Consider the following 113,365-nt stretch of genomic DNA (forward strand, 5'->3'; position numbering starts at 1 on the left):
GCCCCGGTGCCCTGGAAACCAATGTGCCCATCTTTATCGACAGGCAGATGGAAGGCAGCTTTGGGTATGCCACTGACTGGTATATGAAAGGCCCTTTTCCTGACAATGTATCACCATTGATGGGCTATCAGTCGCCACTGCTCCCTCGGGAGGTTTACCGGGCGGGGATTGCCGCCACGCATGACTACTGTGTACGCCAATACGGGCAGGCGTTCGCCGCGTTGGATAACGCCACGCAGGAAGAGGTGTTGCAGCAGCTTGAGCGGGAAAACATTACTTTTGAGCATGTCAGTGCCCGCCAGTTTTTTGCCTTTTTGCTGCAAAACACCAAGGAAGGCTATTTTGCCGACCCCATCCATGGCGGCAACAAGCACATGGCCGCTTGGAAGTTCATCGGCTTCCCTGGTGCCCGGGGGGCGTACCTGGAGTGGGTCGACCAACACAATGTCAAATATCCATTAGGGCCGGTCAGCCTTACCGGCGAAAGGGGATAAGCATGGCGAAAACAAATCCACCGGTTGATGTTGTACTGGTTGGTCTGGGTTGGACCAGTTCGATCATGGGCATGGAGCTGACAGACGAAGGGCTGAACGTGCTGGCGCTTGAGCGCGGTGAAGACCGCGATACCGTGCCGGACTTTGCCTACCCGAAAATCGCCGATGAGCTGACTTATGGCGTACGCTATAAATTGATGCAGCGTCCGGCTAAAAGCACGCTGACGGTTCGTCATGGCCTGGGTGATATGGCGGTGCCTTATCGCAGCCTGGGTTCATTTCTACCCGGTGATGGGGTGGGTGGGGCCGGCGTGCACTGGAACGGACATACCTGGCGGCCACAGCCTCAGGAACTGCGTCTTAAAAGCTATGTCGAGGAGAATTTCGGCGCCGATATCATTCCTGACGAAATGACCATTCAGGATTTTGGCGTTAGCTACGACGAGCTGGAGCCCTTTTTCGACTATTTTGAGAAAGTGGCGGGTATTTCCGGTAAAGCGGGTAATCTGAATGGTGATATTCAGGAAGGCGGCAACCCGTTTGAGGGATGGCGCTCAAACGAGTACCCCATGCCGCCGCTCGCGCGTACCTTTAACGACACGCTGTTTGCTGATATGGCGCGTGATCAGGGGCTACACCCTTTTCCCTTGCCCGCTGCTAACGCTTCAGAAGCGTATATCAACCCTTACGGCATGCAGCTTGGGCCGTGTAACTTCTGCGGTTTTTGCGAACGCTATGGCTGTCTGAACTACTCCAAGTCCTCGCCCCAGACCTGTATTCTGGGCGTACTCAAGCGGCGTGAAAATTTCGCTTACCAGACCAATAGTGAAGTGCTCCGAGTGGAGCTTGATAGCGATGGCAAGAAAGCCACCGGTGTGACCTACATCGATGGCGAGGGCTCTGAAGTCTTCCAACCGGCTGACTTGGTGGTGTTGGGCGCTTACTCGCTCCACAACGTACATTTGATGCTGGTATCGGGTATCGGTACCCCTTATGACCCGGTAAGCGGTGAGGGCGTGGTCGGCAAGAACTACGCCTATCAGATGAACGGTGGCTCAACGCTCTACTTCAAGGATCAAGAGTTCAACCCTTTTATTGGCGCAGGCGGCAATGGTGAGATCGTTAACGACTACGGCGTTGAACAGATCGATTTTGCCCAGGAGGGCTTCATTGGCGGCTCGTATATCAATGCCGCGATGACCAATGGGCAGCCGATTCGCAACATGCCGCTGCGCTCAGATGCGCCGAGCTGGGGCGCTGGCTGGAAGCAGGCCGTGCAGGAAACCTATGGTCACACCATGACGATTGGTTCCCATGGCAGCAACATGGCCTACCGCGACTGCTATCTGGACCTTGACCCCAACTATACCGACGACCATGGGCGCCCGCTTATGCGTATGACGTTTGATTGGAAAGCAAACGATGTGCGCATGACCCAGTTCATGAAGCAGAAAATCGACACGCTCTCCAAGGCGCTGGGCCCGGATGACTACAAGCTCTCGTTCAAGGATTTCGATTCACGCTATGACGTCCGCCCTTACCAGACAACTCATAACGTCGGTGGCGCGATCATGGGCACCGACCCTTCCAGCAGCGCACTGAATCGCTATTTGCAGAGTTGGGATGTCCACAACGTATTTGTGATGGGTGCCAGTGCCTTTCCGCAGAATATTCAGTATAACCCCACGGGGCTGGTCGGCGCTTTGGCTTATTGGTCGGCCACAGCAATTCGCGAGCAGTATCTACTCAACCCCGGACCTCTGGTCCAAGCCTAAGGAGAGCGATCATGATGATTCATCGACAATGGCGCCAAGGGCTGGCGGGCGTGGGTCTGTTAAGCGTGGCGGCACAAGGCGTGGCGTTTGACCAGACCGAAATAGAGCGCGGGGAGTACCTTTCCCGAGCGGGCGATTGCGTTGCCTGCCATACCGCGCCGGGTGGCGAACCTTTTGCAGGCGGCCTGGCGGTTGAAAGCCCCTTTGGGGAGATTTTCTCGACCAATATTACCTCCGACCCGGAGACCGGGATCGGCAACTATACGCGCGATGAGTTTGCCGCGGCGCTGCGCGATGGTGTACGTAATGATGGCAAAAAGCTGTATCCAGCCATGCCGTATCCGTCCTACTCGTTAATTACCGATGACGATATTGACGCCCTCTATGCCTACTTTATGGAAGGCGTGGCGCCGGTATCGAATCAGCCGGAGCGCACAGATCTGAGCTTTCCGTTTAATCAGCGCTGGGGTATCGGGCTTTGGAACTGGCTTTTCGTGTCCTCTGAACCTTTCACGCCCTCTAGTGATCGAAGTGATGAGCTGAATCGGGGGGCTTATCTGGTACAGGGGTTAGGCCACTGCGGCAGTTGCCATACGCCGCGCGGGCTGTTTTTCCAGGAAAAGGCCATGAACGATGAGGGCAGTGACTTCCTGAGTGGAGAAACGCTGGAAGGCTGGTACGCGCCGAATTTACGGGGTAGCGGCAATCAGCGCCATCCGCTTCAGCGCTGGAACGAAGAGGATATCGTTGTCTATCTGGAAACCGGACGCAATGATCATAGCGCTGTAGTCGGGGAGATGACTTCGGTAGTTGCGCACAGTACATCGCATCTGGAAGAGGCCGACCTGTATGCCATCGCAGGCTATCTCAAATCGCTGCCCGCAGGGGAAGGTGACGAGGCGCCGCGCGATGAACAGGCCGCCGAGCAGACCCAGGCGATGCTGACCCACGCCGATGTAGACGGTAATACCGGCGCCCGGCTCTATCTGGATAACTGCAATGCCTGCCACTTTGCCAATGGTAAAGGCGCCTCGCAGGTCTTTCCGTCCTTGGTGGGCAGTTCGCTGGTCAATGCCGAGGATCCCACCGGGATCATTCGCGTGATTCTGTCCGGTGCCCGTATGCCTTCGACCGAGAAGCGGCCGGAAGCGTTGGCCATGCCCGATTTTGCCTGGCGGCTTTCTGATGATGAAGTGGCTGAAGTCGCTAACTTCGTGCGCTCGGCCTGGGGTAATGAAGGCGGTGAGTTAAATGCTGACAAGGTGGCCGATGTGCGAGATACGCTGCCGGAAGATCGTCCTACCAGCGCGCCTGACTATATCGACTAGCGACATTGATGGGTTAGTTAGACCAGCTAGAGCTATACGGTAGGTAGAAACAAAAACGGGTGCCCAAAAGGGCTCCCGTTTTACGTGAGTCACGTTAAGCGCGTTTTTTAGCCGCTTTTGTATCCGGTTTTTGGCTGTCGCTGGCATCGCTGGGTTGAGGAAGCGAAGGCAGTGACTGGGCCAGCATTTCTACGCTGTGACGGTAGTAAAGCTGGCTTTTATTGTGTTCACCAAGGCTTGCGTAAAGACGCGCAAGTTCGGCGCACACTTCGCCGTTGGGGCGTTGGCGCTGGCTGGCTTCAAAGTACTCCAGGGCTTTTTCCCACTTGCCGGTACGCAGCGAGAGGCGGCCGCAGGTCAGCAGTAGCTCGGGATCGTTGGGGCGCTCTTGCAGCCACTTTTCAGCTTTTGCCAACTGACGTGCTGCGTGTACGTTAAGCAGGCCGTAGCGCTTCACCAGCCGGGCATCCCAGTGATGATCCAGCGAGTGGTTCAGCAGGCGCTCGGCGATGCTCTCTTCGTTCGACTGAACCAGCGCATCGGTATACAGCACGACCAGTTCGGTATTGCTACGCAGGTACTCGGGCATGTCTGCCCAGAGGCCGCGAACACGCTCAATATTGCCGGGGTTTTTAGCTTCAAAAACAATCAGCTCACGGTACGCCTTGAACTCAAGCTGTTCGCGCTCCTGCTGGGCAATCAGCTTTTGGGCAGCCAGGCGTGGCAGCAGCCAGCGTAGGCCTTCCCAATCGTTGACGCTTAGGTGCACCTGCTTGAGCAGTTTTAGCACCTGCGGGTGGTCGCTTAGCTTTCTGTCCAGGCGATTCAAAATGGCTAGCGCCTCTTCAGGCTGCTGTCGATCAATCATCAGCTGCGCCTGCATCAAACCAATGGCCGTGTCGGCGCCTTCGGTGGTGAGTTGTGCCTGGTTCAAGTGCTCTTGAGACTTCGTGTGATTGCCCTGGTAGTGCGCTGCAAGGGCGGCCGACAGATAGTTAACCAGCGGCGTGCTGGAGTCATTAGCGGCGTGGACCAGGGTTTTTTCGGCTTTCTTCCAGCGGCCTTCCGTCAAGGCGACCAGACCACGCACGGTACGCTTCATGGCACGGCGATTACGCGCACGGCTATTCCAGGTACGGAAACGGCCCACAGGACGAATAATGCCGGTCAGCAGACGCAGCGCAAAATGCACCACAATAAAGGCGGCCAGCAGCAGAATCAGACCAAACCAGAACGATGTCTGGACGGACGTATCACCCACCCGAATTAACCAGTAGCCAGGTACCGACATCATCAGGTGCCCAAACAGGGCGCCGACGGCTAAACCCGCGACCAGCAGGAAAATAAGTTTTCTCATGCGTCACCTCCCTCTTCGCCGTTTTGCTGGCGCGACCGGAAGCGGTTTTCAATAAACTGGGTCATGGCCTGCTGGGAGGCACTGATATCCGGCAGTTCCGGCTCAATGTCGGCCTGTTTAAGCTCCTGAAGGCGCGAGATCACGCTTTGCGTGGCGTCGCTGTCCAGGTCGTAGTAGCCGTTAAGTAATTCCAGCGCTTTATCGATGCTGGCTTCATACAGCGGCTGCTCCTCTTTCAACAGGGCAAGCTGGGCCTGCTCAAGAATCAAGCGCAGGCTTTGGCGCAGGTACGACTCTTGCTCGGGAGTGACCAGCATTTCCATCGGTTCGTCGTGATGACGAATCACGATCAGGTCTTTAAGCTCTTCACCAAAACGTGCCAGCTGACGCTGGAAGTTGCCGGTAGGCGGCTGCTCAATGCCGGAGGTGACGGCGCGCTCTTCCACTTCCTGCGAAAGACGCAGGCTGGAAACGCGTTCTTGTAGCGCATTAAGCGCTAGATAGAGTCCCGTACGATCCACACGCGGCACGCCATCCAGTTCGGCAAGCTCGTTAGCGATGTCACGACGCACGGCGGTTAGCGCCGGGTTGTCAGCATCCGCCAGGCGGGCGTCGGCGGTACGCAGCAGCGCAGCAGCACCGTCAACATCGCCTTCAAGCTGGAGGCGCTGATTTGCCAGGCGCAGCAGGTAGGCCGCTTCTGCATGTAGCCAGTCGCGGTCGTCGGTATCTTGCGTCTGGGAAAGCTGGTTCAGCACGTTATCCAGCGTGCTGTTGACGTCGCTGCGGTAGCTATCAAGCTCGCTGCGTAACTCTTCCAGCGTGCCATCAAGGGCCTGGGTACGTTCGCGTTCGCTGCTTTCAATGCGTGATTCAAGCTCGCTCACGGATTGCTGCGTCGCGCTGCTGTCGGTCTGTTGGCTTAACGCATTGATGCGCTGTTGCTGGCTATCAAGGCGTTGCCAGCCCTGCCAGGCCACTACAATAAGCGCCACGCCCAGCACCAGTACCAACACCAAGGCTAACAGGCCGCCTTTGCGGCCTTTATGCTGCTCACCTCCACTTGGGGGAGGCGGCGTTGTGCCTTTTCCACCGTTACCGGAGGGGCGATTGGGCGTTGCCGTATTGCCATCGGGATCTTTCTTAGCCGTGGCAGGTTCTGTAACGCTGGCTGTCGATTTTTCGCTGTTAGGCGTCGTACTGGGAGGGGGGGCGGTGGCAGAGGCCGCGTCAGGTTTGCCGCTGTTTTTGCCACGCCGACGAGAGCTAGCATTTTTAGGCGCGTTGCTTGATGGTTCGGCAGCCGAGCTTGCGGGTGGGCTGCTTTCAACCGCGCTTGATGGCGAGGGAGTTGAGGTAGACGCGGCAGTTTCGCCCGGCGTGGCGCTTTTTTGAGGCGCGTCGGCGGACGCTTTTTGTACGTCTTCCTGGTCGTTTGGTTGTTTGCTCATCTGTCGCTAGCCCTTAATTAAGTTCCTTGATCGACATCGGCACCCATAGGATTACAGGACCTGCCCAACGCAGCTGCAAGGGCAGCTGGCGTTGCTCCCGACGCCACCTTGAGGTCACAAAAACCCAGTGTACCGGCCAGTGTAGCTAAACGCTGACTGGAAACGATTAGCGGTTGGTTCAACGCTGTTTGATCACACCATTTTGCCAGATGTTCGAGCAGTTCGCTGCTGGTGACGATGAGTGCTCGAAAATCTCCCGTAGCAAGGCGGGCCTGGAGTGAGGCCGAAGGCGGCTGAAAAATGCGCCGATACACAGCGACCCGGGTCATCTGAGCACCGCGTTCTGTCAGCGTCTCGGCCAGTAGCGTTCGGCCACCTTCTCCCGCCACCAGTAATATCCGCTGATGTGCGACATTCTTCAGTGAGGCGAGCGCTAAAAGTGCCTCGCTGGTGTTATCGCCGCGCTCATTTCCAGCCTTTTGTTGGTCAGCACCGGGTCTGTCAGCCGCTGCTGATGGGATGCGTACCCGTACGCCCAACTGGTCAAACAGTGCCTCTGCCGTAGCGCTCCCCACGCCATAATAAGCAATGCCAGTGGGCAGCTGTGGCCAGTAGCGGTCCAACGCGTTACCTAAACACAGGGCTGCGAAGGGGCTAACCACTATTATTTTGTCGTACTGGTCAATATCCAGCCAGACACGGCGCATCAGCGGGTCTTCTGGTAGCGCTTGAAGGCTCATCACCGCCATTGGCTCTACCCAAGCGCCCGTTGCGCGCAGCGTATTGGCAAGCACTTCACCGCGCTTGCCTGGTCGGCAGATCAGCACTGGCTGTGTCATACGTGATTGCCGTAGACCTCGGCCAAAATATCGCCTGCACCCTGGTCAAGCAGCTCTTCGGCAATACGGATGCCCAGTGCTTCAGGCTCGTACATTGAGCCGCGGCCTTCAGCACGCAATACTTCGGTGCCCTCAGGGTTGCCCACCAGCCCGCGCAGCCACATCGTCTCATTGGCCTTGTCGAGCACCGCGAAACCGGCAATCGGTACTTGGCAGCCGCCTTCCAAGCGCGTGTTCATGGCACGTTCTGCACGTACGCGGGTGGCGGTGTCCGGGTCATCCAGCGGGGCCAGCAGGCCGATCAGTTCCGGGTCATGCAGGCGGCACTCAATGCCCAGCGCGCCTTGGCCGCAGGCGGGCAGGCACACTTCCGGCGGCAGTGCCTGGGCAATACGCTCTTCAAGGCCCAAGCGTTTTAAGCCAGAGGTCGCCAGGATAATGGCATCGAATTCACCATCATCCAGTTTGGCCAGTCGGGTTTGCACGTTGCCGCGCAGGCTGAGAATTTGCAGGTCAGGGCGAGCTTCACGAAGTTGGAGTCCGCGACGCAGGCTGGCGGTGCCTATTTTGGCCCCTTCAGGCAATTCATCGATGCTTTTATAATGGTTGGATACAAACGCATCGGTAGGGTCTGAGCCCTCTAAAATAACCGAAAGCCCTAAGCCTTCGGGGAAAAGCATGGGGACATCCTTCATCGAGTGGACGGCGATATCCGCGCGGCCATCCAGCATGGCGTCTTCCAGCTCTTTAACAAATAGCCCCTTGCCGCCAATTTTAGACAGAGGGGTGTCGAGAATTTTGTCGCCTTTAGTAGAGAGCGCGACCAGCTCAACCTCAAGGCCCTCATGGGCAGCCATCAAGCGGTCACGGACGTGCTCGGCTTGCCACATGGCCAACTGACTTTTCCGCGTAGCAATACGCAGTTTGGTGATGGATGACACGTTATTCTCCCTTTGCCGCTGACGCGGCGCGTCAAGCTATGATGTGTCTCATCATAAAGCACCCGGGCGCACAGTAAAAATAACTGGCTGTTTTTAAGAAGCTGTTTTAAGCCACTGTCTTCAAAAGCTGTCTCCAAGAGCTGTCTTAAAGAATTGCCTTAAAGATAAGTGCTCGGCGGGCCAAACGCCATTATTCTGCAAATGTGGGCGGCCCGAACTCAAGCCATAAGCGCAATGACTCTGTTACACTTTCCGCCATCGACTCTTTTGTTTTGTCAGCAGGATATACCTCCGATGAGCCAAGCTACGAATCAGTCCTGGGGCGGTCGCTTCAGCGAGCCTACCGATGCCTTTGTGGCGCGTTTTACCGCGTCTGTCACCTTTGACCAGCGCCTTGCGCGCCAGGATATTCAGGGCTCTATTGCCCACGCCACCATGCTTAGCCGCGTAGGCGTGCTGACCGGCGAAGAACGCGACGCGATTATTAACGGTTTGACCGAAATTCAAGGTGAAATCGAGCGCGGCGAATTTAACTGGTCGGTGCCGCTTGAAGACGTCCACATGAATATCGAAGCACGCCTGACCGACAAGATCGGTATCACTGGCAAGAAGCTTCACACCGGTCGTTCGCGTAATGATCAGGTAGCGACCGACATCCGCCTGTTTATGCGCGACGAGATTGACGTCATTGAGGTGGAATTAAAGCGCCTGCGCGAAGGTATGATCGAGCTTGCCGACCGCGAAGCCGATACCATCATGCCCGGCTTTACCCACCTGCAAACCGCCCAGCCGGTCACCTTTGGTCATCATCTGCTGGCTTGGCAGGAAATGCTCGCCCGTGACCATGAGCGCCTGCTGGATTGCCGTAAACGCGTTAACGTACTGCCGCTGGGCGCCGCTGCGCTGGCGGGTACTACGTACCCGATTGACCGCCACGTCACCGCAGAGCTGCTGGGCTTTGATCGCCCGGCGGAAAACTCGCTGGATGCCGTATCGGATCGCGACTTCGCGATTGAATTCACCAGCTTTGCCAGCATCTTGATGATGCACCTGTCGCGCATGAGCGAAGAGTTGGTGCTGTGGACCAGCGCCCAGTTTGACTTTATCGACCTGCCTGACCGCTTCTGCACCGGCTCTTCCATTATGCCGCAGAAGAAAAACCCTGACGTGCCGGAGCTGGTACGCGGTAAAACAGGCCGCGTATATGGTCATTTGATGGGCCTGCTGACGCTGATGAAGTCGCAGCCGCTGGCCTACAACAAGGATAATCAGGAAGATAAGGAGCCGCTGTTTGACGCGGTGGATACGGTGCGCGACTGCTTGAAAGCGTTCGCGGATATGGTGCCTGCCATTGAGCCGAAAAAAGACAGCATGTATGAAGCGGCGCGGCGTGGGTTCTCTACCGCCACCGACCTTGCCGACTACCTGGTCCGTAAAGGTGTTGCCTTCCGCGATGCCCATGAAATCGTCGGTCAGTCGGTTGCTTACGGCCTGAAAACCCAAAAAGATCTCTCGGAAATGAGTCTGGAAGAGCTTCAACAGTTCTCCTCTATCATCGAGCAGGATGTTTTTGACGTACTGACGCTGGAAGGCTCGGTGGCCGCGCGTAATCACATTGGCGGTACGGCGCCCAATCAGGTGCGTGCCGCAGCACAGCGTGCCCGCGAGGCGCTCTCGTTACTGCAGGGTCAGGCATGAAAACATTAGCGCTTATCGCGATCATCGCTTTATTCGTCGCGGGTTGCGGTCAGAAGGGACCGCTTTACCTGCCCGACGATAACTCACCCGATAACGGTGTGGCCGAACAGGCTGGGTAAGCGGCTGCAGGAGAGACGACATTATGGATCATTTTAACTACCGCGACGGCGTGCTTTACGCCGAAGATGTGCCGCTTTCGCAGATTGCCGCAGAGCACGGCACGCCCTGTTACGTTTATTCCAAGGCAACGTTTGAGCGCCACTTTCGCGCTTACACCGAAGCGCTTGGCGGCCATCCGCATTTGATCTGCTACGCCGTTAAAGCCAACTCTAACCTGGCGGTGCTGGGCCTGCTTGCAAGGCTAGGCGCTGGGTTTGATATTGTCTCGGTCGGTGAACTTGAGCGTGTATTAACCGCCGGTGGCGACCCCGCAAAAGTGGTGTTCTCCGGCGTTGCCAAGCAGCCCCATGAAATGGCCCGCGCGCTTGAGGTGGGCATCAAGTGCTTTAACGTCGAATCCCGCCCTGAGCTGGAGCGCTTAAACGCTGTAGCGGGGGAACTGGGTAACGTTGCCCCGGTTTCGCTGCGCGTTAACCCGGACGTGGACGCGGGCACTCATCCGTATATCTCCACTGGGCTTAAAGACAACAAATTTGGCATCGCGGTCGATGACGCGCTTGAGGTTTACGAGCTGGCCGCCAGCCTGCCGAATCTTCAGGTGAAGGGGTTGGATTGTCATATTGGTTCGCAGTTGACTGAAACCGCTCCGTTCCTGGACGCACTGGATCGGCTATTGATGCTGATGGAGCGCCTGCGCGAACGGGGTATCGAGATTGATCATTTGGATCTGGGCGGCGGTTTGGGCGTGCCTTACCGGGATGAAACGCCCCCGCAGCCGTTTGATTACGCAAGCCAGCTGTTAGCTCGCCTGTCGCGCTGGAAAGGCGGCGAAAATCTGACGCTGCTGTTTGAACCAGGCCGCTCTATTGCCGCCAATGCAGGTGTCATGTTGACGCGGGTTGAATTCCTGAAGCCCGGCGAAACCAAGAACTTCGCCATTGTTGATGCGGCCATGAATGACCTGATTCGCCCGGCGCTGTATCAGGCGTGGCAGGCTATCGTGCCGGTGGACACCCGTGAAATTCGCCCAAGTGCGGTGTATGACGTGGTCGGCCCGGTGTGCGAAACCGGCGATTTCCTGGGTAAAGAGCGTGAGCTTGCGATTGCTGAAGGCGATCTTCTGGCGGTACGTTCAGCAGGTGCTTACGGCTTTGTCATGGCGTCCAACTACAACAGCCGCCCGCGTCCGGCCGAGCTAATGGTCGATGGCGATACGTGTCACGTGGTGCGGCGTCGGGAAACGGTCGAAAGCCTTTGGGCGGGCGAAGCGCTGCTGCCGGAAGGAGCGCGCTAATGCTTCTGCATTTCACCAAAATGCACGGCCTGGGCAACGACTTTATGGTCGTTGATCTGGTAACCCAGCGTGCCCGGCTGCGTGAAGAACATATCCAGCAGCTGGCCGATCGTCGCTTTGGGATTGGTTTTGATCAACTGCTGGTGGTTGAGCCGCCCCGCAACCCCGAGATGGACTTCCGCTACCGTATTTTTAATGCCGACGGAAGTGAAGTGGAGAACTGTGGCAACGGCGCTCGCTGCTTTGCGCGCTTTGTGCGCGACCAGCGCTTGACCCACAAGCATGAGATTCACGTAGAAACAGCCGGTGGCCCGCTGGTTTTGCACGTACAGCACGATGGCCTTGTGCGTGTCGATATGGGGCGGCCGCGCTTTAGCCCGGCAGCACTGCCCTTTGAAGCCCCAGGCGACCAACCATTACACGAACTTGAGGTCGACGGTGAAACGCTTCACATCGGTGTGGTATCCATGGGTAATCCCCACGCGGTATTGCAGGTGGAAAGCGTTGAGCGCGCCCAGGTTGAGCGTTTTGGGCCGTTGATGGAAGCGCACCCTCGCTTCCCCAAGCGTGTTAACGTGGGCTTTATGCAGGTTCTTTCGGCTAACCAGATTCGTCTGCGGGTATTTGAGCGGGGCAGTGGCGAAACGCTTGCTTGTGGTACCGGTGCGTGCGCCGCCGTTGCTAACGGCATCCGGCAAGGCATCCTGAAAAGCCCGGTGAACGTTCACCTGCCCGGCGGCGAGCTGACGATAGAGTGGCCCGACCCGGAAGCGTCCCTGATTATGGTCGGCCCGGCTACACGCGTTTTTGATGGTCGCGTAGCACTTAATTGATAGTGACGCGTAACTGACTACAAGGAGAACGGCGATGTCTCAAGCCCCTGAACCGCGCAAGACGCTCGATCCAGACCAGGTAGCATTTTGGCTTGCCCGGCATCCCGATTTTTTTGTAGGCCGTGAAGGGTTGTTGCAGCAGCTTAAAGTACCGCACCCGCATATTGATGGTGCGGTATCGCTTCTTGAGAGGCTGGTGCTGGACTTGCGTCAGCGGGCGGAAAAGGCCGAAGATCGCCTGGAGCATTTACTGGAAACCGCTCGGCACAACGAAGCTCAGTATCGGCGCCTACGGGAAACCCTGATGGCGCTGGTCGAAGCGGATAGCCGTGACGCCTTGGCGCAAGCCCTGGCGACTCAGCTAAACGAGCGCTTTGATACGCCCGCGATGGCGCTTTGGTGCCCGGCGTCGTTAAGCGATAGCGAACCCACCATGCCCCAGCCTCCGCGCCATGTGCTGGACCAGCACGCCAGTACACGTTTGGCCGCATTGCTGGACGGTAAAACCAGCCGCTGTGCCAAGTTAAGCGTTAGCGACTGGAAGTGCCTATTGCCGCATACTAAAGCGCCACGTAAAGCGGGCTCCTGCGCTATCTCGCGCCTCTCGGCGGGCGAGTCGCTGGGGTATCTGCTACTGGCAAGCCCCAACCCTGACTGCTATCGCGCCAGCATGGATACGCTGTTTACCGAGTATCTTGGGGATATCGTGGCACGGCTTTTAATTCGCTTGGAAACGTATGGCTGAGTCGCTTCTTGCCGCAGCGGTGGCACGCTATATCGGCGCGCTAGGCCAACATGCAAGCCCGGCAACCGTCGCCGCCTATCAGCAGGATTTAAACGCCCTGTGCCGGTTTGCCGAGCAGCGCGAAATACAGGACCCAGCGCTGCTGGACACGGCGCTGCTGCGCACTTTTCTAGGCACAGAGCGCAGCCGCGGGCTTGGCGCACGCAGCCTTGCACGACGCCGAGCGGCGCTTTCGCGCTTTGCCGATGACTTGGTCAAGCAGGGAATTCTTGCCGATAACCCGGTCGCGCTACTGCGCACGCCTAAACAACCCAGCCACTTGCCGCGCCCGGTCGATGTGGATGCATTGGCCCATTTTCTGGATAGCCCGCATGATGGCTCACCCTTGGCCGTACGCGACCAGGCCATGCTGGAGCTTTTTTACTCCAGTGGTTTGCGCCTGGCAGAACTTGCCGCGCTGGACCTTCACGATCTGCAGACCAGCCGGGTACGTGTGATAGGCAAAGGCAGTAAACCACGCCAGGTGCCTGTCGGGCAGCGCGCCCAGCACACCCTGGCGGAGTGGATTGCCTGCCGGGCAACCATGGCACCAGAGGGTGAAACGGCGCTTTTTGTGGGCCAGCGTGGGGCGCGGCTGGGGCATCGAGCCATTCAAAAACGCCTTGCCCAACTCTCTGTTAGCCGGGGCTTGCCCGAGCACTTGCATCCTCACCGGTTGCGTCACTCGTTTGCCAGCCATTTGCTTGAATCAAGCCAGGATCTGCGTGCGGTTCAGGAGCTGTTAGGCCACGCAAACCTCTCCACCACCCAGGTATATACTCGGCTCGACTGGCAGCATTTGGCGACCAGCTATGACGCCGCCCACCCACGCGCCAAGCGCCGCCCTTCTGGAAACACACCATGACCGCACTAGCAGCTATCACGTTTGATTTAGACGATACGCTTTGGGATAACCAGGGCGTGATGCTACGCACGGAGGAGGGGCATTACGGCTGGTTACTTGAGGCGCTGAGTATCTGGCGCGCTACGCGTCAAGAGGCGCCGCTGTCGCTGGATTATGAGGCGGGCGTGGAGGACTATTTACAGCGCCGCCAGCAGTTCGCTAAAGATGTGCCCGAGCGGCGCGGCGACTTTACCTGGCTACGCCTGCGCGCTCTGGAAGCGCAGCTGGAAGCCGAGGGCCTGCCCCGGAGTGCGGCCATTTTGTGGGCGGCAGCGGCCATGAATGAGTTTCATCGCCTGCGTATCCAGGTTTCCCCACATCCGGAAGCGGCGGGCCTGCTTTCCGCGTTAGGCGAGCGCTACCAGCTGGCGGCCATTACCAACGGCAATATTCATTTAAAGCGTCAGCCGTTGGCGGCGTATTTTCCGGTGGCGATTGCTGCAGGCGAGCTTCTGGCCCCTAAGCCGGAACACACGCCCTTTCTAACGGCGCTTTCAAGGCTTAATGTCACGCCCGAGTGCGCCATGCACGTCGGCGACTCGTGGGAAGAGGATATTTTACCGGCTCAGCAGCTGGGCATGCATGCGGTGTGGGTCTCAAGCGACCAGAGCCAGGCGCTGCCGCCCAGGGTACACCGCATCGCACATATTAAAGAGCTGCCGGGTATATTGGATAAGCTGGACGGTTCAGTGGCCTGAGGTGTCTTCCGGTGGCGTATGCAGCCACTGGTCAAGCTTTTGCGAAAGTGTATCGACGCCCTGGCGCTTGAGTGATGAGAAAAGCTGAACTGACACTAGGTCTTCCCACTCTTTTAAGCGAGAACGGACTTTTTGCAGCGAGGCACTTGCCGGGCCTTTTTTCAGCTTGTCGGCCTTGGTTAGCAGAATATGTACCGGCATATTGCGCTGGTCGGCATAGCTCAGCATCATCTGGTCAAACTCGGTCAGCGGATGGCGAACGTCCATCAACAGCACCAGCCCGCGTAGGCTAAAACGACCCCGCAGGTAGTCAGACAAATGCTGTTGCCACTCGATTTTGACGGCTTCTGGCACTTTCGCATAACCGTAGCCTGGAAGGTCGACCAGACGCCGTGCCTCGTCGTTCATGACGCTGAAAAAGTTGATCAATTGTGTGCGCCCTGGCGTGCGCGAAGTGCGGGCGAGGCCGTTCTGTTGCGTGAGCGCGTTGATGGCGCTCGATTTGCCCGCGTTAGAGCGTCCTGCAAACGCCACTTCCGCACCCGTATCGTCAGGGCAGGTAGCCAGTGTCGGGGCGCTGATAACAAATTTGGCGGTAGGGTAGTTCAACCGAGCGACGGGGCTATCTTGAGGGGTGGACATGGAATGAATCCTGAAAATCGAACCTATAAAACAGTCTGCGTTAACCACGCGTATAATGACATGGCACGCCGCACTGCGACGAATTGCCCCGTCAGTCAGGTCAAGCATTGTGCTAAAAAGCGGTGATACCTGTGACCTGGGGCGTTAGTGTACCACTGGGCTTAAGCCAACAGCGACTAATCGGTAGGTTGAGCACCATGTTTGACATGCCAGATAGCGCCCACCGTTTTGAATAGCGTAGCCCTTGAATCGCATAGTGAGTCGTTATTAGAACCGTCCTTAGAGTCATCATGAGCGTCGTTATGAACGTCTTTACGAAAATCTGTGTGAAAGCAACGCTGGCAAGCCTGGCGGCTGCTTTAAGTGCCCCCGTTATTGTTTCTGCGCAGCCTGCTGACCCGCAAGCAACGGATATCACCGCCGGTCAACAGCGCGCGCAAACGTGTGCGGCTTGTCATGGGCAAACGGGCATCAGTCCGGCCAGTGCGTTTCCGCATTTAGCGGGGCAGCAAGCCTCTTACCTGGCCAAACAGATTAGAGATATTCGTGATGGCGAGCGGGTGGTTGTGCAAATGACAGGCATGGTTGACGACTTTTCTGACCAGGATGCCTGGAACGTTGCCGCCTATTATGCCGCCCAGGAGGCTAATCTGGGCCATGCCAATGCGGAAGACGAGGCGCTATTGGCACGCGGAGAAGAGATTTATCGCGCAGGGGTGCGCTCGCGTGGTGTGCCTGCCTGCAGCGCATGCCATACGCCCACGGGTGGCGGTATTGGCAGCGCCGTTTACCCGGCGATTGCTGGTCAGTACCCCGCCTATACGATGACAGCGTTACACGCGTTTGCTAGCGGTGAACGAACGAACGACCCAAGCGGTAGCATGCACGATATTGCGACTCGGCTAAGCGAGGAGGATATGCAGGCCGTGGCTAACTACCTCTTTGGTTTACACTAAGTTGTATCCTGAAAATGAATGCTCTTTCCTATCGGTGAGGGAACCTGATAGCGTTAGAGATAGTCCTATCTTCGCTTATCCCTTGGAGAATTGTCGCATGTTCAAAACGTTATTGGTTGCCCTGACCGGTTTAGGCCTTTCAGCATCTGTCAGTGCTCAGGAATTGGTAGAAGGTAAAGACTATACGCTGCTTGATTCACCGGTCGCGACTCAGGTCGATGAGGATCACATCGAAGTGACCGAAGTGTTCTGGTTCGGCTGCCCTCACTGCAACCGCCTTCAAGCACCCATCACTGAATGGTACGAAACACTGGATGATGACGTAAGTATTGTGCATATGCCCGCTGTCATGGGCGGAAACTCCAATGTTCACGCGACGGCTTTTTATGCTGCCGAGTCGCTAGGCATTGAAGACGATTTGCATGCTGATTTCTTTACGGCGATTCACCAGGATGACCGCGCGTTAACGGATGCTGACGATATTGCCGACTTTTTTGCCGATTATGGTGTCAGTGAAGACGATGCCAAAAAATCCTTAACTTCGTTTGGCGTACGCAGCGAAGTTAACAACGCCCACGGTCGTATTCGTGAAATGCGCTTGATGGGTGTGCCCGCGCTGGTGGTTGATGGCCGTTACGTTATTACCCCCAGCACCGCAGGCAGCCTTGAGAATATGCCGCAAGTGGCAGAAGCACTCATCGAGCGCGTGCGTACTGAGCGCGCGCAGTAAGGTGTAAGGGCATGGGGTGATAAGCAGATGGTCAATCTGACAACAGTGAATCAGCCGGGCAAGTTATCGTCCCTGCTAGAAACGGGGCACCTTCGCTTGCTGACGTTTAATTTGCAGGTGGGCATCCAAACGTCTGCTTATCATCACTACTTTACCCGCAGTTGGCAGCACTTCTTGCCGAACCCTCAGCGCGTTAAACGTCTGGATATTATGGGCGATGTGTTGAGTCAGTTTGATGTGGTGGGGCTTCAGGAGGCCGATGGCGGCAGTTTTCGCTCCAGTCGTATCAATCAGGTGGAGTACCTGGCCGCCCAGGCCGGGTTTCCGCATCACTTTAAACAGTTAAACCGTAATCTGGGGCGTATCGCCCAGCACAGTAACGGCCTGCTTTCGCGTCTGACACCTACGAAAATTGAAGAGCACCGTTTGCCCGGTACGTTACCTGGTCGCGGGGCCATTCACGTACGTTTTGGCAACGGACCGGATGCGTTACATATTTTTATTGCTCACTTGGCGCTTAGCCAGCGTGGGCGTGGGCGTCAGCTTGACTACTTGAGTGAAATTATTGAGCCGCTACATCACGTGGTGGTGATGGGCGATCTCAACTGCACGCCGGATCAGTTGCACGCCCATCAGCGGTTTAGCGCCTCGCTGCCGCTTCATCCGGTTAAACCGCTATTGAGCTATCCCTCGTGGCAGCCACGACGTGCGCTGGACCATATTCTGCTCTCGCAAACGCTGGAGGCCGCTGAGGTGCGGGTAATGGATCATCTGTTCTCTGATCACCTGCCTATTGCCGTTGATCTACCGTTACCTAACGCCTGTCTATTGGCGATTGAAAACGCCAACTAACGCTTAAGGCCGCCAAACGGGTGAATATGTGCGTTTTAAGCCACTTTAACCGGTAGATAATTGCCTGTTTAGGGATGACGTTCGGCCTGGAATCAGCGATGATTCCAGGCCGTTTCTTTGTGTAGGACATTTAACATGCACGCCAATGCTCATGAGCCGCGGTTGCTCCGCTGGCTCGACTGCGTGACGGAGAGAGTCGGCCGGGCCATTGCCTGGCTGGTTGTGATCATGATGCTGGTTCAGTTCGCCATCGTTGTCATGCGTTACGCCTTCGGTATGAACAGTATCGTGATGGAAGAGTCGGTAATGTATATGCATGCCGCCGTATTTATGCTGTGCGCTGGCTGGACGCTGCGTCACGAGGGCCATGTGCGGGTGGATATCTTTTATCGGCGCATGTCCGACCGCGGCCGTGCCTGGATCGATCTTCTCGGTACGCTGTTTTTACTGATCCCGGTGATGCTATTTATTGCGATCACGAGCTTTCACTACGTTTACAGCAGCTGGTCGATCATGGAGCGCTCCGCCAATGGCGGTATTCCTGCCGTCTTTCTACTCAAGTCAATGATCCTGGCGATGGTGGCACTGATGCTTCTCCAGGCGGTAGCCCAGTTAATCCGCAAAATATTGATCATTCGCGGCAAACTGCCTGCGCCTATTTCTGAGCATGAGGAGATCATCTAGTGCTGGCGACTCTATTGGAAGGTATGCCGCTGATACTATTCGCCACGGTTTGCGCTGTTTTAATGCTGGGGTATCCGGTGGCGCTGTCGCTGGCGGGCACTGCGCTGGCATTTGCCGGGTTGGGATGGTTGCTTCAGTCGATGGGCGTTGCGGTGCCGTTTGAAGCGCGCTGGATGAACTCCATGCCCAACCGAATTTACGGCATCATGACCAATAGCACCCTGCTGGCGGTGCCTTTATTTGTGCTGATGGGTGTGCTGCTTGAGAAGTCCAAGGTCGCTGAAACACTGTTAGACGCGATGACCATGGCGTTTGGCGCTCTACGCGGGGGGCTGGGCATTGCCGTGGTATTGGTCGGAATGCTGCTGGCCGCGTCTACCGGTATTGTGGGGGCCACGGTGGTCACCATGGGCCTGCTCTCGCTACCTACGATGCTAAAGCGTGGCTACTCGCCTGCGCTTGCGACCGGTACTATTTGTGCGACCGGAACGCTTGGTCAGATTATTCCACCGTCCATTGCGCTGGTGTTACTGGGCGACGTGCTCAACAACGCCTACCAACAGGCCCAGCTTGCCATGGGCGCCTGGAGCCCGAAAACGCTTTCCGTAGGGGATCTGTTTGTTGGCGCACTGGTGCCCGGCCTGATACTGGTGGTTGCATATATCATCTACTTACTAATGGTGGCGTGGCTTAAGCCGGGCGCCGCTCCTGCCGCTGATCGTCAGGCGTTGATGCAAGAGCTTGGGCATACCGGCAGTATCTGGCCGTTACTCATAAAAGGGCTTTTACCCCCGGTACTGCTGATCGTTGCCGTGCTGGGGTCTATTTTGGGTGGCATTGCGACGCCCACCGAGGCATCCGCCGTGGGCGCGTTTGGTGCCTTGCTGCTGGCCGCCTTTAATCGCCAGCTGAGTGTTCCCATGCTGCGCGAGGTGGTGTACTCCACCGCTAAAGTCACCAGCATGGTGTTTTTAATCCTGATTGGGGCGGCACTGTTTTCGCTGGTTTTCCGTGCCTTCGGCGGTGAAGAGCTGGTGACCCACCTGTTTGAAGCGATGCCGGGGGGCGTTGTAGGCGCCACGATCGTGGTCATGCTGGTGATCTTCCTGCTTGGGTTTATCCTCGACTTTATCGAAATTACCTTTGTTGTGGTGCCGATTGTCGGCCCGGTTCTGCTGGCCATGGGCGTTGACCCCATTTGGCTAGGTATTATGATCGCCGTTAACCTGCAAACCTCGTTTTTAACGCCGCCGTTTGGGTTTGCGCTCTTTTACCTGCGGGGCGTAACGCCACAAAGTGTGCCGACCTCCGCCATCTACCGAGGCGTCATTCCGTTTATTCTCCTGCAACTGGGAATGCTATTGGCGCTGGCGCTGTTCCCCGAGCTTGCCACGTGGCTACCGTCGGTTATTTAGGAAACCCCATGACACGAAATGTAAATGTACTGACGATTGCAGGCTCTGATCCCTCCGGTGGCGCAGGGCTGCAGGGTGATTTAAAGACGTTCTCGGCGCTGGGCGTCTATGGCACCAATGTGATTACGGCGGTGATTGCGCAAAATACTTGCGGCGTTTCCTCGGTCTATCCGGTATCCCCCCAGGCGATCCGTGAGCAGTTGGAAACCCTGTTGGACGATGTGGAGCTGGATGCCGTCAAGATTGGCATGGTCGCAAGCCAGGATGTCGCTGACGTGATTGCTGATGTACTGCGCAAGCGCCGCCCACGCTGGATCGTGCTTGATCCGGTGATGGTCGCCAAAAGTGGCGATATTCTGGTAGACGATGTGGGAATTCGGGCGGTACGCGACATTCTGGTGCCGTTAGCCGATGTGATCACACCTAACCTGCCAGAAGCCGCCGTGCTGCTTGATACTACCTCACCTACGAGCCTGGACGCCATGGAAGCCATGCTGCCAGGCTTGGCCCAGCTGGGCGCGCCTTATGTCGTGTTAAAGGGGGGGCACCTGCGTGGCGAGACATGCCCTGACTTGCTGGCAACGCCGGATGGTCACGAGTGGCTACCTGCGTCACGTATCCAAACAGAGAATTTACACGGCACTGGCTGCGCCTTGTCATCCGCTATTGCGGCCTGCTTGGCAAAGCTGCCCATGGATGCGCCTGCCCAGGCCCCCGCTGCGGCTATTAGCGATGCTAAACGGTGGCTGCATGCTGCTCTTGAGGCCAGCGTTCAACTAAGCGTTGGTAAAGGGCGCGGGCCGGTGCACCATTTTCATGCCTGGTGGTAACGCGCTACACGCTAAAATGAATCGTTAGCTTGCGGGATATGGCTTCGCCCACCATGCTGAAGGGTGTCTGTGAAACGACTGCCTGGATGCTTGTCTGAGGAGCGTTATGCCATGACCCGCACGTTTGTGTTTGCCACTGACCTCTCTGCTGAAAATCGCGCTGGCTTTGCGCGCGCATTGCGCCTTGCTTATACGCACAACGCCCATCTGGATGTTCTGTATGTGCTGGACCCCCATCTGCCGCATCGGCTATTGCAAACAGTAGAGCAAGCGATCAATGAAGATATTGGCGCCACGTTGACCGATATCCGCGAAGACTATGCGTTGGAAGCCCCCAAGACCGTGGTGCAAACCGTTACCGGCGAACCCCATGTTGAAATTGCACGCAAGGCCCATGAAGAGCAGGCCAGGCTGATTGTACTGGGGATGCACCGCAAGCGTGGCCAGAAAGCGCTGTTGGCGGGCACCACGCTAATGCGCGTCGTACGCAATGCGCCGTGTCCTGTGGTGATTACCCAGTACACGCCCACCCAGCCCTGGCAGCATATTGTGATACCCGTTGATGCCTGTTTGAGCGCTCGCCACATGTTAAAACAGACGCTAAGCCACTTTCCCGATGCAAAACTAACGCTGCTGCATGCCTGGACAGTGCCCGGTGAAGAAGCACTGGGTTCTGAGGTCACTTTCGCTCAGTGGCGTGAGCAGGAAGTGGCGCGCCTGCGGGAGGCATTAAAACACCAGATTGATGAGCTGGTGCGCGAGCTCGACGATGCCCCCGATATTGAGCTGGTGCTTGAACCCGGCACGCCGTGCGAGGTGACCCAGGACTATATCAGGTACCATTCGCCTGACCTGGCGGTGATGAGTAGCCGTAGCCAGCCCTTCCACTCCAGCCAGCTAACGCAAGCGCTGCTCAGCGAACCCCACTGCGACCTGATGTTATGCCGCGCCTGGTGACGTGAATAGGTACACTAGGCGCTGATATCGTCAGGAGAAGCGCAAGTGAAAGTACTGATACAGCGTGTGAGCCAGGCAAGCGTCAGTGTCGAGGGGCAAACGGTGGGTGCTATTGAACAAGGATTATTGGCACTAGTGGGCGTTGAGAAGGGCGACACTGACGCCGCCGTTGAGAAAATACTTCACCGACTTTTGCACTACCGTGTCTTTAGCGACGCCGAAGGCAAAATGAACCTCAACCTTCAGCAGGTAGACGGTGGCTTGCTGCTGGTATCGCAGTTTACCCTGGCCGCTGAAACCCATAAGGGCCTGCGCCCGGGCTTTTCCAGCGCCGCGCCCCCGGCCGAAGGTGAACGGCTGTTTAATGCGCTGGTCAGCCAGGCCCAGTCGGCTTGGCCGAAGGTGGCCACCGGCCAGTTTGGTGCCGATATGCAGGTGGCGCTGGTTAACGATGGCCCGGTGACGTTCCTGCTGGAAAGCTAACTATTTGGTTTCGCAGAGTACAAACATCCTGGTACTAAGCGTTTTCGCTGGCCAACAGTTCGGCTTCCATGGCTTCCAGCGACTCTTCCGCTGCTAGCCACTGCTGCTCGGAACTGTCCAGGCGAGCCTTGATGGTAGCCTGTTGGGCCAGCGCATCGGTAAGCTCGGCCTTACGGCTACTGTTGGTATAAAGCTCGGGGTCGGCCAGCACAGACTCTACGTCTTCCAGCTCGGCCTGGGCTTTTTCCATGGCTTTTTCAGCCTGGTCGCGCTCTTTTTTCAGCGGGCGCAATTTTTCACGCAGCTCGGCAGCGGCCTTACGGGCTGCCTTGCGCGCCTCGCGGCTATCACCACTGGACTGCTGGTTCTGACGCTCGGCCTTTTCACTGCGCGAATCGCGGCGACTCTCCTCAAGGCGTGCCTTCAACCAGGCGCGATAATCCTCAAGGTCGCCATCAAACGGCTCTACACGGTTGTCCGCCACGCACCAGAACTCATCGACCGTAGCGCGTAGCAGGTGGCGGTCGTGAGAGACCAGAATCACCGTGCCCTCAAAGCCCGCTAGCGCTTCGGTCAGCGCTTCGCGCATTTCCAGGTCCAGGTGGTTGGTCGGCTCATCCAGCAGTAGTAAATTGGGCTTTTGCCAAGCGACCAGCGCCAGTGCCAAACGCGCTTTTTCACCGCCTGAGAAAGTAGCCACTTTGCCAAAGGCGTCATCGCCTTTAAAACCAAAGCCGCCCAGAAAGTTGCGAATCTCCTGGTCGCTGGCTCTAGGTGAAAGGCGCTGGACATGCACAAAAGGGGTAGAGGTGACATCTAGCCCTTCCAACTGGTGCTGGGCAAAGTAGCCAATCGCCAAGTGCTCACCGGGAACGCGCTTGCCGTTTAGCAGCTCAAGCTCGCCGGTCAAGGACTTGATCAGCGTTGATTTACCCGCACCGTTAGGCCCCAGCAGGCCAATACGGCTGCCCGGCAGCAGGGTAATATTGACCTTGTCGAGCTGAACGGTGTCACGCTCTTTACCCTGATAGCCCAGCTGGGCCTGATCAAGTACCAGCAGCGGGTGCGAGGTTTTATCGGCGGCCGGTAGCGTGAAGTGAAACGGAGAGTCGACGTGGGCGATGGCAATATCTTCCATACGCTCCAGCATTTTTACCCGGCTTTGCGCCTGCTTCGCTTTGGTTGCCTTGGCTTTGAAGCGTGCAATAAAGCGCTCAATCTCTTCGCGGCGGGCCTGCTGCTTGGCGGCTTCGGCTTGTTGCAGGGCTAGCTTCTCGGCTCGCGTTCGCTCAAAGAGAGAGTAGTTGCCCCGATAAAGCTCAAGCGTCTGGTGGTGCATGTGCACTATGTGGTCACATACTGCATCCAGAAAATCACGGTCGTGGGAAATCAGCAGCAGGGTGCCCGGGTAGCGGCTTAGCCACTGCTCCAGCCACAGCAGCGCGTCAAGGTCCAGGTGGTTGGTGGGCTCATCCAGCAGCAATAAGTCAGAGGGCATAAACAGCGTACGCGCCAGGTTAACGCGCATTCGCCAGCCGCCTGAAAAGTCGGAAAGCGGACGGGAAAGATCTGGCTGGAAAAAGCCAAGCCCAACCAGTAACTGGGCGGCGCGAGACTCCGCACGGTAGCCATCCAGGGTTTCGATCAGCCCGTGAAGCTCGGCTTCGCGGTGCGCTTCGCCCGCCTCCTGGGCGGCGAGCAGTTCGGCTTCAGCTTGGCGCAGGGCCTTATCGCCATCCAGCACATATTCGATAATTGGCCGATCAAGCGCTTCAACTTCCTGGGCCATATGTGCGATGCGTTGCCCACCGCTCATTTCAACATCGCCCTGGTCGGGGCCTAATTCACCCAGCAGGAGCTTGAAAAGGCTCGATTTACCAGCGCCGTTTGCCCCGATAATACCCGCCTTGATACCGTCGTGCAGGGTCAAGTCGGCGTTCTCGAGTAGCGTTTGCGTGCCGCGTTGCAGGGCGACTTGGCGCAGTGCGATCATGCTCTCTCCCAATGAAAAGTGGGTAAACCAATGCTCGATTCTAACCGATTGCGCCGCCTGGAGCAGATGCCATTATGGGATTTTGCCCTCTCGTTTTATAAAGCCCCCGGCGTTGAAGACGCCTGCCTGACGCTACAGGACACATTAGGCGTCGATGTGTGCGAGCTGTTATTTCACGGCTGGCTGTTTGTGAATGGGCTTGAAGCACGCCCAGAAGCGCTGGCGCCACAGCGTGAGCGGCGTCAGCTATGGCAGCGTGAGACCACAGAAGTGCTGCGTCATTTACGCCGCACGTTAAAGCCCCAGGCACGACACAGCGCCTCTGTTTCCGCTCTGCGTAAAACGATTCAGCAGGCTGAACTGCAGGCCGAACGTGAAAACCTTCAACGTTGGCAAAGGTGGGCGATCGAAAATTCTGACAGCGACCAGCGATTAACAAACTGCGCGTTGTTTTCGAACGATAGCGAAAAATGGCTGCAAGATAAGCTGTTTTTTGCCGAACTTGACAAAGGTTGCCAGGGTAAGCCAAGCGCGCGCGAAAGCGTGGTTAACGCTTGGCAAACCCTGGCAGCCCGGCTTGACCACTTCGAGTCACCGCGCTAGCCTGAAAATAAGCTGCTTTTGAATAATCTTTCGTTATGCGTCCGCTGACCCACAGCAATGGATAACGTTTTTGCGTGTCAGCGAATGTTAAAAAGCGAATGTAAAAAAACAAAGGCAGAATTTTTGCGCACTCGTACGGCGCGCTAACCACTGCAAGGGGAACATCGCATGAAGGCAAGCAAGTTAGTAACGACGGCTAGCGTTGGCGCACTGTTGCTGGGCATGACCGCGGCTGCCCAGGCAGACAACTGGCGCTACGCTCACGAAGAGTACGAAGGTGATGTACAGGATGTGTTCGCCTACGCATTCAAAGAGTATATCGAAGATAATTCCGACCACACCGTTCAGGTTTATCGCTTTGGCGAACTGGGCGAGTCTGACGACATCATGGAGCAGACTCAAAACGGCATTCTCCAGTTTGTTAACCAGTCACCGGGCTTTACCGGCGCGCTGATTCCAGAAGCTCAGATTTTCTTTATTCCTTACCTTCTGCCTACCGATCAAGATACGGTGCTAACGTTCTTCGACGAAAGCGAAGCGATTAACGAGATGTTCCCTGAGCTTTACGCTGAGCAGGGTCTTGAACTTCTTAAGATGTACCCAGAAGGCGAAATGGTGATTACCACCGATGAGCCGGTCAGCTCGCCCGAGGATCTGCAGAACAAGAAAATCCGTACCATGACCAACCCGCTGTTGTCAGAAACCTACAGCGCGTTTGGTGCAACACCCACGCCACTGCCGTGGGGTGAAGTATACGGTGGTCTGCAAACCGGGATTTTGGACGGCCAGGAAAACCCGATCTTCTGGATCGAGTCGGGCGGTCTCTATGAAGTCTCTCCGCACCTGACGTTTACCGGCCATGGCTGGTTCACCACCGCCATGATGGCGAACCAGGACTTCTATTCAGATCTTTCTGAAGAAGACCAGCAGCTGGTTCAAGATGCCTCTGAAGCTGCTTATGACCAAACCATGGAGCACATCCAGGGCTTGGCCGACGAAGCGCTGGAGAAAATCCAGGCGGCTTCTAGCGATGTGACCGTTACGCGTCTGAACGAAGAGCAGATTCAGATGTTCCGTGAACGGGCGCCACAAGTGGAAGCAGCCTTCCTCGAAATGACGGGTGAGGGTGGCGCTGAGCTGCTGGAGCAGTTCAAAGCCGACCTGGAAGCCACAAACCAGTAATGTTGAGTTGCCGTTTAAGGCAGAAAGGGTGACTCATATCAGGGGCAGCCACGGCTGCCCCTTTTCTATTGTTTATCGATACCTTTAAGGGGAGCAACGTGGTGGATAGTAGCCCCATACAAAAGGCGAAAAGCTTGAGTACCCCCTACGCTAAACGTATGTCGGTACTGCTCTCTCACCCTTCAACTTTGAACGTGGAATAACCTTGATGACTAGCATGTTATTGGCCGTTGCTAGCCATCGTCATGCCGCTAAACATGCCGTTAAAAAAGGAGCCCGGCCATGACCGATGAAGAATCCGAAAAGAGCTATCATTCTGGTTTACCCGGCGTGTTGGGAGTGATCGACACTGCAATTAGCAAAATCGAGTCAGTGATATTGGCGCTAGGGGTTTTGCTAATGGCGCTGAATACGGTCACCAATGTGATTGCCCGCTTTGTATTTGGCAATAGCATCATGTTCTCCGGTGAATTAAACCGCATTTTGATCATCATGATTACGTTTGCCGGTATTGGCTATGCGGCGCGCCATGGGCGTCATATACGCATGTCGGCAATTTACGACGCTTTACCGGTGGGTGGGCGTAAAGCGTTGATGATCTGCATTTCGCTCGTCACCTCTTTCATTATGTTCTTCCTGTTTTACTACTCGATCGTTTATATCCTCGACTTGTATAGCAAAGGACGCGTGCTGCCTTCGTTAAGTTTGCCGGTCTGGATAATTTATCTATGGGTGCCGATGGGCTTTTTCATCACTGGTATTCAGTACCTGCTAACCGCCATTAAAAACCTCACGAGTCGGGATGTGTATCTCTCAACGGGTGTGGTCGATGGTTATAAAGATACCGAAACTGAAGTTTGACGCAGGGCATCGTATCCTGAGGAAAGAGCTATGACGACAATAATGATAGTCACCATGATTGCCCTGCTACTGCTGGGCTTTCCCATGATGGTGCCGCTCATTGCAGCGGCGATCATCGGTTTTTACATGATGTTTAACGGCTTCGGCCAGATGGATACGCTGATTCAGCAAATGATGGCAGGCATACGGCCAGCCTCACTGATCGCGGTACCCATGTTTATTTTAGCGGCCGATATTATGACCCGCGGCCAATCGGCTAACCGTTTGATCGCGATGGTAATGTCGTTTATCGGCCATATTAAAGGCGGGCTTGCGGTCAGTACCGCGGCCTCTTGTACGTTGTTTGGCGCTGTTTCAGGCTCAACCCAGGCAACCGTGGTTGCGGTGGGTTCGCCGTTGCGGCCCAAAATGCTTAAAGCCGGCTACTCCGACTCCTTTACGCTGGCGCTGATTATTAATGCCAGCGATATCGCTTTTTTGATTCCGCCGAGTATTGGCATGATTATCTACGGGGTCGTGTCAGGCACATCGATTGGTGAGCTGTTTATCGCCGGTATAGGCCCCGGCCTTCTGATTCTGTTGATGTTTTCAGCCTACTGTATTACCTACGCCATCGTTAAGGATGTACCGACTGAGGCGAAAGCCAACTGGAGAGAGCGTGGCGTTGCGGTTCAAAAAGCGCTCTGGCCGCTGGGTTTCCCGGTTATTATTGTCGGCGGTATTTATGGCGGTATTTTTAGCCCTACGGAGGCTGCCGCAGCGTGTGTGCTGTATGCGGTGCTGCTGGAATTTGTGGTGTTTCGGTCCCTCAAAATGGCCGATATCTACACGATTGCTAAATCTACCGGCTTGATTACCGCTGTGGTGTTTATCCTGGTAGCCGTCGGTAATAGCTTCTCCTGGATTATTTCCTTCGCTCAAATTCCCCAAACGATCCTGGAAGCCGTAGGCGTGAATGATGCCGGGCCGACCGGCGTCTTGATCGCGATTTGTATCTCCTTCTTTATCGCTTGCATGTTCGTTGACCCTATCGTGGTTATCCTCGTGCTTACGCCTATCTTTGCCCCTGCCATTGCCGCAACAGGACTCGATCCGGTACTGGTCGGCATCTTGATTACCCTGCAGGTAGCGATTGGCTCGGCCACACCGCCGTTTGGCTGCGACATCTTTACCGCGATTGCGATCTTTAAGCGGCCTTACTGGGAAGTTATTAAAGGCACGCCGCCGTTTATCTTTATGCTCATCCTGGCGGCCGCGCTTCTCATCATGTTCCCGCAGATTGCGCTGTTTCTACGCGACCTGGCGTTCCGCTAGCCTTCCATTAAGGAGAACTGCATGTTTAACCGCATTTTAGTCCCGGTGGATGGCTCGAAAGGCGCCATTAAGGCGCTCGATAAAGCAGTAGGGCTACATCTACTAACGGGCGCTGAGCTCTATTTCTTGTGCGTATTCAAGCACCACAGCCTGCTTGAGGCGTCACTTTCCATGGTACGCCCCAATCAGTTGGATATTCCCGACGATGCGTTAAAAGAGTACGCCACCGAGATCGCTATACACGCGAAAAACCATGCCATTGAGCAAGGCGCGGACAGCACGAGCGTGCGTGCTTTTGTTAAAGGTGGTCGGCCTTCACGTACCATTGCACGCTTCGCCTGGAAGCGAGAGTGCGATTTGATCGTGATTGGTGCTCAAGGCACTAACGGCGAAAAGAGCATGCTGCTGGGCAGTGTATCTCAGCGGGTGGCCGGTGCGGCGCATTGTCCCACCTTGGTGGTGTAGCTTCGTTGTAGACACTGCGGCTGGCGTAAGCGTGCTTCACAAGGTTAAACCTCTTGGTAAAAGCGAGGTCGTACCAAGCGTAGCTACATCTTAACTATGGTTTTAACTACGGTCGTAACAACAGCGCCCGTTTCAGGTAGATACACCCTGAAGCGGGTGTTAGGCTTTGAAGCACTTAATATCTGGCGTATTGCGCCGTCGAATAAGGTTACTTTTTTATGAAAACACTGCTCTCCTCAACGGCTCTGACAGGTCTGCTTTTAGTGGCACCGTTTGTTGCTGCGGCCCCTGAAACTGACGATCAGCGCCTTGCCTACAGCCTTGGGGTTACGCTGGGTGAAAGCATGAAAGCGGATATCGGCGACCTTGACCTGGATGCGTTTAACGACGGCATGCGTGATGTGTTCGAGGACAATGAGTTGGCGCTCGACGAAGAGCAAATGGTTGAGGCCATTATGGCCTTCCAGGAGCGCTCTTTGGAGGCGCGTGAACAGGAAGCCGCTGAGATCGGCCAGGCAAACCTCGAGGAAGGCGAAGAGTTCCTGGCAGAAAACGCCGAGCGTGAGGGCGTAGAGGTGACGGATTCTGGCCTGCAGTACGAAGTGCTTGAGTCGGGCGATGGCGCAACGCCCGGGCCTGAGGACACTGTTGAGGTGAATTACGAAGGCATGCTGCTGGATGGCACGATATTCGACAGCTCGTTTGAGCGCGGCGAGTCGGTTAGCTTCCAGGTCAATCAAGTTATTGAAGGCTGGCAGGAAGGCCTGCAGATGATGAGCGTTGGCGATAGCTGGATGCTGTATATCCCTGCTGACCTGGCTTACGGCGAAAACGGCCAAGGCCCAATTGGCCCCAATGAAATGCTCACGTTCCGGGTTGAACTGTTAGGCGTTGAATAATCCATGCCTATGGCCCTGCGGGTAGCTCACACGCTAAGTGCGTTGTTGTTGCTAAGCGGCCCGCTGGCAGCCAGTGCAATGGCTGAAACGCCTGAGCGTTTGCCCGCGCTGAATGCCATGTCAGAGCAGGCAAGCGTCGTCGGCGTTTCATCAGGCGGTTATATGGCAACCCAGCTAGCGGTTGCCTGGCCTGAGCGCTTTAGCGGTGTAGGCGTGCTGGCGGCAGGGCCTTGGGGCTGTTCGCAGGGCTCCTTAAATCTTGCGCTTAATCAATGCATGCAAACCCGTGCAGGCCAGCCAGCCTTGGACAGGCTAGACGCACGTTGGGCGGGTTATAAAAGGCATGACCGGGTCGGTGCTCGTGAAGACCTGGCTCAGCTCCGTGCCTTTATCTGGTATGGCGGTGCCGATGATGTCGTACAGCCCGAGCTGGCTGAGCTATTGGCCAAGCAGTGGTTGGGCTGGCTGGCATCGCCTGAGCAGCTGCAACGGGTGCGTAATCAGGCCGCGGGGCATGGCTGGCCAGTCCAGCTACGCGAAGAGGAAGCCGTTGGCCCGCAGGAATTAGGCAACTGCCGCCAGGGCGGTGGTAGCCATGTGCTGGCCTGTGATGAAGATGTTGCGCAAGAAATGCTTGCCTGGTTATACCCCGAACGTGACGCTTCTATTTCCGCAGCTACTTCCACAACTACTTCCACAACTACTTCCACAACTACTTCCGCAACGGGAGAGCTGGTCGCTTTCGATCAGTCGGAGTTTGCGGTTAAAGGGCTAGCGGACACGGGGTATGTATTTATTTCTGCAGCATGTGAAGAGGGAGCATGCCCGGTCACTATTGCGCTGCACGGCTGCCAAATGAGCGCTAGCGCTATTGGTGATACCTTTGTTAGCCATAGCGGTTTGAATCATTGGGCCGCCAGCCACCAGCAGATAGTGCTTTACCCACAAGCTGACAGCAGCTTGTCGAACCCGCAAGGGTGCTGGGATTGGTGGGGGTATGCAGAAAGCCTCTGGCAGAAAAATCCGCTGCACGATACCCGTGAAGGCGTCCAGGCGAGCGCGCTCATGCGTATGCTTGACCGTTTGGAAGCCGCGCCGGTTATGTCTGACTAGTTCTGCCTGGCTAGCTCTTCTTTACCACTTCAAAGTCAAACCAGCTCCCCACATCTCCCTCCGGTGTTTCAAGAATCACGCGTGCCCGCCAAGGCGTAGCAGTTTGCACCTCTTTATCCACTTGGCCTTGACCACGAAAACGGCTTGGCGTGATGGCATCCAGCACAAAGCGCTCAATCCTCGAATCTCGATAGCGGTCAACCAAATCCACGTTGACCTGATGGGCTGGAATGCCTTGAATATCGACTTCCAACGGTAAAGCAGCGTGCGCTTCTATAGGGCCGTTGACATCAATATGAAAGGTCAACTGGCGCCCACTGCCCAGTGCGACTGAACAAGGGTGAGCATGGACATCGCAACTGGCGGCGGAAGGGAACCAGGTAACGTGGCTGTTATCGTGATATTGATGAAAAAATAGGTACCATGTAGACATCGCCAGTGCTAAACCGGTGACTAAAATCAGCACCTTGAGTCCCTGTAAACCTGAAAAACCAGCAGTTTTAGGTAGTATCTTCATGGCAGAATACCGCTACGCAGGCCGTGAGGCGGGGTGTCGTTTCATGGTAACAGTAAACGTGTCGATGTCGTTGTGCTGTGATGTCGCAGTCACTAAGGAAAACCCATGGAGAGTATTACCGCTGCGTTAGGGCCCCTGTTCCTACTCATTCTATTAGGAGCGGGCATGGGCTACTGGCGCTGGCCCGGTGCAGATTTTTGGCCGCAAATGGAGCGGCTAATTTACTTTGTGCTTTTCCCGGCCATGCTGGTGGGAACGCTGGCCACCGCCGATGTCAGCCAGGTACCGGTAGGGCGCTTGGCCCTGGTGCTATTAGGCGCCATTGCGTTTTTTGGGCTGCTGATCTGGTGGTTTCGCCATTGGCTACAGCTAACGCCTGCAGCGTTTACCTCGGTGTTTCAAGGTGCGGTGCGCTTTAACACCTATGTAGGTGTAGCGGGGGCCGCGGCATTGCATGGCGAGTTAGGTGCAACCACGGCAGCGGTTGCCGTGGCGCTGATGGTGCCCGTGGTGAACATCATGTGTGTGGCAAGTTTTGTGGCTGCCGGCACATTAGGCAGTGCGAGCATGGGTAAAAGCGTCATGGCGCTGGTGAAAAACCCGCTGATCCTCGCCTGCCTGGCAGGCATAGGATTAAACCTGAGCGGCATTGGCCTGCCAGGGTGGAGTGAGGACACCGTCGGCCTGCTAGGGCGTGCCGCGCTACCACTAGGGCTGGTTGCCGTGGGGGTGGCACTACGCCCGGCCGCGCTGTTACGCATTGACCGTGGCCTACTAGCGACCAACAGCGTCAAATTGTTACTAATGCCAGCGCTGGTATTGGTGCTGGCGTGGGCGCTAGGCCTGGATACCGTTAGCCGGGACGTGGCGCTGCTGTTTGCAGCACTTCCCACGGCAACCTCGGCCTATATTCTGGCCCGCCAGTTAGGTGGTGACGCTGAGCTAATGGCAGCCATTATCACCGGTCAAACGCTACTCGCCATGCTCACGCTTCCGCTCTGGTTACAGCTTGCAGGGTAAGATGTAAAAATAAATAAAAAGTATTCGCATTTGTATTGACGGGTTAAATGATAATGATTATATTGTGCTTGTAGCGTTTAATGAGTCGCTACAGACCACGACAGCGAGCCGCCAGTTTGTTGTCATGGTTTCTCCCTCTCATTGCTAGTCACGGTCTTTTGCCACTCCTTTGGAGTGGCTTTCTTTTTTTGTGCACCTTTAAATGATTGAGTCCACTGTGAATGACCGCCAGCGAGAGCTTTACGCTGAAGGCCTTCTCTTAAAAGTGGTTGTAACTTACGCCTCACGCCGATAAATCAGATCCCACACGCCATGGCCGAGCTTCTCGCCACGGGCTTCGAACTTGGTCAGCGGGCGGAAGGCGGGGCGGGGCACATAGGGCGCCGTGTCAGTATCGGCCGTGTTGGCATAGCCGGGGGCAACTTCCATTACCTCAGACATCCACTCGGCATAGGCTTCCCAGTCGGTCGCCATATGGAAAGTGCCGCCGGGTTCTAAGCGGGTGCGAATCAGCTCGACAAACGCGGGCTGCACAATGCGCCGTTTGTGGTGCTTTTTCTTCGGCCAAGGGTCGGGGAAGAATAGCTGCACGGTGGTGAGTGAGTCTTTTGGCAGGCACTTCTCCAGCACGGCTAGGGCGTCTTCCTTGTAGATGCGCAGATTGGTCAGGCCGCGCTTGTCCACTTCATCAAGCAGCTTGCCGACGCCTGGTGAATGCACTTCAATGCCGATAAAATCGGTGTCTGGGTGGGTTTCTGCCTGCTCGATCAGCGAGTTACCCATGCCGAAGCCGATTTCAACCACGCGGGGGGCTTCCCGGCCAAACAGCGCGGACAGGTCCTGCAGGCCGTCATCAATCGTCAGGCCAAAGCGCGGCCATACGTCTTCAAGGCCCCGGTTCTGGGCCTGAGTCATGCGCCCGGCACGGATTACATAGCTTTTAATACCACGACGATGCAGCGGCGCTTCAGAATTTTCTGGCCCGGTTGAGGGCTCATCGGTACTTTTAATATCAGTCATAAAATCTCTTAACCGTTAATGCGGCCAGCAAAAGGTGATGAAGGGTCTGCCGTTTGGCGGCGCGGCATGCGCCCGGCCAGGAACGCATCGCGCCCGGCTTCGACGGCGCTCTTCATGGCGCGCGCCATGCGCAGCGGTTCGCGTGCATGGGCAATAGCCGTATTCAGCAGTACGCCGTCGCACCCCAACTCCATGGCCATAGCGGCATCGGATGCCGTGCCGATACCGGCATCCACCAGCACCGGTACGCTGCTTTGTTCCACAATCAGGCGTACGTTGTGCGGATTCTGAATGCCGTGGCCTGAACCAATCAGCGAGCCCAGCGGCATGATGGCGCAGCAACCCATGGCTTCAAGCTCACGTGCCACAATGGGGTCGTCGCTGGTGTACACCATGACGTCAAAGCCATCGGCTAACAGCGTCTCGGCGGCTTTCAGGGTTTCGACGACGTTGGGGTAGAGCGTGGTCTCATCGCCCAGCACTTCCAGCTTGACCAGCTTGTGTCCGTCAAGCAGTTCGCGGGCCAGGCGACAGGTGCGTACGGCGTCTTTGGCGGTATAGCAGCCTGCCGTGTTGGGTAGCAGGGTATAGCGCGACGGCGAAATCACGTCGAGCAGGTTGGGTCCGGCTTCCTGGCCCAGATTGGTACGGCGTACGGCAAAGGTGACAATCTCGGCGCCACTTTCGGCAATCGCCGCGCCGGTCTCGTCGAAGTCTTTATATTTGCCGGTGCCGACTAGCAGGCGAGAGCTAAAATTACGTCCGGCGATAGTAAACGGCGCATCGTTTTGAAGTGTCATAGCGAATCCTGGATAAAGCGCATGAAATAGGGCGTAGCCAGTAAAAGAGGCATGCGAGCTGCGGGCTAGCCACCGCCAATGGCGTGCACCACTTCGACCTGGTCATCTTCGGCCAAGGGAGTGATGGCTAGCTGGCTGCGTGGCACAATCTCTTCGTTGATCTCCACCGCGACCCGCCGACCCGTAAGCGCCAATTGGTCGATTAGATCCGCAGCCGTCTGGCCCGCTTCCAGCGTGTAAGGCTCGCCATTGAGTTGAATGTGCATAAGGGCGTCTCGTCTATCGAGGCATAGGGTCTATAAGAGTTAGGGCTAACCCTAGCGAAATACCAAAAAGTGCCTCTATTGTAGCGGTTTCCTGCGGCGCAAGGTATGCCGAGTCGCATGCTTGCTTATCGTGACGCGTTAACATCTTGAAAGGAGCAGCAATGCAACGTAGCGAACGAATCATTTGGTGCCTGGTAGCGCTCTCCGGAGCTATCACGGTCATGGTGGGCGCGTATGCTGCTCATGGTCTGACTGCGCGCGTTTCGGCGGAGTTGGTGCACGCGGCCGAAACCGGCGTGCGCTACCAGGCTTGGCACACGCTAGCGATAATGGCGGTACTGGTCGGTCAGCGCGTGCTTGGTTTCAAGGGCTGGCAGTGGCCAGTTGCGCTGTGGGGGTTGGGCATGGTGGCTTTCTCCGGCTCGCTTTATGCCATGGCGATGGCCGGTTTGAATGCAGGCATCGTGACGCCTATTGGTGGCGTTTTACTGATTGCCGGGTGGCTGATGCTGGCGGTGGCGGTACTAAGAAGTCCTTAACCAAGAAGCCCCGGTAGATCCGCGAGCTCGTCGAGTTGGGTATTTGCAGGCAACTAACACCGGGCCTTTTTACGGCTGACCTTTAAGCCGCCCGGTGCTTTTACGCACGATCAGGTGGCTGCTTAGCGTCTGATGCCGGATGGCCTGCTCGCCGCGTAACAGGTGAAGCAGAAGCTGCATGGCCTGCTGACCGATGTCATTACGCGGCTGGCTAATGGTCGTCAGCTCCGGGTCGCAGTACTCGCTCAAGCCAATATTATCAAAGCCGACGACCGACAGCTGGTCGGGCACACTTATGCCCAACTGGCGGGCGGCTTTCAGCACGCCAACCGCCATCTCGTCACTATGACAAAAAATCGCGGTAGGCCGGGGCGTTTTCCCCTCCAGTAGTGCTAGCCCCTGCTGATACCCCGAGCGAAATCCAAAGTTACCCTCTGCAATACGCGCTTCATTGCTCAACTGATGGGCCGCAAGCGTATCGCGATAGCCGCGGTTTCGTTCCTGGCAAATAGGGTTGTTCGCCGGGCCAGAAAGTGTGGCAATACGTCGATGGCCGAGCGACACCAGATAATCAATCGCCTGGCAGCTGGCCTGATGGTTATCGACGGCAATTAACGGCAGGTCGATATCGCTAAAAAACTCACAGGCCATGACCAGCGGAAAGCTCGCCTGGCCATCCGCCTGCTTGACCAGCGCTCTGGGGATCTCTGAGGTCATCAGCACGATACCATCGGCCTGATTGGTCGAAAGTAGCCGAAAATAGGCCTCTGCGCGCGCCGGGTCGTGTTCGCAGTCACCAATCAGTATCTGGTAGCCCGCCTGATGGGCAACATCTTCCATGCCGCTAATAATTTCGGAGAAGAACGGATTCGAAATATCCGGCAAGAGCGCCACGATGGTTTTGGACTCCGCTCGGCGCAAGTTGCGTGCGGCAATGTTGGGCGAATAACCCACCTGAGCAATTGCCTGGTTCACCCGCTTTCGGGTAGCATCGCTGACTTTTTCAGGCGTTGCCAAGGCGCGTGATACGGTGGCTGTTGAACAGCCCGCCGCTTTCGCCACGTCTTTAATCGTCGGCACGCTATGCGGCTGTTTGCTCGTTACCGGGGTGTTAAGCATTGAACGATAATCCTGAAAAAACGCGCCTGAAAGCGGGCGGTTAAAGACAATTTTGGCGCCCTACTAGCTAAAATGTAAATGTTTACATCCAAATTCTAGCAGTGCTAACCACAACATTTAAACGCACCTTTACTATTAGCGCGTTAATTATGTGACTATTTATTCCCTTTTTTTATTTATTCTTTAGTCTAAATTATAAATGCTTACCGAGAGGTTTAAGATGTAAAGCCCTTTTGCAGCAGTGCGTTATCCATTTTATATTCCCCTTTTTTACGCGCTTGACCGATGTACGTTGCTCTGCTGAAATGTAATCCATTACATTGCGTCTTTCAGGCTGGTTGCTGACGCTAAAACAACAAAACAAATGAGGTCGATGATGAAGACCCTTAAAGGGCCCGCGCTCTTTCTAGCCCAGTATATTGGTGATCAACCGCCTTTTGATAGCCTGGAGAATATTGCTCGCTGGGCATCGGAACTGGGCTTTAAAGCAATTCAAATGCCCACGCTGGATAAGCGGTTTTTTGATCTTGAGAGAGCGGCAGAAAGCCAGGTGTATTGCCAGGAAGTGCAGGCGACTTTAGCGCAATATGACTTGGAAATTTGCGAGCTTTCGACGCATTTGCAGGGCCAATTGGTGGCCGTGCATCCGGTTTATGACAGCCTGTTTGATGGCTTCGCCCCGCCTGAACTGCACGGCGACCCGGTCGCGCGCCAAGCCTGGGCTGTCGAACAGCTAAAGCTTGCTGCCCAGGCCAGCGCCAATCTGGGTTTGAAGGCCCATGCCACGTTCTCCGGCTCGCTGCTTTGGCCGTTTCTTTACCCGTGGCCGCAGCGCCCCGCAGGGCTGGTTGAAGAGGGTTTTGCCGAGCTTGCCAAACGCTGGCGCCCTATTCTGGATGCCTTCGATGCGGCGGGTGTGGACTTATGTTTTGAGATACATCCCGGTGAAGACCTGCACGATGGCGCGACCTTTGAGCGTTTTCTAGCCGCAGTGGACCATCACCCGCGCTGCTGCATGCTGTATGACCCTTCGCACTTAGTGCTCCAGCAGCTTGATCACCTTGCCTTTCTTGACCGCTATCACCCCTATATCCACATGTTTCATGTCAAGGATGCCGAGTTTCATCCTACCGCCCAGCAGGGCGTTTACGGCGGCTACACTTCTTGGGTCGAGCGGGCAGGCCGCTTTCGCTCCTTGGGCGACGGGCAGGTGGATTTCAAAGCGGTGTTCTCGAAACTGGCCCAGTACGATTTTGATGGCTGGGCAGTCATCGAGTGGGAGTGCGCGCTCAAACATCCTGAGCAGGGCGCGGCGGAAGGCGTCACGTTCGTGAACGAGCACATCATTCAGGTGACCGACCGCGCGTTTGATGATTTTGCCGATACCGGAACGGATCGCCAGGCCAACCGCACGCTGCTGGGCCTCGGTTAAATTAACGCTCAGGGATTACTTCATGACAATAATCAATAACACGCCGCGCAGACTTCGCCTCGCCATGATAGGCGGCGGCCAGGGGGCTTTTATCGGCGGTGTGCACCGTATGGCGGCGCGCCTGGACGACCGTTTTGAGCTGGTAGCCGGGGCTTTTTCATCCCAGGCCGAGCGCAACCTGGCGACCGCCAGCGAGTTAGGTATTGATGAGCAGCGTTGCTATACCGACTACGCCGCGCTGTTGGCAGGCGAAGCCGCTCGTGAAGATGGTGCGCAGGTCGTGGCGATTGTGACGCCTAACCACCTGCATTACCCGGCGGCGCTGGCAAGCCTGGAAGCGGGCTTTCACGTGGTGTGTGAAAAACCCATGACGTTCAGCGTTGAGGAAGCCGAACAGCTGGCGCAAGCGGCTGAGAAAAGCGCTCGCCACTTTGTATTAATGCACAACTATGCGGGTTATCCACTGGTTCAGCATGCCCGTGAACTGATTGCCGAAGGCGTGCTGGGGCAGCTTCGCCATGTACAGGTCGAGTATATTCAGGAGTGGTTAAGCGAACCCCCGGAAGCTGATAACCGCCAGGCTGCCTGGCGGCTAGACCCTGCTCAGGCAGGGGCGGCGGGCTGCTTGGGTGATATTGGCGTGCACGCGTTTCAGTTGGCCCAGTTTATAAGCGGCCAGCGCGTCAGTGAGGTCAGCGCTGAGCTGGTGACCGCCGTGCCGGGGCGGGCGTTGGACGATAACGTTCAGGCGCTGCTGCGCTTCAATGGCGGTGCGCGAGGCATGCTGTGGGCAAGCCAGACGGCCGCTGGTTATGAGAACGCGCTAACCATTCGCATCATCGGTGAGAAAGCCAGCCTGCAATGGGCTCAGGAGCAGCCCAACGAGCTGTGGCTGAAACCGCTTAATGGGCCAAGCCAGCGCTTAACGCGGCGCGATGACTGGCTAAGCGCGAATATCGCTCAAGGCGTGCGTGTGCCGGGCGGGCATCCGGAAGGCTACATTGAAGCCTTTGCCAACCTGTATCAGGCGCTGGCCGATGGGTACACATCAGGCGAGTACCCATCCTGGTTGCCCGGCATTGAAGACGGTGTGGATGGCATGCGCTTTATTGCCGCCGCGATTACCTCACACGAGGCGGAGGGTAGCTGGACGCCGCTGCATCTGAGTAAAGCGTCAGGCGCTTCTGGGGGCGCCCCATGAGTGAGCCTATTTTAAAGCTTGAAGGGATCGGTAAAGCCTTCGGCCCCGTTCAAGTACTGAATGATATTTCCCTTTCCGTTATGCCGGGCGAAGTGCTGGGTATTCTGGGGGAAAATGGCGCCGGAAAATCCACTCTGTTAAAGATCATCAGCGGTATTTACACGCCAACGGTGGGTGCGATTCACCTGAATGGCCAGATATTCAGCGCATTGGATCCGATTACGGCGCGTTCTCACGGCGTGGCGATGATCCCCCAAGAATTCAATTTAATCCCCACGCTGCGTGTTTACGAAAATGTCTTTCTCGGCCAGGAAGTACGCCGTCATGGTTTTCTTGACCACGCAGGCATGCGTAAACGCACCCAGCAACTGCTCAGCTCGCTAGAAGTGGACCTGGACCCTGAACTTCCCATCGAGCGGCTAAGCGTTGCCCAAAAGCAGATGGTAGAAGTGGCCAGGGTGCTGGTTAACGACGCGCGACTGCTGATTCTGGATGAGCCCACCACGGTGCTGACCGACCGCGAAGTCGCAGTGCTGTTTAACGTGGTGCGCGCGCTGGTCGCCAAGGGCGTCACGATTCTGTTTATTTCTCACAAGCTAAAAGAGGTCAAAGACCTCTGTGACCGGCTGCTGATTTTACGGGACGGCCAACAAGTAGAACTGTGCGAGACCGCGGCGCTTAATGAAGAGGACATGGCGCGCAAAATGGTTGGGCGTGAGCTGTCACAAATTTACCCTGAGAAGCTTGCGCAACGTGCTGACAATACGCCGCCCGCGCTGCGTGTGCAGGGTTTAAGCCTTAAAGGCAAGCTCAAGGACATCAACCTTGAAGTACGCCGTGGCGAAGTGTTGGGACTTGCCGGGTTAGTAGGTGCGGGGCGCACCGAAATTGCTGAAACCATCATGGGGCTGCACCGTAAAGAGCAGGGCGAGATATTTATCGATGGCGAGCTTGTTGATCTTCGGTCACCCAGCGAAGCCCACGCCCACGGCTTGGCGTATCTGTCGGAAGACCGCCAGGGTAAGGGGCTGATTCTCTCGTTTAACGTCATGCAGAACATTACCGCCCTTAGCCTGAAACGCTATGTGCGCGGGTTTATCAAACATCGCGCTGAACGGCGTCAAGCTGAACATTACCAGCAGCGCTTGGCCATCAAGGCATCCAACCTCGCGGCGCCGGTGAGCCTGTTGAGCGGTGGTAACCAGCAGAAGGTTTACTTCTCGAAGCTGCTTGATATTGAGCCCGATATCCTGATGCTCGATGAGCCCACCCGCGGCATCGACATCAGCGCCAAACAGCAGATTTACCGGTTGATTCGCGACCTTACCGAACAAAATAAAGCTGTTGTCGTGATCTCCTCTGAGCTTGAAGAGGTCATTGGTATTGCGGATCGGGTGTTAGTGATTCGCGAGGGGCAAATAGCCGTTGAGCTTAACGGTGACGAGATCAATGAAGAACAAATAATGCTGTATGCCGCTGGCGCACGGCAGCACGCCAACCGTGAACAAGTGGGGAATCAAGATGGCTCAACCGCCTAATACCAAGACAATGGGGAGCGTTGCACGCCAAGGCCTGCGCAGGCTGCCCCTTAACGCGACGATTCTGGCCCCGCTGGTGGCGCTGATTTTGCTGTTCGTGGTGTCGTCCATCGCCAGCGAATATTTTCTTAATACGCGCAATATTTCCAACGTAATGCGCCAGGTCTCCTATACCGGCATTATCGCTATCGGCATGACCTTTGTGATTATCGCCGGCGGGATCGATCTGTCGGTGGGGTCGATGGTGGCGCTGGTGGGCGTGGTTATCCTGTATATCGTCAATAGCATTAGTGACCCCATTCAGGCGGTGCTTCTCGGCCTGTTGGCCGCTATCGCTGCGGGCGGGTTGTTAGGGCTATTCAACGGCCTGTTAGTCACCCGAGGGCGCATAGCGGCCTTTGTGGTAACGCTTGCCAGTATGTCGATTTTTCGTTCGCTGGCGCTCTACTTCACCGATGCAGCAGTGGTTTCTACCCCCAATCCGCACTTCTCAAGCGTGGGCGGCGGCTTTTTGCTGGGCATTCCGGTTCCGGTGATCGTGTTCTTTGGTTTGGCGATCATCGCTCATGTGTTGCTGTTTCATACCCCTTACGGGCGGCATGTGTGCGCGGTGGGCGCTAATCCTCAGGTAGCACGCTATTCGGGCATCCGGGTTGAGCGCATTGTGCTCTCCACCTTTGTGATTGCGGGCATTTGCGTGGGGCTTTCGGCCATCATGCTGACCTCGCGGCTCAACTCGGTAAGCCCGAGTGATGCGGGCTACTTTTATGAGTTGGATGCTATTGCCGCCGTTGTCATAGGAGGCACGGCGCTTTCCGGTGGGCGCGGCTCGATATGGGGCACGGTCATCGGCGCGCTGATTCTAGGCATTATCAACAATATGCTTAACCTGACCGGCGTTTCCCCTTATTTGCAGGGGCTGGTCAAGGGCGGCGTCATTTTGCTGGCGGTACTGCTGCAGTACAAGCGTGCCTGACTTGTAAAAGCGGACGTTAAAAACGGTCTTTTCGGTCGCTATGCCCAAACAGGGCCGACGATCACACTGGGCGGGGTTGGCTCGCCCATCCACGATGTACGTTAGAAAGGGAGCAATAACAATGACACTATCACGCCTTTTCAAGACTGCCGCGCTGGCAACGGCCATAGCGAGTACGTCCAGCCTGGCGCTGGCCGATGACTACCATATTGGCGTCACCGTGCCGTCCGCTGACCATGGCTGGACCGCAGGCCTTTTATGGTGGGCACAGCAAGCCGCCAACGACCTAAGTGAGGAGTATCCGGATGTCAGTTTTACGGTACTTTCCGCCAACTCCGGCACGGCCCAGGTCTCTAACGTGGAAGATTTGATGATCCGCAACCTGGATGCGCTGGTCATTCTTCCCCACGACCCGGCAACGCTTCAGGCGGTTATTTCTGAAGCCTACGATGAAGGCATCTATACCGTTGTGGTGGACCGCGAGCTTGAAACGCCTGCGCAAAACGTCTTTATTGCGGGCGATAACCCAGGCTTAGGCGAGCACGCCGCGCGTTATATCGCTGAAGAGTTGGGCGGCGAGGGCAATATTCTGGTGCTGGAAGGCCCGCCCATCCCCATCAACAGCCAGCGTGTCGATGCCTTTAACCGGGTGATGGAAAACTACCCCAACATCAATATCCTGGCCTCTCAAACGACCAACTGGAACCCACAGCAGGCGCTTAGCGTAACGGAAGACCTGCTGGGCAGTAACCCGGAAGTAGATGCCATTTGGGCGGGTGACGATGACGTATTGATCTCGGCGCTTCAGGCGGTTGATGAAAACAACCGCGACGATATCCAACTGATTGTGGGCGGTGGCGGTTCTCAGCGCGTGATTGAAATGATCCGTGACGAGCACCCGATGGTTAAAGGCACCGTTACCTATCCGCCGAACATGATTGCCTCTGCCATGGCGCTAGCGGTACACGGCGTGAAAGGCGAGCATCTGGGCGATATGTACCACGGCGTACCTTCACGGCTCATCCTTAACGCTGACCTGATCACCCTCGACAATGTAGAAGAGTACTACGAGCCAGAAGCCGCTTACTAAGCTACCTGGCCGCTAAACGCCCCGGCCCCAGGCTACTTGATAGCCAGGGCCCGGGGCGTTTTTTTGCAAGCCATTCTCTACGATCACTGCTTACCCCGTTTGTCGGCTGCTACGTAGCGGGCAAGGCATAGCTTGCGGTGGCGTGCACAACTGGGCGACGTTCATCGGCCGCGGAGAATATCTGCACTTCACCCACCGCTAAACGGCGGCCCAGCTTGATCAGCCTGGCGTGAGCGATAATGTCATGCTCGCCTGAAGCGGCGCGCAGGAAATGGCAGTTGAAATCACTGGTGACTGCCATGGGTTCAGGGCCGATTTGGGCCAGAATCGCCACGTACAGCGCCACATCGGCAAAGCCCATCATCGTAGGGCCGCTTACTCGGGGGCCAGGGCGTAGATGCTCATAACCTACCGTTAAGCGCATCGTGGCACACATCTCGCCCACGCTCTCAATTCTGCCCATTCGCTGGGGGAACACTTCATCTAAAAAGTGCTCGATCTGTTCGACAGTCATGATGGTCATTGTTGTTGTCCTTCATAAAAAAAGCCCCAAGGCATATGCCTTAGGGCTAGTTGTACCATAAAACGAATTTACTTCGATTTATGCACCTGGCGCCACTCGTGAAGCAGCGGCTCGGTGTAGCCCGACGGCTGTACGCGGCCTTTGAAGATCAGATCAGAGGCGGCCTTGAACGCGGTGGAGTCCTCAAAGTGACTGCTCATGGCGGTGTAAGTGGGGTCGCCTGCGTTTTGCTCATCGACCACTTTCGCCATGCGTTTGAGGGTTTCCTCTACGCGCGGCGCATCCACAATGCCGTGATGCAGCCAGTTGGCGATGTGCTGGCTAGAAATACGCAGCGTGGCGCGGTCTTCCATCAGGCCTACATCGTGAATATCCGGCACTTTGGAGCAGCCCACGCCGTGCTCTACCCAGCGCACCACGTAACCCAGAATGCCTTGGCAGTTGTTATCCAGCTCTTGCTGAATCTCGTCATCTGACCAGCTAGGGTTTTCCGCCACCGGGACGCTGAGCAAATCATCCAGGAAGTCGGGCTCGCCCAGCGCTTCAAACTCGCGCTGAACGTCGGTGACATTCACCTGGTGATAGTGCAACGCATGTAGGGTAGCGGCCGTGGGTGAAGGTACCCAAGCGGTGTTGGCGCCGGCTTTTGGATGGCCGATTTTCTGTTCCAGCATGTTGTGCATTAAATCGGGCATGGCCCACATGCCTTTACCGATCTGGGCGCGACCGCGTAGACCGCAGGCAAGGCCTACCTGCACGTTGCTCTTCTCGTAGGCGGTAATCCATGCGGCGGACTTCATGTCGCCCTTGCGGACCATGGGGCCTGCTTCCATGGCGGTGTGCATCTCATCGCCGGTGCGGTCCAGGAAGCCGGTGTTGATGAACGCCACGCGTGAAGAGGCCTCGGCAATACACGCCTTGAGGTTGACCGTGGTGCGGCGCTCTTCGTCCATGATGCCCATCTTTAGGGTGTCGCGGCTCATGCCAAGGATATCTTCTACGCGGCCAAACAGCTCGTTGGCAAACGCAGCCTCTGCAGGGCCGTGCATCTTCGGCTTGACGATATACACCGAGCCGGTACGCGAGTTGCGTGGCTGGTCGGCATCTTTTTTAAGATCGTGCAGTGCCAGCAATGAGGTCACCACCGCATCAAGAATACCTTCTGGAAGCTCGTTGCCCTCCTCATCCAGAATCGCGGGTGTGGTCATCAAATGGCCCACATTACGCACAAACATCAGCGAACGGCCGGGAAGGGTCACCTTGCCGCCTTCGGTGGTGTTCCAGGTGCGGTCAGCGTGCAGCTTACGGGTGAAGGTTTTACCGCCCTTGTCGATGTTCTCTTCCAGATCGCCCTTCATCAGGCCGAGCCAGTTGCTATAAACGCCTACCTTGTCTTCGGCATCCACGGCGGCCACGGAGTCTTCGCAATCCATAATGGTGGTGAGTGCGGCTTCAACGACCACATCTTTTACGCCCGCTGGGTCGGTTTTACCAATGGCGTGACTGGCATCAATCTGGATTTCCAGGTGCAGGCCATTATTGGCTAGCAGAATCGTCTCAGGAGCGGACGTTTCACCGGTAAAGCCAATTAGCTTGCCGGAATCTTTTAGCCCAGTTTCCCGGCCGCCTTCCAGCGTAACGACCAAATGGCCGTCACGAATTGTGTAGTTAACCGCGTCGCGGTGAGAGCCGGTGGCCAGCGGCGCGGCACGGTCCAGAACGCCTCGCGCATAGGCAATGACTTTAGCGCCGCGTTTGGGGTTAAAGCTTGTGCCTTTTTCCGCGCCGTCTTCCTCGGAAATAGCGTCGGTGCCATAGAGCGCGTCATAAAGACTGCCCCAGCGCGCATTCGCCGCATTCAGGGCGTAGCGGGCGTTACTTACCGGCACCACCAGCTGTGGACCTGCCTGTATGGCAACTTCGCGGTCGACATTGGCGGTGGTCGCCTTTACGTTGGAAGGAAGGTCGGCCAGGTAGCCGATCTCTTTCAAAAAGGCCCGGTAGGCTGGCATGTCGCTAACGGGGCCGGGGTTCTCACGATGCCATGCATCAATTTTTTCTTGCAGCGCATCACGCTCTGCTAGCAATTGTTTATTTTTTGGGGTCAGATCATGGAACAGGGCATCGACACCGGCCCAGAAGGCGCTTTCATCAACACCCGTGCCAGGTAGTGCCTGCTCGTTAATAAAGCGGTCCAGCTCGGCGGCCACCTGCAAACGGTGGCGCGTGATACGCTCGCTCATGGGGTTTCTCCTGTGAAGGTGCCCGTGGGTGATGGATGGCCACGGCCAGTGTAAAATAAGAGCAAAACACATTTATGGAAAATACTTCCATAACTGTGTGGGCATGTAAACAGCGTAGACGTTAAAGCGGCACAATGCTCGACCAAATGATAAGAAAGCAGGGCGCTCATAGAGAGGTTTGGATGCAGGATTTCCAACAGCTGGAAGGTTTGTTTCGGCAAACGGCAGGCGAATCAGCCTTTTCCCGATTAGTGCCGGGTGAAGCGCTGTGGGACGTCGTGAAGGGCTATTTTCTGCATTATGGTCTGGAAGCACTCTTTGAAAGCACCGATGAGGTACATGCAGGTTTTATCGATACTGGCCGCTTTGCCTTGTGGTGCCAGGTGTGGAGCCCACCCAATCCATCAGGAACAGCCTTTGTGGTGCACGGCTACTTTGACCATTTAGGCCTTTATCGTCACCTGTTAACGCACCTGTTGGCCAAGGGCTGGCGGGTAGTGCTATGGGACCTGCCGGGTCATGGGCTTTCGAGTGGCCCGCGCGCAGAGATTGAAGATTTTGACGACTATCAGCACTGCCTCACCTACATGCAAAACACCCTGATCACGCTAGGCATAGCTCCCAGGCCGTGGTTGGGTGTTGGGCAGAGTACCGGGGGGGCGATTCTTGCAACCGACGCACTCACCCGGCGCGAAGAGGCCGGTTGGGATGGCCTGGTGCTGCTCGCGCCGTTGGTACGCCCTTGGCGGTGGACTCAGGCGAGTTGGATGCACCTTATCGCTAGCCCGTTCTTGAAGGATATTCCGCGTAAATTTCGGCCCAACTCAACCGACGAAGCGTTTACCGAATTTCTGCGTGATCACGACCCACTGCAGCCCGAGCGCTTAAGTGTGGCGTGGGTAAGTGCCATGCGGCGCTGGATGCCACGCCTGCTCGCGCTTGAGCCTGTCGACGTGCCAACATTGATTTTGCAGGGTGAGCAGGATTTAACGGTTGATTGGCAGTGGAACCTGACCGTTTTAGCACAAAAATTTACCGCCGCCGAGATTCACTACCATCCGGAAGCACGCCACCATTTAGTTAACGAAGCAGCGCCGATCCGCGAGGCCTTGTTTAGCGCTATCAACATATTTATTGACCAGATGCCTGACGGGCCGCACGCGCCTGCCGACCCTCAATAGCCTGTCATTAAGGAGCCCATCGAATGAGCGTAGTACCCAAGGTATTAGTATTTGCTGGAAGCAGTCGTCAGGATTCACTTAACAAACAGCTGGCGCGGCTGGCGGCCAAGCGTATTGAGGCGCTGGGCGGCGTCGCCACGTTTGTGGATTTGAAAGACTACCCGTGCCCCCTGTTTGATGAGGACATTGAAACCCAAGGCGTTCCGGAGAACGTGCTTAAACTGCGCGAGTTGCTGGCTGATCACCAGGCACTGATTATCGCCTCGCCGGAATACAACGGCTTTATCACCCCACTTTTGAAGAACACGCTGGACTGGCTATCACGCCCTTATGAAGACACGCCGGGCCTGGCACTTTACTCAGGCAAATGGGCCGCGCTGGTCTCGGCCTCGCCTGGTGGGTTAGGTGGCATTCGCGCGATGCCGCTGGCCCAACAGCTGCTCGCCAATCTGGGCTTGATCGTACTGCCCCAACCCATGTCGCTCTCCAAAGCGCACACGGCTTTTGATGAAACGGGTACGTTTATTGAAGAAGCTAATAGCAAAAAACTGGATGCGCTCTGCCAGCGGCTGGTGGATATTCTGGCGCGTGTGAAGGATTAGGTTTTTTTAGCTACGTTATTTTAAATAAGCCTTTTCAACCAGGCACCCTTCAATAGCCTACCCAACTGTCTCAAGGGAGTTTTACGCATGTCAGATATTCTGATGAGTGCCAATGACCTGTTGGACCGCCTGGCGAGTGATGTTCCACCCACGGTGCTGGATGCGTCGCTGCCCAATAGCCCCGTTGCGGCTCATGTGCCGGAAGATGATCGAAAAATACCCGGTTCACTTGAGTTTGATATCGAGAAGGTCTTTTCCGACCGGGAGGCGGTATTTCCGCATACGCTGCCCTCGAAAGAGGCACTGGAAGCGGCGTGCCAAGGCCTCGGCTTGACCCCTGATGATGAGATAGTGATTTATGATAATCGGGGTGTTTACTCCTCCCCGCGTGCCTATTGGTTGCTCACTCAAGCGGGCTTCAAGCATGTAAAGCTGCTGGATGGTGGCTTGCCTCACTGGCTCTCGCTGTCGCTGCCGGTGCAGCACGGTTATTCCGTGCCAGCGCCGCTGTCCTCCCGCCCTGTGCTAAAGGCCAACGAAAGCGTGGTCAGTGTGGACGAGGTCTACGACAATATTCCGCAGCAGCGCTTTAAGCTGGTGGATGCCCGAAGTGCCGAGCGCTTTTCAGGGGCCGGCCCCGAGCCCCGTCCGGAATTTCCCAGTGGGCATATCCCGTCCTCTTTTAATCTGCCGTTTACCGAGCTCTTGGATAACGGATACTTCAAGAGCCGGGAAGAGATTTCAGAGCTCATGCGCAGCAAAGAGCTTTACCCTTCGGACCACCTGACCTTCAGCTGTGGCTCCGGCATCACCGCCTGCATTGTGTGGGTAGCCGCGGAGTTGGCCGGGTACGAGCACCTTTCGCTGTTCGATGGTTCATGGACGGCGTGGGTGATGAGCGGCCGCCACGAGGGTTGATGGCAGGCCTTTTTTCATACGCTTTCAACTTTTTCTTAACAGCCTGTCCAACTGTCGATAGCCAATGGCTTCAATTAAATGCGGCTGGGCAGGTTTGGGTTTGCCTTCCAGATCCGCCAGCGTCAGCGCCACGCGCAGCACGCGGTGGTAGACGCGGGCGGAGAGTTTGAGCTTTTCCAGAATGCTGGCAAGCCAGGCGCGTTCCTCGTCGTTCAAGTCGCAGGCGGCTTCCAGGGCTTTACCGCTTAACTGGCTATTGAGTGCGCCGCGTACCATTTGGCGCTCTCTTGCGGCCATCACTCGCTCGCGCACGGCTTCCGATGATTTACCCTGAGTTTGGGCGATGAGTTGTTCGGGCGTTAGAGCGGGGACTTCGACCCTGTATTAATATAGCCGAGAAGCAGCCCAGTGGAGAGCCAGGCAGTGCTTACCAATCAGTGATCGCTTTAAAGAGAATATCAGTGCCTTTGATAAGGTCGTCCACATCCATGGCTTCTCGTGGGTTGTGAGAACCATGGGCATTACGTACGAAGACCATGCCTGACGGAATACCGGCATTGGCAAATATGGCGGCGTCGTGTCCAGCACCAGAAGGCAGCTTATGTGGTTTGATGCCACAATCTTCGGCGGCGAGAGAGAGACGTTCGATGACGTTGTCATGCATGCGGGCTGGTGCGGTATCGGTTCTATCATCGAAGGTAAAAGTAACCCCATGTTGGTGCGCAACTTCCTCACATTCCGTACGGAAACGTTGGTAGAAAGTTTCCAGCGTATCAGTTGCCTGACTGCGTGCCTCAAAAGCGAACGTCAACATCCCCGGAATACGGCTGATAGCATGCTCTTTCGGATCGGTACCCACCATTCCAATGGTGACGACAAGATCCTTTTTCTCTTCGAGAAAGGCGCGCCAGTGTTCATCCAAGCGGTTCACTAGATCGCCGAAGGCAAACACCGCATCTTTTCGCAAAGTGCGTGGGATAGCGCCTGAATGTCCTGCTTCGCCTTGGCACACGATACGAGTGTGGCGCACATTGCCGCGTATACCGGAGACGATGGCCGCTGGCCATTGCTGCTCTATCATCACTGGTCCCTGCTCGATGTGTAACTCGAGATAGCTTTTGGCAATTTGCGGGTCGAATAAGGATTTTCCTAATTGAATAGGCGCAAGATTGATACCGACGCCTTCCATTGCGGTGGCCAAAGTGCTACCGGAGCCGCTCGACTTCGCAGACAGGTCATGCTCGTCGAGCATGCCGAAAAGCGCGCGTGAGCCTATATTGGCGCGCCCATAAAAAGCACTTTCTTCTCCTCGCAACATTAATAAGCGCACAGGGGTGGCCAATGGCGGTTGCACCTGCTGAAGGCGAATGAGACAAAGCAGCCCCGCGACGATTCCCGCCGCTCCATCATAGTTTCCGCCTTTGGGTACTGAGTCGGCATGGGAGCCTATATAGTGCCCCGCACGATGTCCATCATCCTCGGGCATTCGGACGACAATGTTGCTTGCACTATCGGATAAAACTTCCAACTGATGAGCAGTAGCCACGGCAGAAAAAATCTTTAATGCGGCATCTTCACCGCTAGAGTAGCACTCTCGAGTGATTCCTTCTTCGTCGGAAGTTTCGTTAGCCAGCTCATGGAAAATTGCTTCGGCCAATGCGTTTTCAGAGGAAAACCCCGTCCAGTCGACGTAGCTGAAATAGCGGGTGGAAGAGGAACTCATAATATAGTCTCCTTGTTGTTGAGCACGCTCATACCATCCATAACTGACTACGTGACCAACCATATCTGCGAATTTATCTTAAAAGATACTTATCTCATTTTTTAGATAATGAGATTGTCTGTTAAATTTGTCAATTCGTATTGATGCTCTTTAATATCAATGCAATTAAAAGCGAGCCCTTTACGTTAACAGAGAGATGCCTTATCCATAGGGGGGACTTCGATACTTTCCATGTCCTCAAAAGAGGATTAACTAATGAGCACTTTTTTAGTGCATTTATTATAAATTTAACTTTTTTTGCACCAAATTGGATCAATAATGATGTTGTCGAGTGGTCTTTATGGTTCCTTTTCTACATAAGTCTATATTAATAAACATTTTCTTTTTTTTTGGAATTTTCTTTGCTTTTGTATTTGAGAAACATTTTAAAATTTGAGGTTAATTAAAAATGAAAAAGATCCATTGGACTTACAGCGTTGCTGTTGTGTCAGGAGTCATACTTGGCGTGACCAGCCTTACCGCATCGGCAAAAGAGTTCATCTCTATCGGGGGAGGAGGAACTGGGGGCACTTTTAACACTCTTGCAAGTGGCGTTGCATCCCGTATGAATGACACCTTTGATGATGTGCGGTTCACGGTTGAAGGCTCGGCGGGCTCTACCGAAAACATTCGGCGTATTGGTTCGGGTGATCTGCAGATGGGTATTACGTTCACAGGCGATTCCTATCTTGCCGCGAACGGACTTGAGGATTTCGCTGAAACGGGGACAGTCGACAATGTGCGGTTTTTAGGATTTGTTTTCAGCGCCGTATCGCAACTTGTAACCACTGCTGATTCAGGAATCGAATCTATCGCCGACCTGGAAGGTCACCGCATTTCTGTTGGTAGCGCCGGGTCTGGTACGGCTCAAACCATGGATCGTATCCTGGAGTACTTCGATCTTGAGGATCGTGTCAGTACAAGTTATATCAATGGATCGCAATCTTCCGACCAGCTGCGCAATGGCCAACTTGATGCCTATCATGGGCAGTGGGGGGTTCCTGCGGGCGCAATCGTCGATACCACTTCGAGCCTTGATGCCAAGTTAATTAGCACGTACGACGAACTAAAAGACGCCGATTTTTTCGATGCCTACCCATTTTACAGCGAAGCGATTATTCCGGCTGGTAGTTATTCCGGTATTGACTATGACGTCAAATCGATCCGCGACATTGGTATTCTCGTGGCCAGTGAAGACGTAAGCGACGATCTTGCTTATCGTATATTGGAGAGTCTGTATAGCGAAGAAGGACTCGAACACATGCGTGCGGTGAGCAATACCACACGGGAAATGAGTCTCGAAAACGGAGTGAGTGGCGGCAACTTCATTCCGTTGCATCCAGGCGCAGAGCAGTTTTGGCGTGATCAAGGCATTGAACTTCCTCAATAACATTTTAAGTACGTTCTTATCATTAAGTCACTGAAAGAAAGGTGGTAGCTAAAAGCGACGCTTTTGTTACTACCTTTTCTCGCTCAGGATGCCTTGGTAAAGAGTGCGTAGGCTACTAACTCAGAGTAGGTCGAATACATGTTGCGGAAAAACGAAAAGATACGCAGCGAACGTGATGATGGCACAGTAAATATTGACGGGCTGCAGTCGCCATGGCGCATTATTATCAAGCTGCTTGCTGCGTTTATGAGTGCTTTCTACCTTTATAGCGCCGCTTTTGGTGCAGCCGACATGCAATACCATCTAGGCGTTTTTGTGGCTCTCACCTTCGCACTGGTCTTCATAACGTATCCCACACGAAGAGGTACATCTAAAAGCGCGCCAAGCCTTCTTGATATAGGGCTGGCGGGACTGGCTCTGGTCGTGTGTGGATATTTCATGCTCTATTACCCAGATATAACACGCCGGCTGGGAGCAGAGACACAGGCCGATTTGTTATGCGGACTTATTCTTTTAGTTCTCTCCATCGAGATGGCGCGGCGAGTGCATGGTTGGATGCTGCCCGGTATCGCGATAGCGTTTATCCTTTTCACGATATTTGGGCGCAGTATGCCTGATGTGATCTCGCATCGCGGCTTTTCGCTAGAGCGCATCGCGTTATTCAATTTCATTTCGGAAGATGGGCTTTTCGGAATGATCGCTCGAGTGTTCGTTAACTACGTAATCGTTTTTATTTTTTTTGGTGCCTTTCTCTCGGCATCCGGTACCGGCGCTTTTTTCATTGATATAGCGACGGCGTTAGCGGGTAAGCGCACTGGGGGCCCTGCCAAAGTCTCGATTGTTGCTTCAATGCTATTGGGTTCCATTTCTGGTAGTGCGATTGCCAATACCGTCACTACTGGTTCTTTGACAATTCCCTTGATGAAAAAAACGGGATATCCCAAAGAAACGGCGGGGGCTATTGAAGCATCGGCATCTATCGGGGGTATGTTTTTGCCGCCCGTTATGGGCGCGGGCGTCTTTATCATGGTAGAGCTAACTGGCATTCCTTATCAGACGCTCATTGCAGTCTCCATCGTGCCCGCGATCCTTTATTTTGCCAGTATCTGGTGGGCCGTTCATTTTGAGGCCAAGCGATTAGGTCTTCGTGGCCTGTCAGATGACGAGGTGCCAAAGGTCAGGTCAGTTCTACGCAAACGGGGCATTCTGAGTTTGCCTCTGCTCTTGGTAATTGCATTGCTTGTCTATGGGTTTACACCAGCATTTGCCGCTTTTTGGGGTGTGCTGGCAACAATCCCTTGCTCATGGGGGACAAAAGAAACGAGGATGGGAATCGGCGATATCTATGCTGCACTTTATCAAGGCGGGCTTAGTACGCTGGTTATCGGTTCTATCGTGGGCGTCATTTCCATTATTTTGGGAATGATTAGCTTGACCGGAATGGCCCAAGAGTTCACCTCGATATTCCTCTCGGTTTCAAGCGGTAATCTGCTTCTAGCGATCATTCTGATCGCTCTCGCGAGCCTAGTGATCGGTATGGGATTGCCGGTAACGGCCTCTTACATCGTAATAGCAGTGTTGGCGGTACCAGCCTTGAACGAGCTGGGCGTTGCATTGATTGCCGCTCACATGATTGTTTACTGGCTAAGTCAGGACTCAAATATTACGCCTCCAGTATGTATTGCCGCATATGCTGGAGCTGCAATTGCAAAAGCAGATCCATTTACGACCGGCGTAAGGGCAATGAAATTATCAAAAATGCTCTACATTATGCCCTTGCTGTTTGCCTTTTCACCCATGTTGATGAATGGAGAGCCATTCGATATTGCGGTTGTATGGCTGTCCGCCTTGATAGGAGTGTTTCTACAAGGTGCCGTAAGTGCGGGTTACTTTCGCACCAAAACGAATATCAGTCAGCGAATCCTATTGTTAATCGCAATGGTGTTGTGCTATTGGCCAAACGTTTGGACAACGGTGTTGGGTATCATCATGTCCGGCGTGGTTTACCTGTGGCAACGGTCGCAATATTATCAATCGTCTTATTCAAGATAACGGTAGCTAATACCTTTAGCGGTCGTTAAAAATGGGGGCTTGTAAAGTAGCCCCCATTTCGTAAGCGAAGCGTAGAAGTTAGTATTACAGTGTAACCTTGAATATGACCTGTATTGAGGTGCCATATCCTTTGAGCGAAATATGATAGCGTTTACCGTCGTAGCCGTCTCGGCCAGCTTTATTAGAAGATGAGATCTCTTCTCTGGCAGAAAATACTATCGAGTTTTATGGCCCTTGATCAGCATTGCTTGGTTGGCTAGGTACGATATTACGACATCAGCTTAATATAGGTTATTACGAGATATTGATATTATTTTTTATGGTAACTGTTTTGATGTTTAGCTTCTTTATGAGCTTCACGTGCAAGCAGGTAGCATCAGGCTACGCTTATCGCATCGGCACAGCATCGATATTGTCGATTTCCTGGTCGTAAATCCGGCGATGGTGATGAAAAAACCATTGGTTGATCAGCTGCCTGGATATATCTTATTGATCGTGTATGCCAAAAGCCGACTCTTTATCATGGTACAAGGCTTCCAGTGCACACTATATTGCCACACGTGTTATCTTTCCTTGAGACAAAGTGCGCAAAAATCATATATTATGATAAGTGTCTCATTCTGATATAAAAGGCGGCCGTTGGGAGCCCGAAATGTGTGATTCTAAATATTTATTTGGTAAGCCTTATCACGCCTTCGTTATGCGAAAGTACATTGAGATTTTAATGTATGTTGCTCGATACATCGGGTTCAAGGCCATGCCCCCTATATCTTATAATAAGAAGGCTTTTGGGTATGTCTGAAAAATTTAATGATATTGGAGATAGGCTGCGTGCTTTTCGGCTGGGTAGTAATATACCGCCTGAAATTATAGCAGATAAAATCGGTGTTTCAAGGGCGGCGCTATATCGTTATGAAAAGGGCGCACTTCCTAAGCTTGAGACCTTGGAAAAAATATCCGAGGTTTTATCCGTTTCAATGACGACCCTTTTAGGCGTCGGTGTGGAATATCTATCGTCTTGTGTCAGCTTTATGGAACGCATGCGGCAAATAGAAGTCGAAACACGCCATATTTCAGCAATGTTTGGTCCCATTGCCTATTTATTGACAACGCCACAGTATGATGAAGTTTTAAACGATGTTCTGAAAGAAAGTCTACCTGATGATCTAAAAAAATGCTCAGAGACTTTAAAAGTCGTAGATAATATCATGAATGTCCTAAGGGAGAGAAAGAGAAACTATATGCTCAAGAAGCCTGGGTTTTTAAGCCTAATGTCTGCTTCTGAACTTCAGCGCTTCGTTGGGAATGGGTTTGTTGGAACATATAATCTTGATAATCAGTTGGTTAAAAAAAGAATCGTTATTGCTAAAAATGAGGTGGAGCATATTATCGGTTTAATCGAAGATCAGCCAATCGGTGTTCAAGTGGGATTGCTGAAAGACACAATGCCAAACTCCTCTTTTCAAATATTCAAACAACCAAAAAGAGACACTATTGCAACAAGTCCATTTACACTAGGGGATCTTCCTAATGTTAGATTAGGGGTTGCGATGATCACGTCGGCACCAGAGGCTGTCAAACTTCATACTGATATTACTAGCGATATTTGGGGGCGTTCGCTGAAAGGAACAAAAGCTATTGATTATATAAGGAAAAATATTTTAATTGATTAATTTCATTGGTTAAGGCGTATTTTTATAAATCGAGTTGTTCTTTATGGCAACTTAATAAGTAGAGTTTAAATGGAGGTTGATATGAAATTTATTGACGCTATCGAAAAGTTTGAAAATTTTCCGGCTTGCACAGATGCCTTCGTAAAGCTAAAGAAAGATATGAACGAGCTGATTATAAATGATCCGGATTATGCAGCTGTTTATCTTGTGATTCATGATTTTTCTAAAAAACATCACTTTTATTATGAGGATCAGGCCGTCTCGCCAGAGGTTTCCGATAGTGCTAAAAAGCAAATGATTGAGTATTTAACCCGGCTTAAAGAGCTTGTTTCAAACCGAAATAGAGAAGCGGCTTTTATCGCACTTAGTGCTATTTCTCATGACTATTTCACTCAAGGCCGTGTTCTAGAGCCTTAAATTTAAACGGTATGGGCGGATTCCGCATCCTTCCTGATTATCCAAGCGCATTATGGCGGATGAATGAATACTTTGCTTAATATTTGTACGATAGGCAAGGATACTCATAGCTTGGGTAGAGTGTTCTGACCAGGTCCCATGGGTAGTAGGCAATCTTTGATCTTGATTTCGCTTGAATGGATGTTGGGGAGCTGGGCCATGTTTCACCACTTCCTGCGCAAGCTAAACAGCGATCTAAAAAATCAAACGAGGTGCTGCTACAGACAAACCAGAGTTCAAACGCCCCTCTCAGGCCCCCTTCAACAGCCTATCCAGCTGTCGATAGCCAATGGCCTCAATCAAGTGCGCCTGAGTGGGTTTGGGCTCCCCCTGTAAATCAGCCAGCGTCAGCGCCACGCGCAGCACGCGGTGGTAGGCGCGGGCGGAGAGTTTGAGCTTTTCCAGCACGCTGGCAAGCCAAGCGCGCTCCTCATCGTTCAAGTCGCAGGCGGCTTCCAGGGCTTTACCGCTTAACTGGCTGTTGAGTGCGCCGCGCACCATTTGGCGCTCTCTTGCGGCCATCACCCGCTCGCGCACGGCTTCTGAAGATTCGCCCTGGGTCTGGGCGGTAAGTTGTTCGGGCGGAAGAGCGGGGACTTCGACCTGTAGATCAATACGGTCCAGCAGCGGGCCGGAAAGCCGCGCCTGGTAGCGCTGAATCTGGCTGGCGGTGCACTGGCAACGCTGGCGTGGGTCGCCTAAATGCCCACAGGGGCAAGGATTCATTGCGGCTACCAATTGAAACTGAGCAGGATACCGGCGTTCATGATTGGCGCGGGCCAAATGTATTTCGCCCGTTTCCAGTGGTTGCCTTAAAACTTCTAACACGTTGCGGGAAAACTCCGGCAGTTCGTCTAAAAAAAGCACACCATGATGGGCAAGCGAGATTTCCCCTGGTTTGGGTTTTGAGCCGCTGTGAATTCCACTAAAAACAGCTACTAATGCTATACTGGAACAATATCTTACGTTATTTTCGACAAGTAAATACGCTACTAATTGACACCAATATAAGCGACTGGGTGTTAAAATCACAAATATATAGGCGACTGAATATGAATCGGCCTGTTAGAGTTATTGGAACTAACCGAAGGAGCCTTACTGGGCAGGTTTCTTTCTTACGAGGAAGCACTTGCAATTTTGAGTCATCATTAGAGCGCGATTTCCTGATGATCCTCGATTTTGATCCGTTGGTCGCTACGGTTTGTGAGCAGCCGCTAACCCTTAAGTATCAAGATGATGATCGAAAAAGGCGTCAGTACACGCCCGATATGCTCGTGACTTACTCGGATGAAGCGGCGCCGATTCTGTATGAGGTTAAGTATCGCGAAGATTTGAGAGAAAATTGGCACATTATGAAGCCTAAATTTCAGGCAGCTATACGCTATTGCAAGCAGCAAGGTTGGGGCTTTCGCATTGTGACTGAGCGAGAGATTAGAGGCACTGGCCTATTGAACAATGCACGATTTCTAAGGGCCTATAGGGACTTGGCAGAGGACTCGGCTACCGCTACTCACTTGGCTAGAACCCTTGCCGTGCTCGGTGAAACAACACCTGAAATTCTACTTACAGCTGCTTATGCGAATGAGGAAAAGCGTATGTGTGCGCTTAGTTGTTTATGGCAAATGATCGCTATAGGCCGTGTTCATGCTGACCTCATACGCCCATTAAACATGTCCAGCCCCATATGGATTACTAACGGAGAAGGTTTCTTATGGCTACAGAGCCCGCTTTTCTATCGGTAACTACTGGGTCTGTGATAACAGCCAATGGTCGTACCTATAGAGTTTCGCACTTGTTGGATACAGCAACCCTCCTTGCTAAAGATACCGACACTGGAGAGGTGCACCGTCTGTCTGCGCATCAGCTTCGTCCCGTAACGGATATAGAGCTTGGAGAAGGTGGTGTTGCTGAAGGAAAGGATTTATCCGAGATCGAAGACGAAGACTGGCAAGTTGCTCAGCAGCGGTTTGCAGCAATCCGTCCTCTACTTGACGATCCATTTCGTACTCGTGCAAAGGCAGAGCAGTTAGCAGAAGAAGCCGGTGTTCACGTTGCCACTTTATACCAATGGGTTAAGGACTATCACGAGGCTGGCCATATTTCAGCATTGATACCAGCCCCGCGAGGCCGCAAGCCAGGTACGAAAAAGCTCGATAAGAAAGTCGAGGCAATAATCGAAGGGGCGATCAATGACTTATATCTAAGTCGTCAACGATATAAGCCCAGTGACGTAATTATCACTGTCAAAGCTCATTGCAAACAGGCCGGTTTACTTCCTCCTCACTCCAATACAATCCGTAACCGCATAAAACAGATTTCGACACGTGAAACGATGAGACGCCGCGGGCTACGAGATAAGGCGCGTGACACCTTTGCTCCTATCAGGGGAGAGTTTCCAAATGCGGATTTCCCTCTTGCTGTTGTTCAAATAGATCATACGCCTGCTGACGTCATCTTAGTTGATGAAGAGCATCGTCTGGCGCTTGGCCGACCGTGGATAACTCTGGCTATTGATGTCTTTTCACGAATGGTGGTGGGGATTGCGGTTAGCATGGAAAAGCCCAGTGCTATCTCAGTGGGTTTGTGTGTCTCCAATGCCATGTTGCCTAAGCATGAATATCTTGCAAACCTGGGGGTGGGGCAAGAGTGGCCAGTCTGGGGGAAAATGCGTGTTCTGCATGCTGATAACGCGAAAGAATTCCGGGGGAAAATGCTGCGCCGGGCTTGTGAACAATACGGTATCGACCTGCAATTACGTCCGGTAAAGCTTCCCCACTACGGCGGACATATAGAGCGTTATATGGGTACTGCTGCAAATGAGATACACACCTTACCTGGCACAACATTTTCCAACGTTGAGCAACGGAAAGGATATGACTCAGAAAAAGAATCAGCGCTCACCCTTCGTGAGTTTGAGCAGCATTTAGTTGAATTTATTGTTGGGGTGTATCACCGTCGCAAGCATTCTGAATTGAACATGCCACCAATGCGCAAGTGGCAACTCGGTATATTAGGAGACTCAACACAGCCGGGCTTGGGGATGCCGCCTATACCAACTGACCCCACGCGTTTGAAGTTAGACTTCCTTCCTCTTTATTCACGCACTGTGCAGCGCTACGGCGTCCAGCTGGATGAAATTAATTACTACCATGAAGTGTTGAACCCTTGGATTGGTTCAAAAGACCCCGAAAATCAAACGAAGGCTCGTTCATTTACTATCCGTCGTGATCCACGCGATATCAGTAAAGTCTATTTCTACGACCCTGAAAGTGAGATCTATTACATGGTTCCTTATCGGAATCCTACTCGACCAGCGATTAGTGTGTGGGAGTTACGGGAAGCAACTCGCCGCATTCGAGAGGAAGGACTGCGGCATGTTGATGAGGATGTGATTTTTGAGACCATTCTCAAGATGCGTCATCGTGTTGAACAGGCCGTCACGAAAACGAAGCAAGCAAGACGTCAGATGGCTCGTATCAATACGACGAAGAAACTCGCCAAGAAAACGGAATCTGTTGAAACACAAGCGCCTGCTAAGAGTGTTTTTCCTGCTCCACCTCAAACAGAGGTGCAAAGTGAGATTGATATATTCGCACTGCCTATAGAACCATTCGATGACGATGCCTAGGGAATGAATATGACCCATTTTGATCACCTCAAGCCAGAGATTGCTGAGACACTCACCTGGACGACGGAAGACCGCATTTATTTCGCTCAGCAAAACCATTGGATTTCCTATCCTAGGGCCAAAGAAATCATGACCCGGCTTGAGGATCAATTAGCACATCCCCGTGTACAGCGGATGCCCAACACGTTGCTGGTCGGAGAAAGCGGGAATGGAAAAAGTACATTAATCGACCGTTTCAGAGAAAAGCATCCTGTGAAGATTCTTCCCTCTGGAGAGCCATTAGCACCTGTCATTGTTATGGAAATGCCCTCCGAACCAAATGAGGGGCGTTTTTGGACTGAGTTACTTCTGTCATTAAAGATAGCCCACAGAGATACGGATCCCGTGCAGCGTAAGGAGAACCAAGCTATTTCGGTATTAACTTACGTACAAGCCAGGATGCTCATTATTGATGAAATCCACAATGTGCTACATGGAAGTGCAAGACAACAGAGGCATTTTCTAGGAATGCTTAAAAGATTGAGCAATAAGCTACAGCTTCCGCTTGTAGCCGTCGGTACGCGTGACTCCATTCTCGCGCTGCACACCGATACTCAACTCTCAAGTCGCTTTGAGCCGCTGGCACTACCTCGATGGCAGTTAGATGTTAGCTTCTTGCGCCTCTTGGCCAGCTTTGAACGCTTACTGCCATTAGCTGAGCCCTCTCAGCTGTCTAGTCAGGATATCGCGATAAAGCTACATAGTATGAGTGGGGGCACCATCGGCGGCGTAGCGACCGTGCTTAAAAGAGCGACCGTTAAAGCGATCCGAGATGGTAAAGAGCATATAGACGCTAAGCTTCTTGATAACATCGGCTGGGTTAAACTCTCTGATTATGGCAAGGAGGCGCTTAAACTGTGATCAGAGGAAGCTGGGCGATCATGCTATCACCAGCTAAGAATGAGCTGTTTACTTCGTGGTTGATGCGTAGCGCCTTTGCTCACGGCCTGACCCCCTATCGGTTTGCTAATTACTGGGCTCCATCTATTCCTATCTGGAGCCGTGACATTGATCGTAGTGCCAGTGATGAGCTGCTCTATACCGTGTCGCGCCACTCAGGTTTTGATGTTGCGTCAGTCGAAAGGATGACATTACGTTCAATTGAGCAGAGTTTGGTAAAAATTCATCGTCAGGGAAATGTCCCCTTTCTTCTGTCAGCGGGGATATCTAACAAGGTACGTACCCAGCACGGCCTCCAATATTGTTCCGAATGCTTCAAGGATTATGGGGCCATCTATTATCGTGACTGGCGTTTAGGGTTTATGGTTGTTTGTCCTTACCATGGCGCCATGATGAGCGATGCTTGCCCACGTTGTGATGCGCCATTGATGCCACATCTAAGTACCGTGCAAAGAATGGATCGCTGTACGGTATGTGGGGTGTCGCTTCTTTCTCGCAAGTTACCAACCTTGTGCTGTTCTCCATTAGTGTTAGCTCTTCAATCCCAGCTACTGAAATTAGCGAATGGAACTCCGACTAACTTGCTCCCACAAGCGTCCACCAGTCCGGAAGCTCTGAGTGTCATTCGGGTAATGGCAGGCGTGCTCGCTAATTCGCTACAGCATGATCGACTGAGGCATCATTACGACTTGAAACCCTTCCATCGTCCTTCAAATCAGCGTTGCTTGTATGAGCATCAGCGTGTTGCCTATAGGACTGCAATTTTGGAAACCTTGGCATATTGGCTTCTTGATTGGCCATCGTCATTCCAAGAAGGTTCAAGTGTGCTTGGTCTAACTCAGAGGACATTCATAAAATCTATAATGCCTGCTTTTTTTGCTGAGCAGTTGTCATATCTGCCTGTGGGGGTACGAAGAACGCGCAGCACGAATCAGCAGCCAAAAGGCCCTTGTCTAAATCGGTGCCGACGAACTGAGCTTGTACAGTTCCGCCAGGAAAGAGCTCGACATATATTAAGTTTTTTAGGATACCCATTTTTGTGAGTCATAAGCCCCACTTGCAGTGTGATGACTGTGGTCGATCCATGCTTAAGGCGCAAAGGCGCTACAAAGGGAGCGCTTACTGCTCGACATGTTATGCCCGTGAGTTTAAGAAGAAGACTTGCACTAAATGCGGCGAGTCAGTGCGAGCCCATAAGTATGAAGAGAACCCGGTCTGCGGTGAGTGCCTCAGGCTGCACCGTGTCTGCGCGCGCTGCGATAAGCCGCTGCCGAGAGCCGGTTATCTTATTGGTCACGCTGCGTTTTGCAAAAGCTGCGCTCCGCATGGGCGAGAGGAACATACCTGTTCCCGTTGTGGATGTCTTTCTAGCAGATATTCACGCATCACTAATGGTGAACTTTCAGAGATTATCTGCCAGGCATGCGAAAGGAAGGCCTGCGCATTTGTAACCTGCTCGGTTTGTCGGAAATATCGTCAGCTCCATCAATATGATGTTGAAGGACGAGCTGTTTGTAGAGATTGCAGCGGGCCATATCCAAAAACTCACTCATGTCCTGACTGTGGAGCAGATACTCCCGGTGGTGGCAACGCCCCTTGCCAAGACTGTTCTTTAAAACGCCGTTTAGACCGACGAATAATGCTGAACCTTGAGTTATTTGAAGCTTCTTGGTGTAGAGCGCTATTTCTTGAGTTTTGCTCTTGGGAAAGGCTTCCTAGGCAAGCGGGAAATATGACGACGCGAATAGATAGTTATGCGCGTTTTTTGGTCATACTCGAACGGAATACTTTGTCCGTCAGAGATATTGATCAGCAACACTTATTCAATTTATTTGGAGCTGAAAAGCTTCGCCGTTCTTTTCATGTGGTGAATTTCTTAGTAGAAAAACTAGGCATAGAGTGGGATAACGAAGAGAAAGAGCAAGCGATTGAAAATAAGAGGATTAATGATATTTTGCAATGTTATGAGAAGCAGCCTTGGCATCGTGAGGTCGTCGACTATGCAAAAGAATTGAGTGAGAGAGTTACTTACAAAGAGACACCAATCAAACCTTTGACTGTTAGGAACTATCTGCGAGCAGCTATAGAGCTATTGATGTCAGCCAAGGTATCTTCCATTCAGGAACTTCCCGAAGAAGCTATCGTATCTCATGCTAAGAAAAAGCCAGGGCATTGTGCTTCCTTAGCTGTTTTCAGAACCTTTGCCAAAGATAAATACGCCGTTAATCTCGTGTTACCTGAGAAAAAAAATAAAGGGATAAGCAATAAGCAACACGTTAAAAAAATTAAGGCAGTAATGGAAAAGCTTGTTTCAACACCGAACGAGCGCGAAGCTAAAGCTTTAATGCCTGCAGCAATTTCAATGCTTTATCAGTTGCCATTAAAAAAGGTACTTATGCTTCGCTGTGCACACGTTGTGCAATCCAGCCGAAAGGTGTTCATTACTGTGGATGATGAGCGCTACGAGCTCCTCGGGCCGCTGCCTCATTTAATGAAGGTAGATCAGTTGGGAATCGACCCTGAGGCTTTTATCTTTGCTGGCAGAAGCCGTATGCAGCCTATGAGCACGGGAACTGTGCGGTACCATGTAAAAAAGCTTGAAGCGCAAATAGGAATGTAAGGTGTAGAGCTTGGCCAATGTGAGCCCTATGATAATTCGCATGATAACCATTTGTTATCGCTGACAGGCTGCCACACCTTTGCCATTTTTTTATTCGCATCAAATTGGCTATTCGCTCTAGTGGTCAATACTGATGCCTGTGATTGTTAAATCCGACCTCGCGCTCCACCACCTGAGGAACCGGGACCTTCTACATATTCGAGGTTCAGATCAACTTCAATCCGAACAGGAGGAATACCATAAACCTCATCTTCCAATCTCGACTTTGCATAGTTATTAAGTGCAAATCGCTCGCACAGGTGTCCACCTTCTCGCCATTCTGATTTTGAAAGTCCAAGTACAGTGACTAATCCCAAGCCAGCATGGTAGATTTTGTAAGGCATTGAATTTTGGCTTTCCCTTGTGCCATGAATTATCGGCTCTTGCCAAAAAAGCTCCAAAAAATTTCGCTGCGGTTCAGTAAGATTAGAAATCGTTTGATTCACCATCCCCTTAAAACGATTTTTTTCGAACTCAATAAAAAGTGGACGTACTACAGGGCTCAGCTGGAAAAAAAACTCAGCAGCGGGTGCTTGATGTATTTTTGTGATCCAACCCGATTTGCTCAGCCAGCGTAAGCGTTCATTCTAAGACGTCCTGCCGCCCGGCTGACATTCGCCCTACAGTAACCTCACATTTGCCCACACGAGGTTACCCCCATGAGAAAGCACCGCACCCCGGAACAGTGGCAGGCCCTGGTTGACCAGCATCGTGACAGTGGTCTGTCAGCTTCGCAGTTTTGTAAACAAGAGAACATTGGCTATTCCAGCTTCTGCAACTGGCGAAAGCGCCTGTCCGATCAGCCGACCGATAATTCGACAGACTCTGGAGAAGCCAGCTTTCTCGATTTGTCGTCACTGATGGGCACGTCGCCATCATCCGGCTTAGGCTGGAATATTGTGCTCAGCCTGGGTAACGGCGTCGAGCTACGGCTGAGCCAGAACGGATGATCGGGCTCGATAGCCAGGCGCGCATCTGGCTATGTACCGAACCCACAGACATGCGCAAATCCTTCCGGGGCCTGAGCGCCCTGGTTCGGAATCAGTTGAAGCACGACCCGCTCAGTGGCCAGTATTTCGTCTTCGTCAATCGTCGCAAGACCCAGATGAAGATGCTGTACTTCACCGCCACCGGTTATTGCCTGTGGGCCAAGCGCCTGGAGCAGGGCCAGTTCCGGGTGCCGTTATCCGCCTCCGGGCAGCGAGCCCTGACCCTGACGGATCTGCAACTGCTGATCGATGGCATCGAGGTGCAGAAATATCGCCAGTTCAAGCGTTTTCGAGAGGTATAGAAGGCCGACTTTCGATATAATATCGGCCATGAATTCAACCGCTTCCGCTCCTTCTTCCAATGCACCTTCCTACTCGGCTCTGGCCGAGGAGAATGCCGTGTTGCGGGAGCAGTTGGGAGCCCAGGCAGAAGCGATTCGTCAGCTGACGCATCAACTGGACTGGTTCAAAAAGCAGCTGTTCGGTCCCAAATCCGAGAAGCAGGTGTTCGATCTTCCCGGGCAGGACAGCTTGTTCCAGCCAGAGGAAGCGCCGCTACCGGCGCCGCCTGCTGACGAAGAAGAACGCCCCATCAAGGCCTATCAGCGTGGCACCGGCAAGAAGCAGCGCGACGATGGCTGCCTGAACGACACCGGTCTGCGCTTTACCTCTGATGTGCCGGTGGAAGTCATAGAGTATCTGCCGCCAGAGCTGACAGGGCCGGAGGCCGATCAGTACGAAGTAATCGGCAGTAAGACCACCTACCGGCTGGCCCAGCGGGCCTCCAGTTACGTGGTGCTGAAGGTGGAGCGCCCGGTGTTCCGGCGCAAGGGGAGTGACAAGCCCATCACCACGCCGGCCCCGTTCAACGTGCTGGACAACAGCCTGGCCGATGTCAGTCTGCTGGCCGGGTTGCTGGTGGACAAGTTCCAGTTCCACCTGCCGCTGTACCGTCAGCACCAGCGCATCCAGCAAGCCGGTATCACAATCAGCCGCAGCACCCTGACCCATCTGGTCAAGCGCGTGATCGACCTGCTTCGGCCCATTGTGGATGCCCAGACCGACAACGTGCTGCGCAGTCGGGTGCTGGCCATGGATGAAACGCCGATCAAGGCCGGTCACCAGGGTCGGGCGGGCCCGCAAAAAGGCAAGTTGAAATCCGGCTGGTTCTGGCCGTTATACGGCGATGCCGACGAGGTGGTGTTCACCTACTCGAACAGCCGTGGGCGTGCCCACATCGAAGCCATCCTCAGCGAATCGTTCAACGGCACGCTGATCAGTGACGGCTACGCGGCCTATGCCCGCTACGCTGCTGCCCAAGAGAACGTCACCCACGCCCAGTGCTGGGTGCATAGCCGCCGTTATTTTATCGAGGCGCAGAAGGATCACCCGGAAACCGTCACCGAGGCCCTGCAACGAATCGCAGCGCTGTACCGGAATGAAGAAACCATCAGAACCCACGGGCTGACTGGCGAGAAGAAACGTCAGTACCGGTTGGAACACTCGAAACCGGTCGTTAGCGGCTTCTTCCAGTGGTGCCGGGATCAGTTGGCGTCAGGCGGCCTGGTGCCGAGCGATCCACTGACCAAAGCTCTGAACTACGTGCTCAGCCGGGAAGCCAGCCTGAGCGTATTCCTGGAAAACCCAGACGTGCAGCCAGACACCAACCACCTCGAGCGGGCACTACGCCCCATTCCCATGGGCAAGAAAAACTGGATGTTCTGCTGGACTGAATTGGGGGCGGAACACCTGGGCATCATCCAGAGTCTGATCAGCACCTGCAAGCTGCACAATATTACCCCCTACACTTACCTGGTGGACGTGCTGCAACGCATCAGCCAGCATCCGGCCAGTGACGTCAGCGACCTGACGCCTCGTCTCTGGAAAACCCGGTTCGCCGAGAATCCGCTACGGGCGCTGATCGATCCACGCCATCCTGACCGACAGAACAAACAGCCGGAGGCCACCGTTCATGCGCATTGACGACATGAGCATCGACCAGTTGCTGGAACTGAATCAATACATCTGCCGGCGAATTGATGAACTGCGTGACCGGGAGAACCTCCAGGCGCTGAGCCAGTTGCGGGTGGGCCTGAAAGTGACCTTCGAGAGCCGGGAAGGCCCCGTGCTGGGGATTGTCACCAAGATCAACCGCAAGAGCGTGATCGTGCTGGATGAGGATGGCAGGAAGCAGTACAAGGTCTCGCCGGAGTTATTGAGACCTCTCCGGGACGTGAAGTAGGTCAACTACGTCTTGGAATGAACGCTTACGCTTTAAATACTGGAAACAACGTTCAAAAAGGCCTGTGTGTGCCACGAAGATCAAGGAAATAGCCAAGGTCAAAGAATTATTTCGCAAGAGCGAAGGCTCTGCAGGGGCGCGCAGCATCGCACAGATGGCGACAAGTCAGGATGTGCCGTTAAGTCGCTATCGCGCTGGCCGCCTGATGGAAAAACTTGGCCTAATTAGCTGCCAAGTGCCCAGGCACACCTACAAGAAAACAGGTGATGAACATGTTGAGGTACCGAACCACTTAGCGCGTCAGTTTAACGTTGGGGCGCCCAACCGCGTTTGGTGTGGCGACGTCACGTATATCTGGACTGGCAATCACTGGGCTTATCTAGCCGTTGTCATGGACTTGTTTGCCAGGAAAACGATTGGCTGGTCGATGTCGTTGTCACCCGATAGCGAACTCACCAGCAGCGCATTGAAAATGGCTTATGAGAGCCGTGGGCGGCCAAAAGGGGTTATGTTCCACAGCGATCAGGGCAGTCATTACACGAGCCTCAAGTTCCGTCAAACGCTCTGGAAATTCCGGATAAAACAAAGCCTTAGTCGACGTGGTAACTGCTGGGATAATGCGCCAATGGAGCGCTTCTTCAGGAGCTTAAAGGTTGAATGGGTGCCAACGTATGGCTATCGCTCATTCTTGCAGGGGCAGCATCATATCGTGAATTATTTAATCGGGTATTACAGCCAGCTTAGGCCTCACCAACATAACGGTGGTATGAGTCCGAACCAGGCAGAGAAAAAGTACTGGGTTAACTATAAAGCGGTGGCCAGTTTTACTTGACCACTACAAGTTCAACTTTCGGGGTGCTGTGTAGACCTGTATTAATGGGCTCTGTGAAACTTAGAAATCGTATCGAACCCCTAAAGCCCACCAATCCTTATCAATCGCATTGATCTCCCTATCTGTACTGCTAGCATATTCTAAATATACAAACATTGGATCACTAAGCCGGTAGCTGCCACCCGCAACGTATTGGACGTCACTCAAATTCATGTCACTATTTTCCATATAGCTGACGTTCCCGTATATTTTGCCTTCTGAGTAACTAAAAACGGGTGCTATACCATAATGACGAATATCTCCCTGCTCTTCAAATAACGCACCGACACTTAGCTGTGGAGATATTTTGTAGGTTACGCTTGCCCCGAGTAGAGCATCATCATCACCTTCTGCTTCATCATAGCCAGCGGCAAAACGTACCGGGCCTGTTTCATAGGCTACATATCCCATTAGGTTAAGTGTTTCTTCTTCACCTGCATCTTCATCTTCTGGATCGAGCTTTCCAGCGACACCCAGGCTGAAGCCATCGAAACTTTGGGATTCAAAAGAGATAGAGTTTCCACGGGCGCGGGCACCACCTTTTGCCAAGGCTCGCCAATCCACAGTATTTCTTACATTGATAACCTTGGATATGTTCTGATAATAGATGGAGTCAAAGTTACCAACCTTTACGGCTCCGACGTCTTCAAATCGTAGCCCTACATATGTGTTCCTTATATCATCAATGACGTTAGGCCGTGCCTCGTCACGATCATTAGCGGTGAATCTAAACTCGGCTCTTATAAAACCCTCTAGCTTAGGATTTATCCTATGTCCAGCTTTAAAGCCAAGGCGTGAACCTTCTTCACTAATATAGTCGTTACCGTCATCGTTGTTTAACGTCAAGTGTATACGGCCATATAGGTCAAAGTAAGTTTCTCCGTCTTCATACACATTGAATGCCTGTGTGGTTCCTGAAAACCCTAAACCTGCTACTAGTGCCAATGTAGAAATGCCATGGCATTTTTTGTTGTTCAACAACATGTTTACTCCCTGATTTATCTTTTTGAGTTTGTTTTTACACTGCCGTGAGATTTTTTTTCTTTTTGGCCCTCCTCTTTTTTATTAAATGTTGTATGGCGTAGGCATTAATAAGCCGCTCACTCAGCCAAAGCGGGAGACTTTTTCATTGAATTTCCTTTGCGAGAAATTCTACTTTAAAGCACTACGGTTTGGTGGGGGGATTACCAGTGTGACTGAGGTATCGGCATGAACGAAGTTTAGGCAACCTACACTCAACGCAGATCCCAATAAAATTTTTTTCATTATGAGTACTTTTCCAGGTTAAATTAAATGTAGACGGTTTAACCGTCTAAAGAGATTGACTGATCCACCCAACTGGCACTCGTATGACTGGTGTAAATAACCAGTTTCTGAGCGGCTTTAGCCTGTAATAAAAGCGTGCTCACCTGATGACTACGCTCTGGATCCAATCCTGTACAGGGCTCATCTAAAAGTAAGATTGGAGGAGAAGAAAAATAAGCGTGAAGCAACATAAAACGCTGTAGTTCACCACCAGAGACATCACAGGCATAGCGAGAGAGTAAGCTAGGAGAGAGGTCCAGCAGTCTTAGTCCGTCGAGTACTGTCTTTGTGGGGACTAGAGCAAACCAATCCACAAGTTTTTCGCGAGGTAGTACGGTAGGATGTTGCCCTACGTACGACATTAATCGTGAGCGTAGAAATGCAAAGTGGGCGGGTGTCATTGTGCTTGGTGTGAACTGCTGATCGTGGGTTCGTATGCACAAGTGTGCCGTTCCTAAGCTTCGACTTCCCCAAATTCGTGAGAGCAAAGTCGATTTTCCTGAGCCTGACGCTCCCCAGATCTGTACGATCTGCCCTGTTTGTGCCGTTATGCGAAGTGGCCCATGATGTATGCCATTGCCTTCATACTGCAAAATCACAGTTGGTTTATTCATTAAATCATTGCCTTAACAAGAGCTTGGGCGATGAGATGCTCAGGCTCAGTAAGCAAACGATCCATAATGGATTCGCTGACGATGCGGCCTTGATCCATCACGATGGCCCGATCAGCAATGAGTCGAGCTAGACGTAAGTCATGAGTCACAAACACCATGGCAGTCTGTGTTTGGTTTCTCAAATTAGAGAGCACATCTAAAAAATCTGCTTGAGCGACTGAGTCGAGACCAGCAGTGGGTTCATCTAAAAATAAAATGCTCGGCTGATGGATCATGGCCGCAGCGATTTGTACGCGTTGGCGCATCCCTCCCGAAAAGTTCTTCACTGGCTCATGTAATCGTTCTGGACATAAACCAAGTCGCTGGCCCCATTTTTGTGCTTGTTTGAGTGCATCAACCGCACGGTTGTCACCTAAATCAAAAAGACGACGTACGATATTAGTGGCGGCACTTTGTCTCAGGTTTAGGGTTGTGCTGGCATCCTGAGCCACATAGCCACACGCCCGCCGACGTAAAAGGTTAGTTTGATAAAGACTAGTACGTAGTAAATCCTGGCCTAAAAGGGAAAGAGCCTGACAGTTGTTAGATAGCTGTCGTCCAGCAAGTATATTCAGAAGACTTGATTTTCCAGCACCTGAGGGGCCGACTAAAGCGAGAACCTCGGAAGGATAAAGCTTGAGGTGACAATCCGACAAAATACGGTGCCCAGCTATTTCAAGTGAGATAGCCTGTGCTGTCAGCACGGGATCTGGCAAGCTAAACATGAGCGCGCTCCTTGCATGCTTCGGAGTCGGAACATACCCAATGGGGGGTGTTTGACGTACCAATATTATCCAAATAATGAATAGATGAGCCGCAGATACAACATGCTGTATCGACTTTTTTCAGGCTAGCAGGCAGGTCAACAAAAGCTAAGTTTGCTAAGGGTGTATAGGCAGGCAATGCATAAATTCGTCGCTCGCGTGCGGCGCCAAAAATCTGAATAGCAGGCATCATCGCCATGCGGGGGTTATCCATAGCAGGAATAGGCGACGGTGACATTAAGACCCCATCATTAACAATCACAGGGTGGTCGTATCCTAAGCACGCCTCATCTTGTTGCAACCATGTTTCAAATAGAGCGCTTAACACGACACCGTAATCATGATGTGCGTGCCGTGTCAGTGCTTCGGCCGCATCATTAATAAATCCACGTAGAGGGTCAGGTCGAGGAACTTGGTACACCACAATTTGCTCTTCCCGCAACGGGCTTTCAGGGACTCGCTGACGCGTTTGAATGAGAGTAGCCTTTGAGCTTGTTGTCGTAATTGATATGTTTGCCGTTTTAGTAAAAAAATCCGCGATATTCAGGGCATTAACGGTATCATCCGAACCATGATCGACTACCTTTAACGTGTCATTCGGTTCTAATAAGGCAGCGGTAATAGCCATGCCTCCTACCCCCCAACCATAGGCAATGGGTAGCTCAGGAGCTGAGAAAGGTATTTGACGTCCAGGTAGACAGAGTGCTTTTAGGGTTTTACGACGTATTTCTTGTTTGGACGGTAGATCAAGGTAGGCATAATTCATATTTCCTCCTTAGCCTGAACTCGGCGTAAACGCGCTAAATCAGCATCAAAGTCAGAGTAATGAGGTAATTTCAAATGGCTGACATAGCCGGATGCAGCGACTCCGTCGGTATGCATGAGTGCATCACTGGTAGCACCCTCAATTTTAAAGTGCTGATCTACGATTGCCATGGCGACGGCTTTACGCTCGTTAGCTCCAAAAGCAATACCAAAACCCGCTTCTAAATGTGGAGATGAGCTAAAATTTGGAGCCACAGTAGTGCAGGCAGTTAACTCAACCTCACCAATGGATACGGTTAAATTGAGGTCTTCCAGCTCTACGAATATTTCAACGCTCCCTCTCATTAATTGCGCTACATAGGGATGACTCGTTGAGGCTTTACGCAAACTCTCGTAAGCTAATCCAGTTAAGTAGCCTTCTTCGCCACGAGCGAGATGAGCGAGACGCTCGCAAGGATCAGGTAAAGAAGGCAAAACAGTTCGCGTAATGTCTATCGGAGCTTTAGATATTTCGGTGCGGATAAGATCTGCGTACAGTGGCTCAGAGCTAGAGGGCGATGAGGGAGCTGTTATCACTGATTTAGGTAACTCGCACTGAGGGCGAGAGTGTTCTAAATCCATATTCAGTAAGCGGTGGGTGTAGTCGTAAGTGGCGCCTAAAATTTGCCCTCCAGCCAACTCTTTTTGCGTGGCGGAAATGTGGCGACTGTAATGCATTGTTTTTAGATCTATGTTTTGGCTTGAGCCAAAATTGGCTAATTGCGCGCGATGAGCACGTACGAGAAATACCGCTTCGGCAATGTCTCCCTGAGCTTGCTTAAAGGCAATAGCAGCAAAACGTCGATCGTATAAGCCCCCCTCACTCATGATCCGATCAAGAGCTAACGACATTTGTGCCATGATTTGATTAATTTCAATCTCGGGGATTGTGTCGTCGCCTCGGCGACTCCGTTCTACGGCTATACGGGAAGCAGCAATTGCTTGTTCACCACCCTTTACTGGTACGTACATTAAATGATCTCCAAAGTTAAGTGACGTGGTAATACAACCAGCTGCGTGTCAGCGCATAGTAGTAGGTCCACTCCACGCGGGTAATCGGCACGAAAAGCAATATGATCAATGACTACATTTTGATGTAACCCTGAAAAATATAAAGTGTGTGGTTTGTTGAGTCCTGCACCGGTGGCTCGTATAGCAAGCCCCCCGTTTGTAGGTGATATGGCGGCTATTTCCATGACAAGGGTTGCCCCACTTTCAGGCGCCTCACGGCTTCCTGCTGGAATATGTTGTAAGTGATGCCGTTGAGAACCTGCAAAAACCCATTCGGGAGTTTGGCTCAAGGTTGCGCCTGTATTCAAAATACGGCTTGTTAATTCCTTATTTTCCACCTCAATAGCTACCGTCGTTTGGCTGTCTAGAAGGCAGTCAACGATGCAATGAATAGCACGCTCTTCTAGTTGCTGTATGCGCATTGGGTAACCAAAGGCATGCAGTAGTCGCCGATAAGTACGCGTCTGCCGATGTAACTCATCGTCATGTCTGTGCTCAGATCGTAAAGGTATTTTCATGATTCTAAGTTTTTTGTGTGGTGTAGAAACGTACAGAAGTAGCAGCCGTCAGCTGCTCCCTCTCAGCCTTTTTTAGCTCTAACTGTTGGCGTATAGGGTGCAGCACCAGCTCACGTTGGTGGGAGGGGGCCGTTTGTAGAAAGGCGTCTAGATAGGCCGCTAACTCCGCTTTGCGTAGATCGGAGCCCAAATGTACTGCGTAACCTTGAATTTTCCCAATAGCGATTACGCAGCGAGTACAAGAAGCCTCACCAAACTGAAATGACACTGAGGCCTTACAAGCTTGTGTATTGAGCTGCACCAACCCCGTTTCAGGGCCAGCGAGTTTTTGTATAGGCACACCCGGATTGTAAGTAGCCCAGATATTTTCCAGATAATCTCGGTTAGCTCGGGCAAGTAGCCCGAGCCAAGTTTGACGTTCTTGACTCATGGCTATGACTTATTACGATAATACGGTAGCGTTGTAAATATCTTCTGCGGGCTGGACTAACAAGCGTTCTCCCATTTCGAGCTTCATTTCAGCCAAAATGATCTCTTCTTCTGGTGAGCGGTCTTTCTTGCGTGCTAACTGAATGAACTCGGGGCGTACGTGTCCGGGACGGATGGTGATTTCAACAGCGGTGCCACGGTACTCGAAACGGAAGTAATAACGACCACCGGGGGACTCTTCTTCTTCGAGCCCTACTGAGTTATCAACAATGTAGCGACCCTCAGTAAGACCGCGGGTAACAAACTCAATCGCATCTCTACCCCCTGGGCCTCCAAAGGCTGTGACACAGCGAATTTCACGTCGTTCAGGCAAACGACCATTATCTAGCAAGGGCCAGGCTCGCTGCATAACTTTTAGCCCGTGGGCTACACCACCCGGATAACCGGCACCGTGGTATTTTAATAACTCATCAAAGTGGACTGTAAATTCATGTCCATTTTCCAGATAGGAGATTGTATCGTTACTCATTGTATTTACCTTTGTTTAGAGGATAAGAAATGGGCATATCTTGATCCGGTTCACGTATTCCAAAAACCGGGCAGATTGTGCTTTGAAAATGTTCTCCCGTTTGCACCATTAGACGGCGTAGTCTGACGTTGTATAAACGGGATAACTCAGACTCGGTTAACAGCTCATCAGCTGGACCAAATTTAATCTGATCGTTGGTGTGCATCAGCAGTACTTTGTCTGCGAGATGCAGAGCGTGTTGCGGATGGTGAGTGGTAAAAACGACCGAATGGCTACGTACTCGGCGTAACTCGAATAAGACGTTAAGCAATAAGTCCTGATTAGCTAAATCTAAAGCTGAAGCCGGCTCATCAAGTATGAGTACCTCAGCACCAGTAGCTAAAGCACGAGCAAGCAACACTAATTGGCGCTCGCCGCCGGATAGAGAGCCATATAAACGATAAGCAAAATGCCCTCCGCCTACTTTTTCCAATGCTTCAAGAGCTAGCTTACGATCCCGCTGTGAAGGAAGGCTGAACATGGGAAGCAAGGCGGCTCGTGCCATGAGTACCACATCGAGGCAACAATGGTTTTCACTACCGTATTGGTATTGAGGTACATAGCCGATGAGGTGGGGTACCTGCCGTTGTCCTTGATCTAAACGTTGTGAGCCTAATAGAGCTTTTAGCAACGTAGTCTTACCGCGTCCGTTTGGGCCCAAAATGGCCAACGTTTCGCCCTTTTGTACGTTAAAACTTAAATCCTGAAAAATCACACGTTCACTAAAACGTACGCACGCTCCAGTTAAACTGAGATGAGAGGTAAAGACGGTTTGCATGATTAAGCCCTTTCACGTCGACGAGTGCATAGTAAGTACACAAAGACGGGGGCGCCAACTAGAGCTGTGAGTACACCTAAAGGAATCTCTGCAGCAGTTAAACTACGAGCCAACGTATCAGTCAAAATCATGAAAGTGGCACCCAGCATAAGACTCGTGAAATAGAGCCGGCGGTGATCTTCGCCTACTAACATACGAGCAAAGTGTGGGATTACGAGTCCTACCCACCCCACTACGCCCGATGCGGTTACGCAGGCGCCGATAATGATAGAAATCAACGCGAAGACGATCATCCGGGAGCGTGCAACATGGATGCCAAACGACTTAGCTTCGTCGTCACCCATAGCGAGTACAGCAATGCGATAGCGCATTCTATTCAGTAGGTAAATGCTGGCAATGAGTATAGGAGCAGTTTGTGCAAATTTTTCCCAACTCGCCGTTGCAAAGCTTCCCATCAGCCAAAAGACGATGGCAGGTAAACTCGTTTCTGGATCCGCGGCATATTGAACTAACGAAATACCTGCTGCAAATAAAGCATCAATAACAATTCCAGCAAGCACAATAGTCATCAAAGTACGACCCGCCATATTTGAAATCAGCACTACTAAAAACAGAGCAGCAAATGCTGATACAAACGTAGCCCCCATCAGTAGCGGCCCCCCTACTCCAGCCAAAATTGCCAGTGATCCTCCTAATGCTGAACCTGAGGATAAACCTAGCACTTTAGGTGAAACGAGAGGGTTACGAAATAAGGTTTGTAAGGCTACCCCGCAGATGGCAAGCCCAGCCCCACATACTCCTGCCAATAATATGCGCGGCAAGCGTACATTCAAGATCACCAACGCATCCATATGCTGTGAGTTATCACCTCGTAAGGCTGCATATAGGATGGCTACAATCTCATCTAGCGCTACGCTGTATCGACCTACTGATAGCCCGATTAGCACAGTCGCTATAAGCAGTAGGGACAAAAGAGGCCAATGACTAGCACGCCAAGTGCTCAGGGTAACTGGCTCAACCATTTCTGAGGACGAGTGAATCGATCGCGTATATGTGTTCATTGTTTACGAAACACTTGATAACCGTGACTGTCGCCGTTCATAGCAATACGCAGAATTCGATCTATCTGCTCATCCGATAGGTCAAAGTTATAAAGTAATTTGAAGCCTTCTTTTAATTCGTGACGTAGGTCAAAAGAGAAAATATCGGGATGAGTAAGATTGGCCAGCCACATCCATGTGTAGGGGCTTTCATGGGAAGCACTATCCCAGATATATCCACCTTGAGGTGTCTTATAAACGCGTTTTTGTACGGCGGCATTTAAGCGAGAAAGTAATGGGTCGTCGTATATCGCTTCTAATCCAGCATCCGTCTCTGCTGCGGAAAGTAAGATAATATCTGGGTTCCATTCAAGAATCTGTTCCACGCTAACAGTGCTTTGTACGCCAGCTCCTTGAGCTACATTTTTAGCGCCAACCAGCTCGATGAAGGTTTGTTGATAACTTTTCTCACCAGTAGCAGTCAACTTGGATTTGGCAGAGCGCAAATGCAAAATGCTTGGTGTTGCATGAAAGCCTACTTGTTTTAAACCAGTAGTAATTTCACTTTGTACACGGTCACGCCAATCAATAAGCTTTGACAGTTTTTCAGTATTACCCGTGATATCAGCCACCATTTTCATATTGGCTCGGGCCAGCTCTTCTGTACCCGCATTGCCACCGCCTACCATTAGAGCAACGGGCAAACCTGCATTGCGAAGTGGAGCTACGATATCATCGCCGCGCTCACCCCACTGGATGACTAAATCCGGTTTAAGTTCTGCGATGGCCTCTACGTTGGGCATCCAACCACCGTTTTCCGACAAAATGTCACTGGAGATATCAACAGCTTCAGGAAACATAACGCTCATCATACCGCTCTCAAAGGCTCGTTTAGAGCCCTCATTCATACCCACTAACAGCTCGGTAGAACCATCTATTGCGATGAAGGTAGCTGCAGCTGGATTGGGCAGAGTAATGATACGTCTAGGAGGGGCTTCTAACTTAATTTCCTGTCCGGTTACATCAGTAAAGTTAAATTCTTGCGCTGACAAGTTACCTGATAACAAAGTTGTCGCTACTAGCACGGCAAAGCAACGGGGTATTGAGGTCATAACCTCTCCAATTGAGAATGAGATTGACTATGATTTTGATTAAAAATATTATAGCCAGTGTTTCATCAATTGGAATCGAATGTTTTATGACGGTGCGTGAAGTAATTTCGAACAAGCTAGCAGCAGTGTCTGTGCGTGACTTGCTTTTAGTTGAGGCCGTCGCAATGAAACGTAGTTTTCGTTATGCGGCCATAGACATGGGTATTTCGACCTCGGGCTTGTCTTATCAAGTAAAAAAAGTAGAGGAAATTCTCGGACAGCCCATTTTTGAAAGGGGGAGTAAAATAACACCCACTGCCTTTGGAAAGGAAGTTTTAGACTTAATCGCCGTAATTTTAGAAGGCGTGACTCGGCTTGAGGGGTTACGTGATGATGGCTTAGCTCTTCCCTTTGGGCAAACCTTACGTATTGGAGTGATTTCCTCACTGGCACCGGATAACTTGTTACGGATTATCCAGATTTGTGCTCACCGTTCAGGTAAAACTAAAGTCGAGTTGGTTAGTGGCAAGCATCAAGGTCTGTTACGGCGTTTACAGAACCGTGAAATTGATTTGCTAATTAGTGCAGCACAGTCGGTTCCTGAGGGGATGGCATATACAAGCTTATTCAAGGAACACTTTGTCTTACTAGTGCGAGCCGATAAACTTCAGCCTGAACTCCATCCTCTTATGCTCTGTGAGCCTGGATTACTACCACTTAGCGAGGATGATTTTGTTCCATCGCTAATTACTGAAGGCTTAAGTAAATTATTAAGCTCCGGCTTGACTCGTACATATGGCCTTGGTGTTGAGCATCGAATGGCTTTAGTTGCCGCAGGTTATGGTCATGCATTATTGCCGTATGGCTGGGTAAGAGATGTACATTTACCGGATCATTTAGCAGTGATGGAGCTTCCTCCCGCTTTATCGGCAGAGCGTGAATTAGGTTGCTTTTGGCGTCACTCATACATGATGGGGAGTCAAATTTCTCAGGCTTTTAGTGAAGCATGGTAAGCATTGATGGTGTTTGTTCACACCAATCGCTTTCGGCAAGATCTGCCGAGCTACAGTAAACGGTTAGTAATACCGCTACCTCACCCCACCGATGATAGCCGCGAGCTCATCAAAGCTGCCATGGCAGGGCTAGAAAGAATTTTTAAAAAAGACATCTGGTACCAAAAATGCGGGATTATGCTCATTGATTTGTGCGATCACGACAATGAACAACTAGGGCTGCTCGCCGAACCGATCAGTGACGAGAAACGTGCTCGTAATGAAAAATTGATGGCCACGCTCGATAAGCTCAATCGCGAACACGGAAAAAATACCGTCCGGATTGGCATGCCTCGCAAACAGAATGCTTGGGAATTGCGTTGCGAGCACCGTACACCACGCTACACCACACGCTGGGAAGAGCTAGCAGTGGCCAAAACCTAGAAAAGAGCTGCCATCCCTGGCACTCCTACCTCTTTTCACTACCAATAATCACATCCCTGTTGTGACGCATTCGACGTGCTAAAGCGGCGATCCTGGGCGTCACACTTTCACCCTAGCCTTTATCAAGCCATTTTTATGTAAGCGATTGACCACAGCGTTTGTAAGCAATGGCTTACAACAATCCGTTATGCAATGAAACTAAAAACGATTGGCGATATGTGTGCCACTAACCCAATTGGCAGCAACTAAGCCAGTGGTACTTCAGCTTATTCTGATGGATGGCAAAGACACCTGATCCGATTCAGGATAATTCGAGCAGTTAGCACGTGACATTTTTCCGCTAAAACAAGGGTTCAAACGCAGGATCGCTTGGTGAATAGGTCCCCTGGTAGCCTGTATGATTTCAGGCGGGGCATCAGAATTCATCTTCGTTAATTAGCTCAAAGGTGTGGTCGCTTAAATATCGCTCAAGGTTTTCCAGCAGCCTTGGCGGCTTCTTCAACCCATACTCCAAGGTTTTCACGACCATTATCTGTATTCCAGCGGTAGTGCTTGTATCCTTGGATCTTCATGCCGCAGAAGTCACTTGTTTGTTTATTGAAATCTGGGATTTTACTAATATCTATAGTCAACAATCCGTTGCCCCGTTTGATACTTTTCTCTATTTCGTATTTTACCCATTTACTTTTATCAGTATTGGCACCTATAAGTACGACTGTCACAGTCGTACCGATAAGCTGGGCATCTATCCATGCTTTTACCGTGCTATCACCTGTGCGCTCTAACTTCTCGAACTCTGCTTTGTCGATGAATCCAACTTTAGGGTTGGCATTGATCACGTTACTGTTACGGACATTCATCGCTCTCAGAACGTCGTCGTACTGGAAACTAAAGAAAACCTTTCTAGCCATGGGGACACCTTAGATGAGCCGTAAGAGGAGGAGGATGACTTCTTGAGCGCGTTCAAGTGATGTAGATTTATCGCCTAGTTCACCCAACAAGGGTGTAATCTTTTTACCATTCTCGTGCTGAGATTCTTGATAAGACTTCATAACCTCATTCCACAGTAATTTCGACATCGAGCCTGTAATACCTACAGGAATTACAAAAACGCCTTTCGCTACAGCGATATCGAATTCTTCACGCATTCCGTCAGAAAGGATTAACTCGCCATTTTCCAGCTTATTGCCAAACATAAAAATAGCAACGCCTGCATGAGCGAGCATATTGCGTCGATATTCTGTCCACAGTTCCTTCAGAGGCCTTTCCCCAGTCTTGCTTTGTGGAAAGGGCCTAAGAATTAACTGGTCGTTGTCGAGACGGCCACCATTCATAACAGTTTGTTCAAGCACGCCAGTGATGATTGCGCTACCTATACCGAGGCCAAACCCTGAGATCACTCGGTACTGTTCTTTGCAAATGGCCCTGCTCAGATGATAAACGAATTGCTCTGATTCAGCCTTGCACCACGGGTTATAGTCATGAGCAGCACCAGAGATAAAGATTGTATTTCTTTTGTGGCGATGCTCGATGGCACGCAGAATGTCAGTAATTTCAGAAAACTCATCAACATAAACGGCTTTGATCCCTACACGGAGCAGCTCTCCTGTGAAAAGCTCTTCCTTACGTTGGCGATACTCGAAGTCAGCAAGGTCTTCATTCTCTCCCTTGCTAGCTCTTCTCAGGATGCAGTAGTGCTGTCGTTGATCTCGAGTAAACTGAATCCTGACGCGGCTAAGAATATATTCTAGATTAGGGTCGGTGAAGCTGAAGCCGAGAAAGAGGAAGGTTTTAGAAACCAAGTCACCGCTTAAAGCTGTAATGAACGGCTGCATATTGACGTGGTAACGCTCATAGTCATCGCGAGTCAACACCGCGTCAGCGGCATGCTCGATGTCACCATGCATCTTATAAACAATTGCATCACGTTTCGGCCGTGTCGTTGCCAATTGCTTATTGGTATGTTTGATGTCAGCTATCTTTTCGTTTTTTTCAAGCGCCGTTTCGATCAAACGATCATAATTGGTTGTCCAGTAGGTCGGAATAGGCAGCCTTGCCAGAATCGCGTGGTTTTCAGTGGGCTCCGCCGTCATTGAGAACTCAGTCACCAGTAGCTGATTGAGTTTTGCTCGGTTGGTCGCATTGACGTTTGTGTGGTATTGCGCCAACGTAACTAGATCCCATTCTTTATCGACGTCTAAATCAAGCTCATCAGCTATTGGCTTGAGCAATGACTTCCAGTCGACATAACCTGCTGCTCTTGAAAAGCCTGCACCCGCAAAAATAGCCAGATTTCCTTCTTCTAGCTCTTTTGAAAGGGTGTCAACGAGCCGTAACTGATCACGTTTCATTCTGAGCTTCCCGTCAGGTTTTTGTAAGGCATAATCAGATATTTCTCAGCCAACGACTGTGCCCTTGAAGGTCGTATAGGGCTAATGCTCCGTTTGGTGTGGTGTCGATACGGGAATAAAGCTGTAAATATTCATTGCCATGATGACGACCTGATGAGTCGACGGTAGGAACGATGACGATGTTATTGAGATTCTTCTTTCCATCAGCGTAACCAATCTCCCAAGGGCACCATCGTGATGACATGGAGTTCTCAGTAGCCAGGAAAAGGAACCAATTGGCATGCACAATGGCATTCTTGATTCGCCTTGCGGTTTCTGCATCAGGGCGTTCCGGCATCTTTTGGTCTTGCCAATCGATGTAGATATCCCACCCTTGTTCAATGAGCATTTGCTGAAGGCCTAATGCTTGCTGGTTATCTTTGTGACTATGGCTCAAGAAAGCAGTCGGTCGACCGATGCTTGGTGATGAAAAAACCCGTTGTTGCTTACGAAATGAAGCATTGCTGAGCTCATATTGGTAAATTGCCATACGTTACCATTCCCTACTATTTCTTAGTGTTTCAAGGGAAAGTGTCATTATTTTCATTCATTCGCAAGCCGTTTCTGAGCGTATTCTGATAGCGGAAGCGTTCAGCGTAATAGGCGGCGATGAAAGGCTTAGTGAATCCTGTTAGGCCTAACCGGGTGCTGTACGAAATAGCGACTACCACCCTCATTGGGGTTCCATCATGATCTAGTGGCAGCCAATGGTGTAACCGGATCATTCAATTCTTCAGATTATTGGGCCTGGGAGATAGATGATTGAATAATGTAGGAGAATCAAAATGAAAATTATTGAAAAGGTGGAAATCGATTCCGTCACCGATGTGATGTGCGATGTATGCCTATGCTCCACTCGGGTAGCGAATGTTGGGCTTGAATTTGCGACGCTCCAAGCTCATTGGGGATACGGGGCTAAGCACGATGGCGAGCGCTACGAACTACATCTCTGTGAGAGTTGCTTTTTTGGCACAGTTGCGTACCTAAAACAGGAGCGACGTATACAAAATTTATTCAGTGAGGAGGTTGGGATAGAGGCTAACGAGCCGAACAGCACATTTGGCCTAGTTGCATCAGAGGATTATTTTCGTGACGACGTCGGAAGCAAACTCTAATCATGATCTGCTCTGAAGTGGCCAATAAAGCGCTTTTAGCGCGAGGCTGTTGGACATTTTTGAGCAAGATGTGTCGTAAAAAAGAGTCAGGGCGGGCCTTGATCAAAGGCCATTGTCACTACCGGATGCGCCTTCTTGGCCTGGGTAACATGAACTAACTAGGCCGTATTGTTGTAGGCATGAAGCTGCCTTCGTCATTTAACAATATTGCTAATATCTGTCACCCATGGGGGCTTATGGGCTAGGGTCATTACTGGCATTGCCAAGAATACAAAAGTTCTAAATTGCAGTGGAATGACCTTCAGTACGTGCTTAATAAGAAAAAGTGACGTGAAAGGTACGACTGGCGTAGGCAGGTTCTTCTGCGCGAACCCGAATTCAAGTAGTCTCTACTATGGATAACGAAAAAAGCGGCTAACTGGGAATGTAAGGCATGGATCGTGGTGCCAATTTTTGGCGTAATGAAGTCGTAGCTTTTCTTGCGCTATCGACTATCAAAGGTGTTGGGTACTGGACGCTATTTCGTCTGATGTTGCCCGGGAAAGGGTTCAAAGACTTTCTCAAAAATTCACCGATTTCTGTTCTTGAAAAAGAGCTGAAGGTATCACTTTTGCTGGACGGTGAAAGTCCTGAAGAGTGGCAGCATAGAGTCTGGGAGGCTGGCCTTCAGCTAGCCAGGGAACTGGCCAAATATAGAGCACGGCTAGTCTTTCGGGATCAGGAGGAGTTCCCAGGCAGGCTTAAAGAAATTGAAGATGGGCCGCGCTGGCTATTTATCCAAGGGGATATTCGAACCCTTTATAATCGTCCAATTGCTGTTGTGGGCACTCGTAAGCCTTCAAAGGATGGTGAGTTCTTGGCTCGCTACGTTGTCGCAACACTTGCACATTCAGAGAGAACGGTAGTATCTGGCCTCGCTTTTGGCATCGACCAAGTTGCTCATCAGGAGTCTCTCAGGTATGGCTTGCCCACAGTGGCGGTTTTAGGAAATGGAATATTCCTTGATTACCCCAAAGGCTCTCAAGAGATCCGTGAGAAAATTTTGATGAATGGCGGGGCAGTCATAACAGAATACCTGCCACATCAATCTTATTCTGGTGAGAACTTTGTGAGGCGAAATCGAATCCAGGCAGGCCTTTCTGAGTTTGTTATTCCAGTTGAATGGAAAATAAAGAGCGGCACAGCTCACACTGTTGAATATGCTTCAAAATACCAAAGAAAAGTGGTCAATATATTCCTGCCAGGAACAGCAAAAGCCCGACCAGAAATGGTTTTTTCGGAGCGTGCACGTGGCGCAACATCGTTTGAGATACCTAGAGAAACCGAGCAGCTTATAGCGCTACTGGATTTGGATACCTCCTCATTGCAAGTGGATTCCGAGCAATCAGAAGATATCGCGACCGAACCAGTGCAACAGAATTTAGAAATTTAGGTAGTTCCTAGTCACTTTAACAATATGAAAAGAAGCCTATGTTGATAGTAACCTCTCCCAGTGCGCTGCTAATTAATGGTGACCCCGATCCCTCTATTGCACAGGTTTTGATAGAAGCAGCTCAAAATAATCATAAGGTTGGGATTGTCTCAAATAACGCCAAACCGGGTTGGTTTGATGAGTTATTTGCCGAAACCGGTGTAATATTTAAGCAAGAGCTAGGACGGCAAAATGGAGGGATTATTAAAAGAACTGCCGAAAAGCTAAAAATCGCGCCGCAAGATGTCTTAGTGCTAGTTGGATCGCAAGCTGACATTGCCATGGGTAAGAATGGTAAAGCGGTTATGGTTGCAGCCGGTTGGTCAAATGACCCAAGAGTGTCTGAGCTCGGTATTCAAGTGGATTGTGCACGTTCTCTTAAGGAAACCCTTCGATTAACTTCGGAGTGGGATGGCAAGTGGTGGTTCAATGGCCAAGGCGCTTCGTATTCTGTACATGCTCTTTCAGATCTATCTACTTTCGGAAAAGACTTTGATCAAAAACAATTTCGCGCGCATCTAACTAGTACTATAAAACAAGGGGGGCCTCGATTGAATGCCTTACTTGCAATGGTTGCGAGATCTCTGCTAACTCAGGGTGTTGACTCGTTTCCAAAGCTTTTTTGGGGAGTGTTTCCTTCGTCAGCTAGCGATAACAGTGATAGCGAGGTACTCAGCGATTTTACGCATCGCTTAAGGACAACTGTATCAAAAGTTCGTATGGCGAGAAAGGGAGAGCCCTTGTTTGTGCGTCATAAACCATCAACTAAGCGGTCGTCAGCTGGTTCAAGAACAGATCGACTTGATCCCACCGAACAGATAGAAACTATTCATTTAAACCCTAAATATCGCGGTAACCTCACCGGGCGTAATGTCATAGTGGTAGATGACTGTACTACTCATGGGGTGTCTTTCGGTGTAGCCGCCGCACTTTTGCGTAAAGCAGGCGCTAATTCTGTCACATGCATTGCACTGGGTAAGTTTGGTAGATCTCTGAGGGACTATCAGATTGATATTACCTCAGATCCATTCCAACCACTCAATCTAGCGAAAAACGCTGTTATAAAAGATAATCCTTTTTTTGTGGGGCACGAAAATAATGCTGCACAAGAAGCGCTTAAGGGCTTGTTGGGCTAGATAGGTCATTAACTTTTTTGTAAAGTAATTATAACCTTACTGTGACCTGCCACTTGAAGGTTTAAATCTAGGCAGGTCACTTACTCTTATCGAAACAAGGAAGTTACCCGCTGACCGGCGTAACTCGTGTTGCTTGTCTCGAAGCAATCATGTTCGCGGGACGCTGAATTTCACTCAGCGTAGCGTCGTCTAAAAGCCCTTCTTCGCGTACAAGATCTAGTACTCCTCGCCCGCTCTGTAGTGCCTGTTTGGCGATTCGTGTTGAGTCGATGCATCCCACATAGCTTCGCTGGATATCTGTCTCTTCTGGCACGCAGAGGCTGACCAAATCGTCGCATAGTGAATCTGGCAGGATTGTTTGAAGGTGCAAGAGGGCAATGCTGTTTAGCATGAATTGCGGCTTTCGGAAGGGCTGCTAAAGTAGCCTCTTACAAAAACCGCCCTCTGGATGACGTCTTTCGGTACGTTTCACCTAGCTTATATATTTTAAATTACTTTAGTCTTTATTCGCCTGTGAGCGTTCTTAAAGCTTTGGTGAAGCTTACATGGTTAAGTGGCTTTATAGATGAACTGCTATCTTGCTTTTTATTATATGCGTGTACCCATGTTTTCATATCTAAAACACCCGAAGAAGCTCGAATTTTACTTTCAGCTCCTTTTAAATTTCCACGGAAAAATGCTATGTGGTTTATAACTTTTTTGATAGTCGCTTGATGGTTTTCTTCTGTTATCTCAAGCAGTAACGCACAGTACCCACCCTCATTTTCTCTACATTCAATTTCAAGAAGAAATACTCTACTTCCGCTGTAGTCAAAATGATAAACTAAAACGCTTCTATGTTTTGAAAGTGTTAACGTGGTCCATTTGTCCCTTCTGTGTTTTTTTTGATACTCGTCTATAACTCTTTTGGGTAATGGCCAAGTCAGAATGTTATCTCTAAACAGACCGCCTTCTTGTGGCTGATAGCAGAAAAGATTACTTATTATTTTTTTATTGCGAAGCAGATTCAACATTTTCTTTAACTGCAAAAACCTATAAGGCATGTTTGTTTGGCCGACCTGTTCCGCAGAAACCTCCTTTGTTTCTGTATTTCCATGCGTCGGTAATCCAGAAGTGCCATACTTGAAAAATTGATTTTCAATAGGCGTTACTTTTCCTGTAAGGTATTTATAACTAACCTCTTTTTCAATTTTTTTTAATTCTGGTTTGTTTTTCCAAGCAACCCCTAAAGAGCTGATTTCATCAAGCCCAGAATTCGCTGCAGGATCTTCTTTAGAAGAAATCGCTAAATCATCATTTGGGCTGCTGTTGTTCTGACTGCCATTTGGCCAAGGCTTATCTTTATCTGAATCTATAGTGTCTTTGCCTGTCTCGCCACTATTGTCGCGACCATGGTGGATTGTCAAGTTACTAAAAGGCCACGTTGCTGAGATTATCTCCAAGCAAAGATATTTGTTAGGTTCTGATTGTATTTGAACTGCACGTACAGAAAATTTAAAATTGTTAACTAGAAAAGGAATGCCTGCATATATATAAGACTCACCAGTAGCCCTTAAGGCATTAGCATAAATAGCATTAGCTGCTTGAATGCCATGTTCAGAAATAGTGAGATTCGCTGCATTATCAGCAAACTTATCCTTAATTCTCTTTCTTAAAATTACCAACCATTCGTCATCGGAAATTGTTCCAGTTTTTTGTATATTAACAATTCTTTCCCTAGTTGTTGCCCATGGCCCCGTTGTTAATGCTAGTGCGAACTCAGAAGAGGGTGCCATGAGGGCCCTAAAAACTTCGTGGCAAGGGATTATATAGGTACTTTGTGCTTGCTGAATTACAACGCAGTAGCTGTTAGAAAAGTCTTTTCCAAGATTGTATTCTGACTGCCCTATCCAACGGTATGGGAATTCATCTTTCCACCAACTTGGCCTTTCAGGCATGATATCGTTTGCTTTAACAATTCTAGAACTGTTATCTGTTAAATCTGCATTAATATTAATAGTTTGAGCATTAGCGCGACCAATTAGGCGCCCATTTTTGTATATGGTACCTAAAACAAGCTCTGGAACTATTCCCGTATGTGCGCGTACCAGGATCTCTTCACTCAGGCTGGCAGGCTTGCAGATTTCTTGTTTGTTTGGGTTCGAGCTTACTGGACAAAGCTTGACGCCAACAGAGGGGGTTGATGTTCGTCCCTCATGCGATTGGTACCCATCTACCCACCGTATCATCCAGTGGCGACCATCGTGAGGAAATTCTTCAAAATTAGTGATTAGATTTCGACTAGCCATGCAAATATTAGCACCTATTTTTTTCTTAAGTGCAGTATGCCAGTCGTGCAGTTTTTTGTTTAGTCGTTTTTATTAATGTAATTCACAGCCGCCGCCCACCAGCGCGGCGGCACTGGCACTGTGGTGCGGTTGCCGAAACGGGCGCTTTCCCCAGTCGGCATCCAGCGACAGCCCACACACCGAGCGCACGGCGGCGACCGCCAGGGCATCTTCTTCAGAAAGCGGGGGTAGAATGCCCGGCAAGCGGCTAGCCAGCATGGTTTTACCCGTGCCGGGCGGGCCTGCGAACAGTAAATTGTGGCCTCCCGCAGCGGCGATTTCCAGCGCGCGACGCGCCTGTTGCTGGCCGCGTACATCGGCTAAATCGGCCATTGGCGTGGTGGTTTTTACTGAGGCGGGCAGGCGGTGGGGCGAGATTTTCTCCTGCCCGAGTAGGTGAGCAACGACCTGCCAAAGCGTATCCGCTGGCAGTACCGGCAAGTCACCGGCCAGCGCGGCCTCATCGGCGCAGGCGCGAGGGATGATCAGAGCGTTCCCGGCCCGGCGCGCTGCCAGGGCAAAAGGAAGCATACCGGGTACGGCGCGTAGCTTGCCGTCCAGTGCCAGTTCGCCCGCACACTCCATACCTTCTAGCGCGTCTACTGGAATCTGGCCGGAGGCCGCAAGAATGCCGAGTGCGATGGGCAAATCGAACCGGCCGCCCTCCTTGGGAAGGTCCGCAGGCGCCAGGTTCAGCGTAATCCGCCGGGTGTTGGGGAAATCAAACCCGGCATTAACCAATGCGCTGCGCACCCGCTCGCGGCTCTCTTTTACCGCCGTTTCGGGTAACCCTACCAGCGTAAGCCCCGGCAAGCCGTTGGCAAGATGTACTTCTACATGGACGGCTGGCGCATCCAGGCCCACGCCCGCACGCGTGGCCACAATCGCTAAGGTCATTGTGCTTCCTCGCTAGTTGCCTAATTTTACTTGGCGCTAGCGGTTAACTTAACGCAACTAAGAAAACTTTGATAGCAGGCAGGGCTTTCAGCGTTACGATCCTGGCGAGAATATCGCGCGAAGGGCGTGCATTATTTCTAACGGGGGGATGGCTGGTGGCGTGAAAAGTCGTCCAGGCCGGCAGTCAACACGCGAGCAAAGCGCTGGGCCGAGGGCAGTGCGCCAAAGCTCCACACCGGTGGCAGGCGCAAAAGGTTGCCGCTTTGCACAATGGGTATCTGTTGCCACAGGCCGCTTTCTGCCAGCGCTTCTTCTACGCCGATGGGCAACGGGTCAATAATTACCAGCGTCGCCTCTGAATAGTGGGCAAGCACTTCGATACCCGTTAAGGTGAAACCCCAGGCGTTGGTGGGTTGCTCCCAGGCATTCTTCAGGCCAAGCTCACCAAGCACCGCATTGTAAAGGCTGTTATCCCCGAATATCCGCACATGGCGTGCATCCATAAACTGCACCAGCAGTAGCGGTGCGGTGTCAGGCCGCGCTTCACGGAGTGATTCCATAAGCACCTGTGTATTGGCAATTAATTGCTCTGCCTGGGGCTTTCGCTTGGTGAGTTCACCCAGCTGACGCGTTAATGCCTGCATTTCCTGCCAGGTATCGGCGCCGGGAGAGTAAAGCGGAATTGATGTTACCGGTGCAATGCGCTCCAGGCGCGGTGTTAGCGCAGCAAACATCGGCGAGATCAATATCTGCTCAGGGGCCAACTGAGCCAATAGCTCAAAATTGGGCTGAGTACGCAGCCCAAGGTCGGTCGCACTTGCTGGGAGTTGTGGCTCGCCGACCCAGTCGTAGTAGTCCTTCTGTTGGGCCACGCCGCTGATCGGCGCGTCGATAGCCACCAACGTCTCGGCAATGGTCCAATCCACCGTGGCAAACTGGGCGTGGGCACTGGTAAACGCTAGCAGGCTGGTGAGCAGAAGCGCGGCTCGGGCGAAAAAAAGCGTCACGGTACGGCGCATAAGGAAGAGCCATTTTGAAAGAAGAGCTGTATTTAAACGATAATCTTTCTTGCTTGCAACGCCGTGCAGGCGGGTTGTGAGCTGAACCCCTACGACGCGTTGGTTAGACAGGGCAGCGGGGCTCAGCGGCTCTCTTAAGGCGTGTTTAGAAACGGTAATGAACGCTTGCGGTAATCCCGCGCTCAGCGCCGAAGTAGCAGTAGTCCAGCGAGTTACATGACGCAACGTAGGATTTATCCAGCACGTTATTGACGTTAAGGCGGGTTTCGACGCCGTTAACGCCCACGTGGCTAAGGTCGTAGCCGATAGTGGCATCCACTAGCGTGTAGTCGGGTACGGTTTCGGTGTTTGCGCGGTCTGCAGCGATATCCGCGTAATGCCGGACACCAACGCCTACGTCCACGCCGTTTAACCAACCGCTGTTCGCTTCATAGTGCCCCCATGCCTGCAACTGGTGCCGGGGCGAGTAAATCGCATTGTTGCCCTGGTTGCCGTCGTCACTTTTAGCGTAGGTAATATCGGTAAAGCTGTAGCCTGCCTGCAGCGAGAGCGTTTCGGTCAGCTGAGTTTTTGCCTCCAGTTCAAGGCCTTGGGATTCAATTTCACCCACCGCGCGGTAAGGGTCTGAGGGCTGCTCTTTGGTGGCCACATTTTCCTGACTGATATGGAAAATGGCCGCGCTGTACTGGTTGGCGCTACCGTTGGGTTGGTATTTCACCCCGGTTTCCCACTGCTCGCCTTCCATGGGCGAGAGCAAATCGCCGTGCGCGTCCACAAAGCTTGTGGGGGTAAACGCGGTGGAGTAACTCAAGTAAGGCGCTACACCGTTATCGAATAGATATACCACGCCCGCACGGCCGCTAAGTTGAGTATCGCTTAGCGAGCTAGCATCGTCGGTATCCCTGTTCGTGTTATCAATGCTTACCCAGTCATAGCGTCCGCCCAGCGTGAAGCGCCAGTTATTGAGCGCAATTTGGTCCTGTAAATAAACGCCGGTTTGCTCGATATTATGTTGTTCCCGAGTGGGGTCATAAAATGCGACGGGCTCACTGCCGTAAACCGGCTCAAAGGCATTAATGGGCTGGAAGGCGCCAGAAGGCCACGACACGTTGTTTTCGCGCTGCTGGTAGTCCACGCCAAAGAGCAGTGTTTGCGCCATGGCACCGCTATCAATACGAGCTTCCAGTTGGTTATCAATGGTCCATGCTTCAAGGGACTCGTCGCTGCCGGAGTAATAGCGGGTTAATTCATTGGAAGTGGGCGATGTCCAGCCAAAGCCATATACCTGATTGAGTACCACGTCTGAATTCAAGTAACGCAGCATCTGTCGGCCAGTGATCTGGTCATTAAAGCGGTGCTCAAGCGAGTAGCCGAACATACGTTGGGTGCGCTCGTAGGCGTCGTAATTTTCTTCGCCATCAAAAAAATTATTGCTGATTTTACGCCCGTTATGAGGAGTCACTGCGCCTTCATAAGGCACGCCAGAGTGATACCCGCCTTCGGGTTCGTCCTGCAGGTAGGCTTCAATCGTCAGGCTGGTGTCGTCGGTCATGTCCCAGGTAAGCCGGGGCGCAATCGCAAAGCGTTGCTCTTCGGCGGGCCCAAACTGGGTGTCCGCACCGCTGGCGATACCCGTTAAGCGAAAGGCGACGCGCTGCTGCTCGCCAATTGGCCCGGTCAGGTCAAACGCGGCGCTACGCTGATGGTGATTGCCCATCCGTAAGCGCAGCTCGCCGCCTTGCTCAAACGCTGGGCGTTTGCTGCTCAGCGCCACCATGCCGCCCGGGGAAGCGCGGCCATAGAGCACGGAGGCAGGTCCGCGAACGACTTCGATGCTTTCCAGAAACCACGGGTCGATACGCATCGAGCTGTGCGAGTTGGCATCGCCCATCACCTTCAAGCCATCCAGAAAGGTGTTGCTTAAGCTGCCGTCGGAAAAGCCGCGCAGCACTAAATAGTCAAAGCGGTTTGAAGCGCCCACCTGATTGGAGTAAACCCCTGGCGTATAGTCGGTCGCGCGCTGGACGGTGGTGACGCCACGCTCCTCCATCTGCTGCTGAGTAATGGTTGACACACTTTGCGGGGTCTCGATAAAGGGCGTTTCGACTTTGGTAGCCGCCTGCTGAGCAGTGACGGTGACCGTCGTTAACTGCTGGGCATCATCCGGTGATGGTTGGGCATAGGCAACAGTTACCGAGCCCCCTGCCAAGGCAATGGATAATGCAAGTTGACGATAGTAAAAGCGGTGTGGGCACATAAACATGACAATAAGTCTCTACTGTTTGTAATAATGAGAATTATTGCTTTTTAAGGGCCTGTTGAGCTATGCCATATGCTAAATCAGCTATGCGTAACGCCAGCGTTGGTGGCGCGCATCTTATGCTCTGGCCTTGCCGATTACTTCTGTGGGCGCGATACCGAAGAGGCGCTTAAAGGCTGTCGTAAAATTGGTGGCATGACGGTAGCCGCAAGTATGTGCTGTCTGTTGAACGCTATAGCCTTTTTCCAGATAGCTATAGGCTTGTTGAAGCCGACACTGGCGTAGATGATCAAAAATTGAGCAACCGTAAAGTGCGCTAAATTTCTGCCGCAAGCTGCTGGGGCTCATCGCTGCGCGACGAGCCAGGTCGCTTAGGCAGTAATCGGTCATTGGGTTATTACTTAGCTCTGTATGCAATTGAGCAAGCTGTTCACGTTCACGGGCCTTCATGCCTCGTGCCGATTGAGGCTCCCTGGCAGGCGGCGTGGGTAAGCCGTGCCCAAGAAGCTGTAGGGCAAGCCCTTGCCAAACTAATGAATGCCGCCAGTGATCCAGTGGCGTCTCGCAGGTCGCGCTTAGTTGAGCAAAAAGTGTGGAAGGTGGCGCCCAGGCATGCAGCTGTGGTGCTTGCGCGCTAGGCAACGCGTTAGGAATCGTGGCCAGTACCGCAATATTGAGAGTACGCAGCTGTGGCTGCGCCGGCTGTTCAACAATCAGCGGTGCCTGGGGGGTAAAGTGAACGCAGAACCCCTGCCCCGCGCCGATGGTTAGCCGCTTCTGGCCTTGGGTAATGTCAATCCAGCCCTCTATAACAACGCTTAGAAACCAGGGTATCGTCTGTGTGGAACGTGAGGCGTAGCGTTGGCGTACTTCAAGGTCGGAGAGGGTGAGATGCAGCGCAGAAGAAAGCGGCAAATCACTCACGCTGCCTTGGGCAATCGGGTCGTCAATTCCCTTACCGGCATACAGGTAATCAATACCGAACGTTTGGCCCAGTTGGCTAAGTGTCGATGGCGTTAACGACGTAAAGGTTGGCATCAATAGGGGCCCTGCGGCTTGGTAATCCAGTGATCAACCCAGCGAGAAAACGCCGCCCAAAAGAGCGACGCTTGAAAAGAGGAGCGGTTCGTGGGTTATCCAGAGAACGCGTAAATCATCGTGATCCTACCATCAGTAGATTAAAACGCAATGATAGGTGTTCTCATTTTGGTGGCGGCAGGCGTTACCAGCACTGTGCTTACGTATCGCTTTTCTTATCGTCGTTCAGTGTGCTGCTGGCAGCCGGTTTTGGGGCAGCGGGCGCATCCGTATCGGCGTTGGGCTGAGCGCTTTCAGTGGCCTTAGTGGCGACTGGTAGGTGCTTCTCAGGCTGACTCGCTTCCATCGTAGCTTCCAACTGCGCTACTTGCCTCTCCAGGGCTTCTACCCGCGAACGCGTGCGCTGTAGAACGTCCATCAGGATATCGAAGTCTTCCCGCGATACGAGCTCCAGCCGATCAAAGGCACCACGAACCACCTGTTGAACGCCTTTCTGAATATCTTCCGGCGCTTGTGACGCATTTTGTAAGCGGTCGCCAATCTGTTGTGCCAAACGGCTAATACGATCCTGGGGCGTCATGGTTCTCTCCTTAAATAATGATGCTTTAAAAGTGGGCACTATTTTAAGGATACGCAACCCGCCGCCAGTACGCATGTATTGCGTATGGCATTGGTGCATTTATTCGTTTATCTCGTTGCCCAGTCATGGTGCGCCAACCGTTCGCGTCGGTTCTTTTTTGGTGCAATCGGTTGCGCCCTACGCCTTTCGCGATCTTAGGGTGTGCGTAAAAGCGCCTTATGTTTTGTTAAGTCACTAAAAATTAATAAGAAATTAGCTAATGGCACGGTATGCGCATTAGTAGAGCATCGCCATTTTCAGCGGCAATGCCGCTAGCTATCTAGCAGGACTTATCCAGCAGGAGAGATATGGGATGAAACTCATCACCGCCATCATTAAGCCATTCAAACTTGACGATGTCCGCGAAGCACTGGCCGACAACGGCGTGCAGGGCATTACCGTGACAGAGGTAAAAGGTTTTGGGCGTCAGAAAGGGCATACCGAGCTCTACCGGGGTGCTGAGTACGTGGTCGATTTTCTGCCCAAGGTAAAAGTAGAAGTAGCGGTTGACGATGCGCGCCTGGAAAGCGTGATTGATGCCATTTGTAATGCCGCTAACAGTGGAAAAATCGGCGATGGCAAAGTATTCGTCACGCCGCTCGACGATGTTATCCGAATTCGTACCGGTGAACGCGGCGTTGATGCCGTTTAAACAGGGGCTTACCGGGCTACTTCGTAGTTCAACGGGGAACTAACAAATGAACGAACTGGCTGATCTGAGCTACGCGCTCGACACGTTTTACTTCTTGATGTGCGGTGTATTGGTCATGTGGATGGCCGCAGGCTTCTCCATGCTTGAAGCAGGCATGGTGCGCGCTAAAAACACCGCTGAAATTCTGACGAAAAACATCGCGCTGTTTGCGATTGCCTGCACCATGTATCTGCTGGTGGGGTACCACCTCATGTACTCCAGCGGCGAAGGCGGCTTCTTGCCAAGCCTGGGCTTTCTGCTGGGCACTGAGAACAGCGTAGATTCGGTGCTGGCGGGTGGCGAGGATGCGCCCTACTACTCCCAGCGCGCTGATTACTTCTTCCAGGTTGTCTTTGTGGCTACTGCTATGTCGATTGTCTCCGGTGCGGTCGCTGAGCGCATGAAGCTATGGGCCTTTTTGGCCTTCGCTGTGGTCATGACCGCCTTTATCTATCCGGTTTCTGGCTACTGGACCTGGGGTGGCGGATGGCTGAGCAGCGTGGGTTACTCGGATTATGCCGGTTCGGGTATCGTCCACATGGCCGGCGCTGCCGCTGCTCTGGCAGGCGTGCTGATTCTTGGCCCGCGTAAGGGCAAGTACGGTAAAGATGGCGCTATCCATGCCATTCCAGGTGCCAACATGCCGCTGGCAACGCTGGGTACGTTTATTTTGTGGATGGGTTGGTTCGGCTTCAACGGAGGCTCTGAGCTAAAAGTCTCGGATATCGAGTCGGCCAACAACGTCGCCCAAGTGTTTGCCAATACCAATGCGGCCGCTGCTGGCGGTGTGATCGCCGCGCTGGTCCTGGCCAAACTGTGGTTCCGTAAAGCGGACCTTACCATGGCGCTTAACGGTGCGCTGGCAGGCTTGGTGGCGATTACCGCTGACCCGCTCTCACCAACGGCATTAGGTGCCACCATTATCGGGGCTATTGGCGGTGTCATCGTGGTAGTAGCGATAGTGTCGCTTGATAAGCTCAAACTGGATGATCCGGTCGGTGCTATTTCCGTTCACGGCGTGGCGGGTATCTGGGGCGTATTGGCGGTGCCTATCACTAATGATGGCGCGTCCTTTAGTGCTCAAATGATGGGTATTGCCGGTATCTTCGGTTGGGTGTTCCTGGCAAGCCTGGTGGTTTGGCTGGTGCTGAAAGCCATCATGGGCATCCGGGTTAGTGAAGAAGAAGAGTATGAAGGTGTGGATATCGCGGAATGCGGTCTTGAAGCCTACCCTGAGTTTAGCGTTAAGAAATAAGCATAATGCACACCCAGTGAGCTGACATGCGCGTGATGGCCTTCCTTTCGAGGAAGGCCTTTTTTATTCTCCGCCTGTAGCGGTGTATGCTTAGCACCAGAGGTGGCTGGCTTTCGCCGCACCCAATAGACAATACAATGGCCACCAAGCTAGAGGATGTCGCAATGAAATTGATCTCAGCCATTATCAAGCCGTTCAAGCTTGATGACGTACGCGAATCGCTCTCCGATATCGGCGTGCAGGGCATTACTGTCACAGAAGTAAAAGGGTTTGGTCGTCAAAAGGGCCACACGGAGCTTTATCGCGGTGCTGAGTACGTGGTGGATTTCCTGCCCAAAGTGAAACTGGAAGTCGCTGTCGATGACGATATGGTTGAGCAGGTAATTGATGCGATTACCCAAGTCGCCAACACGGGTAAAATCGGCGATGGTAAAATCTTCGTGATGCCGCTTGAGCAGGTCATTCGTATTCGTACCGGCGAAACGGGTAAAGACGCGGTTTAAGCGAGTGAATGGTGAGTAGTGAAGGGTGAGGGGTAAGTAGTAAGTCATGAATCAAAGCCCTGCGGAGTATCTCCGCAGGGCTTTTTATCAGCGAGTGACGTATGAGGGGGCAGTGATCTGGTTCGACTATTCGCACCTCACTCTTCACGACTCACCAGCCCATCACTTCTCAACAAACGCACGCTCGATCACATAATCACCCGGCTCACCCATACGCGGTGAGATATTCAACCCCAGCTCATCCAGCAGCGCGCTGGTGTCATCCAGCATCGCGGGGCTGCCACAAATCATGGCACGGTCTTGGCGCGGGTCGATCGGCGGAAGGCCGGTATCCTCGAAGATTTTACCGCTACGGATATGGTCGGTTAAGCGGCCCATGGTATGGAACTCTTCACGCGTTACCGTGGGGTAATAGACCAGCTTATTGGTAATATCTTCACCCAGATACTCATGGGCAGGCAGCTCTTTGGTAATAAAATCAGCGTAGGCCAGCTCAGAAACTTCACGCACACCGTGTACCAGCACGACTTTCTCATAGCGCTCATACACTTCTGGGTCCTGAATCAGGCTCATAAACGGTGCAAGGCCCGTTCCGGTCGAGAGCATATACAGGTTGCGGCCCGGCAGTAGGTCGTCGCACACCAGCGTACCGGTCGGCTTACGGCTGACCATGATTTGATCGCCTACTTTCAGATGCTGTAAGCGTGAGGTCAGCGGGCCATCGGGCACCTTGATGCTGAAAAACTCAAGGTGATCTTCATAGTTCGGGCTGGCGATGGAGTAAGCACGCATCAGCGGTTTGCCGTTCACTTCCAGACCGATCATGACAAACTGGCCGGTTTTAAAACGCAGGCTGCGCTCGCGCGTAGTGCGGAAGCTAAACAGGGTATCGTTCCAGTGGTGAACGCTGAGAACTTCTTCCAGAGCAAACTTACTCATACCAATGTCTCCCTATAGCGATGCTGGCCGGAAATCACAGCATCTATATTCTTTAAAAGAATAAAAAATCATGAAATATGTTGTCATCAATTCTAAGTAAAGGTGATATATCTGTTAAGCGAATTATATTGATAACACTTATCTTTAAAATCGATATAGGTCCTGTATGCACTATACCCTCCGGCAATTGGAAGTCTTTGTCGCGGTCGCTCAGCACGAGAGCGTCTCGCAAGCGGCGCGTGCGCTGGCCATGTCTCAATCGGCCACCAGCACGGCGCTTGCCGAGCTTGAGCGTCAGTTCGACTGCCAACTGCTTGACCGCATGGGAAAGCGGTTAAAATTAAATGCGCTGGGCTTTCAACTGCTGCCCAAGGCGGTAGCACTGCTTGACCGCGGCGAGGAGATCGAAGAACTTCTTCGCGGCCAGCAAGGCGTTGGGGCGCTGGACGTGGGGGCCACACTAACCATTGGCAACTACCTGGCAACGCTTCTGATCAGTGATTTTATGCAGCGTTACCCCGGCAGCCGGGTGCGCCTTTCGGTACGTAATACGCGCCACATTATTGAGGGCGTGCGCCAGCATTCACTGGATCTGGGCCTGATTGAAGGCCAGTGCGATGACGAAATGATCATCAGCCAACCCTGGGTTGAGGATGAGCTGTGTGTTTTCTGCTCGCCGCGCCACCCGCTGGCGGGAAAAGAGCACCTTGAGCTTGAGCAACTGCTGCGCGAAGACTGGATCATGCGCGAAGAGGGGTCAGGCACCCGCATGACACTAGAGCACGCCGCACGCCACCGGCGCAGCCGGTTTAATACGTTGTTGGAGCTTGAGCATACGGAAGGGATCAAGCGGGCGGTAGAGTCGGGGCTTGGCATCGGTTGTGTCTCACGGCTGGCGCTACGTGATGCCTTCCGGCGAGGAAGCCTGGTACCGCTTCCCACGCCGGAGCTGGATCTAAAGCGTCAGTTCACCTTTATCTGGCACCGCCATAAATACCTCACCACGGGCGTGCGTGAGTTCCTGCGCTTGTGCCGCGAAATGACCGCAGGCGCTAAACGCAGTGACGATATTGAGCTGCCGCCGGTGCCTTAAGCATTCAATGCGCGGTCACAGCATTGGGCGAGTGCAATGCCAAGGGTGCTGATGAGTGCTGCGATAACTTAAAGCTACCAATGGTGGTGGCCAAATGATCGGCCTGCTCTTTTAACTGCTCGGCGGCGGTGGTGGACTCCTCCACCATGGCGGCGTTCTCTTGGGTCATGCGGTCCAGTTCGGCAACTGCAATGTTGACCTGGTTGATACCGTCGCTTTGCTCGCTGGTGGCCGCTCTTATCTCTTCTAGTACGTCCGAGACGCGCGTGATGTGGGCCACAATATCCTTCATGGTGACCCCCGCATTACGAACAAGCGTGGTGCCGTTATTGACCTTGCTTTGTGAATCTTCGATCAGCTTTTGGATATCGTTGGCCGCTTCGCTGCTGCGTCTGGCCAGCTTGCGTACTTCCTCGGCGACCACTGCAAAACCACGCCCATGTTCGCCTGCGCGGGCGGCTTCCACCGAGGCGTTGAGTTCCAGAAGGTTGGTCTGAAACGAAATACTGTTCATCAAGGTAACGATGTCACCGATTTTATCGGACGCGCGGGTAATGTCTTCCATGGTGGTGACAACATCCGCGACCACTTGGCCGCCTTCATTGGCGACTTCTGAAGCGGTTTGCGAGAGCTTGTTGGCTTCCTGAGCCGAGGCAGCGGTGTGTTGTACGGTGCTGGTGATCTCTTCAATAGACGCCGACGTTTGCTGCAGGCTGGCCGCGGTGTTGTCGGTGCGGCGGGATAAATCCTGACCACCCATGGCGATTTCATTCGCTGCGTGATGCACCGATACGCTGCTGGTGCGTACATCTATCAACACAGCTTCCATTTTGCCGACAAAACGGTTGAAGGCACCACTTATCTGAGCGACTTCGTCACGCCCATGCTCGGGAAGTCGACGAGTCAGATCCCCTTCGCCGCTGGCAATATCGTCCAGCGCGTCCCGCGCTCGTTCAAGGCCAGAAAAAGCACGTTTGAGCCACAGGCTTAGCAGCAGCACCGTCACGGCGATGATTGCTAACAGGGTGATCAGCGAAGAGCTCAGAATAGCGCGCAGGCCAGACGTCGCTTCATACTCATCAAGCGCGACACCTAGCTCCCAGTCGGTACCGGCGATAGACGTCACAGACAAACGTTTGGTCTGGCCGCTTACGTCAATAGGCTCCCAAGCGCCCTGGGTGGCACTCAGTCGTTGAAGGGCGCTAGGCGTTAAGGCGTTGCTGATTTGGCTTAGCGGCTCAAGCGTTAGCGCCGCATCAGGGTGCGCAATCACCGTCTCGCCACCGCTACTCAGGAAAGCGAAGCTTGATGGGGTGGGTTGAATAGCGTTGACCTGACTAACTAGATTATCAATCACCACATCACCGCCGATGACGCCGTAAAGACGGCCATCGCGTTTGACCGGTGTTGCGAACGTAACGACCAATTGATTGCTGTTGGCATCCACGTAGGGTAGCGAAACGATAGTGCCATCCTGGGCCACCGCCGCCTGGTACCAGTCGCGCTGGCGCGGGTCATAATCATCACCGGGTATCCAGCCATCGGACGAGAGATGGCTGCCATCAGGCTGGCCAAAAAACGCCGCCAGAAACCCGCCAGATTCCGCTAGCTGCACCAGCGGTGCGAGCGGGTCGTTATCAATCACCGGCGTGCGCGCTGCTTCCAGTATGGCTGCACGGGCGGCCACCCACTCCTCAATGGCTAGCGCGTTACCCTGTGCGATGGATTCGAGCTGCTGGGCGACCTGCTCGTCGTTATGAGTTTGTAGGGTCGAATAGCTGACAAAAGCGTTGATGGTTAACGCCAGAGTGATCACAACCAGCGTAATCACCAGAATGCGCAAGCGTAGGGACGACAGCATGAGTAGAGCCTCATTAATAAGGAAAAAGGGGGAAGGCCTTCGTGCATCCATCCAATACGGCGGCGATATAGCAACCTATCGCCGCCGCTGATGGGTTAGTAGGGCGAAGAGGGTGGAGGCGGCAACTGATGCCGAGAAGAAGCGTTGCTGGCTTCAAGCGTAAAGCCACCGACTAATGCCGAGAGCCGCTCCGCTTGATCCTTGAGCTGCTCGGCAGCCGTGGTGGACTCTTCTACCAGTGCCGCGTTTTGCTGGGTCATCTGGTTCAGGTCGGTCACGGCGATGCTGACCTGGCTGATGCCGTCGCTCTGCTCGCTTGCCGCGGTGCTTATCTCGGCCAGCATTTGGGTGACGCGTGTGACACTGTCCGCCAGCTCATGCATGGCCGTTTCAGCGCCCCGGACCAGTTGGGTGCCACTTTCCACCTTGCCCGTTGAGGCATCAATGCGCTGGCGGATATCCGCGGCGGCGTCGCTACTGCGAGACGCCAGTTTGCGGACCTCATCGGCGACCACCGCAAACCCACGGCCATGTTCACCCGCACGCGCCGCTTCTACCGACGCGTTCAAGGCCAGCAGGTTGGTCTGGAAGGCGATGCCGTCAATCACGGTTACAATTTCCTGAATTTCAGCCGAGGTAGTGCGAATGTCATCCATTGTGACCACCACCTGCTCAAATGCCGAGTTGGTCCGCGAGGCCAGCTGTGACGCCGTTTGAGAAAGCCCGCTGGCTTCCTGGGAGGCACTGGAGGTATGGCCGACGGTGCTGCTGATCTGCTCCATGGCCGAGGACGTTTGTTGCAAGCTGGCCGCGGTCTGGTCGGTGCGCCGAGAAAGATCCTGGCCGCCCTGGGTAATCTCATTGGCCGCATGATGAACGGATTCACTGCTGGCGCGTACATCGACCAGTACATCGTGAATCTTGACCGCAAAGGCGTTGAACTGGATGGCAAGTTCGGCGCTTTCATTGCGCCCACGCACCGGCAGGCGCTGGGTTAAGTCGCCATCGCCCGAGGCGATATCACGCATACGCTCGGCGAGGTGTCGCAGCGGGCGAGAAATGCTGCTGCCCAGCACCCAACTGGCCAGCAAGCCCAGAAACGCGATGACAAGGCCCATCAACACCATGCCCCACATGGAGGCTCGGCTTTGCTCGCCAAGCTGGTCTTGCAGGCCATGAAGGCCCGCCATAACGGCACTTTCAGGTAGTCGAACCATCAATACCCACGGTTGGCCACTTTCGTCGATAGTGAAAGGCCAGTAAAGTTCGGTCATACCCTGCTCGGTACTCATATTGCGCACACTTTCACCCTGCTGGGCTTGAGCAATACTGGCCTGAAGATTAGGGTCGAGAACATCTTCTACTCGCTTGCCCAGTAAGTCGGGTGCGCTGGTATAGGCAGCAAGCGCGCCTCGCGCGGCGACTAACGCCATTTCACCCGCACCGTCGTAAAGCGTTTCGTTGGCCTCTTCAAGTAGCCCCTGGATGAATTCAACCGAAAGGTCGACGCCCGCACTGCCGCGAAACTCACCGTCTACAATAATGGGGGCGTTAAACGAGGTAACCAGCAACACGTCGCCGTTGTAGTCGTACAAATGCGGGTCGACAATGCAGCTACGCAGGGTCTCTTTCGTACACAGGTAGTACTCACCGCGCCGAATGCCGTCTGCATCAAGCTCATGGTTCTCCATATCGCTACCCAGCGCTAATACTTCGATGCTGCCGCTATCCGTGCGATACCACCACGGCGTAAAGCGGCCATCCGGGCCGTAACCCTGGTCCTCTCGCCCAGTATAAAAAGCATCGTTACCGAAAGCATTGGGCTCCCAACCAATGAAGGCGTCTAGAAGAGAGGGATTGTTGACGACCGTTTGACGCACCAGCATGGAGAGCTCTCGACGGCTCATCGTCATCAATGGGCGGCCATTCTCGCCTGGCAGGCCCAGCATGGCGTTGGTATGCGCCAAACTAGTGGCCAGTGTCAGGGCATGCTGAAGTTGGCCCTTGATCTCTTCGGCTTGCGCGGAGGCGATAGCGGAGAGGCGTGCATCGATATTGCGCTCGAGCAGTTCCCTGGTCTGGCTTTCCACGAGTGCTTCGGAGCGTGTATTTGCCATCAGGGAGTAGATCACTAATGCGGCTACGACCAGCAGAATACAGCCGCTTACCAGCGTGGCAATTAACGTGCGGATGGATTTAAAGTTCATTTTTTTATGGTTCTCAATGGTTAGTATCGTATTGATAAATCAGGTGAAAAATAGTCGCTGCTCGCGCCGGGACGTTTCATCTGATTTTCAACTGCGCCTTTGAACGACGATTTTCAGGGGGGCGTTTTCAAAGATGGTTTTCAAGAGCGCGGCGGTACTCATCATTTTTTCTGCCGAAGGTGTCGGCTGCTTTGCTTTAAATGAAGGACTCGTATGTTGGCTGGTGCTTGCCATGATCATCGTTGCGGCATAAGTGCTTGATAGTAAGAAACAGCAGCACAAAAGCCACCTTAACTCGCCGCCATCATTATAGCCATGCGGTATGACACGTTGATGATCCTGTTATTAATGTATCGGCGTGCGTGATCTCTTCTTTAAGCGGGGGCGCTTGAAATATGGCCGTTATACGGCGGAAGTCGCTGAGGGATGTTTGAAGGTCGGCTGTGGATCTGTTGAGTATCTTTCGGAGGTACGTGAGACAGGGAGTGTCGGCCCATAGCCGAGCGGTGAACCAGGCTCTACCGGCCTGCCGAGGTGGCCTTGGTCGGTAGCGCGTAGGGAAATAAACGCCCTATAAGCGGGCGTTATCCATCATTTTATATCAATAGCCGCTTGGCGTAGTGGGTCGAGAAAGCAGCAGATGATCGCCACGGGCGGCAGGTCCGTTCTCCAGGGTGAAGCTCCCAACAATAGTGAAGAGCCGTTCAGACTGATCCTTGAGCTGCTCGGCAGCCGTAGTGGACTCTTCTACCAGCGCCGCGTTTTGCTGGGTCATCTGGTCCAGGTCGGTCACGGCGATGCTGACCTGGCTGATGCCGTCGCTCTGCTCGCTTGCCGCGGTGCTTATCTCGGCCAGCATTTGGGTGACGCGTGTGACACTGTCCGCCAGCTCATGCATGGCCGTTTCAGCGCCCCGGACCAGTTGGGTGCCACTTTCCACCTTGCCCGTTGAGGCATCAATGCGCTGGCGGATATCCGCGGCGGCGTCGCTACTGCGAGACGCCAGTTTGCGGACCTCATCGGCGACCACCGCAAACCCACGGCCATGTTCACCCGCACGCGCCGCTTCTACCGACGCGTTCAAGGCCAGCAGGTTGGTCTGGAAGGCGATGCCGTCAATCACGGTTACAATTTCCTGAATTTCAGCCGAGGTAGTGCGAATGTCATCCATTGTGACCACCACCTGCTCAAATGCCGAGTTGGTCCGCGAGGCCAGCTGTGACGCCGTTTGAGAAAGCCCGCTGGCTTCCTGGGAGGCACTGGAGGTATGGCCGACGGTGCTGCTGATCTGCTCCATGGCCGAGGACGTTTGTTGCAAGCTGGCCGCGGTCTGGTCGGTGCGCCGAGAAAGATCCTGGCCGCCCTGGGTAATCTCATTGGCCGCATGATGAACGGATTCACTGCTGGCGCGTACATCCACCAGTACATCGTGGATTTTGACCGCAAAGGCGTTGAACTGGATGGCAAGTTCGGCGCTTTCATTGCGCCCACGCACCGGCAGGCGCTGGGTTAAGTCGCCATCGCCCGAGGCGATGTCACGCATACGCTCGGCGAGGTTTCGCAGCGGGCGAGAAATGCTGCTGCCCAGCATCCAACTGGCCAGCAAGCCCAGAAACGCGATGACGAGCCCCATGCCCAGCATGCTCAACATGGAGGCCGTGCGTTGCTCTTGCATCTGCTCCTGCATGTTGTTTAAGCCAGCAAACACGGCTTGCTCGGGTAAGCGAAGCATCAATACCCAAGGCGCTTCAGTACCGCCGATGGTAAAGGGCCAATAGAGTTCGATCATCCCCTGCCCTTGGTCAACGTTACGGACTACGTCGCCCTGTTGAGCACGGCGAATATGCGTCTGTAGAGAGGAGTCAAAGGCTTCGTTTACAGATTTTCCAACCAGGGAGGCATCGCTGGTGTAGGCCGTGATGCCTCCCTGCGAGGCGATAAGCGCTATTTCGCCCGCGCCGCTGTATAGCGTTTGGTTGGCATCGTTAAGTATCGACTGAATAAAGTCGACCGTATAATCAACGCCTGCAACGCCACGAAACTCTCCATCAACAACAATGGGGGCATTGAACGAGGTGACCAGCGTGAGCTTGCCGTCGTAATCGAACTGCGCCGGGTCAACGACGCAGGGGGCTAGCGTTTCACGTGGGCATAAATAGTACTCGCCGCTACGCACGCCGCTTGCCTGGATAGCCTCACTCTCCATCGCGTCGCTTAGCGGAAGCGCGGCTAAATCACCGTTACCGGTGCGATGCCACCAAGGGCGAAAGCGCCCATCGTCCCCGTAACCAAGTCCTTCACGCCCGGCAAACCGCGCATCCAGACCAAAGGCGTTTGGTTCCCAGCCGATATAGGCATCCAATATCTCGGGGTTGGTGGTCACCGTTTGGCGTACCAACAGCGAAATTTCGCGGCGGCTGAGGTTCAGTGCTGGTCGGCCGTTGTTATCCAACTGTCCCAGCATGGCATTGGTGGCGGCCAGGTTTTCGGCAATCTTGAGGGTTTTTTCAAACTGACCCTGGATAAGCTCAGCCTGCGCTGAGGCAACCGCCGTTAAGCGTGCTTCGATATTGTGCTCAAGCAGCTCTTTGGTCTGGTCTTCTACCAGCGCCTGAGAGCGCTCATTGGCAACCAGTGAATAGACCACCAATGCCGCCACCACCAGCAGGATACAGCCGCCTACCAGGAGGGTAATTAACGTACGGACTGACTTGAAGTTCATGTTTTTATTACTCTCAGTACTTGGTTATGCCGTGACTAGCCATGCCGTGATTAGCTATGGCGTGATTAACTATGGCGTGACGCGAGGGTGGGAGAGGGCGGTATAAGCCGACCATGTTGGGATGCTGAACCGTTTGATAAGGTGAAACCGCCAACGACATCGGCAAGGCGGAGTGACTGCTCTTTTAGATGCTAGGCAGCGGTAGTGGACTCTTCCACCATCGCGGCGTTTTGTTGGGTCATGCGATCAAGCTCAGCCACCGCGATATTGACCTGCTGGATGCCGTCGCTCTGCTCGCGTGTGGCGGCACCAATCTCACCCAACACATCGGTGACACGGGTAATACTCTCCACAATGTCGCGCATGGTGGCACCGGCGCTTTGAACAAGTTCGGTGCCGTTGGTGACCGTTTGGTGCGAGGTATCAATCAGCGTTTTGATATCGCTGGAAGCATCGCTGCTGCGCTGTGCAAGCTTACGAACCTCATCCGCCACGACCGCAAAGCCCCGGCCATGCTCACCGGCACGGGCTGCTTCAACGGAGGCATTCAGGGCTAGCAAGTTGGTCTGGAAAGCAATGCCGTCCATCAGTGACACAATATCACTGATTTTATGCGACGCTGCCGAGATGTCGCCCATGGTGGTCACTACCTGATCAACTACTTGACCGCCTTTGTTGGCTACTTCAGAGGCATTCATCGAAAGCTGGTTAGCCTGTTGTGCAGCCTCTGCCGTGTGTTCAATGGTACTGGTAATTTCTTCAATAGATGCTGAGCTTTGTTGCAGGCTGGATGCGGCATTATCGGTGCGGCGAGACAGGTCCTGTCCGCCCATGGAAATTTCATTGGCGGCGGTCTGTACCGACTGACTACTGTCGCGAATGGTCAGCATCACCTCATCCATTCTGGCGACGAATCGATTGAAAGAGTGGGCGATTTGGGTGACTTCATCATTGCCTTCTTCAGGCAGGCGTTGGGTCAGGTCCCCCTCACCAGAGGCAATATTGTCCATGGCGTTACGCACACCCAACAAGCGGCGCAGCAGCAGCGAAAGCAGTAGGCCAAAGGCGAGGGCCGTTAAAACCGCGACCACGACCAGGATAATAAGGGAAGAGGTAGCAATAGCGCGTAACCCTGCGGTGGCTTCGTACTCGTCCAACGCGACAATAAGGCGCCAGCCGTTTTCACCGCCAATCACGTGGCCTAGCAATAGCTTGTTGTCGCCTTGCAGGGCGAGAGGCAGGGGCGTGGTAGCGCTCATTAATTGATTGATGGAGCCTGCCGTAAGCTGTTCGTTAATGGCTGACACAGGCGTCAGTATCAAGTCAGCATCGGGGTGGGCGACCAGCGTGCCATCGTGGGTGGTGAGAAAACCAAAGCTTGAAAGGGTCGGTGAAATGCCTGTCACCGTCTCGACGATGTTGCTGATAGGAATATCAGCACCTACCACGGCAGTCAGTTCACCATTAAGGTAGAACGGGCGAGCGAACGTGACCACCAGCTCGTGAGTTTGAGCGTCAATATAGGGCGCGGTAATAATCGCTTCTTGTGCGCTGACTGCCGCTTTGTACCAAGGGCGTTCTCGTGCGTCGTAGCCACTTGGGGGCTGAAAGTCGTTGTCATAGGTAATCTCTCCCGCCCCAGGGTAGCCAATATAGGTGGAAATAAACCCACCTGAAGTAAGGAACTGACGAAGTGCCGGGCCGGGGGCATTACTGGTGGCCGCTGCTTCCATGCTTTTCAGCATATCCAGTCGAGCGTTAAACCACTCGTTCAAGGCTTTGGCATTGCCGCTGACCACTGCTTTAAGGTTACGTGCTATCTGTTCATCGTTGTGATGTTTTACCGTTGCGTAGTTGACCACGCCATTGATTATCAAGCCAAGGGTGATCGCTGCAAGAGCGGCCAGAAGAATACGTACACGAAGGGAGGAAAACATGGTCGCTCTCTTTTTCGATAAGCTAATATATGCTGCGCTGCTGCATACAGATTAAGAATTATTAGCATATCGGCAAAAGCGACCACTACTTTAGTAGAAACTCCATCATTGTCAGAAATTATTTATCGCAAGTCGCTAACGGCTTCCTGGATGTCGTTAAGTGATGCTTTGCTAAGATCTTTCGAGAGCGTATGGAGTACCAGTTTCTGGGTTGGCGCATCAAGCTTTTCGCGCAGCAGGCCCAGGAATTTGGGCGGTGCGACGATAATCAGTTTTTCCATACTGTTATTGACGCGGGCGTTATAAAGGCATTGAGCAACTTCTTTGGCAAACAGCTCGTTCTCATGTTTTAACGCTGTCCCCCCTTCGGCAGACGAACGTGAACTCGATGATATGGACTCATGTACATCTGCGCCTGCACTGTCTGTAATCAGGTCACCCTCATGCAGGCGCCCTTCGGCATGAACCAGGCTCTCTTTCTCCTTCAGATGAAGAAAGTTACGAGTGAAAATGCGTGCTCGAGCGGCATCCGCTACCACGATATAGGTTGTCATCAGTCAACGTCCTCCATGCCGTTAGGGATATATTAACCATGGCAAGCGTTTGGCATTCGGTCAAACTAGAGCACTTTACGTCGTAAGAGACTGGTTATTGCCTCACCAATCAGCACTAGCACAATAATCGCGATCAGGATGGTCGCCACGGTAGGCCAGGCAAAGGTATCAATCGCGCCTTGTAGAATCATCCCGATACCGCCTGCGCCCACCAGTCCTAGCACGGTAGATTCTCGAATGTTGATATCCCAGCGCAGGATCACGATGGCGAAAAACGCCGGCATCACTTGGGGCACGATGGCATAGACAATCACCTTGGCCTTGGAGGCGCCGGTGGCTTCCATGGCTTCGACCGGTCGCTTATCGATTTCTTCGATTGCTTCGCCCATCAACTTGCCGATAAACCCGATAGAGCGAAACATAATGGCGAGAATGCCTGCCAGCACGCCGGGGCCGAAGATCGCCACGAACAAGAGCGCCCAGATGATGGTGTTCACCGAGCGGCTGGACACCAGAATGAACCGGCCAAGCCACAGGCAGGCCCGGTTGGGCGTGGTGTTCTGCGCGGCGATATAGGCCACCGGCAATGCCAGAAAAATGGTCAGGAAGGTGGCAAGCGTGGCGATGTGTACCGTTTCGATCAGGGCATTCACGATATTGCCAAGCCCGGTGGCGCTGGGGGGCCACATGCGCGCGCCCAGCCCGGAAATCTGGTTGGGCGCATCCCACACCCAAGGCCAGAAGATATCGATATCGCGAACCGCCCATACCACCACCATCAGCGTGATGAGCAGCACGGCAAAGCGAATAAGACGTTCCTTGGTGTCGTAGCGCTGCCAGACGTGGTCGGCGAGTTTCTGTGCGTGATCTACCATATTTTTTTCCTCACCCAGCCGCTGATGCCTTCACTGAGTAAAATGACCGCGATGATGACCAGCAGGATCGCAAAGGCGAAGTCATAGTCATAGCGCCCGAAGGCGTTCATCAGCGTGCCGCCAATGCCGCCGGCGCCCACGATGCCCACCACGGCGGAGGCGCGCAGGTTGCTGTCCAACTGGTACATGGAAAGCCCTACCTGGCGCGGTAGAATCTGCGGGAACACGGCGTAGAAGAGCGTGGCTAGATACCCGGCCCCGGCGGCGCGCATGGCCTCTACTTGGCCCCAGTCGATCTCCTCGATCTCCTCGGCCAGAAGCTTACCGACAAAGCCGATGGAGTAGAGCGTGAGCGTCAAGATGCCTGCCAGCGGCCCAAATCCTACGGCGGCAACGAACAGAATCGCCACGATCACCGGGTGAAAGCTACGCGAGATAATGATGACTGCACGGCCAATCAGATAGATCGGCATGGGCGCAATATTGCGCGCCGCCATCACGGCAAAAGGGATAGACAGGAAGACGCCCAGCAGGGTGGCCAGAATGGCGATCTGAAAACTCTCCTTGAAGCCGGTCAGGAGAAGTTCGTAGCGCTCAAGGTTGGGCGGAAAGCCGCCGCTGAAGATACGCGCGGCGCGGGGCAATCCTTCAGAGATACGCGCCCAGTTGAACGGTAGCGAACCAAATGCCCACACCAGATACACCGCCGCGACGATGATCAGCCCGTAACGAAGTAGAGGGTTGGCAATGAACGGCGGTTTCTTCCAGGTGCGCGGCGTGCTGGATAAAGCCTCAGGCGGGGTCATGGGCGCGCTCCTCTGATGGGGCGTCGCTTATCGCATCGTCCGGCGCTTCGATGCCGCCGTAAATGGCGTCCAGCGCGTCTTTATTGAAATCACTTGGCACGCCATCAAAAATCATCTTGCCGTGGCGCAAACCCACAATGCGCTCGGTGTAGGTTTTGGCCTGGGCCACGTTGTGAATGTTGATCAGCACCGGCAGCGAAAGCTCGCTTGCAAGGCTTTGCAGCAGCATCATGATCTGCTCGGAGGTGCGCGGGTCGAGCGAGGCGGTGGGTTCGTCGGCCAGCAGTACTTCGGGCTCCTGCATCAGCGCCCGTACCACGCCTACCCGCTGGCGCTCGCCACCGGAAAGCTCATCGGCGCGTTTGTTGGCGTAGTGGGCAATGCCCACACGCTCCATCAGCATAAATGCGCGCTCAATATCCGCCTGCGGATAGCGGCGGGTAATTGCCTGATAGAGATTTACGTAGCCCAGCCGCCCAGCCAGCACATTCTCCATTACCGTCAGGCGGTCCAGTAGGTTGAAGCCCTGAAACACCATGCCGATCTTGCGACGCGCACGGCGCAGGTCAGCGCCCTTGAGATGCACAAGCTCGGTACCGTTGAGGGTAATGGAGCCGGAAGTCGGCTCCACTAGGCGATTGATACACCGCAGCATGGTGCTTTTACCGGCGCCGGAGGCGCCCACAATCGATATCACGCTATTGCCCTCAACCTTCAGGTCGAGACCTTCCAGCACGGCTTTGTCGCGGCCATACCGTTTGACCAGATTCTTGATTTCCAGCATGTTTTCGCTTCCATCGGTAGCTAACAAACCGCGCCACACGGGCGCGGTACGTTTTACTCTTCCAGATTGTCAGGCGTATAGCTCACGCCATTGGCAGCCTGGATGGTGCGAATTACCTGCCAGTTATCCTTGTAATTGATGGGAATGAACTTCTCGACACCCTCAAACTCTTCGCCAAGCTCTGTGCCTTTAAAATCGAAGCTGAAGAAGGCCTCTTCGATCTTCTCGACTAGGTCCGGATGCAGATTGTAGGCGTAGTTGTAGGAGGTGGTGGGGAAGCGGTCGGATTCAAAAATCATGCGGACGTCATCGGTATCGTAAAGCCCGCGCGCGGCCATTCGATCAACCACTTCCGAGGCCACCGGGGCGGCGTCGTAATCGCGCGCCACGACGCCCAGCATGGATTGGTCGTGGCTGCCAGAGTAGACCACTTCATAATCTTCGTCAGGTGTTATACCCAGTTCGGGCAGTAGTGCCCGAGGTGCCAGATTGCCTGAATTAGAAGTGGGTGATGTATGGGCAACCCGCTTACCTTTCAGGTCTTCCAGTTCATGGATGTCGGAGTCTGCATGGGTGAAAAGCTGTAGGGTATAGCCAAACTGGCCGCTATCTGAGCCCATTAATGCAAAGGGAACTGCACCTGCCAGGTTGACTGCAAAGGGTGTGGGACCGGTAGAAAAACCCGCGATATGCAGTCGCCCGCTGCGCATTGCCTCCACCTGAGCCGCGTTGGACTGGACGGCGAAGAAGCGCACATCGCGGCCGGTCACCTCTGACAGATGATCGATAAAGGGCTGCCATATATCGGAATAGATGGCTGGATCTTCCACCGGGGTATAGGCAAAGATAAGTGTGTCGGGATTTAGCCATTGCGCCTCATCGGCGGGACGGTCCGCGACCATATCGGAGTTTTCGTCACAGTAAAGCGCATCAAGATCGCCGCGTTCGCATTCGGCGTAGGCATGTGTTGAGAGTAGTGCAAAGGGTAAGATCGCAGCCGCGGTTAACAGAGCTAGCGGGCGCTTGGAAAGCCGTATGGGAGTCATGGAAAGCCTCATCAGTAGATTATTTTTATGGTCTTGCGATGGGTCGCTATGCTAATGGTGTTCTTTTCTATGCCTTATCTCCCCGTATGTGAGGGCAGTAAGCGTTCGAAAGCGCACATTTAGCCGACAAAATATTTATTTTTCGAAAATCCACACTCTCAATCTAGGGTTTGTTACAAAGTTATGTCAAACACTTTCCTTGCCGCCTCCTACCATTGGCGAAACCGCTACCTGTTGATGCGTCATGGTCATAGCCAGGCAAACCAGCACGCGTTGATTATCAGCAGCCCCGAGCGGGGCATTGAGGCATTTGGGTTATCGGAAACCGGCGAGCAACAGCTGGCGAGCATCGTGGATGCGTGGGCCTGGCCCGTGCCAACACAGGTGGTGCATTCTGATTTTTTACGCACCACCCAAACGGCTGCCCACGTGGCCGAGGCCTTTAAGCTTACGATGACGCCCGACAAGCGCCTTAGAGAGCGCTCCTTCGGTGAGTGGGAAGGCCACTCGGATGAACGTTATCCGGATGTGTGGGCGCTGGATGCCAAGAATGCCGACCACACTTCACACCAGGTGGAGGCAGTGAGCGCGGTGGCCGCGCGAATGATGGCGGTGCTTGAGGATTTGGAGGAGCAGAGCGAAGGCGAAACCATATTAGTGGTTAGCCACGGCGACCCGCTGCAGATACTGCTGACCGCCTTGCAAGGCAGGCCGCTCAGCCAACACCGTGAGCAGCCCGCTCTGTTACCCGCCAGTATTACCCAAGTGGGAACACCTTAGACGCGCCCGTGCGCTTTTAGTGGCCCAGAATCTGGCTTAAGAACAGCTGGGTACGCTCCGACTGCGGGTTGTTGAAGAACGGCTCTGGCGCATTTTCTTCAATGATCTGCCCTTGGTCCATGAAGATCACCCGGTCGGCGACGGTTTTGGCAAAGCCCATCTCGTGCGTTACGCACAGCATGGTCATACCCTCTTCGGCAAGTTCGACCATGACGTCCAGCACCTCCTTGATCATCTCCGGGTCGAGTGCTGAGGTGGGCTCATCAAACAGCATTACATCCGGGTGCATGCACAGCGAGCGGGCAATCGCCACGCGTTGCTGCTGGCCTCCGGATAGCTGGCCGGGGTACTTTTTCGCCTGCTCGGCGATACGCACGCGTTCGAGATAACGCATGGCCTGCTCTTCGGCTTCCCGGCGTGGCTTCTTCTGCACCCACATGGGCGCGATGCAGCAGTTCTCCAGCACTGTCAGGTGGGGGAACAGGTTGAAGTGCTGAAACACCATGCCCACGCTGCGGCGTATCTGCTCGATGCGTTTTACGTCTTGGGTCAGCGGCACCCCGCCGACCACGATATCGCCCTGCTGGTGCTCTTCCAGGTGATTAATGCAGCGAATCAGCGTTGATTTACCCGAGCCGGACGGGCCGCAGATAACGATCCGCTCGCCGCGTTTTACTTCGAAATCAATATCGCGCAGTACGTGAAAGTCGCCGTACCACTTGTTAACGCCGCGCATTTCGACCATCAGGTCAGACGTACTTTTAGACATGCTGTTGCCAGAGAGGTTGGTGGCTGCTTGTGTCATGATTAAATCCTGCTCAAATTCTTGAAAAAGCGGCGTTAGCGCTTGTGGCCGGTGTTCAACTTGCGTTCCAGATACTGGCTATAGCGCGACATGCTGAAACAGAAAATCCAGAACACAAACGCGGCAAACACATAGCCTTCCAGCGAAAAGCCCAGCCAGTTGGAGTCGGAAAGCGCCGCCTGCACGATCCCCAGCAGGTCAAACAGCCCAATGATCATGACCAGCGTGGTGTCTTTAAATAGCGAGATAAACGTATTCACGATGCCTGGAATCATCATCTTCAGCGCCTGGGGCAAAACGATCAGGCCCATGCGCTTCCAGTAGGTCATGCCCAGTGCGGCGGCGGCCTCCTCCTGGCCTTTGGGGATCGCCTGAAGACCGCCACGAATGACCTCGGCCATGTAGGCACTTTGAAACAGCGTCAGGCCAATCAGCGCCCGCACCAGGCGGTCAACGCTAATACCAGAGGGTAGAAACAGCGGCAGCATCACCGAGGCCATGAACAGCACGGTAATCAACGGTACACCGCGCCAGAACTCGATGAAGATGACGCAGAAGCTCTTCACGATGGGCATGTTAGATCGCCGCCCCAGAGCCAGTACGATGCCAATCGGCAGCGCCCCTATCATGCCCACCGACGCCAGCAGCAGGGTCAGCATCAAACCGCCCCAGCGGTGGGTGGGCACGCGTGGCAGGTCAAAGTAGCCGCCATGAAGAAGCACGTAGGCCGCGATGGGAAAGCCCACCAAGGCAAACACGGCCACCCAGCGCTTGAGCGGTAGGCGCGGAATGGCAAGCCAGGCGATCAGGGTAAAAAAGCCACCAAACACAATATTGGCGCGCCAGATTTCGGTACGCGGGTAAAGCCCGTAGATGAACTGCGTAAAGCGCGCATTAACGAACACCCAACAGGCGCCCTCTCGCGAGCAGTCGTCACGGGTGGTGCCTACCCAGTCGGCGTTGATGAACGCCCACTGAATGGTCGGTACCAAGAGCAGATACAGAACGTACAGCCCCACCAGAGTAAACAGCGTATTGAGTGGGCTGCTGAACAGGTTGGTGCGCAGCCAGGCCACGGGCCCCAGGGTATTGCTGGGGGCAGGCCGTTGGTCAATCATTGTTTGGTTATGAATCATAAAGCTATCCTCACCGGCGCCTAGCGCTCAACCAACGCTACGCGGGCGTTGAACCAGTTCATGAACATGGAAACCAGCAGGCTGATCGTCAGATACACCGCCATGGTCATGGCGATCACCTCAATGGCCTGCCCCGTTTGATTCAGCGTGGTGCCCGCAAATACGGATACCAGGTCGGGGTAGCCGATGGCCGTGGCAAGCGAGGAGTTCTTGATCAGGTTCAGGTACTGGCTGGTGAGTGGTGGGATAATGACCCGCAGTGCCTGTGGAATGACTACCAGGCGCAACACCAGGTTACGCGGCAGGCTCAGCGCTTGGGCGGCTTCAGTCTGGCCGTGGGAAATGGCCTGAATGCCCGAACGAACAATTTCAGCAATGAACGCGGCGGTATAGATGGAGAGCGCCAGCCACAAAGCCAGAAATTCCGGGATCACGGTAAAGCCACCGCGGAAGTTGAAGCCGCGCAGTTCCGGAATATCCCAGGTGATCGGTACGCCGGTGGCGACCGTAATCAGCAGTGGCAGACCCAGAATCAGTACCAGCGATATCCACCCAGCAGGGACTCGTTTACCGGTTGCCTCTTGGCGGCGCTTGTTCCAGACACACAGCGCAATACTGGCGATAATCGCGACGATAAAGGTCGCTGGAATCATCCCAAAGCCTGACTCAAAAAGCGGCTCAGGCAGATACAGACCGCGCACGTTAAGAAAAATAACCTCGCCAAACGAGAGGCTGTCCCTTGCACTGGGTAGCGTGCGCAGCACGGCGAAGTACCAGAAAAAAATCTGTAGCAGTAACGGGATATTGCGGAAAGTTTCGATATAGGCGGTGGCCAGGCGTGCCAGTAGCCAGTTGGGCGACAGGCGTGAAATACCGACAATAAAGCCAATCAGCGTCGCGGCCACCACTCCAAAAGCGCCTACCAGTAGCGTATTGAGCAAGCCCACCAAAAAGGTGCGGCCGTAAGTATCCTGAGAGGAGTAATCAATCAGGCTTTGTACGATACCAAAGCCTGCGGTGTTATTTAAAAAGCCAAAACCGGTGGTGATACCCCGGGCGGATAGGTTGTCCTGAGTATTGCCGACGATATACAGCAAAAATACGACAACGGCTGCCGTTAAAAGCAGCTGAAAAACAAGTGCGCGCTTGGCACGGTCTCGCCAAAACGGTGGCTTGTGGCCAGCGGGGCGAGTGTTTGGTCTTATGGACATGGGTGGCGTCTCCGCTACACGGAAGGTCAATCAAATGGCCCGCCTGCACTCATCTGATAAGCGCGACGGGCCGGGTCAAGCGAGACGCTTAGCGAATCGGCGGTGCGTATTGGAAGCCACCCTGGTTCCATAACGCGTTGGCACCGCGTTCAATCTCAAGCGGTGAGTCCATGCCAACGTTGCGCTCAAAGCTTTCGGAGTAGTTACCGACCTGGCTAATAATGTTGTAAGCCCAGTCAGCGTCAAGCCCCATGCCTTCACCGTAGTTACCGTCCTGGCCAAGCAGGCGGGCGATGTCGGGGTTTTCAGAGTTCACCATTTCGTCCACATTTTCGCTGGTAACGCCGTACTCTTCAGCATTCAGCATGGCAAACAGTGACCATTTCACGATATTGAACCAGGTGTCATCGCCTTGGCGAACCACCGGGCCCAGCGGCTCCTTGGAAATGATATCGGGCAGGATGACGGCGCCATCCGGGTTGTCCAACTGAATGCGCAGCGCCGCCAGCTGAGAAGTGTCCGAGGTTAGAACATCACAGCGGCCAGCCTGGAAGCCGCCCACGGTCTGCTCTGAGGTATCAAACACGATAGGATCAAATTCCATATCGTTGGCCCGGAAGTAATCGGCCACGTTAAGTTCGGTGGTGGTGCCCGTTTGGATACAGATCGCCGCGCCGTCCAGCTCATCAGCGCCGCTGATGCCCAGGTCACGGCTAACCATGAAGCCGATACCGTCGTAGAAGTTGACGCCTGCGAAGTTCAGGCCCAGCGTGGTATCGCGGGTGGTCGTCCAGGTCGTGTTACGAGAAAGCAAATCGACTTCGCCAGACTGCAGCGCAGTGAAACGCTCAACGGCGTTGAGAGAGATGTAGTTGACGGCATCCGCATCACCCAGCACGGCAGCGGCGACCGCACGGCAAACATCGACATCCAGCCCTTGCCAGTTGCCATCACCATCGGGTGCCGAAAAGCCTGGTAAACCGTCGCTGACGCCACACTGCACGGCTCCACGCTCAATGGTTTCTTCAAGTGTTGCTGCGTTAGCGTTAGTGGCGCCTGTCAGTGTGATGGCGCCTGCAGAGGCCAGTAATACCCAGTGTTTCTTATTCAACATGGTAATTCCCTTCCTCGATTAATATTGTTATGCATGCGAAGGCATGACATATAAAGCTAGCAAGGAAGATGCCAACATGGGTACAACGCCAAATTCAGCGCTTTTCAACGCAAAGTGGCCCAGCTTCTACGAAAGTTTAGGTGCAAAAAAATAGAAACGGTTGCCGCCTGCGCTGTTTTGGTGCGACAACCGATGGTTGATGGCAGAGTGCCGACCGGTAAGCCTTAGCGAATGGG

General features: G+C 53.2%; 108 protein-coding genes and 4 pseudogenes (2 of these 112 cut by a window edge). 59 read left to right on the forward strand and 53 right to left on the reverse strand.

The genetic code is table 11. The annotated features are described in order from the left end of the window. The 3 genes in view from ACT3RU_RS01055 to ACT3RU_RS01065 are tightly spaced (at most 11 nt apart) and all read left to right on the forward strand, a layout consistent with a single transcriptional unit that may run on beyond the window. Window positions 1–494, forward strand: the 3' portion of a protein-coding gene (locus ACT3RU_RS01055; RefSeq protein ID WP_172116832.1) for a gluconate 2-dehydrogenase subunit 3 family protein. 211 nt of this gene lie to the left of the window's left edge; 494 of the gene's 705 nt are visible here — the last part of the coding sequence; the start codon falls outside the window, past its left edge; its stop codon occupies window positions 492–494. Between the two features lie 2 nt (window positions 495–496). Beyond that, window positions 497–2,269: a GMC family oxidoreductase gene (locus ACT3RU_RS01060; RefSeq protein ID WP_172116833.1), complete on the forward strand. Its 1,773-nt coding sequence runs from the start codon at window positions 497–499 to the stop codon at window positions 2,267–2,269. An 11-nt stretch (window positions 2,270–2,280) separates the two neighbouring features. After that, a complete protein-coding gene (locus tag ACT3RU_RS01065) occupies window positions 2,281–3,597 on the forward strand; it encodes a c-type cytochrome (RefSeq protein WP_216657974.1) in 1,317 nt (438 codons plus the stop codon). Between the two features lie 94 nt (window positions 3,598–3,691). Here the strand turns inward: ACT3RU_RS01065 and ACT3RU_RS01070 are convergent, their stop codons facing one another. Genes ACT3RU_RS01070 through hemC form a run of 4 tightly spaced genes read right to left on the reverse strand, consistent with a single transcriptional unit; the run spans window position 3,692 to window position 8,185 of the window. Continuing rightward, window positions 3,692–4,954, reverse strand: coding sequence for a heme biosynthesis HemY N-terminal domain-containing protein (locus ACT3RU_RS01070; RefSeq protein ID WP_172116834.1), 1,263 nt, complete (start codon window positions 4,952–4,954; stop codon window positions 3,692–3,694). Then, a complete protein-coding gene (locus tag ACT3RU_RS01075) occupies window positions 4,951–6,405 on the reverse strand; it encodes a uroporphyrinogen-III C-methyltransferase (RefSeq protein WP_172116835.1) in 1,455 nt (484 codons plus the stop codon). The genes ACT3RU_RS01070 and ACT3RU_RS01075 overlap by 4 nt, the downstream gene beginning before the upstream one ends. 17 nt (window positions 6,406–6,422) lie before the next feature. Continuing rightward, a complete protein-coding gene (locus ACT3RU_RS01080) occupies window positions 6,423–7,244 on the reverse strand; it encodes a uroporphyrinogen-III synthase (RefSeq protein WP_172116836.1) in 822 nt (273 codons plus the stop codon). Next, window positions 7,241–8,185, reverse strand: coding sequence for a hydroxymethylbilane synthase (hemC, locus tag ACT3RU_RS01085; RefSeq protein ID WP_172116837.1), 945 nt, complete (start codon window positions 8,183–8,185; stop codon window positions 7,241–7,243). Before hemC ends, ACT3RU_RS01080 begins: the two co-directional genes overlap by 4 nt. 294 nt (window positions 8,186–8,479) lie before the next feature. On the opposite strand from hemC, the gene argH reads away from it, so the two are divergent. The 7 genes from argH to ACT3RU_RS01120 are packed head-to-tail and all read left to right on the forward strand — an operon-like array spanning window position 8,480 to window position 14,516. Beyond that, window positions 8,480–9,883 carry an argininosuccinate lyase gene (gene argH / locus ACT3RU_RS01090; protein ID WP_172116838.1) on the forward strand — a complete coding sequence of 468 codons (1,404 nt, stop codon included), beginning with the start codon at window positions 8,480–8,482 and terminating at the stop codon, window positions 9,881–9,883. Further along, window positions 9,880–10,002, forward strand: a complete 123-nt coding sequence (lptM, locus tag ACT3RU_RS01095) for an LPS translocon maturation chaperone LptM (protein ID WP_087110450.1) — start codon at window positions 9,880–9,882, stop codon at window positions 10,000–10,002. Before argH ends, lptM begins: the two co-directional genes overlap by 4 nt. A gap of 23 nt (window positions 10,003–10,025) precedes the next feature. Continuing rightward, window positions 10,026–11,297 (forward strand): diaminopimelate decarboxylase, encoded by a 1,272-nt coding sequence (gene lysA / locus ACT3RU_RS01100; protein WP_172116839.1) that lies wholly within the window; start codon window positions 10,026–10,028, stop codon window positions 11,295–11,297. Further along, entirely contained in the window at window positions 11,297–12,130 is an 834-nt protein-coding gene (gene dapF, locus ACT3RU_RS01105) for a diaminopimelate epimerase (RefSeq protein ID WP_192526882.1), read from the forward strand. The genes lysA and dapF overlap by 1 nt, the downstream gene beginning before the upstream one ends. Window positions 12,131–12,164: 34 nt before the next feature. After that, entirely contained in the window at window positions 12,165–12,875 is a 711-nt protein-coding gene (locus tag ACT3RU_RS01110) for a DUF484 family protein (protein ID WP_087110456.1), read from the forward strand. After that, entirely contained in the window at window positions 12,868–13,779 is a 912-nt protein-coding gene (locus tag ACT3RU_RS01115; RefSeq protein WP_172116841.1) for a tyrosine recombinase XerC, read from the forward strand. The genes ACT3RU_RS01110 and ACT3RU_RS01115 overlap by 8 nt, the downstream gene beginning before the upstream one ends. Further along, window positions 13,776–14,516 carry an HAD family hydrolase gene (locus ACT3RU_RS01120; RefSeq protein WP_087110461.1) on the forward strand — a complete coding sequence of 247 codons (741 nt, stop codon included), beginning with the start codon at window positions 13,776–13,778 and terminating at the stop codon, window positions 14,514–14,516. Before ACT3RU_RS01115 ends, ACT3RU_RS01120 begins: the two co-directional genes overlap by 4 nt. On the opposite strand, the gene yihA is transcribed toward ACT3RU_RS01120, so the two are convergent. Then, entirely contained in the window at window positions 14,505–15,158 is a 654-nt protein-coding gene (yihA, locus tag ACT3RU_RS01125) for a ribosome biogenesis GTP-binding protein YihA/YsxC (RefSeq protein WP_172116843.1), read from the reverse strand. The genes ACT3RU_RS01120 and yihA overlap by 12 nt on opposite strands. A gap of 326 nt (window positions 15,159–15,484) precedes the next feature. Here yihA and ACT3RU_RS01130 point away from each other — a divergent pair, with 326 nt between their 5' ends. From ACT3RU_RS01130 to dtd, 8 genes are all read left to right on the forward strand, one after another. Next, complete coding sequence (locus ACT3RU_RS01130) at window positions 15,485–16,114, forward strand: c-type cytochrome (RefSeq protein WP_406565418.1); 630 nt, start codon at window positions 15,485–15,487, stop codon at window positions 16,112–16,114. 97 nt (window positions 16,115–16,211) lie between these two features. After that, entirely contained in the window at window positions 16,212–16,844 is a 633-nt protein-coding gene (locus tag ACT3RU_RS01135) for a thiol:disulfide interchange protein DsbA/DsbL (protein ID WP_172116845.1), read from the forward strand. Window positions 16,845–16,871: 27 nt separating this feature from the next. Then, entirely contained in the window at window positions 16,872–17,696 is an 825-nt protein-coding gene (locus tag ACT3RU_RS01140) for an endonuclease/exonuclease/phosphatase family protein (RefSeq protein ID WP_087110470.1), read from the forward strand. 135 nt (window positions 17,697–17,831) lie between these two features. Next, window positions 17,832–18,380 carry a TRAP transporter small permease subunit gene (locus ACT3RU_RS01145; protein WP_087110472.1) on the forward strand — a complete coding sequence of 183 codons (549 nt, stop codon included), beginning with the start codon at window positions 17,832–17,834 and terminating at the stop codon, window positions 18,378–18,380. After that, complete coding sequence (locus tag ACT3RU_RS01150; protein WP_318779686.1) at window positions 18,380–19,795, forward strand: TRAP transporter large permease; 1,416 nt, start codon at window positions 18,380–18,382, stop codon at window positions 19,793–19,795. The genes ACT3RU_RS01145 and ACT3RU_RS01150 overlap by 1 nt, the downstream gene beginning before the upstream one ends. Before the next feature lie 8 nt (window positions 19,796–19,803). Further along, window positions 19,804–20,625, forward strand: coding sequence for a bifunctional hydroxymethylpyrimidine kinase/phosphomethylpyrimidine kinase (thiD, locus tag ACT3RU_RS01155; RefSeq protein ID WP_192526883.1), 822 nt, complete (start codon window positions 19,804–19,806; stop codon window positions 20,623–20,625). Between the two features lie 111 nt (window positions 20,626–20,736). Beyond that, a complete protein-coding gene (locus ACT3RU_RS01160; RefSeq protein ID WP_192526884.1) occupies window positions 20,737–21,582 on the forward strand; it encodes a universal stress protein in 846 nt (281 codons plus the stop codon). 45 nt (window positions 21,583–21,627) lie between these two features. Then, a complete protein-coding gene (gene dtd, locus ACT3RU_RS01165) occupies window positions 21,628–22,065 on the forward strand; it encodes a D-aminoacyl-tRNA deacylase (protein WP_172116848.1) in 438 nt (145 codons plus the stop codon). Between the two features lie 34 nt (window positions 22,066–22,099). Here dtd and ACT3RU_RS01170 read toward each other — a convergent pair whose 3' ends face one another. Continuing rightward, window positions 22,100–24,058 (reverse strand): ATP-binding cassette domain-containing protein, encoded by a 1,959-nt coding sequence (locus ACT3RU_RS01170; protein ID WP_192526885.1) that lies wholly within the window; start codon window positions 24,056–24,058, stop codon window positions 22,100–22,102. A 30-nt stretch (window positions 24,059–24,088) separates the two neighbouring features. On the opposite strand from ACT3RU_RS01170, the gene ACT3RU_RS01175 reads away from it, so the two are divergent. From ACT3RU_RS01175 to ACT3RU_RS01205, 7 genes are all read left to right on the forward strand, one after another. Further along, a complete protein-coding gene (locus ACT3RU_RS01175) occupies window positions 24,089–24,661 on the forward strand; it encodes a TIGR02444 family protein (RefSeq protein WP_192526886.1) in 573 nt (190 codons plus the stop codon). Between the two features lie 168 nt (window positions 24,662–24,829). Next, the gene (locus ACT3RU_RS01180) at window positions 24,830–25,843 is read left to right on the forward strand and encodes a TRAP transporter substrate-binding protein (protein WP_192526887.1); all 1,014 of its coding nucleotides are present in this window, start codon (window positions 24,830–24,832) and stop codon (window positions 25,841–25,843) included. Window positions 25,844–26,125: 282 nt separating this feature from the next. Beyond that, entirely contained in the window at window positions 26,126–26,704 is a 579-nt protein-coding gene (locus ACT3RU_RS01185) for a TRAP transporter small permease (protein WP_192526888.1), read from the forward strand. Between the two features lie 30 nt (window positions 26,705–26,734). Continuing rightward, a complete protein-coding gene (locus tag ACT3RU_RS01190) occupies window positions 26,735–28,018 on the forward strand; it encodes a TRAP transporter large permease (RefSeq protein WP_192526889.1) in 1,284 nt (427 codons plus the stop codon). A 21-nt stretch (window positions 28,019–28,039) separates the two neighbouring features. After that, the gene (locus ACT3RU_RS01195) at window positions 28,040–28,483 is read left to right on the forward strand and encodes a universal stress protein (protein ID WP_172116854.1); all 444 of its coding nucleotides are present in this window, start codon (window positions 28,040–28,042) and stop codon (window positions 28,481–28,483) included. A 218-nt stretch (window positions 28,484–28,701) separates the two neighbouring features. Further along, window positions 28,702–29,382: a BamJ family beta-barrel-assembly machinery protein gene (locus ACT3RU_RS01200; RefSeq protein WP_192526890.1), complete on the forward strand. Its 681-nt coding sequence runs from the start codon at window positions 28,702–28,704 to the stop codon at window positions 29,380–29,382. 3 nt (window positions 29,383–29,385) lie between these two features. Next, on the forward strand, window positions 29,386–30,495 hold the full coding sequence (locus tag ACT3RU_RS01205) for an alpha/beta hydrolase family protein (protein ID WP_192526891.1): 1,110 nt from the start codon (window positions 29,386–29,388) through the stop codon (window positions 30,493–30,495). Window positions 30,496–30,505: 10 nt separating this feature from the next. Here ACT3RU_RS01205 and ACT3RU_RS01210 read toward each other — a convergent pair whose 3' ends face one another. Continuing rightward, entirely contained in the window at window positions 30,506–31,012 is a 507-nt protein-coding gene (locus tag ACT3RU_RS01210) for a hypothetical protein (protein ID WP_192526892.1), read from the reverse strand. 105 nt (window positions 31,013–31,117) lie between these two features. Here ACT3RU_RS01210 and ACT3RU_RS01215 point away from each other — a divergent pair, with 105 nt between their 5' ends. Then, on the forward strand, window positions 31,118–32,032 hold the full coding sequence (locus ACT3RU_RS01215; RefSeq protein ID WP_192526893.1) for an AEC family transporter: 915 nt from the start codon (window positions 31,118–31,120) through the stop codon (window positions 32,030–32,032). 276 nt (window positions 32,033–32,308) lie between these two features. Here the strand turns inward: ACT3RU_RS01215 and trmB are convergent, their stop codons facing one another. The 3 genes from trmB to thiS form a co-directional block, all read right to left on the reverse strand. After that, window positions 32,309–33,052 carry a tRNA (guanosine(46)-N7)-methyltransferase TrmB gene (trmB, locus tag ACT3RU_RS01220; protein WP_192526894.1) on the reverse strand — a complete coding sequence of 248 codons (744 nt, stop codon included), beginning with the start codon at window positions 33,050–33,052 and terminating at the stop codon, window positions 32,309–32,311. Between the two features lie 8 nt (window positions 33,053–33,060). After that, window positions 33,061–33,852 (reverse strand): thiazole synthase, encoded by a 792-nt coding sequence (locus ACT3RU_RS01225; protein WP_087110513.1) that lies wholly within the window; start codon window positions 33,850–33,852, stop codon window positions 33,061–33,063. 65 nt (window positions 33,853–33,917) lie between these two features. Then, a complete protein-coding gene (gene thiS, locus ACT3RU_RS01230; protein ID WP_192526895.1) occupies window positions 33,918–34,118 on the reverse strand; it encodes a sulfur carrier protein ThiS in 201 nt (66 codons plus the stop codon). Between the two features lie 161 nt (window positions 34,119–34,279). On the opposite strand from thiS, the gene ACT3RU_RS01235 reads away from it, so the two are divergent. Continuing rightward, entirely contained in the window at window positions 34,280–34,657 is a 378-nt protein-coding gene (locus ACT3RU_RS01235) for a DUF423 domain-containing protein (protein WP_192526896.1), read from the forward strand. A 69-nt stretch (window positions 34,658–34,726) separates the two neighbouring features. On the opposite strand, the gene ACT3RU_RS01240 is transcribed toward ACT3RU_RS01235, so the two are convergent. Further along, entirely contained in the window at window positions 34,727–35,776 is a 1,050-nt protein-coding gene (locus ACT3RU_RS01240) for a LacI family DNA-binding transcriptional regulator (protein WP_225733713.1), read from the reverse strand. 376 nt (window positions 35,777–36,152) lie between these two features. Between ACT3RU_RS01240 and ACT3RU_RS01245 the strand changes: the two genes are divergently transcribed. The 5 genes from ACT3RU_RS01245 (at window position 36,153) to ACT3RU_RS01265 (ending at window position 42,013) form a co-directional block, all read left to right on the forward strand. Beyond that, window positions 36,153–37,208, forward strand: coding sequence for a sugar phosphate isomerase/epimerase family protein (locus ACT3RU_RS01245; RefSeq protein WP_192526932.1), 1,056 nt, complete (start codon window positions 36,153–36,155; stop codon window positions 37,206–37,208). A gap of 22 nt (window positions 37,209–37,230) precedes the next feature. Next, on the forward strand, window positions 37,231–38,409 hold the full coding sequence (locus ACT3RU_RS01250) for a Gfo/Idh/MocA family protein (protein ID WP_192526897.1): 1,179 nt from the start codon (window positions 37,231–37,233) through the stop codon (window positions 38,407–38,409). Next, a complete protein-coding gene (locus ACT3RU_RS01255) occupies window positions 38,406–39,947 on the forward strand; it encodes a sugar ABC transporter ATP-binding protein (protein ID WP_192526898.1) in 1,542 nt (513 codons plus the stop codon). Before ACT3RU_RS01250 ends, ACT3RU_RS01255 begins: the two co-directional genes overlap by 4 nt. Further along, complete coding sequence (locus ACT3RU_RS01260) at window positions 39,931–40,923, forward strand: ABC transporter permease (RefSeq protein ID WP_192526899.1); 993 nt, start codon at window positions 39,931–39,933, stop codon at window positions 40,921–40,923. The genes ACT3RU_RS01255 and ACT3RU_RS01260 overlap by 17 nt, the downstream gene beginning before the upstream one ends. Before the next feature lie 121 nt (window positions 40,924–41,044). Beyond that, window positions 41,045–42,013, forward strand: coding sequence for a substrate-binding domain-containing protein (locus ACT3RU_RS01265; protein WP_192526900.1), 969 nt, complete (start codon window positions 41,045–41,047; stop codon window positions 42,011–42,013). A gap of 109 nt (window positions 42,014–42,122) precedes the next feature. Here the strand turns inward: ACT3RU_RS01265 and ACT3RU_RS01270 are convergent, their stop codons facing one another. Beyond that, window positions 42,123–42,536 carry a PaaI family thioesterase gene (locus ACT3RU_RS01270; protein ID WP_087110530.1) on the reverse strand — a complete coding sequence of 138 codons (414 nt, stop codon included), beginning with the start codon at window positions 42,534–42,536 and terminating at the stop codon, window positions 42,123–42,125. 68 nt (window positions 42,537–42,604) lie between these two features. Next, window positions 42,605–44,779, reverse strand: a complete 2,175-nt coding sequence (locus tag ACT3RU_RS01275) for a malate synthase G (RefSeq protein WP_192526901.1) — start codon at window positions 44,777–44,779, stop codon at window positions 42,605–42,607. Window positions 44,780–44,961: 182 nt separating this feature from the next. On the opposite strand from ACT3RU_RS01275, the gene ACT3RU_RS01280 reads away from it, so the two are divergent. From ACT3RU_RS01280 to ACT3RU_RS01290, 3 genes are all read left to right on the forward strand, one after another. After that, complete coding sequence (locus tag ACT3RU_RS01280; protein WP_192526902.1) at window positions 44,962–45,960, forward strand: alpha/beta hydrolase; 999 nt, start codon at window positions 44,962–44,964, stop codon at window positions 45,958–45,960. Between the two features lie 23 nt (window positions 45,961–45,983). Next, a complete protein-coding gene (locus ACT3RU_RS01285; protein WP_192526903.1) occupies window positions 45,984–46,562 on the forward strand; it encodes an NADPH-dependent FMN reductase in 579 nt (192 codons plus the stop codon). Window positions 46,563–46,649: 87 nt separating this feature from the next. Further along, window positions 46,650–47,480: a sulfurtransferase gene (locus tag ACT3RU_RS01290; protein WP_192526904.1), complete on the forward strand. Its 831-nt coding sequence runs from the start codon at window positions 46,650–46,652 to the stop codon at window positions 47,478–47,480. Window positions 47,481–47,504: 24 nt separating this feature from the next. Here ACT3RU_RS01290 and ACT3RU_RS01295 read toward each other — a convergent pair. Both ACT3RU_RS01295 and ACT3RU_RS01300 read right to left on the reverse strand, forming a co-directional pair. Next, window positions 47,505–47,861, reverse strand: a pseudogene (locus ACT3RU_RS01295) (YifB family Mg chelatase-like AAA ATPase); the annotation flags it as partial. A 46-nt stretch (window positions 47,862–47,907) separates the two neighbouring features. After that, entirely contained in the window at window positions 47,908–49,203 is a 1,296-nt protein-coding gene (locus ACT3RU_RS01300) for a hydantoinase/carbamoylase family amidase (protein WP_192526905.1), read from the reverse strand. Between the two features lie 448 nt (window positions 49,204–49,651). On the opposite strand from ACT3RU_RS01300, the gene ACT3RU_RS01305 reads away from it, so the two are divergent. The 4 genes from ACT3RU_RS01305 to ACT3RU_RS01320 all read left to right on the forward strand — a co-directional run bounded on the left by ACT3RU_RS01305 (window position 49,652) and on the right by ACT3RU_RS01320 (window position 54,774). Then, a complete protein-coding gene (locus tag ACT3RU_RS01305; RefSeq protein ID WP_192526906.1) occupies window positions 49,652–50,632 on the forward strand; it encodes a TAXI family TRAP transporter solute-binding subunit in 981 nt (326 codons plus the stop codon). Between the two features lie 138 nt (window positions 50,633–50,770). Continuing rightward, entirely contained in the window at window positions 50,771–52,684 is a 1,914-nt protein-coding gene (locus ACT3RU_RS01310) for a TRAP transporter permease (protein WP_192526907.1), read from the forward strand. Between the two features lie 794 nt (window positions 52,685–53,478). Next, window positions 53,479–54,357 carry a helix-turn-helix domain-containing protein gene (locus ACT3RU_RS01315; protein ID WP_192526908.1) on the forward strand — a complete coding sequence of 293 codons (879 nt, stop codon included), beginning with the start codon at window positions 53,479–53,481 and terminating at the stop codon, window positions 54,355–54,357. Between the two features lie 81 nt (window positions 54,358–54,438). Then, on the forward strand, window positions 54,439–54,774 hold the full coding sequence (locus ACT3RU_RS01320; RefSeq protein ID WP_192526909.1) for a hypothetical protein: 336 nt from the start codon (window positions 54,439–54,441) through the stop codon (window positions 54,772–54,774). Window positions 54,775–55,062: 288 nt separating this feature from the next. Here ACT3RU_RS01320 and ACT3RU_RS01325 read toward each other — a convergent pair. Continuing rightward, a pseudogene (locus tag ACT3RU_RS01325) lies at window positions 55,063–55,734 on the reverse strand (ATP-binding protein); the annotation flags it as partial. 131 nt (window positions 55,735–55,865) lie between these two features. Here ACT3RU_RS01325 and ACT3RU_RS01330 point away from each other — a divergent pair. The 5 genes from ACT3RU_RS01330 (at window position 55,866) to ACT3RU_RS01350 (ending at window position 62,000) form a co-directional block, all read left to right on the forward strand. After that, the gene (locus tag ACT3RU_RS01330; protein ID WP_217990263.1) at window positions 55,866–56,555 is read left to right on the forward strand and encodes a TnsA endonuclease N-terminal domain-containing protein; all 690 of its coding nucleotides are present in this window, start codon (window positions 55,866–55,868) and stop codon (window positions 56,553–56,555) included. A gap of 50 nt (window positions 56,556–56,605) precedes the next feature. Beyond that, on the forward strand, window positions 56,606–58,441 hold the full coding sequence (locus tag ACT3RU_RS01335) for a TnsB C-terminal domain-containing protein (RefSeq protein WP_192526910.1): 1,836 nt from the start codon (window positions 56,606–56,608) through the stop codon (window positions 58,439–58,441). A gap of 9 nt (window positions 58,442–58,450) precedes the next feature. After that, window positions 58,451–59,341, forward strand: coding sequence for a TniB family NTP-binding protein (locus ACT3RU_RS01340; protein WP_192526911.1), 891 nt, complete (start codon window positions 58,451–58,453; stop codon window positions 59,339–59,341). Between the two features lie 20 nt (window positions 59,342–59,361). Beyond that, a complete protein-coding gene (locus tag ACT3RU_RS01345) occupies window positions 59,362–60,423 on the forward strand; it encodes a TniQ family protein (protein ID WP_192524527.1) in 1,062 nt (353 codons plus the stop codon). A gap of 689 nt (window positions 60,424–61,112) precedes the next feature. Next, entirely contained in the window at window positions 61,113–62,000 is an 888-nt protein-coding gene (locus ACT3RU_RS01350) for a hypothetical protein (protein ID WP_096277095.1), read from the forward strand. 146 nt (window positions 62,001–62,146) lie between these two features. Here the strand turns inward: ACT3RU_RS01350 and ACT3RU_RS01355 are convergent, their stop codons facing one another. Then, window positions 62,147–62,485, reverse strand: coding sequence for a hypothetical protein (locus ACT3RU_RS01355; RefSeq protein ID WP_141393021.1), 339 nt, complete (start codon window positions 62,483–62,485; stop codon window positions 62,147–62,149). A 213-nt stretch (window positions 62,486–62,698) separates the two neighbouring features. Between ACT3RU_RS01355 and tnpA the strand changes: the two genes are divergently transcribed. The 5 genes and pseudogenes from tnpA to ACT3RU_RS01380 form a co-directional block, all read left to right on the forward strand. Next, window positions 62,699–62,989 carry an IS66 family insertion sequence element accessory protein TnpA gene (tnpA, locus tag ACT3RU_RS01360; protein WP_022519766.1) on the forward strand — a complete coding sequence of 97 codons (291 nt, stop codon included), beginning with the start codon at window positions 62,699–62,701 and terminating at the stop codon, window positions 62,987–62,989. Next, on the forward strand, window positions 62,986–63,330 hold the full coding sequence (gene tnpB / locus ACT3RU_RS01365; RefSeq protein ID WP_192526912.1) for an IS66 family insertion sequence element accessory protein TnpB: 345 nt from the start codon (window positions 62,986–62,988) through the stop codon (window positions 63,328–63,330). Before tnpA ends, tnpB begins: the two co-directional genes overlap by 4 nt. A gap of 28 nt (window positions 63,331–63,358) precedes the next feature. After that, window positions 63,359–65,011, forward strand: a complete 1,653-nt coding sequence (gene tnpC / locus ACT3RU_RS01370) for an IS66 family transposase (RefSeq protein ID WP_192526913.1) — start codon at window positions 63,359–63,361, stop codon at window positions 65,009–65,011. Then, window positions 65,001–65,270: a hypothetical protein gene (locus tag ACT3RU_RS01375; RefSeq protein ID WP_022519664.1), complete on the forward strand. Its 270-nt coding sequence runs from the start codon at window positions 65,001–65,003 to the stop codon at window positions 65,268–65,270. Before tnpC ends, ACT3RU_RS01375 begins: the two co-directional genes overlap by 11 nt. A 22-nt stretch (window positions 65,271–65,292) precedes the next feature. Then, window positions 65,293–66,102: pseudogene (locus tag ACT3RU_RS01380) on the forward strand (IS3 family transposase); the annotation flags it as partial. 60 nt (window positions 66,103–66,162) lie between these two features. Here the strand turns inward: ACT3RU_RS01380 and ACT3RU_RS01385 are convergent. The 11 genes from ACT3RU_RS01385 to ACT3RU_RS01435 all read right to left on the reverse strand — a co-directional run bounded on the left by ACT3RU_RS01385 (window position 66,163) and on the right by ACT3RU_RS01435 (window position 75,123). Continuing rightward, entirely contained in the window at window positions 66,163–67,125 is a 963-nt protein-coding gene (locus ACT3RU_RS01385; RefSeq protein WP_086961201.1) for a porin, read from the reverse strand. A 320-nt stretch (window positions 67,126–67,445) separates the two neighbouring features. Continuing rightward, window positions 67,446–68,060, reverse strand: a complete 615-nt coding sequence (locus tag ACT3RU_RS01390) for an ATP-binding cassette domain-containing protein (protein ID WP_016239123.1) — start codon at window positions 68,058–68,060, stop codon at window positions 67,446–67,448. Then, entirely contained in the window at window positions 68,060–68,824 is a 765-nt protein-coding gene (locus ACT3RU_RS01395) for an ATP-binding cassette domain-containing protein (RefSeq protein WP_016239122.1), read from the reverse strand. Before ACT3RU_RS01395 ends, ACT3RU_RS01390 begins: the two co-directional genes overlap by 1 nt. Beyond that, window positions 68,817–69,629 carry an alpha-D-ribose 1-methylphosphonate 5-phosphate C-P-lyase PhnJ gene (locus ACT3RU_RS01400; protein ID WP_048766754.1) on the reverse strand — a complete coding sequence of 271 codons (813 nt, stop codon included), beginning with the start codon at window positions 69,627–69,629 and terminating at the stop codon, window positions 68,817–68,819. The genes ACT3RU_RS01395 and ACT3RU_RS01400 overlap by 8 nt, the downstream gene beginning before the upstream one ends. Next, entirely contained in the window at window positions 69,626–70,639 is a 1,014-nt protein-coding gene (locus tag ACT3RU_RS01405) for a carbon-phosphorus lyase complex subunit PhnI (protein WP_016239120.1), read from the reverse strand. The genes ACT3RU_RS01400 and ACT3RU_RS01405 overlap by 4 nt, the downstream gene beginning before the upstream one ends. Then, window positions 70,639–71,196: a phosphonate C-P lyase system protein PhnH gene (gene phnH / locus ACT3RU_RS01410; protein ID WP_048766753.1), complete on the reverse strand. Its 558-nt coding sequence runs from the start codon at window positions 71,194–71,196 to the stop codon at window positions 70,639–70,641. The genes ACT3RU_RS01405 and phnH overlap by 1 nt, the downstream gene beginning before the upstream one ends. Before the next feature lie 4 nt (window positions 71,197–71,200). Beyond that, a complete protein-coding gene (phnG, locus tag ACT3RU_RS01415; protein WP_081194694.1) occupies window positions 71,201–71,626 on the reverse strand; it encodes a phosphonate C-P lyase system protein PhnG in 426 nt (141 codons plus the stop codon). 12 nt (window positions 71,627–71,638) lie between these two features. Continuing rightward, window positions 71,639–72,154 (reverse strand): hypothetical protein, encoded by a 516-nt coding sequence (locus ACT3RU_RS01420; RefSeq protein ID WP_019282989.1) that lies wholly within the window; start codon window positions 72,152–72,154, stop codon window positions 71,639–71,641. Then, the gene (locus ACT3RU_RS01425) at window positions 72,147–72,971 is read right to left on the reverse strand and encodes an ABC transporter ATP-binding protein (protein ID WP_016239116.1); all 825 of its coding nucleotides are present in this window, start codon (window positions 72,969–72,971) and stop codon (window positions 72,147–72,149) included. The genes ACT3RU_RS01420 and ACT3RU_RS01425 overlap by 8 nt, the downstream gene beginning before the upstream one ends. Window positions 72,972–72,973: 2 nt before the next feature. Next, complete coding sequence (locus ACT3RU_RS01430; protein ID WP_096277100.1) at window positions 72,974–74,032, reverse strand: FecCD family ABC transporter permease; 1,059 nt, start codon at window positions 74,030–74,032, stop codon at window positions 72,974–72,976. Continuing rightward, window positions 74,029–75,123, reverse strand: coding sequence for an ABC transporter substrate-binding protein (locus ACT3RU_RS01435; protein WP_096277102.1), 1,095 nt, complete (start codon window positions 75,121–75,123; stop codon window positions 74,029–74,031). The genes ACT3RU_RS01430 and ACT3RU_RS01435 overlap by 4 nt, the downstream gene beginning before the upstream one ends. A gap of 29 nt (window positions 75,124–75,152) precedes the next feature. Here ACT3RU_RS01435 and ACT3RU_RS01440 point away from each other — a divergent pair, with 29 nt between their 5' ends. After that, a complete protein-coding gene (locus ACT3RU_RS01440) occupies window positions 75,153–76,115 on the forward strand; it encodes a LysR family transcriptional regulator (protein WP_225733714.1) in 963 nt (320 codons plus the stop codon). Window positions 76,116–76,121: 6 nt separating this feature from the next. After that, window positions 76,122–76,538: a DUF4113 domain-containing protein gene (locus ACT3RU_RS01445; protein ID WP_192526914.1), complete on the forward strand. Its 417-nt coding sequence runs from the start codon at window positions 76,122–76,124 to the stop codon at window positions 76,536–76,538. Window positions 76,539–77,005: 467 nt separating this feature from the next. On the opposite strand, the gene ACT3RU_RS01450 is transcribed toward ACT3RU_RS01445, so the two are convergent. Genes ACT3RU_RS01450 through ACT3RU_RS01460 form a run of 3 tightly spaced genes read right to left on the reverse strand, consistent with a single transcriptional unit; the run spans window position 77,006 to window position 79,418 of the window. Continuing rightward, entirely contained in the window at window positions 77,006–77,449 is a 444-nt protein-coding gene (locus ACT3RU_RS01450) for a TIR domain-containing protein (RefSeq protein ID WP_096277114.1), read from the reverse strand. Between the two features lie 9 nt (window positions 77,450–77,458). Continuing rightward, window positions 77,459–78,889: an SIR2 family protein gene (locus tag ACT3RU_RS01455; protein ID WP_192526915.1), complete on the reverse strand. Its 1,431-nt coding sequence runs from the start codon at window positions 78,887–78,889 to the stop codon at window positions 77,459–77,461. A gap of 34 nt (window positions 78,890–78,923) precedes the next feature. Beyond that, on the reverse strand, window positions 78,924–79,418 hold the full coding sequence (locus ACT3RU_RS01460; protein WP_096277120.1) for a toll/interleukin-1 receptor domain-containing protein: 495 nt from the start codon (window positions 79,416–79,418) through the stop codon (window positions 78,924–78,926). Window positions 79,419–79,713: 295 nt separating this feature from the next. On the opposite strand from ACT3RU_RS01460, the gene ACT3RU_RS01465 reads away from it, so the two are divergent. The 3 genes from ACT3RU_RS01465 (at window position 79,714) to ACT3RU_RS01475 (ending at window position 82,650) form a co-directional block, all read left to right on the forward strand. Further along, on the forward strand, window positions 79,714–80,043 hold the full coding sequence (locus tag ACT3RU_RS01465; protein WP_086961195.1) for a hypothetical protein: 330 nt from the start codon (window positions 79,714–79,716) through the stop codon (window positions 80,041–80,043). 433 nt (window positions 80,044–80,476) lie between these two features. Further along, window positions 80,477–81,475 (forward strand): DNA-processing protein DprA, encoded by a 999-nt coding sequence (locus tag ACT3RU_RS01470; RefSeq protein WP_086961193.1) that lies wholly within the window; start codon window positions 80,477–80,479, stop codon window positions 81,473–81,475. A 38-nt stretch (window positions 81,476–81,513) separates the two neighbouring features. Continuing rightward, window positions 81,514–82,650: a hypothetical protein gene (locus ACT3RU_RS01475; protein ID WP_192526916.1), complete on the forward strand. Its 1,137-nt coding sequence runs from the start codon at window positions 81,514–81,516 to the stop codon at window positions 82,648–82,650. 103 nt (window positions 82,651–82,753) lie between these two features. On the opposite strand, the gene ACT3RU_RS01480 is transcribed toward ACT3RU_RS01475, so the two are convergent. The 7 genes and pseudogenes from ACT3RU_RS01480 to ACT3RU_RS01510 all read right to left on the reverse strand — a co-directional run bounded on the left by ACT3RU_RS01480 (window position 82,754) and on the right by ACT3RU_RS01510 (window position 90,771). Further along, window positions 82,754–83,041, reverse strand: coding sequence for a hypothetical protein (locus tag ACT3RU_RS01480; RefSeq protein ID WP_096277124.1), 288 nt, complete (start codon window positions 83,039–83,041; stop codon window positions 82,754–82,756). Window positions 83,042–83,153: 112 nt separating this feature from the next. Then, entirely contained in the window at window positions 83,154–84,938 is a 1,785-nt protein-coding gene (locus tag ACT3RU_RS01485; RefSeq protein ID WP_096277126.1) for a hypothetical protein, read from the reverse strand. An 87-nt stretch (window positions 84,939–85,025) separates the two neighbouring features. Further along, window positions 85,026–85,874 (reverse strand): annotated as a pseudogene (locus ACT3RU_RS01490) (YifB family Mg chelatase-like AAA ATPase); the annotation flags it as partial. A 137-nt stretch (window positions 85,875–86,011) separates the two neighbouring features. Then, the gene (locus tag ACT3RU_RS01495) at window positions 86,012–86,893 is read right to left on the reverse strand and encodes an ABC transporter substrate-binding protein (RefSeq protein WP_192527782.1); all 882 of its coding nucleotides are present in this window, start codon (window positions 86,891–86,893) and stop codon (window positions 86,012–86,014) included. Between the two features lie 145 nt (window positions 86,894–87,038). Then, complete coding sequence (locus tag ACT3RU_RS01500; protein ID WP_412767837.1) at window positions 87,039–89,156, reverse strand: TonB-dependent siderophore receptor; 2,118 nt, start codon at window positions 89,154–89,156, stop codon at window positions 87,039–87,041. Window positions 89,157–89,270: 114 nt separating this feature from the next. Beyond that, window positions 89,271–90,191: a helix-turn-helix transcriptional regulator gene (locus tag ACT3RU_RS01505; protein ID WP_192527781.1), complete on the reverse strand. Its 921-nt coding sequence runs from the start codon at window positions 90,189–90,191 to the stop codon at window positions 89,271–89,273. A gap of 199 nt (window positions 90,192–90,390) precedes the next feature. After that, window positions 90,391–90,771: an accessory factor UbiK family protein gene (locus ACT3RU_RS01510; RefSeq protein WP_172116896.1), complete on the reverse strand. Its 381-nt coding sequence runs from the start codon at window positions 90,769–90,771 to the stop codon at window positions 90,391–90,393. A gap of 352 nt (window positions 90,772–91,123) precedes the next feature. Here ACT3RU_RS01510 and ACT3RU_RS01515 point away from each other — a divergent pair, with 352 nt between their 5' ends. The 3 genes from ACT3RU_RS01515 to glnK all read left to right on the forward strand — a co-directional run bounded on the left by ACT3RU_RS01515 (window position 91,124) and on the right by glnK (window position 93,259). Beyond that, the gene (locus tag ACT3RU_RS01515; protein WP_192527780.1) at window positions 91,124–91,462 is read left to right on the forward strand and encodes a P-II family nitrogen regulator; all 339 of its coding nucleotides are present in this window, start codon (window positions 91,124–91,126) and stop codon (window positions 91,460–91,462) included. Between the two features lie 46 nt (window positions 91,463–91,508). Then, complete coding sequence (locus ACT3RU_RS01520) at window positions 91,509–92,756, forward strand: ammonium transporter (RefSeq protein WP_192527779.1); 1,248 nt, start codon at window positions 91,509–91,511, stop codon at window positions 92,754–92,756. Window positions 92,757–92,920: 164 nt separating this feature from the next. Next, window positions 92,921–93,259: a P-II family nitrogen regulator gene (glnK, locus tag ACT3RU_RS01525; RefSeq protein ID WP_027337179.1), complete on the forward strand. Its 339-nt coding sequence runs from the start codon at window positions 92,921–92,923 to the stop codon at window positions 93,257–93,259. Between the two features lie 162 nt (window positions 93,260–93,421). Here the strand turns inward: glnK and ACT3RU_RS01530 are convergent, their stop codons facing one another. After that, window positions 93,422–94,198, reverse strand: a complete 777-nt coding sequence (locus ACT3RU_RS01530; RefSeq protein ID WP_087110558.1) for a ferredoxin--NADP reductase — start codon at window positions 94,196–94,198, stop codon at window positions 93,422–93,424. Window positions 94,199–94,364: 166 nt separating this feature from the next. On the opposite strand from ACT3RU_RS01530, the gene ACT3RU_RS01535 reads away from it, so the two are divergent. After that, a complete protein-coding gene (locus tag ACT3RU_RS01535) occupies window positions 94,365–95,291 on the forward strand; it encodes a LysR family transcriptional regulator (RefSeq protein WP_087110560.1) in 927 nt (308 codons plus the stop codon). A 4-nt stretch (window positions 95,292–95,295) separates the two neighbouring features. Here ACT3RU_RS01535 and ACT3RU_RS01540 read toward each other — a convergent pair whose 3' ends face one another. From ACT3RU_RS01540 to phnD, 9 genes are all read right to left on the reverse strand, one after another. Beyond that, window positions 95,296–97,152: a methyl-accepting chemotaxis protein gene (locus tag ACT3RU_RS01540; protein WP_483392488.1), complete on the reverse strand. Its 1,857-nt coding sequence runs from the start codon at window positions 97,150–97,152 to the stop codon at window positions 95,296–95,298. A 95-nt stretch (window positions 97,153–97,247) separates the two neighbouring features. Then, entirely contained in the window at window positions 97,248–99,359 is a 2,112-nt protein-coding gene (locus ACT3RU_RS01545) for a methyl-accepting chemotaxis protein (protein ID WP_192527777.1), read from the reverse strand. A gap of 601 nt (window positions 99,360–99,960) precedes the next feature. Beyond that, entirely contained in the window at window positions 99,961–102,081 is a 2,121-nt protein-coding gene (locus ACT3RU_RS01550) for a methyl-accepting chemotaxis protein (RefSeq protein ID WP_192527776.1), read from the reverse strand. Window positions 102,082–102,272: 191 nt separating this feature from the next. Further along, window positions 102,273–104,018 carry a methyl-accepting chemotaxis protein gene (locus ACT3RU_RS01555; RefSeq protein ID WP_192527775.1) on the reverse strand — a complete coding sequence of 582 codons (1,746 nt, stop codon included), beginning with the start codon at window positions 104,016–104,018 and terminating at the stop codon, window positions 102,273–102,275. Window positions 104,019–104,140: 122 nt separating this feature from the next. After that, window positions 104,141–104,572 (reverse strand): host attachment protein, encoded by a 432-nt coding sequence (locus ACT3RU_RS01560; RefSeq protein ID WP_192527774.1) that lies wholly within the window; start codon window positions 104,570–104,572, stop codon window positions 104,141–104,143. A gap of 65 nt (window positions 104,573–104,637) precedes the next feature. Then, window positions 104,638–105,447 (reverse strand): phosphonate ABC transporter, permease protein PhnE, encoded by an 810-nt coding sequence (phnE, locus tag ACT3RU_RS01565; protein WP_192527773.1) that lies wholly within the window; start codon window positions 105,445–105,447, stop codon window positions 104,638–104,640. Further along, on the reverse strand, window positions 105,441–106,253 hold the full coding sequence (gene phnE, locus ACT3RU_RS01570) for a phosphonate ABC transporter, permease protein PhnE (protein WP_087110573.1): 813 nt from the start codon (window positions 106,251–106,253) through the stop codon (window positions 105,441–105,443). The genes phnE (ACT3RU_RS01565) and phnE (ACT3RU_RS01570) overlap by 7 nt, the downstream gene beginning before the upstream one ends. Next, the gene (gene phnC, locus ACT3RU_RS01575) at window positions 106,240–107,037 is read right to left on the reverse strand and encodes a phosphonate ABC transporter ATP-binding protein (RefSeq protein WP_087110574.1); all 798 of its coding nucleotides are present in this window, start codon (window positions 107,035–107,037) and stop codon (window positions 106,240–106,242) included. Before phnC ends, phnE (ACT3RU_RS01570) begins: the two co-directional genes overlap by 14 nt. A 53-nt stretch (window positions 107,038–107,090) precedes the next feature. Further along, a complete protein-coding gene (gene phnD / locus ACT3RU_RS01580) occupies window positions 107,091–108,083 on the reverse strand; it encodes a phosphate/phosphite/phosphonate ABC transporter substrate-binding protein (RefSeq protein WP_087110576.1) in 993 nt (330 codons plus the stop codon). A gap of 183 nt (window positions 108,084–108,266) precedes the next feature. Here phnD and ACT3RU_RS01585 point away from each other — a divergent pair, with 183 nt between their 5' ends. After that, a complete protein-coding gene (locus tag ACT3RU_RS01585) occupies window positions 108,267–108,863 on the forward strand; it encodes a histidine phosphatase family protein (RefSeq protein ID WP_192527772.1) in 597 nt (198 codons plus the stop codon). Window positions 108,864–108,879: 16 nt separating this feature from the next. Here the strand turns inward: ACT3RU_RS01585 and ACT3RU_RS01590 are convergent, their stop codons facing one another. From ACT3RU_RS01590 to ACT3RU_RS01610, 5 genes are all read right to left on the reverse strand, one after another. Beyond that, window positions 108,880–109,608 carry an amino acid ABC transporter ATP-binding protein gene (locus tag ACT3RU_RS01590; protein ID WP_087111260.1) on the reverse strand — a complete coding sequence of 243 codons (729 nt, stop codon included), beginning with the start codon at window positions 109,606–109,608 and terminating at the stop codon, window positions 108,880–108,882. A 95-nt stretch (window positions 109,609–109,703) separates the two neighbouring features. After that, complete coding sequence (locus ACT3RU_RS01595; RefSeq protein WP_192527771.1) at window positions 109,704–110,804, reverse strand: amino acid ABC transporter permease; 1,101 nt, start codon at window positions 110,802–110,804, stop codon at window positions 109,704–109,706. Between the two features lie 20 nt (window positions 110,805–110,824). Then, window positions 110,825–112,015 (reverse strand): amino acid ABC transporter permease, encoded by a 1,191-nt coding sequence (locus ACT3RU_RS01600; RefSeq protein WP_087110582.1) that lies wholly within the window; start codon window positions 112,013–112,015, stop codon window positions 110,825–110,827. An 88-nt stretch (window positions 112,016–112,103) separates the two neighbouring features. Then, the gene (locus tag ACT3RU_RS01605; RefSeq protein ID WP_192527770.1) at window positions 112,104–113,129 is read right to left on the reverse strand and encodes an amino acid ABC transporter substrate-binding protein; all 1,026 of its coding nucleotides are present in this window, start codon (window positions 113,127–113,129) and stop codon (window positions 112,104–112,106) included. A 224-nt stretch (window positions 113,130–113,353) separates the two neighbouring features. Further along, window positions 113,354–113,365 carry the final stretch of an amino acid ABC transporter substrate-binding protein gene (locus ACT3RU_RS01610; RefSeq protein ID WP_192527769.1) on the reverse strand. The gene runs 999 nt beyond the window's last position, so only the last 12 of its 1,011 coding nucleotides appear in the window; the start codon falls outside the window, past its right edge; it ends in the stop codon at window positions 113,354–113,356.

This window comes from Halomonas sp. TP35 (genome assembly GCF_052375975.1).
GTDB lineage: Bacteria > Pseudomonadota > Gammaproteobacteria > Pseudomonadales > Halomonadaceae > Vreelandella > Vreelandella citrativorans.

Excerpts from the sequence above, each read along its gene's own strand:
- ACT3RU_RS01060 (WP_172116833.1), top strand. The coding sequence starts at position 497 with ATGGCGAAAACAAATCCACCGGTTGATGTTGTACTGGTTGGTCTGGGT.
- ACT3RU_RS01065 (WP_216657974.1), top strand. The coding sequence starts at position 2,281 with ATGATGATTCATCGACAATGGCGCCAAGGGCTGGCGGGCGTGGGTCTG.
- ACT3RU_RS01070 (WP_172116834.1), bottom strand. The coding sequence starts at position 4,954 with ATGAGAAAACTTATTTTCCTGCTGGTCGCGGGTTTAGCCGTCGGCGCC.
- ACT3RU_RS01075 (WP_172116835.1), bottom strand. The coding sequence starts at position 6,405 with ATGAGCAAACAACCAAACGACCAGGAAGACGTACAAAAAGCGTCCGCC.
- ACT3RU_RS01080 (WP_172116836.1), bottom strand. The coding sequence starts at position 7,244 with ATGACACAGCCAGTGCTGATCTGCCGACCAGGCAAGCGCGGTGAAGTG.
- argH (WP_172116838.1), top strand. The coding sequence starts at position 8,480 with ATGAGCCAAGCTACGAATCAGTCCTGGGGCGGTCGCTTCAGCGAGCCT.
- lptM (WP_087110450.1), top strand. The coding sequence starts at position 9,880 with ATGAAAACATTAGCGCTTATCGCGATCATCGCTTTATTCGTCGCGGGT.
- lysA (WP_172116839.1), top strand. The coding sequence starts at position 10,026 with ATGGATCATTTTAACTACCGCGACGGCGTGCTTTACGCCGAAGATGTG.
- dapF (WP_192526882.1), top strand. The coding sequence starts at position 11,297 with ATGCTTCTGCATTTCACCAAAATGCACGGCCTGGGCAACGACTTTATG.
- ACT3RU_RS01110 (WP_087110456.1), top strand. The coding sequence starts at position 12,165 with ATGTCTCAAGCCCCTGAACCGCGCAAGACGCTCGATCCAGACCAGGTA.
- ACT3RU_RS01115 (WP_172116841.1), top strand. The coding sequence starts at position 12,868 with ATGGCTGAGTCGCTTCTTGCCGCAGCGGTGGCACGCTATATCGGCGCG.
- ACT3RU_RS01120 (WP_087110461.1), top strand. The coding sequence starts at position 13,776 with ATGACCGCACTAGCAGCTATCACGTTTGATTTAGACGATACGCTTTGG.
- yihA (WP_172116843.1), bottom strand. The coding sequence starts at position 15,158 with ATGTCCACCCCTCAAGATAGCCCCGTCGCTCGGTTGAACTACCCTACC.
- ACT3RU_RS01135 (WP_172116845.1), top strand. The coding sequence starts at position 16,212 with ATGTTCAAAACGTTATTGGTTGCCCTGACCGGTTTAGGCCTTTCAGCA.
- ACT3RU_RS01140 (WP_087110470.1), top strand. The coding sequence starts at position 16,872 with ATGGTCAATCTGACAACAGTGAATCAGCCGGGCAAGTTATCGTCCCTG.
- ACT3RU_RS01145 (WP_087110472.1), top strand. The coding sequence starts at position 17,832 with ATGCACGCCAATGCTCATGAGCCGCGGTTGCTCCGCTGGCTCGACTGC.
- thiD (WP_192526883.1), top strand. The coding sequence starts at position 19,804 with ATGACACGAAATGTAAATGTACTGACGATTGCAGGCTCTGATCCCTCC.
- ACT3RU_RS01160 (WP_192526884.1), top strand. The coding sequence starts at position 20,737 with ATGACCCGCACGTTTGTGTTTGCCACTGACCTCTCTGCTGAAAATCGC.
- ACT3RU_RS01170 (WP_192526885.1), bottom strand. The coding sequence starts at position 24,058 with ATGATCGCACTGCGCCAAGTCGCCCTGCAACGCGGCACGCAAACGCTA.
- ACT3RU_RS01175 (WP_192526886.1), top strand. The coding sequence starts at position 24,089 with ATGCTCGATTCTAACCGATTGCGCCGCCTGGAGCAGATGCCATTATGG.
- ACT3RU_RS01180 (WP_192526887.1), top strand. The coding sequence starts at position 24,830 with ATGAAGGCAAGCAAGTTAGTAACGACGGCTAGCGTTGGCGCACTGTTG.
- ACT3RU_RS01185 (WP_192526888.1), top strand. The coding sequence starts at position 26,126 with ATGACCGATGAAGAATCCGAAAAGAGCTATCATTCTGGTTTACCCGGC.
- ACT3RU_RS01190 (WP_192526889.1), top strand. The coding sequence starts at position 26,735 with ATGACGACAATAATGATAGTCACCATGATTGCCCTGCTACTGCTGGGC.
- ACT3RU_RS01195 (WP_172116854.1), top strand. The coding sequence starts at position 28,040 with ATGTTTAACCGCATTTTAGTCCCGGTGGATGGCTCGAAAGGCGCCATT.
- ACT3RU_RS01200 (WP_192526890.1), top strand. The coding sequence starts at position 28,702 with ATGAAAACACTGCTCTCCTCAACGGCTCTGACAGGTCTGCTTTTAGTG.
- ACT3RU_RS01205 (WP_192526891.1), top strand. The coding sequence starts at position 29,386 with ATGCCTATGGCCCTGCGGGTAGCTCACACGCTAAGTGCGTTGTTGTTG.
- ACT3RU_RS01210 (WP_192526892.1), bottom strand. The coding sequence starts at position 31,012 with ATGAAGATACTACCTAAAACTGCTGGTTTTTCAGGTTTACAGGGACTC.
- ACT3RU_RS01215 (WP_192526893.1), top strand. The coding sequence starts at position 31,118 with ATGGAGAGTATTACCGCTGCGTTAGGGCCCCTGTTCCTACTCATTCTA.
- trmB (WP_192526894.1), bottom strand. The coding sequence starts at position 33,052 with ATGACTGATATTAAAAGTACCGATGAGCCCTCAACCGGGCCAGAAAAT.
- ACT3RU_RS01225 (WP_087110513.1), bottom strand. The coding sequence starts at position 33,852 with ATGACACTTCAAAACGATGCGCCGTTTACTATCGCCGGACGTAATTTT.
- thiS (WP_192526895.1), bottom strand. The coding sequence starts at position 34,118 with ATGCACATTCAACTCAATGGCGAGCCTTACACGCTGGAAGCGGGCCAG.
- ACT3RU_RS01235 (WP_192526896.1), top strand. The coding sequence starts at position 34,280 with ATGCAACGTAGCGAACGAATCATTTGGTGCCTGGTAGCGCTCTCCGGA.
- ACT3RU_RS01240 (WP_225733713.1), bottom strand. The coding sequence starts at position 35,776 with ATGCTTAACACCCCGGTAACGAGCAAACAGCCGCATAGCGTGCCGACG.
- ACT3RU_RS01245 (WP_192526932.1), top strand. The coding sequence starts at position 36,153 with ATGAAGACCCTTAAAGGGCCCGCGCTCTTTCTAGCCCAGTATATTGGT.
- ACT3RU_RS01250 (WP_192526897.1), top strand. The coding sequence starts at position 37,231 with ATGACAATAATCAATAACACGCCGCGCAGACTTCGCCTCGCCATGATA.
- ACT3RU_RS01255 (WP_192526898.1), top strand. The coding sequence starts at position 38,406 with ATGAGTGAGCCTATTTTAAAGCTTGAAGGGATCGGTAAAGCCTTCGGC.
- ACT3RU_RS01260 (WP_192526899.1), top strand. The coding sequence starts at position 39,931 with ATGGCTCAACCGCCTAATACCAAGACAATGGGGAGCGTTGCACGCCAA.
- ACT3RU_RS01265 (WP_192526900.1), top strand. The coding sequence starts at position 41,045 with ATGACACTATCACGCCTTTTCAAGACTGCCGCGCTGGCAACGGCCATA.
- ACT3RU_RS01270 (WP_087110530.1), bottom strand. The coding sequence starts at position 42,536 with ATGACCATCATGACTGTCGAACAGATCGAGCACTTTTTAGATGAAGTG.
- ACT3RU_RS01275 (WP_192526901.1), bottom strand. The coding sequence starts at position 44,779 with ATGAGCGAGCGTATCACGCGCCACCGTTTGCAGGTGGCCGCCGAGCTG.
- ACT3RU_RS01280 (WP_192526902.1), top strand. The coding sequence starts at position 44,962 with ATGCAGGATTTCCAACAGCTGGAAGGTTTGTTTCGGCAAACGGCAGGC.
- ACT3RU_RS01285 (WP_192526903.1), top strand. The coding sequence starts at position 45,984 with ATGAGCGTAGTACCCAAGGTATTAGTATTTGCTGGAAGCAGTCGTCAG.
- ACT3RU_RS01290 (WP_192526904.1), top strand. The coding sequence starts at position 46,650 with ATGTCAGATATTCTGATGAGTGCCAATGACCTGTTGGACCGCCTGGCG.
- ACT3RU_RS01300 (WP_192526905.1), bottom strand. The coding sequence starts at position 49,203 with ATGAGTTCCTCTTCCACCCGCTATTTCAGCTACGTCGACTGGACGGGG.
- ACT3RU_RS01305 (WP_192526906.1), top strand. The coding sequence starts at position 49,652 with ATGAAAAAGATCCATTGGACTTACAGCGTTGCTGTTGTGTCAGGAGTC.
- ACT3RU_RS01310 (WP_192526907.1), top strand. The coding sequence starts at position 50,771 with ATGTTGCGGAAAAACGAAAAGATACGCAGCGAACGTGATGATGGCACA.
- ACT3RU_RS01315 (WP_192526908.1), top strand. The coding sequence starts at position 53,479 with ATGTCTGAAAAATTTAATGATATTGGAGATAGGCTGCGTGCTTTTCGG.
- ACT3RU_RS01320 (WP_192526909.1), top strand. The coding sequence starts at position 54,439 with ATGAAATTTATTGACGCTATCGAAAAGTTTGAAAATTTTCCGGCTTGC.
- ACT3RU_RS01330 (WP_217990263.1), top strand. The coding sequence starts at position 55,866 with ATGAATCGGCCTGTTAGAGTTATTGGAACTAACCGAAGGAGCCTTACT.
- ACT3RU_RS01340 (WP_192526911.1), top strand. The coding sequence starts at position 58,451 with ATGACCCATTTTGATCACCTCAAGCCAGAGATTGCTGAGACACTCACC.
- ACT3RU_RS01345 (WP_192524527.1), top strand. The coding sequence starts at position 59,362 with ATGCTATCACCAGCTAAGAATGAGCTGTTTACTTCGTGGTTGATGCGT.
- ACT3RU_RS01350 (WP_096277095.1), top strand. The coding sequence starts at position 61,113 with ATGACGACGCGAATAGATAGTTATGCGCGTTTTTTGGTCATACTCGAA.
- tnpA (WP_022519766.1), top strand. The coding sequence starts at position 62,699 with ATGAGAAAGCACCGCACCCCGGAACAGTGGCAGGCCCTGGTTGACCAG.
- tnpB (WP_192526912.1), top strand. The coding sequence starts at position 62,986 with ATGATCGGGCTCGATAGCCAGGCGCGCATCTGGCTATGTACCGAACCC.
- tnpC (WP_192526913.1), top strand. The coding sequence starts at position 63,359 with ATGAATTCAACCGCTTCCGCTCCTTCTTCCAATGCACCTTCCTACTCG.
- ACT3RU_RS01375 (WP_022519664.1), top strand. The coding sequence starts at position 65,001 with ATGCGCATTGACGACATGAGCATCGACCAGTTGCTGGAACTGAATCAA.
- ACT3RU_RS01385 (WP_086961201.1), bottom strand. The coding sequence starts at position 67,125 with ATGTTGTTGAACAACAAAAAATGCCATGGCATTTCTACATTGGCACTA.
- ACT3RU_RS01390 (WP_016239123.1), bottom strand. The coding sequence starts at position 68,060 with ATGAATAAACCAACTGTGATTTTGCAGTATGAAGGCAATGGCATACAT.
- ACT3RU_RS01395 (WP_016239122.1), bottom strand. The coding sequence starts at position 68,824 with ATGTTTAGCTTGCCAGATCCCGTGCTGACAGCACAGGCTATCTCACTT.
- ACT3RU_RS01400 (WP_048766754.1), bottom strand. The coding sequence starts at position 69,629 with ATGAATTATGCCTACCTTGATCTACCGTCCAAACAAGAAATACGTCGT.
- ACT3RU_RS01405 (WP_016239120.1), bottom strand. The coding sequence starts at position 70,639 with ATGTACGTACCAGTAAAGGGTGGTGAACAAGCAATTGCTGCTTCCCGT.
- phnH (WP_048766753.1), bottom strand. The coding sequence starts at position 71,196 with ATGAAAATACCTTTACGATCTGAGCACAGACATGACGATGAGTTACAT.
- phnG (WP_081194694.1), bottom strand. The coding sequence starts at position 71,626 with ATGAGTCAAGAACGTCAAACTTGGCTCGGGCTACTTGCCCGAGCTAAC.
- ACT3RU_RS01420 (WP_019282989.1), bottom strand. The coding sequence starts at position 72,154 with ATGAGTAACGATACAATCTCCTATCTGGAAAATGGACATGAATTTACA.
- ACT3RU_RS01425 (WP_016239116.1), bottom strand. The coding sequence starts at position 72,971 with ATGCAAACCGTCTTTACCTCTCATCTCAGTTTAACTGGAGCGTGCGTA.
- ACT3RU_RS01430 (WP_096277100.1), bottom strand. The coding sequence starts at position 74,032 with ATGAACACATATACGCGATCGATTCACTCGTCCTCAGAAATGGTTGAG.
- ACT3RU_RS01435 (WP_096277102.1), bottom strand. The coding sequence starts at position 75,123 with ATGACCTCAATACCCCGTTGCTTTGCCGTGCTAGTAGCGACAACTTTG.
- ACT3RU_RS01440 (WP_225733714.1), top strand. The coding sequence starts at position 75,153 with ATGATTTTGATTAAAAATATTATAGCCAGTGTTTCATCAATTGGAATC.
- ACT3RU_RS01445 (WP_192526914.1), top strand. The coding sequence starts at position 76,122 with ATGGTGTTTGTTCACACCAATCGCTTTCGGCAAGATCTGCCGAGCTAC.
- ACT3RU_RS01450 (WP_096277114.1), bottom strand. The coding sequence starts at position 77,449 with ATGGCTAGAAAGGTTTTCTTTAGTTTCCAGTACGACGACGTTCTGAGA.
- ACT3RU_RS01455 (WP_192526915.1), bottom strand. The coding sequence starts at position 78,889 with ATGAAACGTGATCAGTTACGGCTCGTTGACACCCTTTCAAAAGAGCTA.
- ACT3RU_RS01460 (WP_096277120.1), bottom strand. The coding sequence starts at position 79,418 with ATGGCAATTTACCAATATGAGCTCAGCAATGCTTCATTTCGTAAGCAA.
- ACT3RU_RS01465 (WP_086961195.1), top strand. The coding sequence starts at position 79,714 with ATGAAAATTATTGAAAAGGTGGAAATCGATTCCGTCACCGATGTGATG.
- ACT3RU_RS01470 (WP_086961193.1), top strand. The coding sequence starts at position 80,477 with ATGGATCGTGGTGCCAATTTTTGGCGTAATGAAGTCGTAGCTTTTCTT.
- ACT3RU_RS01475 (WP_192526916.1), top strand. The coding sequence starts at position 81,514 with ATGTTGATAGTAACCTCTCCCAGTGCGCTGCTAATTAATGGTGACCCC.
- ACT3RU_RS01480 (WP_096277124.1), bottom strand. The coding sequence starts at position 83,041 with ATGCTAAACAGCATTGCCCTCTTGCACCTTCAAACAATCCTGCCAGAT.
- ACT3RU_RS01485 (WP_096277126.1), bottom strand. The coding sequence starts at position 84,938 with ATGGCTAGTCGAAATCTAATCACTAATTTTGAAGAATTTCCTCACGAT.
- ACT3RU_RS01495 (WP_192527782.1), bottom strand. The coding sequence starts at position 86,893 with ATGCGCCGTACCGTGACGCTTTTTTTCGCCCGAGCCGCGCTTCTGCTC.
- ACT3RU_RS01500 (WP_412767837.1), bottom strand. The coding sequence starts at position 89,156 with ATGTTTATGTGCCCACACCGCTTTTACTATCGTCAACTTGCATTATCC.
- ACT3RU_RS01505 (WP_192527781.1), bottom strand. The coding sequence starts at position 90,191 with ATGCCAACCTTTACGTCGTTAACGCCATCGACACTTAGCCAACTGGGC.
- ACT3RU_RS01510 (WP_172116896.1), bottom strand. The coding sequence starts at position 90,771 with ATGACGCCCCAGGATCGTATTAGCCGTTTGGCACAACAGATTGGCGAC.
- ACT3RU_RS01515 (WP_192527780.1), top strand. The coding sequence starts at position 91,124 with ATGAAACTCATCACCGCCATCATTAAGCCATTCAAACTTGACGATGTC.
- ACT3RU_RS01520 (WP_192527779.1), top strand. The coding sequence starts at position 91,509 with ATGAACGAACTGGCTGATCTGAGCTACGCGCTCGACACGTTTTACTTC.
- glnK (WP_027337179.1), top strand. The coding sequence starts at position 92,921 with ATGAAATTGATCTCAGCCATTATCAAGCCGTTCAAGCTTGATGACGTA.
- ACT3RU_RS01530 (WP_087110558.1), bottom strand. The coding sequence starts at position 94,198 with ATGAGTAAGTTTGCTCTGGAAGAAGTTCTCAGCGTTCACCACTGGAAC.
- ACT3RU_RS01535 (WP_087110560.1), top strand. The coding sequence starts at position 94,365 with ATGCACTATACCCTCCGGCAATTGGAAGTCTTTGTCGCGGTCGCTCAG.
- ACT3RU_RS01540 (WP_483392488.1), bottom strand. The coding sequence starts at position 97,152 with ATGCTGTCGTCCCTACGCTTGCGCATTCTGGTGATTACGCTGGTTGTG.
- ACT3RU_RS01545 (WP_192527777.1), bottom strand. The coding sequence starts at position 99,359 with ATGAACTTTAAATCCATCCGCACGTTAATTGCCACGCTGGTAAGCGGC.
- ACT3RU_RS01550 (WP_192527776.1), bottom strand. The coding sequence starts at position 102,081 with ATGAACTTCAAGTCAGTCCGTACGTTAATTACCCTCCTGGTAGGCGGC.
- ACT3RU_RS01555 (WP_192527775.1), bottom strand. The coding sequence starts at position 104,018 with ATGTTTTCCTCCCTTCGTGTACGTATTCTTCTGGCCGCTCTTGCAGCG.
- ACT3RU_RS01560 (WP_192527774.1), bottom strand. The coding sequence starts at position 104,572 with ATGACAACCTATATCGTGGTAGCGGATGCCGCTCGAGCACGCATTTTC.
- phnE (WP_192527773.1), bottom strand. The coding sequence starts at position 105,447 with ATGGTAGATCACGCACAGAAACTCGCCGACCACGTCTGGCAGCGCTAC.
- phnE (WP_087110573.1), bottom strand. The coding sequence starts at position 106,253 with ATGACCCCGCCTGAGGCTTTATCCAGCACGCCGCGCACCTGGAAGAAA.
- phnC (WP_087110574.1), bottom strand. The coding sequence starts at position 107,037 with ATGCTGGAAATCAAGAATCTGGTCAAACGGTATGGCCGCGACAAAGCC.
- phnD (WP_087110576.1), bottom strand. The coding sequence starts at position 108,083 with ATGACTCCCATACGGCTTTCCAAGCGCCCGCTAGCTCTGTTAACCGCG.
- ACT3RU_RS01585 (WP_192527772.1), top strand. The coding sequence starts at position 108,267 with ATGTCAAACACTTTCCTTGCCGCCTCCTACCATTGGCGAAACCGCTAC.
- ACT3RU_RS01590 (WP_087111260.1), bottom strand. The coding sequence starts at position 109,608 with ATGGTCGAAATGCGCGGCGTTAACAAGTGGTACGGCGACTTTCACGTA.
- ACT3RU_RS01595 (WP_192527771.1), bottom strand. The coding sequence starts at position 110,804 with ATGATTCATAACCAAACAATGATTGACCAACGGCCTGCCCCCAGCAAT.
- ACT3RU_RS01600 (WP_087110582.1), bottom strand. The coding sequence starts at position 112,015 with ATGTCCATAAGACCAAACACTCGCCCCGCTGGCCACAAGCCACCGTTT.
- ACT3RU_RS01605 (WP_192527770.1), bottom strand. The coding sequence starts at position 113,129 with ATGTTGAATAAGAAACACTGGGTATTACTGGCCTCTGCAGGCGCCATC.